Origin of the sequence: Thermomonas carbonis, assembly GCF_014396975.1 — a bacterium.
In the GTDB taxonomy this organism is placed as follows: domain Bacteria; phylum Pseudomonadota; class Gammaproteobacteria; order Xanthomonadales; family Xanthomonadaceae; genus Thermomonas; species Thermomonas carbonis.
Map to the genome: position 1 here is coordinate 2039760 of NZ_CP060719.1, position 111426 is coordinate 2151185.

Consider the following 111426-nt stretch of genomic DNA (forward strand, 5'->3'; position numbering starts at 1 on the left):
CGCATCCTTGGCCGCGGCGATGACGTCCGGATGATCGGCAAGGCCCAGGTAGTTGTTGGCACAGAAATTCAGCACCGTGCGGCCATCGGCGAGGGTGATTTCTGCCGACTGCGGGCTGGTGATGATGCGCTCGGATTTGAACAGGCCGGCGGCACGGATCTCATCGAGGGTGTCGGCGTAACGCTGGGTCAATTCCACGACAGCACCACCTTGCCCGACTTGCCGCCTTCCATCAGGTCGAAGCCCTTCTGGAAATCGTCGATCGGCAACTGGTGGGTCAGCACCTTGCCGAGCGGGAAGCCGCTCAACACGAGTTGGGTCATCTTGTACCAGGTCTCGTACATCTTGCGGCCGTACATGCCATGGATGGTGAGGCCCTTGAAGATGATCTTGTCCCAGTCCGCACCGGCGCCCTTGGGCATGATGCCGAGCATCGCGATCTTGCCGCCGTGGTACATGCAGTCGAGCATGTCGTTGAAGGCGCGCGGGTTGCCGCTCATCTCCAGGCCCACGTCGAAGCCCTCCATGTGCAGGTCGGCCATCACGTCCTTGAGCGAGGTGTTGGCGACGTTGACCACGCGGGTCGCGCCCATGTCGGCGGCCAGCTTCAGGCGGAAGTCGTTGACGTCGGTGACGACGACGTTGCGCGCGCCGATGTGCTTGCAGATGCCGGCGGCGATCACCCCGATCGGGCCGGCGCCGGTGATCAGCACGTCCTCGCCGACCACGTCGAATTCCAGCGCGCAGTGCGCGGCGTTGCCGTAGGGATCGAAGAACGCGGCGAGCTCGCTCGGGATCTGGTCCGGGATCGGCCACAGGTTCGATGCCGGCATCACGATGTATTCGGCGAACGCGCCATCGCGGTTCACGCCGATGCCGACCGTGTTCGGGCACAAGTGCTGCTTGCCGGCCCGGCAGTTGCGGCAATGGCCGCAGACGATGTGGCCTTCCGCGCTGACGCGCTGGCCCAACTGGTAGCCGGTCACACCCGGACCGAGGTCGACGATGCGGCCGACGAATTCATGCCCGATCACGAGCCCTGGCTTGATGGTGCGCTGGCTCCACTCGTCCCACAGGTAGATGTGCAGGTCGGTGCCGCAGATGGCGGTCTTTTCCAGCTTGATCAACACCTCGTTGGGACCGGGCGTCGGCACAGGCACCTGCTCCATCCAGATGCCCTTGCCGGTCTCGCGCTTGACCAAGGCCTTCATTGTTGCCTGCGACATGGCAGTCCACCGTGCTGGAAAGGCCGACATTCTACTGCCGTGCGCATGGCCGGCCCGCGCCATGACCGCCGGCACACGCGCCTTCACGGGCGACGGTGATGTAATGGGAAATTGATCCGGATCGAGGAAAACCTGAATGCGCTTGCGCCCCGCTGCCCTGACCCTCGCGATCACCCTGACCGGCGGCGTTGCACACGCCGACGAAGGCATGTGGATGCCGTCGCAATTGCCGCAGTTGGCCAAGGAACTGCAGGCCGCCGGCTTCAAGGGCGATCCGGCCGACTTGGCCAACCTCACCAGGCACCCGATGAGCGCGGTGGTCTCGCTGGGTGGTTGCACGGCGAGTTTCGTGTCGCCGCAGGGTCTGGTGGTCACCAATCACCATTGCGCGCTCGGCGCGATCCAGCTGAACTCCACTGCGGAGCGCAACCTGATCCAGGATGGCTTCATCGCCGCGACGATGGCCGATGAACCGTCGGCGGGGCCGGCGGCGCGAATCTGGGTGACGGTCGGGTTCGATCAGGTGACCGATCGCATCCTGGCCGATGCGAAGGGCAAGACCGGACGCGCGTATTTCGATGCGGTGGAATCGGCGCAGAAGGCCGCGGTCGCCGCCTGCGAACAGGATGCAGGCCATCGCTGCAGCGTGGCGAGCATGTACTACGGCCGCGAGTACTACCTGATCAAGCAGCTCGAACTGAAAGACATCCGCCTGGCGTACGCGCCGCCACGCGCGATCGGCAACTACGGCGACGACATCGACAACTTCATGTGGCCGCGCCACACCGGCGACTTCACGTTCTATCGCGCCTACGTGGGCAAGGACGGCAAGCCGGCGGCGTACAGCAAGGACAACGTGCCGTACGCGCCGCCCGCGCATCTCACCGTGTCCACCGCGCCGGTGAAGGCGGGCGATTTCGCGATGGTCGCCGGCTATCCGGGCACGACCTTCCGCCATCGCGCCGCATCGGAATTCGCCAACCAGATCGAATGGCTGCTGCCGACCCGCGTCGACATCGTTGGCGGCATGATCGAGACCATCGAGGCCGCGACCGCGGGCGACAAGGCCAAGCAAGTGCTCTACGCCTCTACCCTGGCCGGGCAGAAGAACACGCTCAAGCGTGCGCAGGGCGAACTCGATGGCCTTCGTCGCAGCGACGCCGTGCGTGTGCGCGCCGCGGATGAGGCGGCGATGCTGGCCTGGCTGGCGAAGCAGCCGAATGCATCCGCGCTGCAGGCCGACATCCGTGCGATGCAGGCGCAGTTGGACGCGGGGCAGGCCACTCGCGACCGCGATTTCCTGTTGCCGCTGCTGCGCCCGGGGCTGCTCGGTTCCGCGGTGACCTTGCGCCGACTGGCGATGGAGCGCGGCAAACCGGATGCGCAGCGCGAGTCCGGTTTCCAGCTGCGCGACGAGGTGCTGATCGAAGGCGGCATGAAGCAGTTGCAGCGCCGCTACGATCCGGAGGTCGAGAAGGCCACCTTGCGCTATGCGCTGAAGCGCTATTACGCGTTGCCGGCGGCGCAGCGCATTGCCGAGTTCGATGCGGCGTTCGGCGCCAGTGAAGCGATCGCAAGCAGCAGCCTCGATGCGATCTACCACGCGACGAAGCTTGGCGTCGAAGCCGATCGCCTGGCATTGATGAAGGCGGCCCCCGACGCCGTGTTGGCATCCAGCGATCCGCTGATGAAGCTGGCGGCCGCGTTGCAGCCGGCGTTGTTGCGGCTGGAGGAAGAAGGCAAGCGGCGCAGCGGCGAACTGATGCGCTTGCGTCCCGCCTACATGCAGGCACTGATCGGCTATCGCAATTCGCAGGGCAGGGCGGTGTATCCGGATGCGAACTCCACCCTCCGCGTGAGCTACGGCAAGGTCAGTCCGCTCAGCCCGCGTGACGGCATGGACTATCGACCGCTGACCACGGTCGCCGGCATCGTCGAGAAGAACACCGGCATCGAACCCTTCGATGCGCCCAAGCCGCTGCTCGACGCCATCGCCAAGGGCGACTTCGGCAGCACCGTCGATCCCACGCTGAAGACGCAAACCGTCGACTTCATGACCAACCTCGACACCACCGGCGGCAACTCCGGTTCGCCGGTGCTGGATGCCGAAGGCAAGCTGATCGGCCTGAACTTCGACAGCAACTGGGAAGCGGTGAGCGCAAGCTGGATGTTCGATCCGCGTTACAAGCGCGCGATCCATGTCGACATGCGCTATCTGCGCTGGTTGCTGGCCAAGGTGTATCCGGCACCGCACCTGCTCAAGGAAATGAACCTGCCGGCCGAGTGAGACGACTGCCGGGCCGGCACTCACGCAAGAAACACCGAACGCAACAACCGACGCACACTGCAAGGGAACGACAAATGCGCAAGACGATGCTGGCCACGGGAATCGCCGTGGCAACGATGGGAATGGCGGCGTTCTCCGCGAATGCGGACGAGGGCATGTGGGTACCGCAGCAGTTGCCGGAGATCGCCGGGCCGCTGAAGCAGGCCGGCCTGAAGCTGGACCCGAAGCAACTGGCCGACCTCACCGGCGACCCGATGGGCGCGGTGGTGTCGCTGGGCGGCTGCACGGCGAGCTTCGTGTCCCCGCAGGGCCTGGTGGTGACCAACCACCACTGCGCCGCGGGTGCGATCCAGCTCAACTCCACGGCGGAGAACAACCTGCTCGAAAAGGGCTTCAACGCCGCGACCACCGCGGATGAAGTGTCGGCCGGACCGAATGCGCGCATTTTCGTGCTGGACGAGATCACCGACGTCACCGACCAGGTGAAGGCCGCGATTGCCGCTGCGCCCGGCCCGCTGGAGCGCACCAAGGCGGTCGATGACCTGGAGAAGCAACTGGTCGCCGCCTGCGAGGCCGATGCCGGACATCGCTGCCACCTCTACAGCTTCATGGGCGGCAACACCTATCGCCTGTTCAAGAACATCGAGATCAAGGACGTGCGCCTGGCGTATGCCCCCCGGGCAGCGTGGGCAACTACGGCGGCGAGATCGACAACTGGATGTGGCCGCGCCACACCGGCGACTTCTCGTTCTACCGCGCCTACGTGGGCAAGGACGGCAAGCCTGCCGCCTTCAGCAAGGACAATGTGCCGTTCGTGCCGAAGCGCTGGCTGCAGATCGCCGACCAGCCGCTGCGCGAGGGCGACTTCGTGATGGTGGCCGGCTATCCGGGCAGCACCGCGCGCTACGCGCTGGCCGCCGATTTCGACGCCACCAGCACCTGGACCTATCCGACCATCAGCAGGCGCTTCAAGGAATTGGTGGCGATGGTGGAAGCCGCCGGCGCCAAGAACCCCGACATCGCGGTCAGGTACGCCGCCTCGGTGCAGGGTTGGGGGAACACGCTCAAGAACTACGACGGCCAGATGGAAGGCTTCAAGCGCATGGGCGCGTCCGCCATCAAGCGCGAGCGCGAGCAGGCGGTGCTTGACTGGCTGAAGTCGCGTGGTGCCGATGGCGCGCAGGCGCTGGCCGCGCACGAAACGCTGGTGAAGCTGGGCGACGACGCGCGCAAGACCCGCGAGCGCGATTCGGTGATCGGCAATGTCGGTGGCGCGCTGGGCGGCAGTGCGCTGACCCTGTATCGCCTGTCGGTGGAGCGCGAGAAGCCGGATGCCCAGCGCGAATCCGGTTTCCAGCAGCGTGACCTGCCCGGCATCGAGGGCGGCATCAAGCAGATGGAGCGCCGCTATGTGGCGGAGATGGATCGGCAGATCCAGCGCTACTGGCTGATGCAGTACATCGCGCTGCCGGCCGACCAGCGCATCGCCGCGATCGACGCATGGATCGGCGGCAACGATGCCAAGGCCGTCGATGCCGCGCTGGATCGCCTCAACACCAGCAAGCTGGGTAGCCTGGACGAGCGCATGAAGTGGCTGTCGGCCGACCGCAAGGCGTTCGAGGCCAGCACCGATCCGGCGATCCAGTACGCGGTGGCGATGCTGCCGACCTCGCTGAAGCTGGAGGAAGACCGCAAGCTGCGCGCCGGCGAAACCATCATCCCGCGCGCCACCTACCTGCAGGCCGTGGCCGACTACAACAAGGAGCAGGGCAAGGCGGTGTATCCGGACGCGAACTCCTCGCTGCGGATCACCTTCGGCAACGTGATGGGCTACACCAAGCCCGGCAGCAGCAAGGCTGAAGAGTCCTTCACCACGCTGGAGCAGGTCGCGGCCAAGGCCACCGGCAAGGATCCCTTCGACGCGCCGCAGGTGCAGCTCGATGCGATCAAGGCAAAGAAGTATTCGGGCATGGCCGATGCGAAGCTCAAGACCGTGCCGGTCAACTTCCTGTCGGATCTCGACATCACCGGCGGCAATTCCGGTTCGCCGGTGCTGGATGCGCACGGCAAGCTGGTCGGCTTGGCGTTCGACGGCAACTGGGAATCGGTGGCCTCGAACTGGGTGTTCGACCCGACGGTGACCCGCATGATCTCGGTCGATCAGCGCTACATGCGCTGGATCATGCAGGAAGTGATGCCAGCACCGCAGTTGCTGAAGGAAATGGGCGTCGCGCCGAAGATGTAACGCGACCGCCCGCATGCCACGGAAACGCCGGCCTCGTGCCGGCGTTTTCCTTTGCAGGCGTCAATCGCGGAAGTCGTAGTCGAAGGTGTAGAAGTGCTTGCCGTCGACGATGTCGATTGCGATGCGCCCACTCAGGCCGACGAGTTCGTCGGTGCCGGTGTCGGGCACCACGGTCAGGTCCAGCGAGGGCTTGCCGCGATCCATGATGCCGTTGTGCTGGGCAAAGAAGCTGCCGCGGCGACCATCCAGCGTGCCGATGATGCGCTCCATCGCCACATAGGCACCGGAACCCGCCATCGGCGACATCACCGCCAGCATGTGGACCACGCTGGTCGCATCGAGCGGGCCGTGGAAGCGCTTTTCGAAACGCGAATGGCCGACGGTCGCGCCTTCGCCGATTTCCAGCTCGTCCTGTGGAATGCGTTTGACCTCGAACTCGCCTTTGGCCTGCATGGGTATCTTCCTGAAGGGAGGGGCAGACAGGCTAATGCGTCCGGCGTAAAGCGGCGTGCAACCTGATACGCTGGTGCATCGCAACATAAGTGATGGGCGCTCCACCATGAAGATCCTGCTTGCACGTCATGGCGAGACGCCGTGGAACGCCGAGGGCCGCTACCAGGGCCAGGAAGACATCGCGTTGTCGGAGGTCGGCATTGGCCAGGCCACCGCGCTCGGTGAGCGCTTGCGCGACCTGCCGATCCAGCGTGCGATTGCCTCGCCGCTGTCGCGTGCGCGCCGCACCGCCGAACTCGCATTGGGCGTGGATCGCGCCGGCCAGTTGATGTTCGATGGTGGCCTGAAGGAAATCGCCCACGGCGAGTGGGAAGGCCTGCTGGCCAGCGAGATCGACCAGCGTGATGGCGAGCGCCTGCGCGCGTGGCGCGAGGCCCCGGACACCGTGCAGATGCCGGGTGAGGGCGGCGAGTCGCTGCAAGAGGTGCTCGATCGCGCATGGCCGGCCTTCGCGCGCGCCTGCGCCGGACTGGGCGAACACGACACGCTGCTGGTCGTTGCGCATGACGCGGTCAACCGCGTGCTGCTGTGCCGGATCCTGGGAATCCCGCTGTCCAAGTTGTGGGGTTTTCGCCAGGCACCGACCACGATCAACCTGCTGGAAGGTGCGTCGGTCGATGCGCTCGAGGTTGTCCGTCTCAACGATTGCAGCCACCACACCGCGCTGTTCGGCGAGGCCAAGCACCGCGCGTTGTAAGCGCCTGCTTTTCAGGGAACCGGAAAGCCCCTCGCGGCTTGCCACAGCGCGTACCAGGCATCCTTCGGCAGTGGCATTGCGCAGGCGTCCGCGGCAGCGCGAATCCTGTTGACATCTGTGCTGCCGATGACCACGCGCGTATCCGGCACGCTGGCGACCCAGCGCAGCAGCAACGAAGCGGCATCAAGCCCGAATTCATTGCCCAGCGACTGCAATGCGTCGTGCAATGACCCGGACGATTGCAACAAGCCACCACCGCCCAGCGGCGACCATGCCTGCACTTCGGCACCGCGCGCGCGGGTGGCGTCGAGCGTGCCGTCCTCGATGACTGCGCTGCTGGCCAGCGACAGTTCGACCTGGTTGCCGGCGATATCGAGCCTGCCGTCGAACAAACCCAGTGCCTGCGCGCCGAAGTTGGACACGCCGAACGCACCGATGCGTCCCGCCGCCTGTTCCTCGCGTACCCAGTCGGTGATCGCGGCTGGCTCCAGCAGCGGGTCGAAGCGATGCAGCATCAGCACCTCGACATGATCCGTGCGCAGGTCGCGCAGGCTGGTGTCCAGCGCCGCGCGCAGGTGGCGCACCGAAAGGTCGTAGTGCTGTACGCCGCGCGGGTTGCCGGGGCTGCTGGTGCGGACGATGCCGACCTTGGCCAGCAGTTTCAGCCGCTGGCGCAGGCCGGGCCGCGATGCCAGCGCGTCGCCAATCAGCGGATTGGTGGCATGGTCGCCGTAGATATCGGCAAGGTCGAGGGTGTCGATGCCGGCGTCGAGCGCGCCTTCCAGCAAGGTCGCCACGCCGGCGGGCGACAGGTTCGCGCCCCAACTGCCGAAACGCATGGAACCGAGGATGGGCGCGGGCTGGCTCATGTCAGGGTGTCGCTCGGCAAGGAGGAGGCCGGATAATAGCGGCATGCCCACGCGTCCCCTGAGCGACTGGCTCGCATACATCGAACAACAACATCCCACGCGCATCGCGATGGGCCTGGAGCGCGTGCGTGAGGTGGCCGCGCGGATGTCGCTCGGCAAGCCGGCGAAGCGCGTGATCACCGTCGGCGGCACCAATGGCAAGGGTTCGACCGTCGCCTTCATCGAAGCCATCGCCCGCGCGCATGGCTGGAAGACCGGCGCCTACACCTCGCCGCACCTGCTGCGCTACAACGAGCGCGTGCGCATCGACGGCGCAGACGTAGAGGACGACGCGCTGGTGGAAGGCTTCGAGGCGGTCGAGGCCGCGCGCGGGGACACGCCGCTGACGTACTTCGAATACGGCACGTTGTGCGCACTGTGGTTGTTCGCGCGCGCGAAGCTGGATCTCGTCGTGCTGGAAGTGGGCCTGGGTGGGCGATTGGATGCAGTCAACATCGTCGATGCCGACGTGGCGGTGATCACCACGGTCGACCTCGATCACCAGGACTGGTTGGGCGATGACATCGAATCCATCGGGTTCGAGAAGGCAGGCATCGCAAGACCGTTCAAACCGCTGGTGCTGGGCGATGACGACCCGCCGGCCAGCGTGTTGCGGCATGCGTACGCGATCGGTGCGCAGTCATGGCGGATCGCCAACGACTTCTTCGCGGAGCCGGTCGATGCCGCGACGTGGCGCTGGCGCGAGGTCGGTCATGCGATGACCTTGCCGCGTCCCGCGCTGGATGCGCCGGTGCAGTTGCGCAATGCGGCGTGTGCGGTGGCGGCTTTGCGCGCGCTGCCGGGCCGTATCGAGCGCCAGGCGTATGCGGAGGGCATCGCCGATGCACAGGCGATCGGCCGCCTGCAGCGCTTTCTGCGCGAGGGCGTGGAGGTGGTGGTGGACGTGGGCCACAACCCGCAAGCCGCGCGCGCCTTGGCCGCATGGCTGCGCGCGCAGCCGCGGCGTCGCACGATTGCGGTGTATGCGGCGCTGGCCGACAAGGACGCGGCGGGCGTGGTCACTGCCCTGGCCGGGCAGGTCGATGGCTGGCAGCTGGCCGGACTGGCCGATGCCGGGCCGCGTGCGCAGGATGCCGCAGCCCTGCGGCAGCGCCTGGCCGGCACCGAAGCCGCCAACGCCGAGGCGCATCAACACCCCGCCGCCGCGCTCGAAGCCGCGGTGCAGGCCGCCGCACCGGACGGGCGCGTGCTGGTCTTCGGTTCCTTCCACACCACCGCGTTGGCGTTGCGCTGGCTGAACGGCGTGGCCTGAGCCGCGCGACGGGCCGGTATAATTCCGGCTCCCCCGCCGTCGCTGGTCCCCGGTATGCCGATGGATGCCTCGTTGAAGCAGCGCCTGGTTGGCGCGGTCGTGCTGGTCGCGCTGGCGGTGATCTTCCTGCCGATGCTGGTCAAGGGCCCCGCGCCCGACAGTGGTGTGTCCGATGTGGCGCTGGATGTCCCCGCAGAGCCGGGCGATGACGACGGCATGGTCACCCGCGACCTGCCGCTGGTCGCGCCCGCAGGTGTGTCGGAGGGTGGTGCGACCGGCATGCCTTCGACGATGCCGGATGCGGCGGCGCCCAGCACGCAAGGCGGTGCATTCCCAGCCACGGCTGCGGGTGACCACGCGGTCAGCTTCGGCAGCTATGCCACCGCGGCGGACGCCGACAAGGTGATCGCCGCACTGAAAGCCGCCGAATTGCCGGGCTACCGCGACACCGTGACCCTCAACGGTCGCCAGGCCGAGCGCGTGCGCATCGGCCCGTTCGCCGACCTCGCCGTGGCCGAATCCGCGCGCCTCCGGGCCACCCAGGTGAATCCGACGGTCGGTGCCAAGGTGATCGCGCTGGATGCCAAACCGGCGGCTCCGCCGTCGCTGGCTCCCGCACCATCGACCACGGTGGCTGCCACGCCGACGGCACCGGTCAAGGCCGAACCGCTGCCGCCCGCCGTCGCGAGCAAACCGGCCGCGCCTGCGGCCAAGCCCGCCATCGTGGTCGACGCCAAGCCGATTGCAGCTGCGCCGAAGCCGGCTGCAACCACACCGCCGCCGGCCAGCAAGCCCGCCGACACCAGCAACACCGGATTCGCGGTGCAGGTCGGCGCGTTCGCCGATGCTGCGGCCGCCACTGCCTTGCGCGACAAGCTGCGCAGTGCCGGCTTCAACGCCTTCACCGACAGCGTCAGCACCGAAGGCGGCACCCGCACCCGCGTGCGCGTGGGGCCGGCGATGAACCGCGCCGAGGCCGATGCGCTGAAAACGCAGGTCAAGGCCAAGGCCGGCATCGACGGCATCGTCCGCCCGCATCCCTGATCCACTCGCTCGACATCCGTCGTCAGAAACAGGAAACAACCCATGTGCGGCATCGTCGGAATCGTCGGCCACAGTGAAGTCGCGGCCCAGTTGTACGACGGCTTGACCGTGTTGCAGCACCGCGGCCAGGACGCCGCGGGCATCGCCACCGCGGACGGCGGCAAGTTGCACGTGCACAAGGGCAATGGCCTGGCGCGCGATGTCTTCGACGAGCCGGCGATGGCGCTGCTGTCGGGGCGCGTCGGCATCGCCCATTGCCGCTACCCGACCGCGGGCAGCGAGGGCAGCGACGAGGCGCAGCCGTTCTACGTCAATTCGCCGTTCGGCATCGCGCTTGCCCACAACGGCAACCTGATCAACACCGACGCGCTGCGCCGCGAGGTGTTCGAACAGGACCGCCGCAACGTCAATACCGAATCCGATTCGGAAGTGCTGCTCAACGTGTTCGCGCACGAGCTCGATCTGCAACGGGTGCTCACGCCGGATGCAGTGTTCCGTGCGCTGGAAGGCGTCAATCGCCGTGCCAAGGGCGGCTATGCGGTGGTCTGCGCGGTGCTCGGCCTGGGCCTGGTGGCGTTCCGCGATCCGCACGGCATCCGCCCGCTGGTGCTGGGCAAGCGCGCGACCGCGCAGGGCGACGAGTACATCGTGGCGTCGGAGTCGGTGGCGCTGGACATCCTCGGCTTCGACCGCGTGCGCGATGTTGAGCCCGGCGAATGCATCGTCATCACCGCGCGCGGCGAGCTGTTCGCGCAGCAGTGCGCGCAGCCGCAGGAACACGCGCCGTGCATCTTCGAGTACGTGTACTTCGCGCGGCCCGATTCGATGATCGAGAACATTTCGGTGCACAAGGCGCGCATGCGCATGGGCGTGACCCTCGGCGAGAAGATCCTGCGCGAGCGGCCCGACCACGACATCGACGTGGTGATCCCGATTCCCGACACCAGCCGCGATTCCGCGCTGGAAATCGCCAATGTGCTGGGCGTGAAGTACCGCGAGGGCTTCATCAAGAATCGCTATGTCGGCCGCACCTTCATCATGCCGGGGCAGGGCGAGCGCGCGAAGTCGGTGAAGCGCAAACTCAATCCGATTCCGCTGGAATTCCGCAACCGCGTGGTCTTGCTGGTGGACGATTCGATCGTGCGTGGCACCACCTCCAAGCAGATCGTGCAGATGGCGCGCGATGCCGGCGCCAAGAAGGTTTACCTGGCGTCCGCCGCGCCGCCGGTGCGCTATCCGAACATCTACGGCATCGACATGCCGTCGAGCGAGGAACTGGTCGCGCACGGCCGCAGCGAGAAGGACATCGAGCAGTTCCTCGGCTGCGACTGGCTGATCTACCAGGAGCTGTCCGACCTGGAAGCCGCGGTGGCCGGGCCGAAGTTCCCGGGCCGCAAGTTCGACAGCTCCTGCTTCAGTGGCGAGTACGTGACCGGGATCGAAGCCGGCTATTTCGAGCGCCTGCAGCAGTTGCGCTCGGATGATGCGAAGAAGACGCGCAGGGCTTCTTGATTGCGCCGTCATTCCCGCGAAGGCGGGAATCCAGCGTCTTTGCTCTTCGGAGTGATTGCGCCGATCTGCACGAAAGTCACTGGATTCCCGCCTTCGCGGGAATGACGAGCAAACGCAAGCATGATCTCGCTCTTCGCCGCCGCCCGCGCCTGCCTCGATGCGAGCACCCCGGACGACAAGCCAACGCTCACCCATGAAATGGCGGAAGCCTTCGCACGCGGCGAACTCGTGATCGATGCCGATGCGCCACTGCCCGAGCCGATCCGCATGCCCGGCCGCCCAGAGCGTCCGCTACTCGTGCATCCGCGCGACCTGCCGCGCCGCGGCTTCGGCAGCAACGAGGGCCGCGCCGCCTTCATCCACGCGGTCGCGCACATCGAGTTCAACGCCATCGACCTCGCCTGGGATGCGGTCTATCGCTTCCGTGGCATGCCGGAGACGTACTACGCGGACTGGATTGCGGTCGCGAATGACGAGGCGCGCCATTTCGAAATGCTGCGCGGGCGGCTGAAGGAGCTCGGCCACGACTACGGCGACTTCGGTGCGCACAACGGCCTGTGGGAAATGGCCGAGAAGACCGCGGGCTCCGGGCTGGCGCGGATGGCGCTGGTACCGCGCGTGCTGGAGGCGCGCGGACTCGACGTGACGCCGGGGATGATCGTGAAGCTGCGATCGCTGGGCGATACGGTTACCTCCGAAATTCTCGAAACGATCCTGCGCGAGGAAGTTGCTCATGTCGCGGCCGGATCGCGTTGGTATCGCTGGCATTGCGAACGCGAAGGCGTCGAGCCACGCGGCAGATTCCGCGAACTGCTGCGCGAATACGCGACCGGTGTGTTGCACAAGCCGTTCAATAAGCAGGCGCGGCTCGAGGCGGGGTTCGATCTCGAAGAACTGGAAAGCCTGTTGGCTGAGGCTGGTTGAGTTTCATCCGCGGCGGAGATGTTGTGCGGCACACTTCGCGGTACTCGTCCCGGAGGATCGCCATGAAATTCACCATCGCGTCGTTGTCGTTGTTGCTGGCCGCCTGTACTCCGTCGCAGCCGCCGGCTGAGCCCGCGCCACCGGTAGAAGCCGTTGCGCCTGTCGCGCCGGTGACACCGGCACCGCCCGCTGCCGAGGCGCCTGCTGCCAAGCGAGTGGCCGGTCAGGAAAACGCGGATCCGCTACAGATATTCCGTGCGTTCGGCACCGAGCCGTTCTGGAACGTCAATGTCGAAAACACCAAGCTGACGTACACGACGCCGGAGGACCAGACGGGAGTCGTGATGGAGGGGACGCGGCGAGCACTCGCCGACGGCGTGGAGATTGCTGGCCAGCACGATGGCAAGGCATTCGTCGTGACCATCAGCAGCGGAACCTGCAGCGATGGCATGTCGGACAACACGTACAGCCTGGAATCGACGTTCCGCTTCGGCGAAGTCGACTACAAGGGCTGCGGCGAAGCGGCTAAATAGGGAAAAGAAAGACGAGGGAGCCGGGTGTTCGGGTAGCGGCATTTCGAGCCGCGCAGCGAATGCCCGGCTTCCTCGTCGTCGTCCTACAACGAAGCGAGTTCGACGCGGTCCGCGTTGACCCGCAGCACCGAGCCCTGTTCGTACCAGTCGCCCAGCACGATGCGGGTGTTGCCGTGGCCTTCGTCGTGGATCGCCGGGCGATGGGTGTGGCCGTGGATCATCCGGCGCACACCGGATGTTGCGAACAACGCATCGACTGAGTCCTTGGCCACGTCGCCGACGACCTCTGCGGTGCCGGCACTCACCAGTTCGCCGTAGCGTGCCTTGCTCGCAGCGCGTGCCTGCGTGGCAAAGGCGAGCCGGGCCTCCAGCGGCTGGGCAAGGAACTGCGCCTGCCAGCGTGGATCCCGGGTCTGCGCGCGGAACTGCTGGTAGGCGAGATCGTCGGTGCACAGCAGGTCGCCGTGCAGGATCACGGTAGGCGTGCCGTGCAGATCGACGACTACGGGCTCATCGAGCAGGGTCATCCCGCTGCACGTGGCGTACTCCGCTCCGAGCAGGAAATCGCGGTTGCCGTGGATGAAATAAGCGGGCACACCCGATGCGGTGAGCGACCGCAGCTTTTCGGCAACGAAGCTGCCGGCTTCAGAGGGATCGTCGTCGCCGACCCAGGCTTCGAACAGGTCGCCAAGGATGTACAGCGCATCGGCGTTGCGCGCCTCGCTATCGAGGAAGCGGCCGAACAGCTCGGTGATCGCCGGTCGTTCCGGATCGAGGTGCAGGTCGGCGACGAACAGCGTGGTCATGGGCGAAGTGTAAGCGCTGCGCGTTCGCCGGCTAAAATACCCACATTCCGTTCGATGTCGCGCCCATGACCGTCCGCACCCGTTTCGCCCCGAGTCCCACCGGCTACCTGCACATCGGCGGCGCGCGCACCGCGCTGTATTGCTGGCTGGAAGCGCGCCGCAAGGGTGGCGAGTTCATCCTGCGGATCGAGGACACCGACCGCGAGCGCAGCACGCAGGGCGCGATCGACGCCATCCTCGACGCCATGCAATGGCTCGGCCTGGATTATGACGAAGGTCCGATCTACCAGACCCATCGCCTCGGCCGTTACAAGGAAATGGCTGAGCAATTGGTGGCCTCGGGCCATGCGTACTACGCCTACGAGACGAAGGAAGAACTCGAAACGATGCGCGCGGCCGCGATGGCCGCCAACGAGAAGCCGCGCTACAACGGTGCCTATCGCGATGCGAACGCGGGTTGGCGCGACGATCCGAATCGGGTGATCCGCTTCCGCAATCCGCTCGACGGCGTGGTGGCGTGGGAAGACAAGGTCAAGGGCCGCATCGAGATCGCCAACGGTGAGCTCGACGACCTGGTGATCTTCCGCAGCGACGGTTACGCCACCTACAATTTCGCGGTGGTGGTGGACGACATCGACATGCGCATCAGCGACGTGGTGCGTGGCGACGACCACGTCAACAACACCCCGCGCCAGATCAATATCTACACCGCACTCGGCGTGCCTGTGCCGAACTTCGCGCACCTGCCGATGATCCTGGACGAGCAGGGTGCCAAGCTCAGCAAGCGCACCGGTGCCGCCGACGTGATGCAGTACCGCGACGCCGGCTATCTGCCACATGCGCTGTTGAACTACCTCGTCCGCCTTGGCTGGTCGCATGGCGACCAGGAAGTGTTCTCCATCACCGAGATGCAGGCGCTGTTCGACCTCGCCGACGTCAACGCGAAGGCCGCGCGCCTGGACATGGCCAAGCTCGGCTGGCTCAACCAGCAGTACCTGAAGTCGGACGATCCGGAGTCGGTGGCGAAGCACCTGGTCTGGCACCTCGAGGAGGCTGGCTATGACCTGGCGAAAGGCCCGAAGCCGGCCGACATCGTGATCGCGTTGCGCGAGCGCGCGCAGACGCTGAAGGAAATGGCCGAGAAATCCGCAGTGTGGTTTGGTCCCCTGACCCAGTACGACGAGAAGGCGGTCGCCAAGCACCTGACCGCGGCCGCGGCCGAGCCGTTGGCCGGCATGCGTACGCGCCTTGCTGCGTTGGATGCGTGGAGCGTGGAAGCCATCGAAGCCGCGTTCCATGCCACCGTCGAGGCGTCCGGACTCGGCATGGGCAAGATCGCGCAGCCACTGCGGGTGGCGATCACCGGCACCCAGGTCAGCCCGGATATTTCGCACACGATTTTTCTTGCCGGACAGGATGAAGCCATCCGTCGCATCGACGCCGCCATTGCGAAAATTCCGCTTGAAAGCGCGTCGGCCGGCACCTAGATCATCGCCATGGCCAAGTCGCACGCCTGCAGCAGTCCCGACCACCACGTGCACGATGCCGCCGGCTTCGTGGCGGCGGTGGAGCGCGCCTGCAGCGAACGCGGGCTGCGGCTGACCGAGATCCGCGCGCGCGTGCTCGGGCTGGTCGCCGATGCCGGCAAGCCGATCAAGGCCTACGACCTGCTCGACAAGGTGCGCGAAGGCGAGGGCGCGGGTGCCGCCGCGCCACCGACGGTGTATCGCGCGCTGGATTTCCTGCTGGCGAACGGTTTCATCCACAAGCTGGAATCGGTCAACGCGTTCGTTGCCTGCCACCATCCGAATGCCGCGCAGCATTCCGCGCCGTTCCTGATCTGCGATGGCTGCCACAAGGCGGTCGAGCTGGAGGACGAACACGTCGTCGCCACCCTCGACGCGCAGGCGCGCGCGCTGGGTTTCAGCCCGCAGACGCAGACCCTGGAAGTGCACGGCCTGTGCGCGGAGTGCGCGGTCAAGTAGAAACGCCTGCCCCTGAGGGAGGCAGGTGCCGATCGACCGCAGGGGTGGCGACGATCAGAAGAACAGGCGCACGCCCAGCACCACGTTGCGGCCCGGCAGCGGCACCACGTCCTTGAGGAACGAGGTGTGCGGGCGTGCCTCGCGGCTGCTCAGGTTGCTGCCATCCACGAAGACTTCCCACTCGCGGCCGCTGGCGGTGTCGATGTGCCAGGCGACATGCGCGTCGACCAGGGTGTAGCCGGGCGTCGCGTCCTCGAACGCAGCCACGTCGTCCTGCTTGAGGTAACGCACCGCGCCGATGCTGGCGCGCCAGCCGTCGCGTTCCCAGCGCAATTCACTGCCGACGCGCGAGGGCGCGATCCGCGGCAGGTTGCCGCCGGTCGCCACCTGCGCGTCCTCATGGTGGAAATGATCGCCATGCGGAACATCGACTTCGACCAGCGTGGTGCCGGGCGCATCGGCCAGCTTGCCGCGCACGGTGTCGGCGAACGCGCCGAGCGTCCACAGGCCGCTGTCGCCCTCGGAGATCTGCCAGTCCACGCGCGCCTCCATGCCCGAGAACCGAGCGTTGTCCTGTCGCCACACGCGCGCTGGAAAGCCCTCGACTTCCAGGTCGGTGTCGGCCAGGTAGACGAAGTCGTCGTAGCGCGCATGCCACACGGACAGTTGCGCCTCGACCGGGCCGCGATGCAGGTGCATGCCCAGTTCGATGCGTTCCGCAGTTTCCACGCCGAGCGCGGCGTTGCCGAATTCGAAGCCGCCGGTGGCGACATGCAGGCCCGATGAATACAACTCCTCGGCAGTCGGTGCGCGCTGCGCGCGATCCAGCCCGAGGTTGAAGTGCAGTGCGTCGTTGACCTTCCAGCCCAGTCCGGCGGAGAAACTGGTGGTCTTGAAATCGCGATCGGGCGATGCGGTGGCGGTTTGGTCCACATCGACACGATTGCGATCGTGACGCAGGCCCAGGTCCAGCTGCAGCGAACCGAATGCGCGCTGGCCGATCCAGAACAGGCCGGTGTCGCGCGACACCGAGCCAGGCACGAAGGCTTCGTCGCCGACCGCGACGAAATCGCGATCGCTGGCTTGCAGTCCGAACGCGCCCTTCCAGCCGGCGACCGGTGCATGCACCAGTTCCACGCGGGCCTCGCGGCTGTGGTTCTGGAAGACCGTGCCGACGTCCGCGCCCTCGAATTCGGTATGCGTGTAGTCGGTATTGGCGAATTTCACCCGCAGCGATTCGAACGGGCCGAGGTCGTCGATGCCGCCGCGCAGTTCGCTGCGGCGCTGGTCCATCACGATGCGGACATCGCCTTCCTCGTGATGTTCTTCTTCGCCTTCGTGATCGTGGTCGTCCTCTTCGTCACCGTGGTCATGGTCAGCCTCTTCGTGGGAATGGTCATGCCCGCCGGGAATGCCGTAGGCGGTGTTGTAGAGGCTGTACGACGCACCGATGAAACCGCGTGCGCCGATCCAGGACACGCCGAGCGCGGCGCTGTCGGTGCGCACCGCACTGTTGCCCAGGATGCCGGCGTCGGCGGGATCGGGCGTCTCGCTTTCCTCGGCCAGGTGCGCAGCGCTCTCGGCGAAACCGGGGATCGAATAGTCGCCGGCCTCGCGATGCAGCGCATCGAAATGGAACGCGAAGGGCCCGGCGTAGCCATCCAGCCGGAACATGCCGGTGCGCTCGTCGTTGACGCTGCCACCGCGCAGTTCCGCACGGCCTTCGAGCGGCGCGTCGGGGAGAGCGTCCGGTATGCGCCCATCGACCACGTTGACCGCGCCGCCGATCGCGCCGCTGCCGTAGAGCAGGGTGGCCGGACCTTTCAGCACTTCGATCTGATTGGCCAGGAAGGGTTCGATGGTGACCGCGTGGTCGACGCTGACCGTGGACACGTCGCCGGAACTCAGTCCGTCGCTCAGGACCTGCACGCGCGCCCCGTCCAGTCCGCGGATGATCGGCCGACCCACGCCGGGGCCGAAGTTGGAGGACTGCACGCCCGGCAGTTTGGCCACGGTCTCGCCCAGGGTGCCGGCCTTGGCTTCGTCCAGCTTGCTGCCGGCCAGGACCTCGACCGGAGTGGCCAGGGTTTCGGCGGTATCGGCCAATGGCGTGGCGCGGACTTCGACCGCCGCCAGGTCTTTCGGCTCATGGTCATGCTGGGCGTGCTGCGCGTCCTGGGCGCGCGCAGTGGGGATGAGGGCGAGGGCGAGCGCACTGGCCAGGGCGGCGTGCTTGAATGCGTGGGAAGACGGAGGCATGGAAGGGAGCACTGTGATGACGATGAAAGATGTTATAACATATCAAAATCGGATCCCCGCCCGTGCCTGAAGTCACCCCTGCATGAGTCCACGCCTGCACGCCCTGTTCGATCGCCTTGGTGCCACCGGCGCGCTGCTGTGCGCGATTCACTGCGCCTTGCTGCCGGTGCTGATCGCGCTGTTACCTTCGCTGGGCCTGTCGGCCGCACTGGCGCCGGCCTTCGAGGTCGGATTCGTCCTGTTCGCCACCCTGTTCGGCTTGGCAGTGCTGGTCTGGAGTTACCGCCGCCACCGCGCCATGCGCGCGTTATGGCTGCTGATCCCGGGGCTGGCGGTGCTGTGGATCGGGGTCTTGTATCCGCCGCTGCACCATTCCGTGGTCCCGCATGCGGTGGCGATGACTTTCGGCGGCACCCTGGTCGGCCTGGCTCACCTGGCCAACCTGCGGCTCAACCACGGCCACGTCCACGACGCGACGTGCGCCCACGGGCATTGACCGGGGTGCGGTGCAACGCCGTGCTAGAATGCCCGGCTTCGCGCGCGTCGCGAACCTCAACACACACGAACACACTCGAATCGATCCAGGAGCAACACGATGGGCAAGGGCGACCGCAAGACTGCCAAGGGCAAGCGCTACAACTCGAGCTACGGCAACGCCCGTTCGCACGCGACCACCAAGGTTGACGGCACCGCGGCGGCACCTGTCGCGAAGAAGACCGCGACCAAGACCGCGGTGAAGGCACCGGCCAAGAAGGTCGTTGCCAAGAAGGCCTGATTCCGCCGCATCCACGGATGCGCGATCAAACCCGCGAAAGCGGATCTCGAAGGAAACCCCGCCATGGCGGGGTTTTCCCGTTATGGGGGGCTATTTTCCTGCGCCGGCCTCGATCGCCGTCCAAGCGCGCAGCAGGTTGCCGCCCAGGATCTTGCGGATGTCGGCGTCCTTGTAGCCGCGCGCCTGCAGGCCTGCGACAAGATGCGGGAAGTCGGCCACGGTCTTGAGTTCGGGCGGCAGTTCGCCGTCGACGCCGTCGAAGTCCGAGCCGATCCCGACGTGGTCGATGCCGAGCAGCTTCACCCCGTAATCGATCTGGTCGAGCACCTGCGCCAGCGTGCTTGCGCGGGCGGGGTGTGCTGCGTCCCAGTCCTTGCCGAATGCGGCGCGGTCCTTCGGTGGCTGGCCTTGCGCTTTCAGTGCGGCATTGCCGCGGTCGAAGGCGTCGATCGCGCGGAAATACGCCTGAGTGTCGGCGGCGCTGGCCGGGTCGATGAAGGCGGTGCCGAACGGAACCTGGATGACGCCACCCTTCGCGGCCACGGCCTTGGCGACCGCATCGCTGATGTTGCGCTCGAAGTCGGGGGTGAAATGGCGGAATGCGGAATGGCTGGCGATCACCGGCACCCGGCTCAGCTTGATCGCCTCCATCGCCGATGCGTCGCCGAGGTGGGAGACGTCGACCATGATCCCGACCCGGTTCATCTCTCGCACCACGTCGCGTCCGAACGGGCTCAGGCCGTTCCACGTCTTCTCGAGCGCGTAGGAAGAATCGGCGAGCCGGTTGTTGGCGCTGTGCGCCAGGGTGATGTAGCGCACGCCGCGGTCGAAGAAGAACTTCACATTGGCCAGATGGTCACCGAGCGGCGCGCCGTTCTCCATGCCCAGGGGCAGCAGCACGCGGCCGCCTTCCAGCAGGCGGCTGACATCGCGTGGCGAGGTGAGGATCGCGAACTTGCCGGGATGCCGGTGCACTAGCGCCTCGACGCCGTCGATCATCTGGTTGGCGACGTGCCACGCGCTGCCGTCGGCATCCTGTTTCGGCGAGGTGTAGATCGACATGAACGCCACGTCCAGGCCGCCCGCGCGCGACCTCGGGTAGTCGAATTCGCGATCCTTCGCTTCCACGCCGAGGTCCGCCCACGTGTCCATCAGGATGCCGGGGGCGTCGATGTGGGTGTCGACGATGATCGCGTCCTGCGCCAGTTTCGCCGCGGCGTCCTGCGCCTGCGCGATGGGTGCAGCAAGAGCCAGCGAAGCGAGGATCGAAGCGGCGAGGGCGGCATGGCGCATGAAGGTCTCCATTGATTCAGACGAGCCGGCGACCACCGGTATGTGAGGCGTGCAGCAATTGCCCGCCAAGCCAATAGCACAGCGCGGCCGGTTGTCGCACGTGCCAGTGGGCGAAGTCGGCGCGCAGGCCCGTGCGCAACACGCCGCGATCCTGCAGGCCGAGCGCGCGCGCGGCGTTGATCGTCGTGCCACGCAGCGCTTCTTCCGGCGTCAATTTGAAATGCGTGCAGGCCAGTTGCATCGCCTGCTGCAGTGATAGCAAAGGCGATGTGCCGGGATTGCAGTCGGTCGCGACCGCCATCGGCACGCCGTGCGCGCGCAGCAGGTCCAGTGGCGGCAGCACCGTTTCACGCAACACGTGGAATGCACCGGGCAGCAGCACCGCGACGGTGCCGGCGTCGGCCATCGCGCGCACGCCGGCCTCGTTCGTATGCTCGATGTGGTCGGCGGACAGTCCATGGAATTCGGCCGCCAATGCCGCACCGCCGCCATCGCTGAGCTGGTCGGCATGCAGCTTGACCGGCAAACCCAATGCGCGCGCAGCCTCGAACATCCGCCGCGTCTGCGCGGAAGAAAACCCGATGCGCTCGCAGAACGCATCGACCGCGTCGACCAGACCTTCGCCATGCAATGCCTGCAGCCAGCCGATGGCGGCATCGATATAGCCATCGGCATCGTCGCGATATTCCGCGGGTAGCGCATGCGCGCCGAGGAAGGTGGTTCGCACGCCGATGCCGAGCGTCACTCCGATGCGCCGCGCGACGCGCAGCATCTTGCGCTCGTTGTCCAGGTCCAGGCCATAACCAGACTTGATCTCCAGCGTGGTCGCGCCGTCGGCGATCAGCGCACGCGCACGCGGTAACGATTGCGCGAGGAGTTCGTCTTCGCCGGCCTCGCGCACCGCGCGCACGCTGGAGAGGATGCCGCCACCGCTGCGCGCGATCTCCTCGTAACTCGCGCCCTGCAGGCGCAATTCGAATTCGCCGGCGCGATCGCCGGCGAACACGAGATGCGTATGGCAATCGACCAGGCCCGGCGTGACCAGGCCTTCGGCTTCGATCACCTCATCGGCGAGCGACGACGCATCGCCGGGCAATCCGCTGCGTGGCCCGACATACACCAGCAGGCCATCCTTCCAGGCCAGCGCGCCGTCTTCGACCAGGCCGTAGCCGCTGTCGGTATCGAGGGTCGCCAGGCTCGGGCCCAGCAGGAGGCCGTCCCAGCGCTCAGTCGCCACCACCGCCCCGTCGCCCCCACCATCGCAACCGTCGTGGTGCGAATGACCGCTGTCTCCACCACCGCCGCCATTGCCGGAACCGTAGCGGCGGCGCAATTGCAGGATCAGCACGACGGCCAAGGCCATTGCTGCCAACGTCATCCCGATCACCAGCATTCCGTCCATGCGTGAAGCCTACCGCAGGCCACGGCGGGTTTGCGCGACAATGCGCCGATGCACACGCCGATCACTTCCATCGCGACCCGCAGCGCGCGTGGCTGGGCCCTGCCCGGCATCGTCAACCTGCATTCGCATGCGTTCCAGCGCGCGATGGCCGGGCTGGCCGAACGCCAGACCGATCCCAATGACTCGTTCTGGACCTGGCGCGAAACCATGTACGCGATGGCCGCGCGCTTCGACCCCGACCTGCTGCATGCGGTCGCCTCGCAGCTGTACGTGGAAATGCTCGAAGCCGGCTACACCACGGTCTGCGAATTCCACTACCTGCACCACGCGCCCGACGGTGCGCCCTACGCGCAGGCCGATGCGATGTCGCAGGCCTTGCTGCGCGCCGCGCGCGACACCGGCATCCGCATTACCTTGCTGCCGGTGCTGTACATGACCGGCGGCTTCGACGGTCGCCCGCTGTCCGACCGCCAGCGCCGCTTCGGCCACGACGTCGATGCCTACCTGCGATTGCTCGACACCCTGAGGGCGGGCGAGTGCGACACGGTGCGCATCGGTTGCGCCCTGCACAGCCTGCGCGCGGTGCCGTCCGACGCGATGCATGAGGTGCTGACGGCGCTGCCTGCGGCGTCGCGCATCCACATCCACATTGCGGAACAGTTGCCTGAAGTCGAGGAATGCGTGGCACTGCGTGGCGCGCGGCCCGTGCAATGGCTGCTGGACAGCGTGCCGGTGGACGCGCGCTGGACGCTGGTGCACGCGACCCATCTGGATGAAGAAGAAGTGCGGGACATCGCGGGCAGCGGCGCCACCGTGGCGATCTGCACTACCACCGAAGCGAATCTCGGCGACGGTTTTTTCCCGCTGCATGATTACCTGGATGCCGGTGGACGCTGGGGCGTCGGTTCGGACTCGAACAGCTCGGTCGATCCGGTCGAGGAACTGCGCTGGCTCGAATACGGGCAGCGCCTGCGCGCGCAGCGACGCAACATCGCCTCCAGCATGCGCATGCCCAGCGTCGGTGCGACGTTGCTGAGTGGCGTGCATGCGAGCGCGGCGGACAGTACCGGTTTCGATGTCGAAGACCGCGTCGTGCTGGATGCCGACGCACCGATCCTGGCCGGTGCGACCGATGGCGACGTGGTGGATCGCTGGCTGTTCAGCGGCAACCGCCCGCTGGTGCGCGATGTCGAAGTCGCCGGCGTGCGCGTGGTCGAGGATGGCCGGCATCGTGATCGTGATGCGGTGGCCGATCGTTATCGCAAGGCGATGAAGGCACTGCTGACTTAGAACGACACGCTCTTGCTCGTCATTCCTGCGAAGGCAGGAATCCAGTGTCTTGGCTGGTGATGGATTGAAGTCACTGGATCCCTGCCTTCGCAGGGATGACGGCTTTCGCCGGGATGACGGGATTTTCAGAACAGCCCGCCCTGTTCCGCAGGCAGCGCGCCTTCCAGCCGCAGCAGGAATTCCTTGGTCGGCAGGCCGCCACCGAAACCGACCAGTGCGCCGTCGGCGCCGATCACCCGATGGCATGGCAGCACGATCGGCAGCGGGTTGCGTCCATTCGCGGCACCGACTGCGCGCATCGCATTCGCATTGCCCATGCGCGCCGCGAGTTGCGCGTAGCTGATCGTGGTGCCGAACGGGATGCGTGCGAGTTCGCGCCACACGGACACCTGGAAGTCGGTGCCGCGCGGCGCCAGCGGCAGGTCGAACGACGTGCGCGTGCCTGCGAAGTACTCGCCGAGTTGCGCCTCGGTCGCCTGCAGGATCGCGTTGTCGCCGCCGTGCCAGTCGCCGGTGTCGGCGGGGTGGCGGTTCTCGCGGAATTCGATGTGGCGCAGGCCGTGGTCGTCCGCCGCCAGCATCAGCGGCCCGACCGGACTGTCGATGCGCCGGCACAGCATCAGCGATCGTCCTGGAGGGCAGGCAACAGCGGCGCGATGTCGCCATCGTTCGGTGCCGGGGTGATCCGCAACAGGCGCGCCAGCAACGGATAGACATCGACATTGTCGAAGGCCGGCAAGCGCACGCCGGTGCGGAAAGATGGCCCGACCGCAGTGAACACCGCACGCATGCCGATGTCCTCAGGCGCGAAGCCATGCTCGCCCTTCAATGTTGTCGGTGTCGGCCAACGATGCAGCCAGACACGCCAGCCATCGTCGGCCTGGCAGACGATCGCCGGGATCCGCGGGTTGCGCCCGAAGTGCCAGCTTGCCGGGGTCTCTCCCTTGCGCCAGCACTGGAAGTGGTCATGGCGACGCACCAGCGCACGCTCGACCTCGGCCTCGCGGCCCGGGCGCGCGCGCAGCCATGCCATCTGCCCGACCGATTCCACGTCCATCGTATCCGCCGGCACGATGTCGTCGAGATAACGCGCGTCTTCGGCGCGCACATCGGCCATGCCGTGGTCGGACAACACGATGAGATCCACGCTCTCATCGAGCCCGCGCGCGCGCAGCCCGTCGCGCAAGCGCGCAAGCCCGGCATCGACCGTGGCCAGCGCTTGCATCGCCGGCTGCGAGCGAGCGCCGGCCGCATGCGAGGCCACGTCGTACTGCTCCAGGTAGAGCGTCAGCAAACGCGGCCGTTGTGCGGTCGGCAGGTCCAGCCACGCCAGCACCTGATCCACGCGTGCATCCACCGGCAGGGTGCCGTCGAACTGTTTCCAGTAACGCGGGCGTTGCCCGGCGATCTCGGCCTCGGAGCCCGGCCAGAACATCGTCGCCGCGATCCCGCCCTGCCGCTGCAGCGTGGCCCAGATCGGCTCGCCGCCGTACCAGCGGCCGTCGCGCGCGCTGGCCTGCTTGGACACATAGCGCCCCAGCACGGCGTCGTTGATGTTGTTGTTGACGATGCCGTGGCGATCCGGACGCAGGCCCGTCGCCAGCGTGTAGTGATTCGGAAAGGTCAGGGTGGGATAGCTCGGTTGCAGCCAAGCGGCCTGCACGCCTTCGCGGGCGATCGCATCGAGCACCGGCATGCGCCCAGTGCCGGGCACCGCGGCGGGCAGGCCGTCGATCGAGACCAGCACCACGATCGGCGCGGGGCGGGACGCAATCGGGGTGGCGCAGCCCTGGACGATCAGCAGCAGCGCCAGCAGACCGGCACGGAACAGGAATGACATGGGTCGATGATAACGGAGGCGTGCGACAGCCCGGCGTCCGTACCGCTGAGTCGAGCCGGGTGCCGGTGCGATAATCGCGGCTTCGCTTGCCTGCAGGAGCCGCCCACGATGTCCAGCCGCGTCGATCCGTCCCGCGTCATCCGCGCCCCACGCGGCAACCAGCTGACCTGCCGCTCGTGGCTGACCGAAGCGCCGTTCCGGATGCTGCAGAACAACCTGGATGCCGAGGTCGCCGAAGACCCGACCTCGCTGGTCGTCTACGGCGGCATCGGCCGCGCCGCGCGCGACTGGGCCTGCTACGACAGGATCATCGAAACCCTGAAGACGCTGGGCGATGACGAGACCCTGCTGATCCAGTCCGGCAAGCCGGTCGGCGTGTTCCCCAGCCATGCCGATGCGCCGCGCGTGCTGCTGGCCAATTCGAACCTGGTCCCGCATTGGGCCACGTGGGAACACTTCAACGAGCTCGATAAGAAGGGCCTGATGATGTACGGCCAGATGACCGCCGGCAGCTGGATCTACATCGGCAGCCAGGGCATCGTGCAGGGCACCTACGAAACCTTCGTCGAGATGGGCCGCCAGCATTACGGCGGTTCGCTCAAGGGCAAATGGTTGTTGACCGCCGGACTCGGCGGCATGGGCGGCGCGCAGCCGCTGGCCGCGAGCTTGGCCGGCATGAGCAGCCTCAACATCGAATGCCGCCAGGCCAGCATCGATTTCCGCCTGAAGACGCGCTATGTCGATGAGCAGGCGACAGATCTCGATGACGCCCTCGCGCGCATCGCCAAGTACACGGCATCCGGCGAAGCGAAATCCATCGCACTGCTCGGCAATGCCGCCGATGTGCTGCCGGAACTCGTGCGTCGCGGCGTGCGCCCCGATTGCGTCACCGACCAGACCAGCGCGCACGACCCGGTGCATGGCTACCTGCCGATCGGCTGGACTGTCGTGCAGTGGTTGGCCGAACAGACGGCGAATCCAGACGGCGTGCGCGATGCCGCCAAGAAATCGATGCGCGTGCACGTCGAGGCGATGCTCGCCTTCCATGCCGCGGGCATCCCCACCGTCGACTACGGCAACAACATCCGGCAGATGGCGAAGGACGAAGGCTGCACCAATGCATTCGATTTCCCCGGTTTCGTGCCCGCGTACGTGCGGCCGCTGTTCTGCCGCGGCGTCGGCCCCTTCCGCTGGGTCGCGCTGAGCGGCGATCCCGAGGACATCTACAAGACCGACGCCAAGGTCAAGGAACTGATCCCCGGCGATGCGCACCTGCACAACTGGCTGGACATGGCGCGCGAGCGCATCAGCTTCCAGGGCCTGCCGGCGCGCATCTGCTGGGTCGGCCTGGGCCTGCGCCACAAGCTGGGTCTGGCCTTCAACGAGATGGTCCGCAATGGCGAACTCAGCGCGCCGGTGGTGATCGGCCGCGATCACCTGGATTCGGGTTCGGTCGCGTCACCCAACCGCGAAACCGAGGCGATGAAGGACGGCAGCGATGCGGTGTCCGACTGGCCGCTGCTCAACGCGATGTTGAACGTCGCCGGTGGCGCGACCTGGGTCAGCCTGCACCACGGTGGCGGCGTGGGCATGGGTTACTCGCAGCACAGCGGCGTGGTGATCGTCTGCGATGGCACGCCGGAAGCCGACAAGCGGATCGCGCGGGTGCTGTGGAACGATCCCGGCACCGGCGTGATGCGGCATGCGGATGCGGGCTACGGGATCGCGAAGGAGTGCGCGCGGGAGATGGGGTTGAAGTTGCCGATGGTGTAGAGGAGTGTTCGCTCGTACCTTGCAAATCAGTAGTGACCAACGCGGTCGTATGCGCTTTTCGGCTGGGAGGGTTGAGTGCAGATTGAATCGCTGAAGTTCGAAGGGGACGTATTGCTTTGTCGCCGACTGGGTTGGTTTTTCAACAGTTCGCCCTGTCAACGTCATCATTGGTCGAAACAACACGGGTAAATCGCATCTTCTTGAGCCCGTGCGTATTTCATGCGCTGGAATCAAGAGCGCAAACCAGTGGGACCTTCTCTGCTCAGGCACGTTGGATGAGCAATCTCTGCGCGGCCGTTCCGAAAATATCTCCGAAGGAGATCCGAGAGGGAATCGCTGGACCAGCCATGGCCAGCAATTCATTGATGTTCCCACCTTCGCCAATGCCATGATGGCGAACGCGTGATCCACTGAACGAAGCCCGATGGTCGATCGGCCTTGCCAGGATGAGCGCGGTTCTTGCGCGTGCCGGCGAGTGCGCGGCTAGATGGTGTGCGTGTACTCGAACACTTCCGGCCGAACGAACCGCGCGAATCGCCTGGTTTCGGCATCAGGCGTTAGGCGTTTCTCCGCCTGTCGAATCCTATTCGAAACCGACTCACTCGCCAGTCCGGTGGAACGCCGCGAACGCATTGGCGAGTTCTTCCGACTGCGCTTCCAGGCTGATCTGAGCCACCACACCGCGGACAAGCGGCTTGTCGATCTGAGTGAGTGCGAACTCTTCGACCGGGATTTCTTCGAGGAGTTGCTCGAACGGCGGACGCTCGCCGTCGGGCATGGTGTCCCACAAGGCGCGGAGATGGACGCGCATCGCCTGTTCGATGCCGGCGTCCATTTCCGTGGCGGTGAGCGATACCCGGTTGCCTTGCAGTGTGGGCGTGCCATCGGCCAGGTACACGATGGCGTAGACCTCGCCCAGGTGCGAGTCGTCCGTCCACGCCACGATGCCGAACGGTCGATCGTCCATGAGCTGGCGAGCGGGGGAGTTGGTGTAGATGCGGATCGGCATGCTGGCCCTGGGTATTGGAGATGCCCGGATCCTAACGAGTGGCGCGAAAGTGCCGGATGAAAGCGCCGGGTCATGCCGTTCATGCAGCTGAAGTGAACCGTCAGGCGGAATGCTGCGGAATGGTACGGCGGCAATGTCCATGACCGGCATTTTGTGCAACGCTCGGCACGCCAACAGTCCCTCTGCAATTCCAGCCTGCTCGACTCGGCATCGAGCCGCTCCATCAACGAGGCACCGCGTGATGATCGATGTCCTGATGCCTGAGCGCCTGCGCTATCTGCTGCAGAGCCTGCAAATCAACGAAGCCCTGCGCGAGCTGAATGCCACGACTGGCTATCGGTTCACTGCGGTCTACCGGTTCACTCCCTCGGGCGCGGCCAATCTGGCGATCTTCGATCGCCAGTCGGACGCACCGGAATCGCTGCTGGTCGTCCCCGAAGGTGCGTCGTACTGCGGGATCGTCCGCGATTCGAGGAATGCGTTCCTGGTGACTCGTTCACTGGAAGACGGCCGCATCGTCAAGCATCCTGCCCGTGAAGTCGTTCAGTCGTACTGCGGGGTGCCTCTCATCGGCGAGGATGGGGAAGTGTTCGGAAGCCTCTGTCATTTCGACTTCGAGCCACGCGTGGTGTCAGACGACGTGACGGAATTGATGTCCGAAGTCTCCCGCTATCTGTCGCCGGAGAGCGGGATGAACGAGTTGGCGGAGACCGTCGCGCAGCGCATCACCCGCCTGGGGCAAATGGCCAGCGCGATGCGCGACGCCGCAAAGGATCCGGATGAATTGCGGGAAACGTTCGACATGTACGCGCAGCCGGTCAGGCTCCAGGCGGAAGCGTTGAATCCCTCTGTGCGCGACGCCATGGAACAACGGGTCAGTGCGCTGCTGGCGTCCATCCTCGGATCGCCCCTTCGGGCTTGAGATGCAGAGGCTCTGCGTCGGCGCGAGAGCCAGGTCTTGGCCGGCGATTGAAGCTTGCAATGCATGCGGCGCGACCGGGGACGCGACGCTTTGTCCAGGCCGTATTGTCACCTGAGAACGCACCAGCATGGGGACAAGTCAGCGGATTGGCTGCCGCTGAAGCGCATGTAGAGCGCCGCTCACGTGCCGCGCTTCTTGAGTTGCCCGTCAAGCATCGTGGCTGCTTGGGCATGCCGTTCACGGAAGACCGGTGCGCCGTTCATGTGCAACGAAGTGCTTGAAGCCCAAAAGCGGATTGCGCGAGTACCATGGGATGCACCGTAGCCGGCCTGATGCGTCACGCGACTGCGATCACGAGTTCACACTGGCACCTCGACGGCAGCCGGCTCTCAGCTTGCCGCTCGCAACTGTTGAAGGGATATGCAGGAATGCCCCGCATGAAATGGAATTCCGCATGACAAGTTCACACCGCAGCTGGTGGACTCGCGCTTCTGGCAGCGTATTCATCGGTTTGCTTGCATTGCTGCTGGTACAGCCAGTGCCGGCTTCGGCCCAGCTTTTGCAACCCACCATCAGCACCGTGGGCGGTGGTGGGGAACCCGCATCCGGGAACGGTGATGGTGGCGCTGCCACCAGCGCGCGCATTTCCGAGCCGGTCGGCATTGCCGTCGATGCCGTGGGCAATCTCTATGTTGCGGAACGCTATTCGTTCACGGTGCGCAGGATCTCCCCATCTGGAGTGATCACCACGGTTGCGGGGAATGGTACCCAGCCCTACAACGGGGATGGAATTCCGGCCACGTCTGCAGGCATGGATGTCCGTGGCATCGCGCTGGATGCCGCCGGAAATCTGTTCATCGCGGACGGCTCCAACAAGCGGATCCGGAAGGTGGCGAGCAGTGGTGTCGTCAGCACTGTGGCTCGCAGCGGCCTGGCATTTCCGTCCAGGGTGGGGCTGGATCGCCAAGGCAGAATATTCGTGATTGATGGCGCACGCGTCCTGCGCGTGGATGCGGGCGGCAATGCGCAGCCGTTCGCCGGCAATGGAGATTTTGGCCAGGGCGGCGATGGCGGACAGGCGCTGCAAGCCCAGTTGGAGAACCCGACCGGGCTGGCGTTCGACGCGCAAGGCAACGTCTACATCGTGTCCGGGGAACGCGTGCGCAAGGTCGATGCCGGCGGCATCATCACCACGGTCGTCGGTGGTGGGCACTTCAGACTCGATCCGGTCGCCACCAGCCAGCGCTGGCTGTTTCCTCGTGGTGCCGGATTCGATTCGCGTGGGAATATCTATGTTGTTGGCTGGAACAATACCGTCCAGATCATCAATGCTTCGGGTATCTCGGAGAATGCGGTTGGAACGCTTCCGCTGGCGTTCGCAATCATCGCCAGCGCGCCCTTCGGGTTTTCGGGGGATGGCGGCCCGGCCCGCGCGGCGATGCTCTACGAGCCCGAAGCGATCGCCATCGACCAGTACGACAATCTCTACATCGCGGATGCCCGCAACAACCGCATCCGCAAGGTCACGCCGGTACCGACGCCGCGGACGCCGATCGGCATAAATGCATTCGCGCCCTATCGAACCTATTCCGTCGGCAGTTACGGACGTTCGATTGCGGTGGCGGACGTGACCGGGGACGGCCGGGACGATGCCTTGATGTTGACGTCCGACTGGGGCCCGCAGGCACCCGAGCCGGCGAACGACAACATGTTGAACCTGTTTGTTCAACAGCCCGACGGAACGCTTTCGGCACCGCTGAAATATCCGCACGGGGACAACGATTTCGTCAAGGCGGTTGCGGGTCCGGCCACCGGTGACCTGAATGGCGACGGTCGCAAGGATGTCGTGGTCGGGCTGATGGACGGCATCCGCGTATTCCTGGGACGTGCCGATGGCCTGGCGGCTGGCGTCCAATACAAGGGAATACCCCGCGCGCAGCCTGTGCACAGCCTGGTCGTGGTCGACGTCAATCACGACGGAAACCCGGATGTCGTCACGTTGAGCGGTGGCCGTGCAGAGGGCGGGAGTTACCCGGATGATTTGTACGGTTTCCTCTACTACTACGGGAATGGATCAGGTGGTTTTGGTTCGCCGCAGTTCATCGCCATGGCGGACCAGCACAGCTGGGGGCGGCTGCAGGCGCACGATGTGGACGGAGACGGTCTGCAGGACCTGATGGGGCAGTGGGCCGATACCTACCAGACCGTGGACGGGATGTGGCATTACCGGGCCGGGATTGCGTGGAAGCGGCATCTTCCGGGTGGTGGCTTCGCAGCTACCCGGTTTGCATCCATCGAGGACGCTTATTCGTTCAGCGCCACCTTCGCCGTGGGGGATTTCACTGCCGATGGCCGCAAGGATGTGGTCATGGCGCGTTCCGCCAACGCACCAACGGCGGCCTATGCCCTGCTGGCGCAGGATGCCTCCGGCGACTTCAAGGAGGTGCGCAGGTGGCAGTCTTACGATATTCCGCAGGAAGTGCGCGCCGCGGACATGAACCAGGATGGCTATCAGGACCTGCTGGTAATCCACTCGGGATGGCACGCCATCGGCTACCACCCGGGGAGCTGGAAAGGCCTGGACGTCGAGGTGAAGTACTACGTGGATGAGTCCTCCAATCAGGTCCAGCCGGCGCTCGCCGTGGGCGATCTCAATGGCGATGGCTGCCGCGATGTGGCGATGGGGGATCGCAATTTTGGTCTGGTCGTACTCGCGGGGACCCGTTGCTTCCGCCGGCTATCGGGTGGCCAGCCACGCGTGCCGCCGAGGGAAAACCCAGCCACTACCCAGTCTCCGAGCTCTGCTGATGCGATCGCCGCTGATGTGACCACGCCCCCGGAGACCCAGTTGCCTGTCGATGTCTCGCCCCGCAGGCGCATGTTGGCGTTGCTGTTTGCGTTGATGGCGCTCATCGGGCTTGCTGGGTGGCTGTTCTGGGGGTTGAACGGGTTCGGGAAGTCTTTCTGGGTTTGGCGTGGGCGCTGATGGACGCTGGCCTGCCGGCCCCACTCTCCGCGTTGGGCACGTTGATGCCCACATGGGAATGCCGCAGGAACGCACGATGAATCCACGCATGATCCTCGGCGCAGTTTTCCTGACAGGCGCATTGTTCGCCGGACCCGCCATTGCACAGGCACCGGCTTTGACCGACGAGGCCGCGAAGCAGGCGGCCAGAAATTACCAGCAGTATTGCGCGCTCTGCCATGGCAAGGATCGCGAGGGCCACGTCAACGACCACGCGCCCTCGCTGCGCTCGCAGTCGTTGCTGGAATCCGATCCCGGCACCATCGGCGAAGCGATCGGCTACGGCCGTCCGGGCACGCCGATGGGTGGCTATCTCAACGATGTCGGCGGCCCGCTGAAGCGCCGTGACATCGTCGACCTGACGCTGTGGCTGGCGGAGACCGCCAAGGTCAAACCGTTGGAAGAGGATGAGCATTACTTCGACCGCGTGGCAGGCAACGCCGCCGACGGCGCGAAGGTGTACCAGCAGCAATGCGTCACCTGCCATGGTGCCAATGGCGAGGGCGGCACCGGCACCGCGCTCTCCAACCCGGCGATGCTGGCGCTCACCAGCGACCGTTTCCTGCGCCATGCCATCGTCAACGGTCGCCAGGGCACGCCGATGCCGGCCTTCGCCGGCACCCTGTCGCCCGCCGACATCGACAACGTCACCGCGTTCCTCCGTAGCCGCTCGACCGGCTGGAAGGCTGACGCGCGCGAGCTGCGCAAGCCGCCGCCGCTCGGCAAGTACGTGATCAATCCGAAGGGCAAGCCACCGGACTTCGGAGAGCTGAAGGAAGGCCGTTATCTCAGCGCGGCCGTGCTCGATCGCGAACTGAAAGCGAAGCGCCGGATGATCCTGCTGGATACGCGGGTGACCTCGATGTGGCAGATGGCGCACATCGAAGGCTCGGTGCCGGCGCCGTACTACGCGAACCGCGCGGAAGTGGTGTCCAGCCTGCCTCGCGACGGCACCTGGATCGTCGCGTATTGCGAATGCCCGCGCGCCGCTGCGGACTCGGTGGTCAAGTGGCTGCGCGAGGAAGGCAAGTTCGCCAATACCGCGGTGCTGTACGAAGGCATCCAGGGCTGGGTCAGCCTGGGCTATCCGGTGACGGCGGGCGACGCCAGCAAGCCCGCTCCCTGAATACCCGTGCAGCGACCGGCAGCGAAATCACGCGTCATCGACATCGCCACCCACACAGTCGCGCCGTGGCCAAGGACGGCCACCTCCCCCAGTCAGTCGGGAACGCAGGGCCTCGTGACCAGGCCCGACAAAAAAAGCAGGCATCGGCCTGCTTTTTTGTTGCGCGCGCCGGAGCCATGTCGGAAGGTTCGCCTGGCGGCAGGCCGCGAGCGCATCGCCTATCCTCGGGCCACGCCTCCGGGATCCTGACCGCATGCCAGCAGCCGACACCACCACCCGGCATGACCTCCGCCGCTCTGTCTCGAACACGCTGAAAGGTTCGGCCGGCAATCTGGTCGAGTGGTACGACGTCTATGTGTACTCGGTGTTCGCGGTGTATTTCGAAGCGAAGTTCTTCTCGCCCGACGACAAGAACGCGACGTTGTACGTGTGGGCGATCTTCGCGATGACCTTCCTGATGCGGCCGATCGGGGCGTGGTATTTCGGCCGCTTCGCGGATCGCCGTGGGCGGCGGCTGGCGCTGACGGTGTCGGTGACGCTGATGGCGGCCTGCTCGTTCCTGATCGCGATCACGCCGGGTGTGGCGACGATCGGCATCGCGGCCCCACTGATATTGCTGCTGGCGCGGCTGGTGCAGGGATTCGCGACGGGCGGCGAATACGGAGCCAGTGCCACTTACATGTCCGAGGCCGCGATCCCCGGGCGTCGCGGTTTTCTCTCATCGTTCCACTACGTCACTCTGGTGGGCGGGCATGTGCTGGCGCAGGCCACGCTGCTGGTGATGCTGAAATGGCTCGAGCCTGCGCAGATCTCCGATTGGGGATGGCGCGTCGCGTTCGGGTTGGGCGGAATCGCGGCGCTCGTTGTGTTCTGGTTGCGGCGCTCGATGGACGAATCGCTGGACGCGGCATCGATCGACGCGGTGCGTACAGGCGCGACCAACACGTCCGGCTCCTTGCGTGAATTGTTCGTGCACCAGTGGCGGCCGCTGCTGCTGTGCTTCCTGATCACCGCGGGCGGGACGCTGGCGTTCTACACCTACTCGGTGATCGGGCCGAAGATGGTGCAGGCGCAGTTCGCCGGCGGCGACGTGCTCACCGGCACCGTGATCAACCTCGTCGCGCTGACCGTGCTCATGCTGCTGCAACCATTGGGCGGCTGGCTGTCCGACATCGTCGGGCGCAAGACATTGCTGGTGTTCTTCGGGACCGGCGGCGTGCTCTACACCTGGTTCCTGGTGTTGCACCTGCCGCAGCAGACCGGCTGGCTGCAGGCCTTCGGCGTGCTCACCCTTGGCTTCGTGATCCTCACCGGCTACACCTCGATCAATGCGGTGGTGAAGGCGGAACTGTTCCCCACCCACGTGCGTGCGTTGGGCGTGGGCCTGGGCTACGCGCTGGCCAACTCCGCCTTCGGTGGCACCGCGCCGCTGCTGTACCAGGCCAGCCTGCGCAGCGGCCACGTCGAAACCTTCGTGATCTATGCCACCGCAGTGATCGCGGCGTCGCTGCTGGTGTATGTGTGCTTCCTCGACAACCGCGGACGCAACTGGCTGGATGATGCGGACGCGATGCGCGGACGTTGACTGTTTTCTGGAATTACCCCAACGGCGCACAATGCAGACCTCACGATGACTCCGGATATCCGATGGATACTGAAACCCTGATCAAGGCTGCGCTGCGCGATGCCGGCTACCGTGCCGACGCCATCGGTTCCGCGTTGCCGCGAATCATCAAGATCCTGCAGGCGGAGGACGTGCGCATCGAGATCGGCCGCAGCCTGACGCGCAAGGAACGCGAGTACGTGCGCGTGCAACTGGAGATCGGCCTGGACGTGCCTGAAATCGTGGCGGGCCTGAAGGGCTGACGGAAGCCTGGCTTGCAAGGCGTGCTGGTGGCTTGGCCGCGCCTGAACGCGCCCGCCGTTGTTCCGGGTATGTCCGGGAGACGCATATGGTCACGACAGATCGGCTCTACCGCGCGCTGCTGATCATCGCGCTGGTGCCGGTTTTTGCGGTTGTTCATGCGCAAACGCCAACAACACCGGTGTCTGCAGCCGCCCCGGCAACCGGGGAAGGCTGGCTGCTGCCCGGCACGTTCACGCAAGGCACCTCGCTGGCAGCCCTGGAAGCGCGCTTTGGTGCCGACAACGTGCGCCGGGTGACGCCGGATGCCGACGCCCACGCCTGCGAGGCGATCCTGTTCCCCGATGATCCGGAGCGCCGCGCGCACGCGTTCTTCTACGACTGCGAGAAGCTCGACCAGCTGCGCAGCATCGAGATCCGGGACCGACAATCGCGCTGGCGCGGCAAGGGCGGCGTGCATGTCGGCATGTCGTTCGACGAATTGCGCGCCCGCAATGGCAAGCCGTTCGGCTTCAGCGGCTTCGACCAGGATGGCAGGGGCGCGGTGCATGACCAGTGGAGTCCGGCGACCGAGGATGACGCCACACTCGGCAAACTGGATGTCGAGGAGGGCGACCGGATGTACTTCGACGTGACGCTCGGTGTTCGCGCGGACGTGTCCGCTTCGGCCAGGCGCATCGTGCCGCGCGACGAGTACATTGCCAGCGGCGATTCGCGCATCCCGCAGTTGGCACCCTTGCTCGAAGTCACCGGTTTCGGTGCTTCGACCAGCCTGGATGACGAGTGGGATTGAGCGCCGCGCGCCTGCGCACAACTCACCAATCGGTCGGCGCGTAGTCCTTCAGGAACTGACCCCACACGTGTTCGCCGGTATTGATGCCGTGGATGATCGGATCGACGATGCGGGCCGCGCCATCGACGATGTCCAGCGGCGGGTGGAAGCGTTCCTCCACGATCTTGCGCGCGGCGATCTCGGCGGGATCCTCGTCGGTGACCCAGCCGGTGTCGACGCTGTTCATGTGGATGCCGTCGCCGTGGTAATCGGCGGCCGCGGTGCGCGTCATCATGTTGAGCGCGGCCTTGGCCATGTTGGTGTGCGGGTGCTTGGTGGTCTTGAAGTTGCGGTAGAACTGCCCTTCGACCGCGGAGACATTGACGATGTGCTTGTCGCGTTCCGGCGCGCGCAGCATCAACGGCTTCAATCGTGCGTTGATGATGAAGGGCGCGACCGCGTTGACCAGTTGGGTTTCCAGCAACTCGACCGCCGGCACTTCGTCCATCTGCAAGCGCCAGGAATTGCGCCCGCGCAGGTCGATCTGCTGCAGGTCCTGATCCAGGCGGCCTTGCGGGAACAGATGCGCCTGTCCCAGGAGTTCATCGGCCAGCAGCGGCACTTGCGAGAGTTCTGCGGCACGCACAAGGCCGGCGACACCGGCGATCTCGTTGCGGCCTGCCTGTAGCGATGTCGTGTCCGCGCCGGGCAGCAGGTCGGCGCTGCGCAGGCCTTCGTAATTGCCCAGCAACTTGCGCACGTCGGCGGGCATGGCCTGCAGCGCGGCGGTCTCGCCTTCCATCATGTGCGCGTAGAACGCGGGCGGGCGGCGCACGGTCTGGCAGGCGTTGTTGATGATGAAATCCAGGCGCTCGCGGGTGGCCAGCAACTGCATGCAGAACGCTTCCACGCTGGGCGTGTGGCGAAGATCCAGGCCGAACACTTCCAGCCGGTCGCCCCAGTTCTCGAAGTCGGGCTCAGCCGCGTAACGCGCCGCGGAATCGCGCGGGAAGCGGGTGGTGACGATCAGCGATGCGCCCGCGCGCAGCAGCTTCAGGCCGGCCTGGTAGCCGATCTTGACCCGCCCGCCGGTCAGCAACGCCACGCGCCCGCGCAGGTCGGCGGTCTCGGTGCGCTTGAAGAAATTCAGGTCCGCGCAGGTCGGGCACAGCTGGTCGTAGAAATGATGGATGTGCGTGTATTTCTGCTTGCAGACGTAGCAGTGCAAAAGCTCCGGCGACACGTTGTGGGCGACGGGATCGGAGGCGTTGTTGCGCGGATCGTGCAGGCCCGCGGCTTGCGGCGGGAAATAATTCGGCGTCGTGAACACCGGCTTGCGGCGCAGGGTTCGGATGCCGGTCTGGTCGAGCAGGGCCTCGGTCGCGCGCGCCTTCTCCTGCGCACGCTCGCGGGCCAGGTCCTTCGACTTGCGCCGGCGCGCACGCGGTTCCGGATGGTGGACCAGCGCCACCGCCTGCAGCAGGCGTTCGCGATCCGCGGCCGGCCACGCCTCCAGCACGTCGCGGTCGGCGATGATTGCGTCGAGCAGGGAAAGCGCGGGTTGCAGGCGGTCGTCGGGAGCTGCGGTGTCGGTGTTCATCGCCGACTCGTCATCGGGATTCGGTGTCGCGGTGGTGTTCAAGGGCGGATCCGTGTTGCGCGCCACATGGGCGATCAAAAAGAGATGGACGCGAGACTCGCGTCGGTCGATGCCCGGCATGCGGGCAGGGTGCGGTATCGCCGCGCGGTTACCAGACCAGGTCGTCGGGCACCTGGAATTGCGCGTAGTAGGCATCGTCTTCCGACGTCGATTCGGCGGCTTCGCTATCCGCGGCCTTGCCGTGGTCGAGCACGATCAGTGCCGCATCGCGTTCGCGCACCTTGTCGCCGGCGGCGCGCGGCAGCAGTTCGTAGCGGTCGCCCTGGCGCGCGATCACCAGCGCGCCGGAGGCGAGCTGCTTGCGCAGGGCCTCGTCGACCAGCAGGGTGCGGATCGCGCCATCGGCGGTGAAGCGATACTCGATGTCACCGCTGCGCGGCACCTTCTTGTCGGCGATGATCTGCCGCGCCTGCGCCGCCAGTTCGGCGCTGCGTGCCTTGACCTTGCGCTCCATCTCCAGTGCCCGGTCGCGCTCGGCCTTCTCGGCACGCACGCGTTCCGCTTCCCGCTGGATGTCGGTGGCCGCCGCTGGTGCCTTGCCGTGTTTCGCCTTGAGCTGCTCGCGGGCGACCTCGGAGACCTTGGACTTCTTGACCAGGCCCGCCTTGAGCAGCTGTTCCTGGAGCGGGTTCGGCTTGGCCATGTCGCGGTTTCGTATCGGGGATTGACCGTCCATCATACCTGCCGAGCCCCGCAGCCCTGTTCATTCCCGCGCCCATGCAGCCCTTGAAATACCTTGCCGGTTACCCGCCCACGTGCTGGAGCGGGTGCATGCGCTGATCGCCCAGGATCGGTTGGGCACCATGCTGGCGGCGAAGTACGGCCAGACCCATGCGATCCGCAATGACGGGCAGCTCTACGAGTACGTGCAGGATCTCAAGGATCGCCACCTGCGCAAGTCGGTGCCGCTGGGCCGGGTGCTGTACGACGGCAAGCTGCAGGTCATGAAGGATGCGCTGGGCACCCACACCACCAAGTACCGCGTGCACGGCGACCGGCTCAAGGCCAGCCGCGAGATCCGCATCGCCAGCGTGTTCCGCGATGCGCCCGCCGAGTTCCTGAAAATGATTGTGGTGCACGAACTGGCGCACATGAAGGAAGCCGAGCACGACAAGGCGTTCTATCGCCTGTGCACGCATATGGAATCGGATTACCACCAACTGGAGTTCGATCTGCGGCTGTACCTGACGCATCTGGAAATGCCCCGGCCCTGAGCGAGCATTTGCGCCGGGCGAATGCAGCGGCTTGGATGGATTTTCCTGGCTCAGGTACCGGGGCGTTGCAGCGGCTTGGGCTCTGCGACTTCCTCGCCGGGCTGGGCCTTGCCAGACATCTCGGCACCGGCGTCCGGGGCGAGCCGCAGCATCATCCATGCCGAACTCGCCGATACCAGGCCGACGGTCAGGAACGCGAAGGTGAAGTTGATCGCGGCGTCCATCGGCTGCCCGCTGGCGATGCTCGCCACGGTCAACGCGTAGCCGCCGATGGTCACGCCGATCGCCAGCGCCACCTGCTGCGCCATCCCGGCCAGGCTGCTGGCCTGGCCCATGCGCTCGGGTTCGATTTCCGCGTAGGTGATCGCGTTGAGGCTGGTGAACTGCAGCGAACGAAAGCATCCACTGGCCAGCAGCACCCCTATCAGCAGCGGATAGGGCGTGTCCGCGCGGAACAGGCCGAAGACGCACAACAGCGCCGATGCGGCCAGCGCGTTGGCGATCAGCACCGGGCGGAAACCGAAGCGGCGCAGGATGCGCGCCGCCAGCGTCTTCATGAACATCGCACCGGCCGCGGACGCAAAGGTGATCAGGCCGGATTGCAGCGGGTCCAGTCCGAAGCTGAGCTGCAGCATCAGCGGCAACAGGAACGGCGTAGCGCCGATGCCGATGCGGAACAGCGAACCGCCGAGCACGCCGACGCGGAATGTCGGCAGCTTCAGCAGGCCAAGGTCGATCAGCGGATGCGGGTGGCGACGCGCATGCAGCACGTACAGCGCGAGGCCGGTCATCCCTGCGAGCAGGCAGCCAACAGCGACCTCGGTGCTGACCAAGTGCCGGCCCAGGCTGGCGAAACCGAACATGGTCAGCGCCAGCCCAATCGCGGACAGCGCGAAACCGCGCACGTCGAGCGGCTTCGGTTCGCCACGCAGCAACGGGATGTGCCGCCAGGCCAGGAAAATCCCGAGCAGGCCCATCGGGATGTTGATCAGGAAGATGTAACGCCAGTTGCCGTAGGTGGTGATCAGGCCACCGAGCGGCGGGCCCATCATCGGCCCGAGCAGCGCCGGCACCGTGAGCCAGCTGAGCGCACGCACCAGTTGCGCCTTGGGAATGCTGCGCAGGATCACCAGCCGGCCCACCGGCACCATCATCGCGCCGCCCATGCCCTGCAGGAAGCGCGCCGCCACCAGTGCGCCCAGCGAGCCCGACGTCGCGCAGCCGATCGAGCCGAGCAGGAACACCCCGATCGCGACCATGAAGGTCGGGCGCGCGCCGAACCGATCCGCCACCCAGCCACTGATTGGAATGAACACCGCCAGCGCCAGCATGTAGGTGGTCAGCGCCAGCTTCAGCGCCACCGGCTCGACCCCGAAGTCCAGCGCGATCGCCGGCAGCGAGGTCGCGATGGCCGTCGAATCCATGTTCTCGATGAACAATGCGGTCGCGACGATCAGCGGCAGCAGGCGTTCGCGTTTCACTGTGCAGGGGCGGGCCGTGACGGGAATGAGCGGTCATTGTCGCCCACGCAGCGTGAGCGGCCCGGCTCGAAAGCGAGGCGCGATGCCTCAGTCGCTGCCGTTGCCCTGTTCCGGCCGCCGCGCCGCAAACCACGCGAACACCGCGGCAGTGAAGAACATCAGCAGGCTGTAGACCGCGGCGGGGATCGACATCGTCGCGTTCTGCAGCACGTTGAGGGCGATGAAGATCGCCAACGTGCCGTTGTGGATGCCGATTTCCATCGCGACGGCGATTGCCTGCCTGCGCGGCAGCCGCAATGCGCGCGGCGCGGCGTAGCCGGTGGCCATGCTGGCGAGGTTGAACAGCAGGCAGACGATGCCGATGCTGGCGAAGAACTGCAGCAAGGTGCTCCATTCCTTCACCACCGCGACCACGATCAGCAACACCAGCACCAGCACCGACAGCAGGCGGATCGGCTTCTCCATGCGGCTCGCGAAGGTCGGCGCGCGCGCGCGGACCAGCATGCCGAACGCGACCGGCAGCAGGATGATCACCGCGACCTCGATGATCTTCTGCACCGGCGGCGGCACGTACTGGCCGCTGCCGAGGAAGAGCTCCAGGGACAGGTTGAGGATGACCGGCAGCGTGAGCAGGCAGAGCACGCTGTTGACCGCGGTCAGGGTGATGTTGAGGGCCACGTCGCCGCGCGCGAGGTGGCTGTAGATGTTCGCGGTCGCACCACCCGGCGAGGCCGCCAGCAGCATCAACCCCACCGCGAGTTCCGGCGGCAGCTTGAACAGCAGCGCAAGTCCCAGTGCGACCCACGGCAGCACCGCGGTCTGCAGGAACAGCCCGGTCAGCACCGCGCGCGGATAGCGGGCAACGCGGCGGAAGTCGGCGAGGGTCAGCCCCAGGCCAAGCCCGAGCATGATCACGCCCAGCGCAAGCGGCAGCAGCAGGCTGGTCAACATCGAAGACTGCATCGGCGGATCCCCTCGCGTCGCATGCATTGGCATGCGCCCCCGGTGCAGGATCGCGTGCCTGCCACGCGAGGTGCAAGTGCGCACTCGTCGACGCGGCGATCGGGGTCGATAATGGCCGCTGCCCGAAGCCGCATCGATGCCATGACCGAGATCGCCATCCTCACGCCGGATCCCGCGGATGTTTCGCACACCACGCTGTGGCCGAAGGTGCTTGCGCGCCTGCAACGCGCGCTTGACGCGGCAGGCATCACCGTCACGCCCACGCCATGGACGATGCATGCCGATGACGCGAGCGCACTGCGCGGCTTTGCGCGGGTGTTGCCCTTGCTGGCATGGGCTATCACTTCGACCATGTGCGCTGGCTGCGTGCCTGCGCCACTTGGCAGCGCGAGGGCATCGCAATGGCCAACCCGGCCAGCGTGCTGGCGTGGAACTCCGACAAACGCTACCTGGTGGAACTCGCCGCGCGGGGTGTGGCGCTCCCGGCTACGACCTTCACCGATCATTTGCAGCAACACGTCATCGAACGGATGTTCGACGCGACTGGCGTCGACGAATTGATCGTCAAACCGGCGATATCCGGTGGCGCGTGGAAGACCGTGCGCGTGCGTCGTGGCGATGCCATCGAGCCGGGCGATGGCACCACCATGCTGGTGCAGCCCTACCTGCCGACCATCGAGCACGAGGGCGAAACCTCGCTGCTGTATTTCGGCGGCGTGCTCAGCCATGTGGTCAACAAGCGCCCGGTGGCGGGCGAGTTCCGCGTGCAGGAAGAATTCGGCGGCGTGTATCGGGTGCTCGATGATCCGCCGGCTGGTGCGGTCGCCTTGGCCGAACAGGTGCTGGCTGCGATCGATGCGCCGTTGCTGTATGCGCGCATCGACGTGGTCCCGGATGCCGATGGCCTCTGGTTGCTGATGGAAGCCGAACTGATCGAACCCGATTTCTACCTGGGCAGCGACCCGCAACAGGGTGCCGGTTTCGCCCGCGCATTGCGCGATGCCCTCAACGATGGAGCAACCGCATGAAAACCCTGCGCATCGATTTCGTGTCCGACGTGGTCTGCCCGTGGTGCGCGATCGGCCTGGCCTCGCTGGAGCAGGCGCTGCAGCGCATGCAGGGCGAGGTCGCCGCCGACATCCACTTCCAGCCGTTCGAACTCAACCCTCAGTTGCCCGCGGAAGGCGAGGGCATCGGCGAGCACCTGCAGCGCAAGTACGGCATGTCCGAGGCGCAGCTCGCCGAAAACCAGGAGCGCATCCGCGCACGCGGTGCCGAGCTCGGCGTGGTGTTCGACTTCAACGGGCGCAGCCGGATCTTCAACACCTTCGACGCGCATCGGCTGCTGCACTGGGCCGGGGTCGAAGGCGGGCAACGCGAACTCAAGCATGCGTTGCTGCGTGCGTACTTCGCCGAAGGCCGCAACGTCTCCGACCACGCCACCTTGGTCGACATCGCCAGCGCTGCGGGCTTCGATGCGGCGCGTGCCGCGGCGATCCTGGGCTCCGACGAATACGCCGCCGACGTACGCGAGGCCGAACAGTTCTTCACCCGCAACGGCATCAACGGCGTGCCGGCGGTGATCATCGAACGCAAGCACCTGATCTCCGGCGGACAGCCGGTCGAGGTGTTCGAGCGTGCGTTGCGCGAGATCGCCGCCGGTATGCCGGGCTGAATCGGCATTCCATCATGCGGAAGTGAATGGGGCTATTCGCGGTATGCGTTTTGGCGCGCGTTGCATGCCGTTTCCGCACGTCGCACTGCAGCAAGACACCGGGGACATTCACGGTATCTAGGACATGCCATCGCGTCATGACCCATGGACACGTCCGGGCATGCGCGCAGGCGTGGAGGGTCTTCGATCCATCCGCCGTCCATTCGCACCCTTGGGGAGGGTAGGCATGCTGGCATTGCTGATCGCGGCGACATTGCAGGTATCCGCGGGTTCGAGTTCCGGAATCCCCGTCACCTTCACCCAGGACGACGCCCGATGGCCGGTCGTGGTCAGCGCCAATGGCGTAGTGTCGCCGGGCAGGGATGAGCTGGTGTTGCGCCTGCGCGGCATCGAGGTGGCGGACCAGCCGGCGAACCCGAGCACGATCCCGTACAGCAGTTACCGCGTCTGCCTGGTGCGCCAGTCGAGCGGCGACACGTACGAGACCGCCGGTTGCTCGGCATCGGTGAAGATCAAGGCGGTGGCGCCGGAATCGGACAGGAGTGTGTCGCTGTCCGGCCAGAAGCTCACCATTCCTGCTCCCGGCGCGACCTCGCTGGAAGGTCATTGGCTGGTGCTGGAAATGGAGTCGCGGCCGGTGCAGGGGAAGACCTACAGCGTGGCCTCGCATTCGCAACGCTCGCTGTTCGGCGCGATCGGCAGCATGTAGGCGCACCCCGCGCCTGCAAGCCGGGCGCGATCAGCGCGGTATCACCAGCGGGATCGCGTGTCCGCCGGGGGTGATGAGGATGGCGTCGGCAATCGCGCCGTCCACGAAATCGGCGCGCACCACGCCCTCGCCCTTGCTGCCGACCACCCGCACCCGGAAGTTCGGGTCCATCCGGCCATCGGTCACGTCCACGCCGTAGCCGAAGAACGGCAGCCGGATCGAGGACACCTGGCCCACTTCATCGGCGACCACCGGATGTCGCTGGATCAGCGCTTCCAGCCGCGTGTACGAGCTGGTCTGCTGCATGGCCCACCAGGCGGCGATGATCAGTCCGCCGAGCATCGCGAGTGCGTACAGCCATTTGCGGATCCAGCTCAGCATCGGCGGCTGCCTGTGGTTGGAATGCGCCTGCGAGGGTAGCCGAAACCCGCGCGCAGGGCAGGTCGCGATGCCATGCTCAGGCACAATCGGGGCGCGCTGCACGGCGCGGAGGACAGCACGGCACATGATCGTTCCCGAACATTGGGCCGAAGCCCGCGAACAGGCCCGCCACAACGACCGCATGGTCACCGTGCGCCGCTACGGCTGGTCGGATGAGAGTGTCCATGCCGCACAGTCCCATGCGCAGGCGCGTGCCCGAGAGGCGCTGGACGCGATCCTGGCCGGCGCAGCATTGCCCCGGCGCGAACTGCGCACCAATTACGGCACCGCCGGCGTGCCGATCCGCGAGCAGATCGTGGCCCGCCACGGCGATGTGGTGATTACCCGCAACAGCTACGGCGCGTTGTGCCTGAACACGCCGGACGTGCTGTTCGCCGATGTCGACCTGGCCGAGCGGCCCACCGGTTGCGCGCTTTCCATCGGCGCATTGGCGATCATTGCGGCGGTCGCGTTCGCCGTCGGGCTGTTCGCATGGCACTGGAGTGCCGGCATTGGCCTGGCGATCGTGGCGGCGTGGAGCCTCAATCGGATCATCCTGCACCGGCAACGGGCGGCGTTCGATCGCGACGGCGGCGCGGAGGCGCGCGCACTGGCCTTGGTCGATGCGTTCGTGGCGACGCATCCGGATTGGCACCTGCGGGTGTACCGCACACCGGCCGGCTTGCGCGTACTGGCGATGCACCGCACCTTCCAGCCGCAGGACGACGATGCCGCGATGCTGTTCTCCGCGCTGCAGGCGGATCATCTGTACACGGTGATGTGCAAGGTGCAGCACTGCTTCCGCGCGCGCCTCACGCCAAAGCCGTGGCGGATCGGCATCGACCAGCGCATCCGCCCGCCGGTCGCGGCATGGTCGGCGGAACAGGCCATGTTGCCCGAGCGGCTGGCGTGGATCGCACGTTACGAAGCCAGCTCCACCGGGCATGCCGCATGCCGTTACCTGCGCTCGCTCGGCGACACCACGCGCATCGACCCGAAGGCCGAGCACGTGCGCGCCCTGCACGACGCGATGGCGGGTGCGGAGAGCGATCTGCCGCTGGCGTGATGAGCGGCGATTACTTCCGATGGGTGTAGAAGCCGTCGCCGCTTGTTCGTCGACATCGAAACCACCACGATTCCCGAGGCACCGCCATGACCCTCGCGCTCTACGGACACCCGTTTTCCTCGTACACGCAGAAGGTGCTGATTGCGCTGTACGAGAACGCCACGCCCTTCGAGTTCCGCTGCATCAGCCCGGAGACCCCGAGCATGCCGGCGAATGGCTGCGGCGCTGGCCGTTGCGCAAGTTCCCGCTGCTGCTGGATGGCGACCGCCAGGTGGTCGAGACCAGCATCATCATCGAGTACCTGCAGCTTGCGCATCCGGGTGCGGTCCGTTTGCTGCCCGATGATCCGGAGTCGGCACTGCACGTGCGTTTCATGGATCGCTGCTTCGACCTGCACGTGATGAGCCCGGTGCAAGCGGCCGTCGGAGGTGCACTGACCGGCGATGCGACCAAGCGCGACGACATGCGGGCGTTCGCGGCACAAAAGCTGGAGATGGCCTACGGCTGGCTGGAAGGGGAACTGGCCGGTCGCACCTGGGCAGCTGGCGATGAGTTCACCCTTGCGGATTGCGCGGCGGCACCCTCGCTGTTCTATGCGGACTGGACGCATCCGATCGGCGACGACTATCCGCTGCTGCGTGCCTATCGGTCTCGCCTGCTCGCGCGGCCCTCGTTCGCCCGCACGGTGGAGGAAGCGCGGGCGTTCCGTCCGCTGTTTCCGCTGGGTGCACCGGATCGGGATTGACCCGGTCGGAGTGCAGCTTGGCATGGGCTTGCCTGCATCGACATCGGCCCCATGTCGATTGCAACCTGCCCGCAAGCACATCATCGGCCCGCATGCCTGACCTCGCGTCTTCCCCACGTCGCCGTCGCTGGTGGTGGTCGCTTCCCATCCTTGGACTGACCGCCTTGACCGCATCCCTGTGTCTGCACGCCTCGATCGGCGACTACGCGAACTCCAAGCAGTTCGCCGACGGCAAGTTCCGCAACACCACGCCCAAGCCCGCCGATGTGGCGGAGCCGGGTGCCAGGGTGATGTGGGATTTCTTCTTCAACAAGCCGAACAACACCGAGCCGCACGCGCCGGTCCCGGTGCATATGCTGACCCGCGCCGAACTGGATGCAGCGCCCGACCGCAGCCTGTACCGGCTGGGCCATTCGACGATCCTGATGAAGCTGCGCGGTGGCTGGTGGCTGACCGATCCGGTGTTTTCCGAACGCGCATCGCCGGTGCAATGGGCTGGCCCGAAGCGCTTCCACGCACCGCCGATCTCGATGCAGGACCTGCCGCCGATTCGTGGCGTGCTGCTTTCGCACGACCATTACGATCACCTGGACCATGCGGCGATCAAGGCGCGGGCAGGCAAGGTCGAAGTGTTCCTGGCACCGCTCGGCGTGGGCGACCGCCTGGCCGAGTGGGGCGTGCCGCAGGAGAAGATCCGCCAGTTCGACTGGTGGCAGGGCACCGACATCGACGGCCTGCGCCTGACCTTCACCCCGACCCAGCATTTCTCCGGCCGCGGCCTGCGCGACGGCAACCGCACGCTGTGGGGTTCGTGGGTGATCGTGGATGGCGAGCGGCGCGTGTTCTTCAGTGGCGACAGCGGCTACTTCGATGGCTTCGCCGAGATCGGCCGGCGTTTCGGCCCGTTCGACCTCACCCTGATGGAAACCGGCGCCTACAACGTGCAGTGGCCGTACGTGCACATGCAGCCGGAGCAGACCGTGCAGGCGCATGTCGACCTGCGGGGGAAGTGGCTGCTGCCGATCCACAACGGCACCTTCGACCTGGCGATGCATCCGTGGTTCGAGCCGTTCGAGCGCGTGCTGGCGCTGGGTGAAACAGCCGGCATCGGCATCGCCACGCCGATCATGGGCGAACGCATCAGCATCGATGCGCCGCATGCCGGCGAGCGCTGGTGGCGGCCGGTGGTCGCGACGGAATCAGCCGCGCGCTGACGCCGGTTCGCTGCGCCCAAGCAGAAGGGTGGCGATGCCGATCGCCAGCAGCATCCCGGCGAACTGCGCGAATACGAAGCCGGCCACGTCGTCCGGGCGGATGCCGGCAAAGGTTTGCGTCAGCGACCTCGCCATGGTCACGGCGGGGTTGGCGAACGATGTGCTGGCGGTAAACCAGTACGCGGCGAAGATGTAAGCGGCGACCAGTGCAGGGATCGCCTTCGGGCGATGGCGAACGCCAAGCAGGATGGTGAGCAGCAGGCCGCAGGTCGCCACCCCCTCGCTCAACCATTGCGCGCCGCCACTGCGCACGCGCGTGCCGGGTTGCAGCAGTGCCTGCTCGAACATCGCATGGGCGAGCAGCACGCCGGCGATCGCAGCCAGCACTTGCACCACGATGTAGGCCGCGGCATGTGCGCTGCTCATCTCGCCGCGCAGGCGCATCGCCAGGGTGACCGCCGGATTGAAGTGCGCGCCGGAGATCGGGCCCAGCGTTTCGATCAGCACGTACAGCATGCCCGCGGTGGCCGCTGCGTTCGCGAGCAGGGCGATGCCGTCGTTGCCGTTCGACAGTGCCACGCCCATGATCCCGGAGCCGACCACGGCGGCGAGCAGCAACATGGTGCCGAGCGCCTCGGCCAGCAGGCGGCGATGCAGTGGCATCACTGCGCGGCCAATGCGCGCAGTTGGTCCTGCAGCGACAGCCGATCCAGCTTTTCCATCGGCAGCGCGAGCAACAGGCGCAGGCGCTGGGTGATCGCTTGTGCTGTCTTCGCGAACGCCTGGCGCTTCGCCTCGTCATCGCCTTCCACGTGCGAAGGATCGGGGAAGCCCCAATGCGCGGTCATCGGCATGCCCGGCCAGTACGGGCAGGTTTCGCCGGCCGCGCTATCGCAGACGGTGATGACGAAGTCCATCTTCGGCGCATCGGGTGCGGCATACACGTCCCAGCTTTTGCTGGACATGCCGCTGGTGTCGCAGCCGAGCCGTTGCAGTGTTTCCAGCGCCAGCGGATTGACCCGCCCCATCGGCTGGCTGCCCGCGCTGTAGCCCTTGAAGCGGCCATGCGACAGATGGTTGACCAGCCCTTCGGCGAGGATGCTGCGGGCGCTGTTGCCGGTGCAGAGGAACAGGATGTTGTAGGGCTGCGTGGTCATGGCCAGTGTCTTCGGTGGGGGAGGGTGTCAGCAGCAGGTGGATTTCGGCGCGCAGCAGGAGGCTGCGATTGCTGTCGTCGCGGGCATCGGTGCCATCGCCTGTACGTCCGGTGTGCACGACCCGCCATCGGTGGCGCAGGCGGCGTCGGCACCGTGATAGGTGGTCGCTTCGCCGAAGCTGTGGAAGGTTTCCCAGCGCGTGCCCTGCGGATCTTCGGTCCAGGTCTTGTCGGACTGCGCATAGCAACAGATGGCTGCGTTCTCGGGGATCAGCGAACCGCCTGCGGCTTCGAGGCGCTTGCCGAGCGCGACCAGTTCCTCGCTGCTGTCGACCTGCAGGCCCAGGTGGTCGATGCCGGGCGTGCGTCCCGTATTGGAGATCGCGAAATTGATCCGCGGATCCTCCAGCATCCACTTTGCGTAGTCGGGCTTGCGCACGACGGGTTCGGCACCGAACAGTTCGTTGTAGAAGCGGATGCTGCCGGCAAGGTCGGCGACATTGAGATGCACATGGAAGCGGTTCACGGCTTGGCTCCTGGTTTGCGCGGGGGCAGGCGGTCGCCGGCCCGCAGTCCACCGCGCCGGCGCAACAGTTTTCGGTGAGGTAGGCCAGCAGGGTGTTCATCTGCGGGTAGTTGGCGCGCACGCGGATGACGCGGCCTTCGCGTTCGTCGTCGACCAGGCCGGCGGCCCGCAACACGTTGAGGTGTGCGCTCAGGGTGGCGGGTGGCAGGTCGAGGAACTCGCGCAGTTCACCGACCGACAAGCCATCCGGGCCGGCCTGCACCAGTTGGCGGAACGCGGCCAGGCGGGACTCGTGGCCAAGCGCGCGGAGTGCGGAAAGAGCGGCGTCGGTATTCATGATTCCATATTTCCAGAAATATGGAATTGATGCAACCCGGGCTCGGGCGTGGATCGACCGCCTGCTAGCTCGCGCGCGCGCCGATGAAGCGCAGGCCCACGCCGGGCTCGGTGGCGATCCAGCGCGGCGCGGCGGCGTCGTCGCCGAGTTTCTGGCGCAGCTTGCCGACCAGCACGCGCAGGTAATGGGTGTCGTGTTCGTGGTGCTTGCCCCACAATTCCTGCAGCATCTGCGGCTGCGTGACCACCCGCCCCGCGTGCTGCACGAGCATGGCGAGCAGTGCGTATTCCTTGCGTGCCAGCGCGACCGGCGCGCCGTGCAGGAGCACTTCGCGCATCGCAAGGTCGATGCGCAGCGCGCCATCGTCGAACACCGGCGATGGATCGCCGGCGGCGGTGCGTGGACGCAGCAACGCGCGCACCCTCGCCATCAGCTCCTGCACGCCGAACGGCTTGGTGACGTAGTCGTTCGCGCCGGCATCGAGCGCGCGCACTTTCTCGTGTTCGTCGGCGCGCACGGTGAGCAGGATGACCGGCACCTGCGACCATTCGCGCAGGCGCGCCAGCACTTCATGGCCATCGATGCCGGGCAGGCCGAGGTCGAGGATCACCAGGTCGGCGCCATGCGCCGCCATCGCCTGCAAGCCGGCTTCGCCGTGTTCCGCGGTTTCGACCCGGTAGCCCTGCGCGCGCAGGCTGATCTCGAGGAACCGGCGGATCTGCGGTTCGTCGTCGACCACCAGCACGCGCGCTGGGACAACGGCGCTCTCGCCGGTGGATGGGTCGCTCATGGCGTGGATGGTGGTTGCATGCGCGGCAGCAGGATGCGGATGGTGGTGCCGCGGCCATCGTACCCCGGCAAGGCTTCGACGCTGCCGCCATGCGCGCCGATCATCCCCTGCGTGATCGCCAGGCCGAGGCCGGTGCCCTGGCGTCCACGATCGCCGCGCTCCACGCTGAAGAACATGTCGAAGATGCGCTTGCGCTCGTCCTCGGGGATGCCGGGGCCGCGATCGGCGACATCGATGCGCAGCACGCCGTCGATGTCGCGTGCGTCGATCGCGATCGCCTCGCCAGCAGGCGAGAACTTCGCGGCGTTCTCGATCACGTTGAAGATCGCCTGCTCGACCAGCGCGGGATGCACCCAGAGCGGGGCGAGACCCTTGGCCAGGTGGAGCTCGAAGCGCACATCGGGCTGATAGCGCTGCAAGCGGGTCGTCGCCGAGCCGATCAGCTCGTCCACGCCGATCCAGTCGCGATTGAGGGTGAGCCCGCCGTGGCCGAGGCGGGTCATGTCGAGCAGGTTCTGGATGTAGCGATCCAGCCGCTCCCCCTCCAGGCGCACGGTGTCGAGCAGGCTGTGGCGATCGTCCTCGCCCATGCCGCGGCCGTAAGTGTCCAGGGTTTCGGCGGCGCCGACGATCGCCGCCAGTGGCGAGCGCAGGTCATGCGACACCGACGACAGCAGGGCGGAGCGCAGGCGTTCGGTCTCGCCGGTGACACGCGCGTCCTCCAGGTCCGAGACCAGCCGCGTGCGCAACATCGCCTGCGCGATGTCGTCCGCCATCGCCTCCACCAACCTGCGTTGTTCGCTGCCGAAGCGGTCGGTGCCGGCTGGGAAGCGCAAGCCGACCAGGCCGGTCGCGCCCTTGTCGCCGGCCAGCGGCTGGAACCACCACTCGGCATTGCCCAGGGTGTCGGTGAAGCGTCCGGCCGGTTGCCGATGCTTGAGCGCCCAGTCGGCAGCGGCGCGATCCTTTTCGGACAGCGGCTGCTGGCCGGCCATCTCCGGTGCGACGTCGCCTGCATGCACGATGGCTTCTGCGCCGATCGCCTGCTTCAGCGCGTGCCGGCCCGCCGCTGCGACCTGGCCGAGATCGGCGGCGACCGCCAGTTGCCGACTCAATGCCTGCAGGGCGGTGGCATGCGCGTTGGCCGCTCGCAGGGCGACCACCTGCATGCGCAGGCGCGAGGCCAGCCGACCCGCGACCAGCGCGGCGGCCAGGAACAGGAATACCGTGGCGACGCCCTGGCGTGCGCCGATGAAGAAGGTGAAGCGCGGTTCGATGAAGAAGAAGTTGTAGGAGAGGAAACACAGGCCGGCGGCCAGCACCGCCGCGGCCATGCGCGTGCGCGAGGCGACCACCACCACCGCGACGATGAACACCATCGACAGGTCGTCGAGGCTGATGAAGCGTTGCGCCACCCAGGCGGTGGCGGTGGCGAGCACGGCGGCAGCCACCGCCAGTCCTGCGTCGGTACGCGTGAGCAGGGTGCCGACGTCGTGCAACGAGCGGCGCGACTTCGCCCGCGCTTCCGGCGTGCTGACGATGGTCAGCTCCAGGTGCGCGGCGCGTTGCAGCAGTTGCTGGGTCAGTGTGCGGTTGAACATGCGCGCGAACGGACGCTCGCGGGTGCGACCGATCACGATCGTCGATACGCCACTCCGGCCCGCGTGGTCGATCAGTGCATCGACGATGCTCGGCCCATGCAGCAGTTCGGCTTCGCCACCCAGTCGGCGCGCCAACGCGAACGCGCGGTCGAGCTCGCGTTGCGCAGCGTCGTCGAGCTGGGCACCGGATTGCACGCTGACCACGCTCCACGGGGCATCGCGGCGCTCTGCCACGCGCCGCGCCACCCGCACCAGGTAGTCGGATTGGCCGCGTCCGTCGATCGCCACCAGCACCCGCCGGCGCAGCGAGCTGCCGGGCAGGCCGCGCGCGGTCTGCGCCTCGCGCAGGTCGCTGTCGACGCGATCGGCCGCGGTCTGCATCGCCAGTTCGCGCAGCGCGGCGAGGTTGGAAGGCGAGAAGAACGACTGCAGCGCATGCGCCGCCTGGTCCGGCATGTACACCTTGCCCTGCTGCAGGCGCTCGATCAGTTCGCGCGGCGGCAGGTCGATCAGCTTGATGTCGCGCAGGCGGTCTAAGACGAGGTCCGGCACGGTCTCGCTGACGCGCACGCCGGTGATCCGGTGGATCACATCGTTGAGGCTTTCCAGGTGCTGGATGTTGACCGTGGTGTAGACGTCGATGCCGGCATCGAGCAGTTCCACCACGTCTTGCCAGCGGCGTTCGTGGCGGCTGCCGGGCACGTTGCGATGCGCCAGTTCGTCCACCAGCGCCACCGCCGGCTTGCGCGCGAGCAGGGCGTCGAGATCGAGTTCCTCCAGCGTGCGGGCCTGGCCGTTCGACGGCTGGTACTCGCTGCGGATGCGCGGCAGCAGTTCGAGTCCTTCCAGCAGCGCCTGCGTTTCCGCACGGCCGTGGGTTTCGACCAGGCCGACCACCACGTCCACACCCTGCTTCTTCAACTCGCGCGCGCGCGACAGCATCGCGTAGGTCTTGCCGACGCCCGGGCCGCGCCCAGGAACAGGGTCAGGCGGCCGCCACCCTGGCGTTGCAGTTCGCCGAGCAGGGCGTCGGCCTGGGCGCTGCGTTGGCTCTCCATGCGTGCAGTCTATGCGGGCGCGGCGCTGGTCAGCGCGCCAGCGCATCCAGCGCCAGGTTGAGCCGCAGCACATTGACCCGCGGCTGCCCGAGCATGCCGAACTGCGGGGCTTCCGTCTGCTGCGCGACCAAAGCCTCGACGGTGGCGATGTCGATGCCGCGCGCGCGGGCGACCCGTGCGACCTGCACTTGTGCCGCACGTGGCGGCAGGTGCGGGTCCAGTCCGCCGCCGGATTGGGTGACAAGCTCGGCGGGTACCTGCGCTGGCGCGATGCCTTCGCGATCAGCGACCGCCAAGGTCAACTCGGCGATGCGCTTGTGCAGGTCCTGATTGCTGCGCGCCATGTTGCTGCCGGCCGCCGCCATCGGATCGTAATTGGCGGCGGACGGGCGCGTTTGGAAGTAGCGTGCGTCGGCGAACGGCTGGGCGACCAGCGCGGAGCCGATGACGTGGCCGTCGCGCTCGATCATGCTGCCGGTGGCGGTCACCGGAAACAGCACGCGTCCCAGCGTGGCCCCGGCCAGCGAATACAGCAGGCCAAAGCCGAGCAGGATGACGATGGCGAACAGCAGCGGCGCGCGCAGGCCGACGTGGTCTTGCAGTGGAATGGTCGTGTTGGTCATGGACATGTCCTCAGGCACTGGCAATCAGGGGCCAATCGTCGCGGCAAGCGCGAGGTCGATCAGCTTGATGGCGATGAAGGGCAGCAGTACGCCGCCGCCGCCGTACAGCAGCATGTTCCGGCGCAGCAGCACGGTGGCGCTCGCCGGGGTGAAGCGCACGCCACGCAGGGCCAGCGGGATCAGTGCGGGGATCACCAGCGCATTGAAGATCAGCGCGGCGAGCACTGCGTTCTTGGGGCTGGACAGGCCCATCACGTCCAGCGCCGCCATCGACGGGATCGCCGCGGCGAACAGCGCCGGCAGGATCGCGAAGTATTTCGACACGTCGTTGGCCAGCGAGAACGTGGTCAGCGCGCCGCGGGTGATCAGTTGCTGCTTGCCGACTTCGACCACCGCGAGAAGCTTGGCCGGGTCGCTGTCGAGGTCGACCATGTTGCCGGCTTCCTTCGCGGCCTGCGTGCCTGAGTTCATCGCCAGGCCGACGTCGGCCTGGGCCAGTGCAGGCGCATCGTTGGTGCCGTCGCCGACCATCGCGACCAGGCGGCCACCGGCCTGCTCGCTGCGGATCCGCGCGAGCTTGTCCTCCGGCGTGGCCTCGGCGATGTAGTCATCGACGCCGGCCTCTGCGGCGATGGCGGCGGCGGTCAGCGGGTTGTCGCCGGTGATCATCACGGTCTTGATGCCCATCGCGCGCAGCCGCGCGAATTTTTCCTTGACCCCGTGCTTGACCACGTCGGACAGCTCGACCACGCCTAGGGCGAAGCGACCTTCGCTGACCACCAGCGGGGTGGCGCCCTTGCGCGCGACCTGGTCGACGCGTGCCTTCAGTTCGGCGGGCACCTCACCGCCGAGCGCCAGCACGTGGCGGCTGATCGCATCGCCCGCGCCCTTGCGGATCACACGTGCGCCGCTATCAAGGTCGACACCGGACATGCGCGTCTGCGCAGTGAACTGGATGAAGTGCGTCGTGCCGGCATCGAGCTGGTCCGGGTCCTGCATCGGCGTGCCCTGTTCGCGGGCCAGCTTGACGATCGACTTGCCTTCCGGCGTGGGGTCGGCCAACGACGACAGCAGCGCGGCTTCACGCAACTGGTCGGCGCTGATGCCGGCCAGCGCGTGGAAGGCGGTGGCCTGGCGGTCGCCATGGGTGATCGTGCCGGTCTTGTCGAGCAGCAGCACGTCGACATCGCCGGCAACTTCGACCGCCTTGCCGGATTTGGCCAGCACGTTCGCCGACAGCGCGCGGTTCATGCCGGCGATGCCGATCGCCGGCAGCAGGCCGCCGATCGTGGTCGGGATCAGGCAGACCAGCAGCGCGATCAGCAGCAGCGGATCGACCTTGACGCCGACGAAGGCGCCGATCGCCGGCAGCGTCGCGCAGACGATCAGGAACGTGAGTGTCATCGCCGCCAGCAACATGGTCAGCGCGATTTCGTTCGGGGTCTTCTGCCGGTTGGCGCCTTCGACCAGGGAAATCATGCGGTCGAGGAAGCTCTGCCCCGGCTCCGCAGTGACGCGCACCACGATCTCGTCGGACAGCACCTTGGTGCCGCCGATCACGCCGCTGCGGTCGGTGCCGGCTTCGCGCAGGACCGGCGCGGATTCGCCGGTGACCGCGGACTCGTTGATGGTGGCGAGGCCGTGGATGATCTCGCCATCGGCCGGGATCAGTTCGCCGGCGGAGATCACCACGAGATCACCGGGACGCAGGTCGGCGGCCGCGACCTGCGCTTCCGCGCCACGCATCGCAGCCGAGAAACCCTTTGCATCGGCGAGCCTGCGTGCGACCAGATCCTTGCGCGCACGCCGCAGCGATGCCGCCTGGCCGCGACCGCGCGCCTCGGCCACCGCTTCGGCGAAATTGCCGAACAGCACGGTGACCAGCAGGATCGCGGTGACGCTCCAGCCGAAGCCGGCCGGTGCCGCGCCGACGGCGGTGATCAGCGCGGACAGCAGGGTGCCACCGAGCACCACGGCCATCACCGGGCTCTTGACGATGTGCCGTGGCGCGAGCTTGAGGAAGGCATCGCGGATCGCGGTGCGCAACGCGGCGGCATCGAACACGGTCGGATGCTGGCCGCGCGGCGGCTTGGCATCGAAGGTCTGTTGGATCATGGGGTGGTTCCTCCATGCACCAGGCTCAGGTGCTCGGCCACGGGGCCAAGCACCAGCGCGGGCATGAACTGCAGCAGGATCACGATCACCGCGATCACGGTGAGCGCGAAGGTCGGGGTTTCGATGTGCAGGCTGCCGGGGCCTTCCGGCGTTGCGCGCTTGCGGGCGAGGCTCGCGGCCACCGCCAGCGGCACGATCAGCGCGGGATAGCGGCCGAGTGCCAGCACCAACGCGCAGCTGAGGTTCCACCATTGCGTGGCATCGCCGAGGCCCTCGAAACCGGAGCCGTTGTTGGCGAACGCTGAGGTGTACTCGTAGAAGACCTGGCTGATGCCGTGGAAGCCGGGGTTGGAGTTGCCGGTGAACTCCGGCATCGCCAGCGTCAGCGCGGTGAAGCCGAGCACCACCAGCGGCTGCAGCAGGATCAGCAGCGACAGCAGGCGGATTTCCTTCGCTTCGATCTTGCGACCGAACAGTTCCGGTGTGCGCCCTGTCATCAGCCCGGCCAGGAACACCGCCAGCAGGAGGTAGACGAGGAACTGCTGCAGGCCGCAACCGATGCCGCCCCAGATCGCGTTGACCAGCATGTTGCCCAGCGTCACCAGCCCGGTCAGTGGGCTGAGCGAATCGTGCATCGCGTTGACCGAGCCGTTGCTGGTCTGCGTTGTCAGGGTCGCCCACAGCGCCGAAGCATCGGCACCGAAGCGCACTTCCTTGCCTTCCATCAGTGCGGCATCGGCGGTCATCGCCGAATGGCGTTCGAGCAGCACGCTGGCACCGGTCGACAACATCGACATCAACAGCATGCTGCCGAACACCAGTGCGGTGAATTTCCTGCGGCCAGTGAACGGGCCGACCATGAACGCGACCGCGACCGGGACCAGGATGATCGCCAGCATTTCCAGCAGGTTCGAGAACGGTGTCGGGTTCTCCAGCGGTACCGAACTGTTGGGGCCATACCAGCCGCCACCGTTGGTGCCGAGTTGCTTGACCGCGACCATCGGCGCGACCGGGCCAAGCGGGATCTTCTGTTCCTTCATTCCCGCGCTGGCGTCGATTGGTGTCGCAACCGGCCCTGCTGCGAGCGTAGACGGGACGCCTTGCGAGGTCAGCAGCACGCTCCACAACAGGCACAGCGGCAGCATGAAACGCAACGTCGGACGAATGAGGTCCGCCCAGTAGTTGCCGACGTCGGCGTCGCCGGAAGCGTTGCTTGCTTCGGCTGGGCGCACGACCGCTCGCCCACCCATCAGCGCACGCAAGGTGGCGACGACCAGCGCCAGCCCCATCATCGGCGTGATCACCTGCAGGCCGACGATGCCGACCATCTGCGACAGGTAGGACAGCTGCGCCTGGCCGGAGTAGTGCTGCTGGTTGGAGTTGGTGAGGAACGACACCATCGTGTGCAGCGCGGTATCCCAGCGCATGTTGGGGATCGCATCGGGATTCAACGGCAACCAGGCCTGGGTCATGAACAGTACCCACACCAAGCCGCCGACTACGACGTTGCTGAGCGCGAACGCCTTCGCGTAGCCGCGCCAGGTCATGCCCTGCGCCGGAGTGGTGCCGAGCAGTCGATAGATCGGTCGTTCGATCCAGCCGAACACGCGATCGCCGCGCATCGGTTCATCGCGCATCACCGCGGCGAGGTAGCGCCCGAGCGGCCACCCCAGGCCGATCGCCAGCGCGACTACAAGCAGTGCTTCGGTCATCGTCGTGTCTCGTCAGAAACGATCCGGATACAGGATCACGTAGAGCAGATAGGCGCAGGCCACGATCACCGCGACACCGCATACAAGCGCAAGCCAACCAGGCATCGTCCGCTCCTCAGAAAGACGCTTGCAGCGCGGCTTCGACGCGGCTGCCGGTGTAGTCGTCGCCGAAGATCGCCTTGGCGTTGTTGTCGGTGGCATGCACGGTCAGGCGCGCTTCGAGCGGGCCCTTGACGCCCCACACCGCGCTCAACCAGCCATGCGTGTAGCCGCTGCGCGCGACCACTGCGTCGTCGAGGAAGTAGTGCGCCGCACTGGCTTCCAGGCGCAGGCGTTCATTGATCGGGACCTTCGCGCCGACCAGCGCGTAGATGCCGTCGGCGTCGTAGCCAAGCGCTTCGTTCGAATAGCCGAACGAGGCCCAGTAATTGCCCTTCCAGGTCAGGGTGCCGTTGAGTTCGGTCCAGTCGAGGTCGACCGCGGTCGACGGATAGCGGTAGTGCAGGAGATTGGCATCGACCGCCCAATCCTCGGACAGGGCCTTGCCCCAGCCGACGGTGACATCCAGCTCGGTGTTGGCCTCGGATTCCGGCGCGAACTTGACGTTCGAGCCCCAGACCGAGGCATAAAAGCCGGCCGCGCCGGCGACCTTGAAACCGACCTGTACGGCGGGATCGCCCTGTGTCTGGGTGCTGCCGCGCCACACGTAGTCGGTGGTCAGCGTCGCATTGCCGTTGATGTCGGCGGCCTTCGCCTGCGAGCCGAAGGCCATCAGGCCGACGACGACGCACACGGCGGTGAAGAGGGGTGCGCGCGCTTCGCGTGCACGGAAGATGTTCTGTTTCATCCAGCAGCTAGGAATGGTCATCGAGGCCGGTCTGGCCACGACGCAATTCTCGGCAGCTGCCGCGTAAAACCTCTATTCGCCGGGCCGCGTGATCGCGTAAAGCTTGCGTAAAACCCCGATGAACCGATGTGCCGCACACATGGTGCGCACAAGATCGACGCGAGCCGTTACAGCATGTTGACCCGGAACTTGCGGCCCTTGATCTTGCCGGCGCGCAACTGCGCCAGCGCGTGCTTTGCCTGCGCGCGGGCGATGGCCACATAGCTGCGGGTGGCGAACACGTCGATCTTGCCGATCGCCTCCTTCGGCAAGCCGGCATCGCCGGTCAATGCGCCGACGATGTCGCCGGGTCGCAGCTTGTCGGTGCGGCCGGCATCGATGCGCAAGGTGATCATCGCCGCCTGCGGCACGCCGCGTGGCGGGCCGTCGAGCGGGGCGATGCGCTCGTAGCGGATCGGGTTGCCCTGGCGTTCCTCGACCAGCGCGGCGCGCCCGCGTTCCTGCGGCGCAACCAGGCTGAGGGCGAGGCCATCGCGCCCGGCGCGACCGGTGCGGCCGACGCGGTGCAGGTAGGTGTCCGCATCGGTGGGCAGTTCGTAGTTCACCACCGCGCCGATGTCGTCGATGTCGAGTCCGCGCGCGGCGACGTCGCTGGCGACCAGCACGCTGCAACTGCGGTTGGCGAAGCGCACCAGCACTTCGTCGCGGTCGCGCTGCTCCATGTCGCCGTGCAACGCGAGCGCAGTGAAACCGTAATGCGCCAGCGAGCCGACCACTTCCTCGGTGTCGCGGCGCATGTTGCAGAACACCACGGTGGATTCTGGCTTGAATTGCAGCAGCAACGCGGCCAGTTGCGGCGCGCGGCGAGCGGCGTCGACCTCGAAGAAATGCGCGCGGATCGCCGCCGGCTGTGCGCCGCCATCGACGCTCACTTCCAGCGGCTCGCGCAGCATTGCCTTCGCCAGCGTGCGGATGGTGTCCGGGAACGTGGCCGAGAACAGCAGGGTCTGCCGGTCCCTGGGCGTGCGTTTTACAAGTGCGCGGATCGGTTCGTCGAAGCCCATGTCGAGCATGCGGTCGGCTTCGTCGAGCACCAGCGTTTTCACCTTGCGCAGGTCCAGCGCCTCCTTCTGCACCAGCTCCAGCACGCGCCCGGGCGTACCGACCACCACGTGCGGCGCATGCGCGAGCGAGGCCAGTTGCGGCCCCAGCGGGATGCCGCCGCAGAGCACCGACAGCTTGAGGTTGGCGATGCCGGTGGCGAGCTTGCGCAACTGCTTGCCCACCTGGTCGGCCAGTTCGCGGGTGGGGCAGAGCACCAAGGCCTGCGTGCGCACCGCGGTGGCATCGATGCCCTGCAGCAGGCCCAGTCCGAAGGCCGCGGTCTTGCCGCTGCCGGTCGGTGCCTGTGCGATCAGGTCGCGGCCTTCGAGCACCGCCGGCAGGGCCTGCGCCTGGATCGGAGTCAAGGTGGTGTAGTCGAGTGCATCCAGTCCGGCTTGCAGGGACGGGTCGAGTGCCAGGTCGGCGAAGGTGCTGGGCGTGTTCATCCGTGCATGATCGCAGGTTCGCCGTGTCGATCCACGGCGCCGCCATGCGTCGCAGGTAACATCCGCCCGAACGCAAGGAGGCCTCATGCAACCGACACCCTCGCAAGACGCGCCCGCCGTCGATCTCGCTGCGCAATCGCTCTGGTCCAGCCTGCGCGAGGCGATCCGCGGCACCAATGCGGACTATACGAAGATCCCGTTGCGCCGCGCCGTGTTCCTGCTGGCAGTTCCGATGGTGCTCGAGCTGGTGCTGGAATCCACCTTCGCGGTGGTCGACATCTTCTTCGTGGCCAAGCTGGGGGCGTCGGCGGTGGCGACGGTCGGGCTGACCGAGAGCTACCTGTTCCTGTTGTATTCGCTGGCGATGGGGCTGGCGATGGCGGTCACCGCGGTGATCGCGCGGCGCGTCGGTGAAGGCAAGCAGGAGGAGGCCGCAGTTACCGCGGTGCAGGCGATCATCGTCGCGCTGCTGGTGTCGCTGTTGCCGGCGATCATCGGCATCGTCTACGCCCAGGACCTGCTGCGGCTGATGGGCGCGGACGCGTGGAGCATCGAGCACGGCTATCGCTACACGCAATGGATGCTCGGCGGCAACGCGGTGATCATGCTGCTGTTCGTGATCAACGCGATCTTCCGCGGCGCCGGTGATGCGGCCATCGCGATGCGCGTGCTGTGGGTCGCGAACGGCCTGAACATCGTGCTGGATCCGCTGCTGATCTTCGGCTGGGGACCGGTGCCGGCGATGGGCGTGGAGGGTGCGGCGATCGCCACCAACATCGGCCGTGGCGCGGGCGTGCTGATGCAGCTGTGGATCCTGTTCCGCGGCGGCCAGCACATCCGCGTGCTGGGCTCGCAACTCGCATGGCATGGCGCGGTGCTGTGGAACATCGTGCGCACCTCGCTGGGCGGGGTGGGGCAGATGCTGGTGGCGATGACCTCGTGGATCTTCCTGATGCGCATCCTCGCCAGCATCGGCAGCGAGGCGGTGGCCGGGGCGACCATCGCGATCCGGGTGATGATGTTCACGATGATGCCGGCCTGGGGCATGTCGAATGCCGCGGCCACGCTGGTCGGCCAGAACCTGGGCGCGCAGCAGCCGGAACGCGCCGAGGCCTCGGTCTGGCAGATCGGCTGGTACAACATGGCCTACCTGGTGATGGTCGCGGTGCTGTTCTTCGCGTTCCCGCAGGCGATCGTCGGCATCTTCAGCGCGGACGCGGGCGTGATCGCGGTCGGCGCGGAATGGCTGCGGATCCTGTCGTACTCGCTGTTCGTGTACGGCTGGTGGATGGTCAGCGTGCAGGCCTTCAACGGTGCCGGCGATACGACGACGCCGACCTGGATAAACGTGGTGTTCTTCTGGCTGATCCAGATCCCGCTGGCCTGGTACCTTGCCCTGCACCTGGGCCTGCAGGAAACCGGGGTGTTCTGGGCGGTGTTCGTGTCCGAAACCTCGGTGGGCTTGTTCACCCTGTGGCTGTTCTCGCGCGGGCGCTGGAAAGCGGCGCAGGTGTAGCGAGACTCCGGCTTCATTCAGGCTTGCCTGCTAGCCTCTGCCGAACCCCGCCGGCAGCGCCGCATGTCGCCCGTCCAACGACGCCATCGAATCCCCGCGCTGCTCGCGCTCTGCCTCGGCATCGCTTGCTTCTCGGGCTGCGAATCGCAGCGCACGCCGGAGCAGGTCCACGCCGAATTGCTGCGCAAGTTGCCGGCGACCTTGCATGACCGCGACGGCTGGGCGCGCGACATCCAGACCGCGTTCACCGCGCAGGACATCGATCCCAGCACCAGCAACCTGTGCGCGGTGCTGGCGGTGGTCGAACAGGAATCGACCTATCGCGCTGACCCGCCGGTGCCCGGCCTGGGCGGCATCGCCATCGGCGAGATCAAGCGCCGCGCCGCGGCGAAACGCGTGCCCGAATTCGCCATCGATGCGGCGCTGAAATTGCGCGCGCCCGATGGCCGCACCTATGCCGAGCGCCTGCAGGCCCTGCGCAGCGAGCGCGAAATGAGCGAGCTGTTCGAGGAGATGGTCGCGCGCTTGCCGCTGGGCAGCGGCAAGCTGCTGGCCGGTTTGAACCCGGTGCGCACCGGCGGGCCGATGCAGGTGCGGGTGGATTTCGCCGAGCGTCATGCGCGCGGCTATCCGTACACCGTCGAGGGTTCGATCCGCCATGAGGTGTTCAGTCGTCGCGGTGGGCTGTACTTCGGCATCAAGCACCTGCTGGGATACCCGGCCGACTACGACAAGCCGCTCCATCGATTCGCCGATTTCAACGCGGGCTGGCATGCCAGTCGCAACGCCGCCTTCCAGCAGGCGGCGGCGATCGCCAGCGGCAAGAAGCTGGTGCGCGATGGCGACCTGCTCACGCCGGGTGCGTCGATGCAAAAGCCCGGTGCGACCGAGGCCGCGTTGCGCAGCATCGACATGTTGCTGGGCATGGACGCCGCCGCGATCCGGGCTGATCTGAAGCGCGGGAACAGTGCCGGTTTCGATGAAACCGCGTTGTATCGCGCGGTCTTCGCGATCGCCGATCGCAAGGGCAGCGGCAAGCCGGTCGCGCGCGCGCGAGTGCCGGACATCGCCCTGGAAAGCCCCAAGATCACCCGGCCGCTCACGACGGCGTGGTTCGCCGGCCGGGTGGAATCGCGCTGGAACGCCTGCATGAAACGCTGATGCGGCTCAGCCGCCCGGTTGCAATCGCAACAGCATCAGCCCGTACACCAGCAGCGAGAACACCACGTAGGCGGCATCGACCAGGCGCTTGCGTTGCGGGTTGTTGCGGCTGCGGGTCACGTCGATCAGGAACTGCCGCAGCAGGAAGGTGTAAAGGATGTAGTAAAGGAACGGGATGACGTGGACCTGCCACGGATAGTCGTCGATGTGCTTGCCGAAGCGCGCCAGTATCCAGCCGATCTGCGCATGGATGCCGAGGATGCCCAGCGCGGCATTGACCAGCATCCACTGCACCTGGTCGCGGCCGAAGATCACCAGGTAGAACACCATGTACACGATGATGGCGATGCCACCATGCATGTACAGGAAGCTCAGGTCGGGACCGTCGGTCGCGTAGGCCATGAAGAAGCCCGACAGGCCGAACATCAGCATGTGGATGCCGAAGAACAGGTAGATGAACATGCCGGCCTGCTCGCGCATGCCCGGCAGGCCCTTCGATTCCGGTTGCTGTTGATCCTTCATTCGATCCTGCCCCTGCGTCGCTTCGTCAGGTAAACGCAGGCGGCCTTGCCTGCCGGCCTTGCAGGCCGATGCGCGGGGTCAGGGCAGAAGCAACTGCAGCAATGCGACCGCCACCGCGCTGGTCACCAGGAAGGCTGCACTCACTCGCGTGAGCGCGCTCCACCAGCCGATGTCGACAAGCGCACGATAAGCGCAGGTGCGCGCCCACAGGTACCAGAGGCAGCCGATCGCGATCAGGACGCCCCCTGCGGCTTGCGACCAGCCATGTTCCACGCGGGCGACCAGGATGCCGACCGACAGCATCAGCACGAAGGGCGAGACCAGGAAGGCCTGCACCGAGAACGGCGAGCGCAGGGTCTCGCGGGTGATGGCCTTGCCTTGCTGCTGCAGGATCGAGAGTGCGGCGACCAGCGCGAAGGCGCAGAACACCACACAGCGCGTCAGCAGGAGGGCTTGATCGCTGCCCAGCAGCAGTTGCGACACGGGTGTGTCGGTTTCCAGCGAAGGGACCCGCGACAGCATCTCCAGCCCGTGCGCGATGACCACCGACAGGATCAGCATCAGGACCGGGCTGATCGTTTCGGTGAACTGGCGCTCGGGTTCCTGCTGCAATTCGAGCTCGGTGTAACGCGCGATGGCGGCCGGATGCCGCAGTACCCGCCAGAACGTGCGCGGATAGAACACCAGCCAGCCGACCAGTTCGTAGAGGAATTCTTCAAGCGAGCGCAGGATCCGCATCAGGTCCATGCGCGGCTCCGGATCATGGCGGGACGTCGTGCGTGGATCATGCCGCTGGCGTGCAGCTCAGCTTGTTGCCGAAGAAGTCCACGCTGGCCTTGCCCTGGTGCTCCCAGAATTCCACGCCATCCGCCGCATAACGCGCGCCACTGGCGCTGGGCGCGGCCGGGACGATGGCCTGGTCGCTGCCCCAGGTCAGCACCGCCGCACGCGGCTCGTCGTTGTAGAAGGTGGCGGTGAAGGGCTTGCTGTTGTCGTCGCAGCGGAACTCGACCGCGGACGGGATCGTCACCAGGCCGTGCTGGATGCGCAGGTCGACGATCCGCTCGATGTAGGCCTCGCGCACGCAGGCCGGCTTGTCGTCGGCCTTCCAGCACTCGTCGCGGCCCTTGATCCAGCCGCGCTCGGTGGCATGCAGTGTCGCCTTGTCGCTCGCCTTGGCCAGCGCCCGGGCGAAGGTGTCGGCCAGCTGCACGTCGAGCGCTGCCAGCGCCGGATCCTTGCAGACCATCTGTTCGAATTCGCCGGTCGAGGTGCTGCAGTCGAAGCTGGGGGACACCGCGACTGCCGCAGCCGCATCGCTCGTGGCGGGCGGCGCCGGCCCGGATGCAGGCGCGGGTGGCGGGGATGCCGCATCGACGGGTGCGGCGCCTGGCGTTTCCGTGCCGGCGCTGCAGCCCGCAAGCAGGAAGATTGCGAAGGCGAATATTGGCGATGGCCGCGTCATGGGACGGCTCCCGGGGTCGGAGCAGGCAGCATAACGCGGCCGCGCAGGTCAGGCCTTGAGGTCGAGGGCGTTCTCGAACGTGCCGAAGATCATCCGCTTGCCGTCGAACGGCAACGGATTGTCCGCGCCCATCCGCGGGTCTTCCATCATCTTCTGCATGCCGGCGTCGCGGGTCGCCTTGTCCGGCCATTCGATCCACGAAAACATCACCGTCTCGTCGTCCTTCGCGTCGACCGCGCGGTAAAAGTCGGTGAGCTTGCCGTGCGGCACGTCCACGCCCCAGGCCTCGACCACGCGCAGCGCGCCGAACTCGATGAAGATCGGGTCGAAGCGCGCCGCATAGTCGATGACCTCCTGGCGTTTGGCGGTCGGGGCGGCAATCACGAAACCGTCGATGTAGCTCATGGGATTCTCCTTGGTGGTGGGCGGCCTGCCATGGCCGTCACGAGGACGTCGCGCGGGGAAGTGCGATTTCGACATGCCGCGGCGAAAGCCTGCGTGACAGTTGCGTTGGGTTCCGTTCGATGGCACCGCGCCCGGAAGTCGCAGGATGCTGTCGAATGGCCGCGCGTATGAACCTCAGGCGTCGTCGCGGCCTACGTAGTCGTCGAACACTCTCCTGCGCGACAACGGCATCCGCGCCTGTGCGAGCAAACCGACCGGGACGGTCTGGAGTTTCATCACCCCGTATTCGCTCGGCCACTGCCCGCGCGGCGGCAGCTTGAACGTGCCCATCAACCGATCCACCAATGGCAGGTGGATGGCGTAGTTCACGTCGATGTAGTCCGCGTGCCGTGCGTGGTGCCAGTGGTGATAGCGCGGGGTGACCAGGACCTGCTCCAGCCAGCCGAAGTCCAGCCGCAGATTGGCATGCGCCAGCACCGCCTGCAGGCCGACCAGGATCACGTAGCCATTGACCGCCGCCGGTGCGAAGCCGAGCACCACCAGTGGCATCAGGACCACGCTGCGGGTCAGCACGATCTCCAGCAGGTGCATGCGCGAGCCGGCCAGCCAATCCATGCGTCTGGTCGAGTGATGCACCGCATGGAAGCGCCAGAGCCATGGCGTGTTGTGGTACGCGCGATGCAGCAGCGCCTGCGCCAGGTCGGCCACGAACACCGCCAGCAGGAACTGCAGCCACACAGGCAGGGACTGGATGGCGTTTTTCACGGTCTGCGAGGCCACCAGCGCATCGACCATGCTGGTCGATGCGGTCACCGCAATGAGCACGAACTGCACCAGCACGTGGCCGATGAAGAAATAGGCCAGGTCCGTGCGCCATTCCGCGCGCAGCGGCGACATCGGCAGCACCGGCAGCATCCGTTCGATCGGGATGAACACCAGCGCGGAGAAGAACAGCGAGATCACGAACCAGTCCAGCCCCAGCGAGAACGGGGTGGAGTCGATCGCATCGAAATGCACGGTGGCACCGCCGAGCACGACGGCAATGGCTGCGCTGCCGACACCGAGCATCGCCACCCGCCGATTGCGCCCGCGCAGGATCGCGAAGGTGCCGGTGAGGAAGGCCGCGACCAGTCCGGACAGCAGCAGATGGCGCGCGAAGACCTCGCTGTAGACCGCGCGGAAATCGCGGCTGGTCAGCAGCTCCGGAAAGTGGAAGCAGAGCACGCCCAGCAGCGCCGACAGGCCGAGGCCGGCCGAGATATGGGCCAGCCAGGAACGTGATGGGGGCGAGGCCGGCGCGCTGGTCATCGATGCACCCTAGCGGGCGTCTGCATCGCCGACAACATCACGCCCGTCACGGCGTGGTTCATCGCCGGTTCCGTGGATCGGCCTGAATGCGCCCTAGACTGAGCCATCCCCGCCGCCCCCACGGTTCGATGCGCCTCCACTGGATCCTGATCGCGCTTTGCCTGCTGGCCAGTGCCTGCAGCCGCCAACCCGGCCCGACCCTGACCAGCGCGAACGCGGAGGCGGAGCTGGACAGCGGGCCGGTGGTACAGCGCAAGCCACAGGATGCGATCGACTGGTCGCCGGTGCGGCTGGAGGCCGGCGATGCCTGGATCGATTGCAGTGCCGACTACACCCTCGGCGGCGGTCGGCCGTTGCTGTCGCTGGCCTACGAAGACCTGCGCCGCAGCCTGCAGGATTGCCGCGCCACCGGCTTGATGCGGCTGCGCTACAAGGGCAAGGTCACCGCCAGTTTCGCCGCGCTGATGGAACGCAGCGGCAAGGTGGCCGGCGACCTCGGCATCGGCAAGCGCATCCTCGATATCGATTCCGCCGGCGGTCACGTGGAGGCCGCGATCCGCGCCGGCGATGCCATCGGCGAGAACGACTGGACGATCTGGGTGCGCGGCGATTCCGCCTGCCACAGCGCCTGCGTGCTGCTGCTGGCGGCGGGCGACATGCGGGTCATCGCCGGGCCGATCGGCATCCACCGGATGATCCGCCTGCGCTCGTCGGCGACCTCGCGCAAGGAGCTCGGCGAGGAGCTGCGCACGGTCAGCGACGAGCTGCGCAATTACCTGGAACGCAACGGCGCGTCCGACAAGGTCTACGACCTGATGACCACGGTGCCCAATCGCACCCTGCGCATCCTCAGCGTCGAGGAGCTCGACCAGTACGGCCTGTCCGGCGCGAACGCGGTGGAGGACGACCTCAACCGCATCCGCTTGGCACGGCGCTGCGGCACCGATTTCCTGCAACGCCGCGATGCCTTCCGCCGCGCTTACGACGCGCATTGCGCGCAGGCCGTCGATGGCGAAACCCAGGACGTCGATCAGATGAACGACTGCGGCCTGGCGCTGCGCGGGCGCTTCGGTTTTCCCGGCGAGCAATGCGCCGACGAAAGCCCGATGGCCGAACTGGATGGCGCGATTCTGATGCCGCGCATTGCGCAGGATGTGCCGGAAGAGGCACCCCCGGACCCCACGCCCACCGAGCAGCAATCGCCTGCGCCCGCCACCGGCAATGCCAAGCCCGCCAGGGCGGTGCGGGTTGCGCCCGACTCGGACGACGCCCCGACACCGCACGGTCCGTCCGCCGGCGAGGATCCCGCCGCCGAGGCAACCGAGGAAGCGGCCGCCGCCGAGCCGGACGATGTCTTGCCGGATTGAGTGGTGATCGCCGGAGCGAACCGGTGTCGGGTTGAACGAACTATTGGCGCTCACCGACCTCGGCGAAGATTCGTCTCAACTCGGTGAATGACCCGTCTTGAGCCAGTGATGCATGGCTGGCTGCGTCCGAGACTCTCCATTCGTGTCTGGGCAAACGGCCCACGAGATCCCGGATGCTCTGGATGGGCGCATTCTCGTCACCTTCGCCGTGATGGACGTACACCATCGGTGCGTTGGCATACGGGATCGAGTCCCATGGCCCCAGAAGCACCTTGAAGTCAGCCCATGCGCCATGCGCCAGATCGCGGGGTAGGCCCCAGGTACCGAGCGTCTCCATCGCATCCTCGTGGCTGTTTGTGGCGAAAAGTTCGAGGAGTTGACGCGTTGGCGGCGATGTCACCGTGCGGGTGAACGTTTCCGGAGTGCCCATGGATGCCAGCAAGTAACACCCCATGACCAAGCCGGGGTTGTTGCACGAGAAGTGCAGTGCGAATGGCCCTCCGCCGCTACCGCCCATGACATGACAACTGTCGATGCGGTTGGCGTTCAAGTACTGCCGGGTTCGCCGTGTACAGACGTCGAACGAAGGCTGGCATTCGTCGACGTCGTACCAGGGGCGTGTCGGGCAAATCAGTCGAACGTTCAGTTGATTCGCCAGTTCGGAGAACTCACTCCCGGCTTCGCCCCGTTGCGGTGTTCCCATGAAAAACACGAGAGGGACTCCCGCCTTGTTGCCGAACTCATGGAATTTCATGAAGCCTGCTCTTGTCTTCGATCAAGGCCCGTTCGATTGCTGATGCGGTGGTGCCCGGGAGCAGGGCAAGCGATAGAACGGGGGAACCGCGAACAGGCATCACGTCACTCCTTGGCGGTCTGGCGCAGCGTCGATGCCAGCGGCAACAGCCATGCGGCCTGCAAGGCCGTCGCCAGCAAGATGCCCTCGACGTCGAGTTGCAGCAGGCCGGACAGGATGCCGGCCACCTGCACGATGCCGATCGCCACGCCCAGCGCCGCAAGCCACTTCTTGCCGCGACGACGCAGCGCCAGGCTCCACAGCATGAAGGCGATACCGGTCGCGACGACCGCGCAGGTCGCAAACGCCTGGTTGATGTCGTGGGTGAAGTGGAGCAGGGAGGCGTCCGGCGTTGCGCCGCCGGACAGCAGGCGCGGCGCGACGAAACCGCTCATCATCGCCGCGACCAGGTTGCAGGTGCTGGCTAGCAGATAGATGGCGAAGGCCAGCGACGCCGTCGCCGACCAGCGCAGCCACGCGCACAACCCGGCCAGGCCGGTCGCCAGTAACGGAAGGCAAGCGATGGCGATGCCGTGCACCAGGGTGTTGACCGCCCGCATGCGGCCGTCCGGATCGTCGGCGAGCTCGTGGCCGGTGGGATGCATGACCAGCACCAGCAGCGGCAACAGCACGCCGGTCATCAGCAAGGCAGCGGATTGGCGAGGCTGGATCATGGTCGTGGCTTCTCCTTTGGTCGACGTCGGATGGTGCCGTCTCAACGCGCCGCTTCCAGTCCGCGCGGCTTGCGTCGTCCGTTGATCCACGCACCGATCCAGGTGTTGCGCACCAGCAGGTCGTAACTGGGCAACAGGATCGCCAGCGTCGCCACCAGCACCAGCGCGAACTCCGCGAACCACGGCCACTCCACCCGCGACATCGCGACCTGCAAGGCCATCACCAGCGGCAAGTGGGCGATGTAGATCCAGTACGACGCATCGGCCAGGTAGCGGCGCAGCGGACTGTGGCCGGACAGGAAACGCAGACCCAGGCCGACGATCGCGAAGGTCCAGCTCCAGGCCGCGACGGCGTAGGCGATCGCATAGGCGATGTCGGCGATCTCGCGCGTGGTCGGGACCAGCTTCGGTGCCAGCCCGACATGGAGCAGGCAACCGACGGTGGCCGAGATCGCGATGGACAGGTGCAGCGGCCAGTGCGCCGCCCAACGCTGCAACAGCGCTTGTTGTCGATGCAGCAGCCAGCCGAAGCCGAACGCGCTGCCGAACGCGACGCACGCGGCCAGGCTGGGATACAGCGACTGGTCGGGGGTGGGAATGCCGAACCACGCGAACCATTTCGGATGGGTGATCAGTGCTGCAGCCAACGGCAACGCGAGCAGCAGCGGGCCGACCGGCGACGCCAGCACACGCACGGCGGTATCGGCCACATGCTGCGCGAATGCACTGCGGCCCAGCGTGACGCGCACGATCAGCGCAGCGATGTAGCAGAGCAGCAGCACGTACAGGAACCACAGATGGGTCAGCGGGAAATTCCGCGGCGACAGTGGTGGCGTTGGCGGCGCGGGCGGCATGCTGCCGTTGTTGACCAGCCAGGCATTCCAGGCGATGACCGCGACGATCGCCATCAGCATCGGGAACCACAGCGAGGCCAGCGGAATCGCGATGCGGCGGGCACGATCGCGCATGAAACCGAGGCTGCCCAGCCGCTCGCAGGCCATCCGCGCGAACAGGCCGGCGACCAGGAAGAACAGCAGCATGCGGAACATGTGCGGCACGTAGAACAGCAGGCCGGCGAATTCGCCGGGCGAGGCGTCGCTGACGACCCAGAAATATTGCGCGCCGGGGATCCAGGCCATGCTGGCATGCACGACCAGGCCGAGCAGCAAGGCGATGGCGCGGACCGCGTCCAGGCCATGCAGGCGTTCGCGGGGCGGGTGGGCAAGGGCAGCTTGCATCGGGTGTTCTCCGGATTCGGGATGTGCAGGGCCGCGCCGCAAGCGCTGGGCTTGCGACCGGGGTCGGTTGTTCAAAGGGAGGCCGGTCGTGCCGGCTCCGGAAGACGCGATGGATCAGGAGGACATGCAGCGTCGTTGCCGGACGCCGCAGGCCGGGCTCACTCGCGCTCGAAGCGCTCCAGGTCCTCGTACACGCGCAGGCTGCGGCGGATGCCGTCGGCGCCGTCGTCCATCCGCGCCAGCGGGTCGCGCGGACCGCGGGTGCCGCGTGCCGCCCACAGCCAGGTGGCCAGGGTTCCGATGGTGCCGATCACCAGGCTGATCCAGATCCAGGTCGGCGTGGGTGCCGGCACGCGCTCCGGCGACAGGCCGGCGAAGCCGATCACCACCAGCACCCAAAGGACCCACCACGGTGCGCCGCACAGGTTGGAATTCAGCACCTGCACGCGCAGCAGCAGGCGCAGCCGCTTCTGGATGGCCAGGACCGGCAAGGCATAGTCGAGCGTGGTCGCCAGCCCGCTGACGATGCCGGCCAGGGCGATATGCAGGATGCCGAACGCATGCAGGGCGATGCCAGCGGCGAGCAGGCCCGGCACGTCGAGGTTGTTGTGCCAGCAGCCCACGCCTAGCAGCACCAGTCCGATGCCGAGCATGGCCTGCAGGGCCATGCCGAACAGCAGCGGACGTAGGTTGCGGCGCGCCTGCGCCTGTTTCTGCCCGCGCAGCAGTTCCAGTTGCAGTGCGTCCTGGCGGGCCAGGCGGGCGTCCAGCGTCTGCCAGGCGGATTTGATGTCGTCGAGGTCCATGGTCATGTCCATTGTCGTGTTCGGGTCCGATGTCGGAGAGGTCACAGCTCGTCGCGCAGGCGTTGTTTCAGCCGGCCGATCTTGGTGGAGACATTGGCTTCGCTGATGCCCAGGATCTCGGCGATCTCGCGTTGCGGGCGTTCGTCCAGGTAGAGCAGAAGCAGGGCGCGTTCCAGCGGTGGCTGGCGGGCGATGAAAGCCTGCAGCAGGCGCAGGTGCTGTTCGGATTCGTGGTCCGGGGCGAGTGCACCGGCCATGTCGTGCAGGTCTTCGTCCAGCGGCACCGCGTCGTGGCGATTGCGCAGCGCCTGCACGCGCACGTGGCTGATCGCGACGTTCAACGCGACCCGGTACATCCACGTGCTGACGCTGCGCGCCGTGTCGTATTTCGGCCAGGCATGCCACAGCTGTGCGGCGATCTCCTGCGCCAGATCAGCGCGATCTTCCGGCAGGCGCGCATAGGTATTGGCGACCTTGAACACGATGCCCGCATGCTGTTGCAGCACGCTGGAAAAGGCCTGGTGGCGATCGTTCCCGGTCATTGCGGCGATGGTCTCCATGGCGTCCCCGGTGCGTCCGTCGCACCCCTCGACACCATGTTTCGCGTCAGCGCGCGGAATCTCACACGGAGACCATGAAAAAAATCAGGTGGCCACGACCCGGATCACCACGTCGTCGACGCGAACCTGTTGCCCGGCACGAATTTTCGCGGTCTTGCGCAGTTCGGTGGTGCCGTCGACCTCCACTGCGCCGGTGGCAACCAGTTGTTTGCCGGCACCGCCGCTGTCGCACAGGCCGACCAGCTTCAACAACTGGTTGAGTTCGACGAAGTCGCGGTCGAGTTCGAAATCGATGTTCTGCATGAGTGCTCCTGATCAGGGCAGCGCGACGCGCGCGCGCTGCCCCTCGCGTTCCACCACCACGCCATCGCGCTCGATGGCGATGACCTGCACCTCGCCGTTGCGGTCGCCCTCTGCCATGCGCTGGCCGTTGAGGATCACGAAGCGCTTGTCCGCGCTGGTGTCCCACATGTGCATGCTCAGCTTCACGCCGGACATCGACGTCGCCGTGGGCGCGGGCGCAGGTGGCGGAATGATCACTGGCTCCGGCGACACGCCGCGGGCAGGTGTCGGCGTCGGCGGTGGGATCGCCGCGACGGTGGGGGCGACCACATCACGTTGCGGCGTTTCCGTCGCTTGTGCGGGTGCTGTCATCGCGGGCGCGTCAACCGGTGCGCGCGGCACGACTGCCGGTGCCGCCGCCACGGGTGCGGGTTCGACGATGGCAGCATCGATCGGCGGTGTTGCGGGTTGCGCCGCATCGCGATGCCCGGCCAGCCACCATGCCAGTGCACCCACGACGATCGCGGCGAGCAAGGCTGGCCATAGCCATGCGGGCGTGGCATTGCGGGCGCGCAGCGGTGCCGGCGGGAGCTCCATCGCCACGTCGGGCGTGTTGCCGCGACGGCGTTCGGCTTCCGATTTGCGCAGGGCTTCGAGGATCAGCGACATCGGGTCAGTCCAGGACGCGGAGCAGGCGTGGGCCGGGTGGATCGTCGGCCAGTGCCATCAGGGTGAGCGGGCCGGCGATGCCGTCCGCGGGCAGGCCGCGTGCGTCCTGCAACTGCCGCACGGACGCGCGCAGCGCATCGTTGTAGGGCACGCCGGGCGCGACATTGCCGGTGGGCGAGAGTTGCTGGCGAACCCAGTCGACCGCCGGGCCGGTGCTGTCGGGGCGCAGCGGCGCGGACAATATCGCCGGGCCGCGCCACAGGCCGGCGTAGTCGCCATTCCAGCGCGACTGCAGCACCACCCGGTCGAGGTCGATCGTGCGCGTGCCGATGCGCAAGCGCGCGTTGCGTGCGTCCGCACCCAGCAGCACCGCCCATGCGCGCGCGCGACCGTCCTGCAGGCGCAGCAGGATCGGGCGGTCGAGCGCGAGCAGGGTGTCGAGCCGCGCGCGGCCCTGCACGCAATGGACCTCGGCCTGCGCGATGGGCGTGCACGGGCCCGCGGGATCGACGGTGATGGCGTCCGCCAGCAGCGACCACAGGCCGAGCAGGTGTTGCCAGGCCGGCAGCGGCGTGTCGCCGGTTGCGCCCAGGAGTTGCGCGAGCGCCGCGGCATCGAGGGTGTCGACCGTGGCAAGCGATGCGGCGGGGGTGGTCGATGCCACGCGCGTGGCTGCCGGCGCAGCAGTGTCCACGGCGGATCGGTCGCGCCAGGCCCAGCCCGCGACCAGCGCGATCGCGATGACGCCAACCGCGGCCGCCAGCCACGGCCAACTGCGACGCGCCAGCACTGGCGGCAACACTTCATCGGCAGCGGCATCGACCAGTTTCGCGTCGATGAGGGTGGCGTCGCGTGCGTAGCCCGCGAGCAGCGCGCGTTCGGCGATCACGTTGACCAGCCGCGGCACGCCGCCCGCGCGCGCATGCAGGCGCTGCACCGCGCCGGCATCGAACGGGAAACGGGTACCGCCGGCCACGCGCCAGCGATGGCGCAGGTAGGCCCTGGTGTCTTTCGCATCGAGCGGAGTCAGGTGGAAGCGCGCGGTGATGCGCTGGGCGAGCTGGCGGAGCTCCGGCCTGGCCACCATCTCGCGCAGTTCCGGCTGGCCGAGCAGCAGGATCTGCAGCAGTTTCTGGGTGTCGGTTTCCAGGTTGGTCAGCAGGCGCACCTGCTCGAGTGCATCGGCCGGGAGGTTCTGCGCTTCATCAATCAGCAACACGACGCGCAGGCCTTGGGCGTAAGCGTCGAGCAGGTAGACATTGAGCGCATCGACCAATGCTTTCGCCGAACCGCGCTTTCCTTCGATATCGATGCGGAGTTCTTCGCAGATCGACTCAAGCAGTTCGATCGCGTTCTGACGCGGATTCAGCACCAGCGCGATCCGCGCGTTCTCGGGGAGTTGCTCCAGCAGCAGGCGGCTGAGCGTGGTCTTGCCGGTGCCGACCTCGCCGGTGAGCTGGACGAAGCCGCCGCCGCCGCCCTTGTCGATCCCGAACAGCAGGTGCGCGAGTGCGTCGCGGTGGCGCTCGCTGAGATGCACGAAGCGCGGGTCCGGCGTGATCGAGAACGGCGCTTCGTGCAGGCCGTAGTAGCCGAGATACATGCGGTGGGCGTCGACGGGGAAGCCGCTAGCCTGCCATGGCACGCGTCGCTAAGCGAACCGCGCCGTTCAGTCGGCGATGCGGTGGCTTTCGCTGACGGCGGCCTGTTCGGGATGCGCGGCGGGTTTGCGCCGACCGGCCATGAGCCCCTGCGCGAACACCACGCCCAGGATGATCGCCACGCCGGCGTAGAACTTGCCGCTGAGTTCCTGCTGTTCGCCGAACAGGATCGCGGCCAGCACGATCGCATAGATCGGTTCCAGGTTCACCGACAGCTGCGCGGTGAACGCGGAGAGGTGCCGCAACGCGACCAGGCACAGCGCGAACGGGAACAGGGTGCAGGCCAGCGCCAGCACTACCAGCCAGAACGCGTCCATGCCGCTGGGCACCAGCAGCAGCGGGCCGGCGAAGGCGGGAACCAGCAGCGGCATCACCGGTGCGAGCAGGGTGAGCGTGATCGTGCCGGCACCGAGTTCCAGCGCGGTCACGGTGAGCGAGTCGCCGCCATCGACCATGCGCTTGTTGAGGGTGCCGAACAGGGCGACGAACAGCGCCGAGACCACGCCGGCCACGATCCCGGCATGCATGCCCGCGGGCACGCCGCCGACCACCAGCCAGATCCCCGGCAGCGATGCCAGCCCGAGCAGCAGGTCGCGCGGCTGGAAGCGCTGGCGGGTCAGCAGCGGTTCGACCAGCGCGGTCATTGGCGTGGCGAAGGCGATGCAGGTCGCGGCGACCGAGGCGTTCGACAGCTTGATCGCGCCGTAGAACGTCAGCCAGTGCAGGGCGACCAGCGCACCGATGCCGGCATAGGCCCAACGATGTCGCGGCGACATCGTGCGCACCCCGCGCCAGACCCGCGGCAACAGCGCCAGCGCGACGACCACGATCAGCATTCGCCACCAGACCAGCGGCAGCGCGGGCAGGGTGATCAGCTTGCCGAGGATTGCGGTGAAGCCCCACAGCAGCACGCACAGGTGGATCTGCCACAGCGCGCGGGTGGTGTCGCGGTTGCTCATGCGCGCATTATCGCCGGACGGAGGCGACGCCATGGGCCGCGAGTATCTCGATTACCTGCATGACCTGTTCTCGGCCTTTGCGCCGGTGACGACCCGGGCGATGTTCGGTGGGCATGGGGTGTATCGCGATGGCGTGATCATCGGCATCGTGATCGGCGAAATCCTGTACCTCAAGGTCGACGAGCAGACGCGCCCTGCGTTCGAGGCGCAGGACTGCGCGCCGTTCGTGTACGAAGCGAAGGGCAAGGCGGTGCCGATGAGTTACTGGACGGTGCCGGACGAGGCGCTGGACTCGCCGCAGGACTTCCGCCCGTGGGCACAGCGCGCGTGGGAGGCAGCGTTGCGGAAACCGAAACCGAAGCCGAAGAAGAAGGCGGCGAAGAAGAGCGAGACCATCAAGCGTTGAGTTAACCGAGCGAACCGCTCTGCTCGTCATTCCTGACTTCGCAGGAATGACGAGCAAAAGTTGGAGCTGTCCAGACATTCATCAAGAGTGCCGGATGTCGTTTGCCACCGTTTCGGTCCGCTTCTGCTGCGCCCGCCCCAGCCAGATTCCCAGCATCGCCCACGCCAGCGCCAGCGGTACCACCACGCTGACCAGCCCACCCAGTGCCAGCCCGAGCTTGCCGAGCAGGCCCTCGGTCTGAGCGCCCACGACATCGCCGGTGCGGTAGACGAAGGTATCGATGAAGGCCTTCGCCTTGTACTTGTCCTCGCGGCTGATCACGGTGAACAGCGCTTCGCGCGCGGGACGCGTCATCCCCCGCTGCACCGCCTTGTTCAGTGCTTCCAGCAGGATCAGCGCGGCGAAGGATCCGAAGATCGCCAGGCCGATGAAGCCCAATGCATTGGCGATCGGCAGCAGGGCCAGCGCGAAGGCCAGGCCGAAGCGGCGGATGATGTGGCCGGTCAACGTGAGTTGCAGCAACAGCACCGCGACCTGCGTCCACATGTCGATGTCGGCGAGCAGGCCGGTACGCGCGTCGAGGTCGCTTTCGGCGGCGGCGACCATCTGCAGGCGGGTGAAATAGATGAAGGTGGCGACGATCGTCATCGTCAGCACGTAGCCGGCGATGCTCATCAGGTAGCGCGACGCGAACACCGCGCGCAGGCCGGCCCAGGCGCTGCCACCGATGCGCTGCGATTCCTCGGTTACGTGCAACGACGCGGTGGTGTCATCGGGCGCGTGATCGCGGCGGATGCGCACCAGCACCCATGCCAGCATCGTGCCCAGCGACAGGAAGCCCGCGGCAAACAGCAGCAGCACGGGCGTGCCGAGCGGCTCTGCAAGCTGCGAGGCCAGCCATGGCCCGAAGATCGCGCCCAGCGTGCCGCCCACCGCGATCAGCGCGAACAGACGCTTGCCCTGTTCGCTGCTGAAGCGGTCGGCCAGCAGCGCCCAGAACACCATGGTCACGAACAGGTTGAACACGCTGAACCAGACGTAGAACACCTGCCCGCTGCGCGCACCCACCGCGCCCGGCGCGAACACCAGCAAGGCCCAGAAGGCGACCAGGCTCAGCGCGAAGAAGCCATAGGTCGCGCTGATGAAATGCAGGCGCTTGAACCGGCTCACCAGCCAGCCGAACACCGGGTTGACCGCCAGCGTCACCACCGCGGTGCCGATGAACAGCCAGCGGATGCTGTCGATGCCGCGCTCCATGCCCAGCGCATCGCGCGCCGGGCGCAGGATCATCAGCGCGGTGAGGATGCAGAAGAAGAACAGCGTGGCCACCAGCACCGGCGCGAGTTCGCCGCGACGGAGGTTGAACAGTCCGGCAATCCGCGCGCGCATCGACATCGGCTCAGGCGAACAGCGCGACGAGTTCGGCGTTCTGCGACGCGCTCAACATTGGCCCGATGCCGCCCTTGAGGTTGTCCGCCTGCCGCTCCGGCTTGCCGGTGGCCGGGATCACCACGGTCACCGCCTCATCGCTGATCGCGAAGCGCAGGAACAGCTGCGCCCACGAGGTCGCGCCGATCTCTGCCGCCCAACCGGGCAGCGGCATGTCCTTGCTGCGCGCGAACAGCTTGCCGTCGTCGAAGGCGCGATTGACGATCACCGCGATGCCGAGCTCGCGCGCGACCGGGAACACCGTCTTCGCCGCGGCCGGTGCCGAGACCGAATAGTTGATCTGCACGAAGTCGGGCTTTTCCTTGCGCATCAGCTCGGCAAGCTCGGCATGCGCGGAATCGCGGAAATGGGTCAAGCCGATGTATTTGGTCTTGCCCTGCGCCTTCAGTTCGCGCGCATACGGCAGCGCCTCGGCGAGGTTGCGCAGGTTGTGGACCTGCAGCAGTTGCACCTTGTCGGTGCGCAGGCGGCGCAGCGAATCCGCCCATTGCTGCTCCAGCGCGGCGCGGCTGTCGGCGGCCAGCTTGGTGGCCAGGAAGCAGCGCTCGCGCCAGCCGCCATCGGCCAGCAGGGCACCGACCACGTCCTCGGCGTTGGAGTAATTCGGGGAAGTGTCGATGACGCTGCCTCCGCCCTCGAAGAACACCTTCACCACGTCCTTGAGCGCGGCGAACTCCGCCGAATCCAGCGGTACCTCGTAGCTGCCCGAGGTGCCAACGCCGATGGAGGGCAGCATTTCGCCGGTGGACGGAATCGCGCGGCTGAGCAATACGCCACCCAACGGCACATGGTCGGCGATGGCACCGGTTGGTTTGGCGCGTGCCGTTTCCGGACGCTCCTGCGCGCAGGCCGCCAGCGGCAGTGCGGCGAGCGCGGCGCTGGCGAGCGCAGCGCGGGACAGGAACTGGCGGCGGGTATTCATGGCGTGCTCCTCCGGGGATGGACATCCAGCCTGCACAAGGCTGCGTTAAGCCGTTGCCGAGGCGAAGTGCCGGACGGCACATGCCGGCGGTTGCGGCTCAGCCGCGTGCCAACTTCGCCTGCAGCGCCATCGCCGCCGCCGGGTTGCGTTCCTTGGCGGCACTGATGAACTGGATGAAGACCTCGCGAGGCGTTGCGGGTGCCGCGTCGTCGACGATCTTCGGCAGATCGCCGGGCTCGCCGCCGCCTGCCCACAGGCGTGCGCGTGCTGCCCAGGCAGCGAGTTCGCCTGCCGGATAGCCGGTGGCGATGTCGCTGCGCGAGCGCATCAGTCGCGCGTACACGAAACCGGCAGTGACATCGGCGAACGAAGGGTGCTCGGGCGAATCGGTGAACACGGTGGCGAAGCCATGGGTGCGCGCCAGCGCGATGAAGTCGGCATCGATGAAACCGGCATCGCGCACGTCGAGCACATGCCGCAGCGCACGGCCATCGGCTTCGCGCGGCAGCAATTCGCAGAAGGCCTGGAACGAAACGCGTTCCAGTTTCAGGCCGGCATCGAACTGCCACAGCAGCGGACCCAACCGGTCGCCGAGTGTGCTGATGCCGCCAATGAAGTCCTCGACCTGCGGGCCGGTCTTCGCCAGCGCCTTCGACTGCATGATCCGCATCGGTGCCTTTGCCGAGAACACGAATCCTTCCGGCGTTTCGTCGCGCCACTTCGCATACGTCGACGGTTTCTGCGCGCCGTAGTAGGTGCCGTTGATTTCGATGCAGCTCAGGTGGCGGCTGGCGTATTCCAGTTCGCGACGCTGGACCAGGCCCTTCGGATAGAAGTTGTCGCGCCAGGGCACGTACGTCCAGCCGCCGATGCCGATGCGGATGCCATCCACGGGCTCGACTTGCCGCGTGGTCCAGTCATTGGCGTCGGCGGCGGTGTCGGGGAACAGGTTCATGCGTCGGCGTGTTCCGCCCACGGGTCGTAGCTGCCGAACCACCAGTAGTGGCCTTCCGGATCCTTGCAGGCGTAGCCGCGGCCGCCATAAGGCTGGTCGGCGATGTCGATGACGATGGTTGCGCCGGCGGCGACGGCGCGCGCGTAGTGCGCATCGGCGTCGGCCACGACCACGCAGGCGCTCTGGGTTTCGCGGCCGCCGATCTCGTCGGGCTGGACGATGGCCTTGCCCCATTCGCCGGCGTTGCTGGTCGAGCCCAGCATGACCATGCCGTTGCCGTAAACCAGCTGCGCGTGATGGACGGTGTCGCCATCGGCATACACGGCATTCTTCTGGAAGCCGAAGGCCTCGCACAGCCAGTCGATCATCGCCAGCGCATTGCGGTAGCGCAGGCAGGGAATGATGGTGGAGGTCGTGTTCGCGGGCTGGGACATGGCGAAGCTCCGGATGCGGGAAACGCGAGCGTACATCGCCCGTGCGATGCCGGCAGGCGTGACCTGTGGCCATCGACGCCGCCCGCCATGCTGGCGATACTCGCGAAATTGCACCCAAGGGATTCCGCATGCGCCTGCTTCCGCTCGTCATCGCCCTGACCGTCGCGCTTGCCGGCGCACCCGCGCAGGCGCAGCAAGCGCCGCCCCCGATCCGGATCGGCGACACCATGGCGCCGCTGGCCGCGTCGCTGCCGGATGCCGCGCGGCTGGCGCGCTTCGATGCCTTCGTCGAGTCGGTGCAGAAGCAATTCGACGTGCCCGGCGTGGCGGTAGCGATCGTCAAGGACGGGCAGGTGGTGATGCAGCGCGGCTACGGCGTGCGCAAGCTCGGCGAGCCCGCGAAGGTCGACGAACACACCATGTTCGCCATCGCCTCCAATACCAAGGCGTTCACCGCGGCCGCGCTGAACATGCTGCAGGACGACGGCAAGCTGAAGACCACGGATCGCGTCATCGACCATTTGCCGTGGTTCCGCATGAGCGATCCGTACGTCACTCGCGAAATGCGCATCCGCGATTTGCTGGCGCATCGCAGCGGGCTGAGCCTGGGCGCGGGCGACCTGCTTTACTGGCCGACCAGCAGTTACAGCACGCGTGAGGTCGCCGAGCGTTTGAAGGATGTGCCGCTCACCGGCGGTTTCCGCGAGCAATACGCCTACGACAACATCCTGTTCGGCGTGGCCCAACTGGTCGTCGAAGAGGCCTCCGGGATGCCGTTCAAGCAATTCCTGGACAGCCGCATCTTCCAGCCGCTGGGCATGGCCGAGACCCGCTACAACAGCGACGACCTCAAGCCCGGCGACAACGTGGCCACCGGCCACGCCAAGTTCGATTTCAAGGACCTGCGCCCGGTGGGCGTGACCAGCTGGCGCAACGTGTCCGGTGCCGGTGGCCTGTATTCCAGCGTGCACGACCTGTCGAAGTGGATGAACGTGCAACTGGCCGGGGGCGTGATCTCCGGCAACGGCGACAACGCCAAGCGCCTGTTCTCGGAGGCCCGCCAGCGCGAGATGTGGACGGTGCTGACCCCGATCCCGGTCGGCAAGCCCTCGGTGCCCGGACTCGCGCCGATGGCACCGAATTTCATGGGCTACGGACAGGGCTGGAACCTGTCCGACTACGCCGGCGAGCGGCTGGTCTGGCACACCGGCGGCTGGCCGGGGCAGGTGTCGCGGCTGACCCTGGTGCCCGGCGAAAACATCGGCGTAGTTGTGCTGACCAGCGGCGAGGTCGGCCAGGCTTTCCACGCGATCACCTATGAGGCGCTGGACATGATGCTCGGCCGCGGCGGCAACGACTGGCTACAGGCCTACGCGGAATCGTTCGCCAAGGCGCAGGGCAATGCCGACGAAGACTGGCAGAAGCACGTGGCTGCGCGCGACGCGACATCGAAGCCGTCGCTGGCGCTGGTGAAATACGCCGGCACCTACCGCGACCCGTGGTACGGCGACGTGCTGGTCCGCCAGGGGCCGAAGGGGCTGGAGATGCAGTTTTCGAAGACCGCGGAACTGCTGGGCGACATCGAGCACTGGCAGCACGACACATTCATCGTGCGCTGGCGCGACCGCGGTCTGAACGCGGACGCCTTCGTCAATTTCAGCCTGGATCCCGACGGCAGGATCCGCGAGATGCGGATGGAGCCGATCTCGCCGCTGACCGACTTCAGCTTCGACTTCCAGGACCTGCGGCTGGTGCCGGTGAAGTAACCCGCGTCAGCCGCCCGCGGCGTCCGCCGCGGCGGCTTCGGCACGCGTGCCCGGCTTGCTGGCGTGGCGTGGGATGTGGTCCTCGTCCAGCAGGGCTTCGATGCGGATGAAGACTTCGGCGCGCGAGAAGGGTTTCTTCATGAAGTCGTCGGCGCCGATGCGCTGCACGTAGAACTGCTCGGTGGCCTGCGCATTGCCGCTGATCATGATGATCGGCAGGTGCTTGGTGATCGGGTCGCGGCGCAGGGTGCGCAGCGCGTTGAAGCCGTCCATGCCGGGCAGGACGATGTCCAGGAAGATCAGGTCGGGCACTTCGCGACGGGCGATCTCGATGCCGCTTTCGGCGTCGAACGCTTCCAGGACCACCAGTTGGTTCTGCTGCAGCATGCGCTTGAGCAGGGCGACGATCGTCGGCGAGTCGTCGATCACCAGCACGCGCGTGCCGGGGCGGGCATGGCGGCGGTTGCGCTCGCGGCGTTCCGGGCCTTCGTGGTCGGGCTGGGCGGGTTCCGCGGGAGTCGGGGCCGCCTCGGCTTCGGCGGGCGCGGGTGCCTCGACGGGGACTGGGGTTGCAGGCTCGCGCGCCACCAGCGCTGGGGCGGTGGGCTGGACGGGTGCAGGTGCCGGTGTCTGGTTCGGCACCAGCCCCGGCGGCAACACCAATGGTTTCGCAACCGGCTTGGCGGCGGCCGGCTTGCGCTTGAAAAGATCGAAGAAGGCCACGCCGTTCCCCCTGGTTTGGCTCGGCCAGAGTTTAACCGAACGGCTTGCCCGGGCGGACCCGGGCAGCTGGCAGAAGCGGGATCAGCGGCGCGCGTGCTGATCTGCGGCCAGTGCGGACATCGCGTACAGTCGGGCGATGCGGCCCCAGGCCAGCGCCGCGGCGATGCCGCAACCCAGCAGCATCGCCAGCAGGAAACCGCCCAGGCTGTCACCGCCGGCGAACTGGCGCAGCCAGGCGAACAACAGCGCCAGCGCCAGTCCGATCACGGTGGTCACCAGCCAGGCCAGCAGCACCGCAACGGGTCGCCGGCACAGCAGCTTCAGGCCGCGCCACCAAGCCTTGATCGCCGAGCGCAGCCGGCCATCGGTGGCCAGCCAGCCGCGGCCGGCTTCGAGGCTGGCGTGGGCCAGCACGAACAGCACGGCACCGACCAGCAAGGCGATCTTGCGACCGCTGGCGAGCCCCGAGCCGTCGATCGCGTCTGCGTGCGCCGATTCGTTGGCACCAAGGATCATCGACATCACCAGCAGGGCCAGGCCCAGCGGGACCACCGACCACACCAGCATCCGCAGCATCGGGCCGTACTCGGCCACTGCGCCGCGCAGCAGGTCGCCGAAACCGGGGCGGGTGCGCGAACGGATCGCCGCGATGGTGGCGCCGGCCAGCAGCGGCGACAGCAACAGCATCAGGATCGCTGCGATGGTGGTGCTTTCGCCGAGCACGCCCAGCGGCGCGTTGCGCGACATCAGCAGGTCGAGCAGCAGGGTGGGGGCTTCACCGTTGGCGATCGCCTTTGCATGCGACGAATGGTTGAGTGCCTCCGCCAGCCAGTTCCATGCGGGCAGGGCGGCGATCAGGGCGCAGCCCAGGCTGGCGCCGATCCACAGCAGCCACAGGCGCCATTGCATGGCACCGCGCAGACCGTCGCGGAGGGCGGAGCGGACGGGAAGCGAAGTCGACAGGTGGTTGGGCATGGTCGGCACCTCAGACGAAGGACAGCAGCGCGAACAGCGACTGCAGGAACGAGGTGAAGTCGCCGAACCAGCGACGCGCGGCGCTGCCGTCGGCCTCGACCGTGCGGCTGTCGTTGAGTTCGGAGACATCGGTGCGGATCAGGTCGTCCGGATCCAGCTGCGCCGAGACCGCCTTGGCCGCGGTCACGAACTCGAAGCGCTGCCAGCTGCCCTGCGCGGTCACCGGCAGGTCGCGGTGGCTGCCGTCGGCGAAGCGCACGCGCAGGACCTGCGGCACCTTGTTGCCGTCGCGGCGCACGACCACGCGGGTCTTGTACGGGAACGCGCCCTCCCATTCCTTTGCGGTCGGATGCTTGGCCTTCCACGCGCTGCGGCGGTCCTCGACGGCCTTGTCCAGCGCCTTGCTGCCGATCAGGATTTGCTTGCCGGCATGCGTCCAGTAACCGGGCTGCGGCAGCAGTTCGGCGGTCTGGATGCTCTCGACCCGATCGTCGACCCGGCCGGTGCCGTAGATGAAGGCATCGAAATTGGCATCGACGATGTCGCGGCGGCCGGTGCCCTCAGCCAGCGCCTCGCGCAGGTCGGCGACCGACGGGTGGCGGAACTTCCAGCGCTGGTAATACAGCTTCATCGCGCGTTCCATCGCCGGCGTGCCCACCAGCGCCTCGATCTGGCGCATCACCGTGGCGGTGCGCGAATACACCGTGCCGTAGCTGCCGCTGGACAGCCTCGACCAGCTGTTGCCGCCCAGCGCGTCGGCCGGGTCGCCCAGGTTCGCGCCGATCCGCTCCATGTCGAACGGGGTCAGCGTGGTGCCGATGCCGAGTGCGCGCAGGAACGGCAGGGTCAGGTGCAGGTCCTGCTTGCGCGCGGTCATCATCCGCTGGTCCCAGTACTCGTTCATGCCCTCGTCGAGCATCGGCTCCTCGAACTCGTTCGAGGCCAGGATCCCGTAGAAATAATCGTGGCCGAACTCGTGAATGGTCACGAAGTCCAGGGCGAAACGCCCTAGCGTGCCGGGCTCGTCCTGGCGCGTGCTGTCGGCGGTGAAGAAGGTCGGGTACTCCATGCCGCCGGCTTCGTCCGCGCCGTACGGCGGGACCACCGCGGTGACCGTGCCGTACGGATAGGGACCCAGCGTGTCGGAGAAATACTTGAGCGAATCGATCGTCGCCTGCAGCACCGGTTCCGCGTTGGAGGCGTAATCCGGGGTGTACAGCACGCTGACCTGCACCGGCCCGTTGGGTCCGTTCCAGGTCTTCACCAGCGGCTTGGCGTAGCGGCTGTCGGCGGTCCAGGCGAAGTCGTGGACGTCATGCTGCACGTAGCGATGGGTGACCTTGCCGGCCTTTTCCACCGGCGTGCCGGTGAGCGCGCCGGTGGCACCAATGGTGTAGCCCTTGGGCACGGTGAGGCGCACATCGAAGCTGCCGAAGTCGGCGTAGAACTCGCTGTGCAGGTGGAATTCGTGGGCGTTCCAGCGCGGCGCGGCGGCACCGCGCTCGCCCGGCAGTTCCAGCACCGCGACCTTCGGGAACCACTGCGCCACCAGGTGGAAGGTGCCGTAATAGCCGGTGCGCGCGACCACCCGCGGCAACTGGCTGAAGAAGTCGATGTCGAGATTGGTCGTGGCACCTGCCGCGACCGGGCGCGGCAGGTCGATCCGGACCACGCTGCGGTCGGTCTTCGGGCCGCCGTCGGGCTGGACGAAGGTCCATTTCGCCGCCGCGCCGTCCTGCACGACCTTGTCCAGGCGGATGAAGCCGAATTCACCGTCCTTGGTGTCGACGTTGCTGCGGAAGCCGCTCTCGCTGGCCCGCTGCTCGGTCATGAAGGTGCTGCCGGGCCCCTCGAAGCCGTTGAGGTACAGGTGCACGTACAGGCTGCACACCGGCTGCGCGCTGCGGTTGCGCCAGGTCAGGACCTGCTTGCCGTCGATGCTGTGCTTGACCGGGTCGAGTTCGGCATCGATCGAGTACGACACCGTCCGGTTCGACAGCGTCGCTTCCTTGCCGGTGCGCGGCCCGCCCCAGGCATCCGCGGCACTGGGCACGCGGACTGCGCCGGCATCGGCCCCGGCCAATGCAATCGCCGGACACGCGCCCGTGGTGGCGAGCGGGGCAGGAGAGGTGGCAGGCACCTGCGCATTGGATGGCAGCGTCCAGGCAGCGCTGAGCGCAAGCAATACGGCGGCGGCACGGAAACTGTGCATGGGCGGGTCCGGCGGGAAGCGAAGCAGAATCCCTAGCGTGTGCGATCCGCAGGGGCGTGGCAACATGCCGACAGTCACGAATCCGGGGAGATATCCGCATGACCATCCACGCAGGCGGCTGCCATTGCGGCGCGATCGCATTCACCCTGGAAGGCGACATCGACACGGTGATCGATTGCAACTGCTCGATCTGCCGCCGCCGCGGCCACCTGCTGGCGTTCTTCCCGCGCAGCGCGCTGATCCTGAAGACGCCGGACGCCGATATCGCCAGCTATACCTTCAACAAGCACGCGATCCGCCACCGCTTCTGCCCGACCTGCGGCATCGGCCCGTTCGGCGAAGGCACTCATCCGAAGACCGGCGAGGCCACCGTCGCCGTCAACGTGCGCTGCCTGCCCGATGTTGACCTGGCCAGCCTGACCGTGATCCCGTACGACGGTGCCAGCCTCTGACAACCCCGCCCGGCGCATGCAGGCGTTGGCGGTTCGACCGGGCGAATGCCCCTGCGATGGAATGACGATGGCGACGAGTCGAGCGCGATGGTGTCTGGTTGGCCTGCTGGCGTCGCTGGTGGCCTGCAGCAAGGGAACCCCGATTGCGGCGGAGGAGGCCGGGGCTGCAGGGGCTCCGATGCGTGCCCAGTCGATGGCGGATGCGGCATCCGCGGAACCCGCGGCGATGCTGGCCTACGAGCATGATGCCCGGATCGAGCTGCAGGCCGACCGCATCGCCGCGCGCCTGCAGGAAGCACGCAATGCCTGCAACAGCCGCCGCTTCGGTGCCTGCGTCGTCCTCAATGTGCAACAGCAGGGCGGCGAGCATGCGTCGGGAACGCTGGGCATGCGGATGGCGCCGGCGGCGGTGGAGCCGATGATCGCCTTGGCCAGCGCGGGCGCGCGATTGGGCAGCCGCAGTACCCGGGCCGAAGACCTGGCCGTGGTCGTGCGCGACAACAGCCTGGCGCAGGATCGCTTGCGCAAGGAACTCGTGCGCCTGCAGGAATTCCAGCAGCGCCGCGATCTGGCGGTGGCCGACATGATTGCCCTGTCGCAGCGCATGGCCGAGGCCGAAGCGCAGTTGCAGGCCGCCGAGCAGGAAGGCGCGCAGCACCGCCGGCGCATCGATACCCAACTGCTGACCCTGCAGTTCCAGCCGCCGGGCAGCGAGGCCGGCCGCAATGAAGTGGCGCAGGCGTTGCGCGACTTCGGCGGCATCCTCTCGCTGGGCACCGCGTGGCTGATCCGTGCCGCTGCCTTCCTGATTCCGCTGGTTCTGGTCATTGCCGTGCTGGTGGGTGGCGTGCGCAGATGGCGCGCACCACGGAGGACAAAGGGTTAGGCGATGCGCGGAAAGAGAGTGTGGTTGGGATTGGCCCTGCTGGCCTGCGCGCCGGCGATGGCGGCCTGTCCGCCGCCCGGACAGGATCGGGCCAGCCTGGAAACGTTGAAGTTGGCCGGTTTCGCGGTGGCGGAAGCGGCCGGCAAGCAGGCCATGGCGATGGGCTTGATCGATTGCCTCGGCGATCCCGATCCGCTGCTGCGCGATGGCATCGCCTTCGAGGCCTTGCAGCACTGGATGCGCGCGGGCGATTTCGATGCTGCAGTACTTCGTGGCCTGCGCGATGCGTTGTTCGCACGCCTCGAAGCGCCGGATCCACAGGGCGTGTCGCGGCCGTTCGCCGCGCTGGTGCTGGCCGAGGTGGCACGCACCGACCGGGTCGCGCCATGGATGTCGCCGACCGAGCGCGACGCGATGCTGGCGCGTGCCACGGCGTATCTCGGGTCGGTGCAGGACTACCGCGGCTTCGAGGCCGGGATCGGCTGGCGTCACGGCGTCGCCCACGCTGCCGACTGGCTGCTGCAGCTGTCGCTGAACCCGGCGCTGGACGCCGCGCAACTGCAGCGCATCCTCGATGCGCTCGCGTTGCAGGCCGTTCCGGCATCGGGCCATGCCTACGTGTTTGGCGAGTCCGACCGGCTGGTGCAGCCGGTCGCCTATGTGGCTCGCCGCGGCATGTTGACCGAAGCCGCCTGGCAGACGTGGTTGGATCGCCTGACGGCGAGGCTCGGCCCCATGCCAGCGAGCGGCGACGCAGCCTGGCTGGCGCGCCGGCATGACCTCAGCGCGTTCCTCGCTGCCCTCTATATCCAGGCGGATGCGAGCCAGAACGAGGCGCTGCGCGCGCTGAAGCCGCTCATCGCGAAGGCGTTGCTCGGCGGCTAACCGGCGTCACTCGCCGTCGCCGTCTTCCTCGAACTCGACCAGCATGTCGAGGTCGAAGGCCAGCGCTTCGACGGCCTCGCGCACACGCCGGGCAGTCGATTCGTTCGGCGCATCGACCTCGATTTCGTGCGCGCTGGGGCCCTGCAGGTCACTCAGGCCGGCCGAACTGGAATCGGCATCGTCCATCCGCGGCATCAGGTCGGCGACTTCCTCGACGTGTTCGATGCCGTCCAGGCTCTGCAAGAGGTTGGAAACGGCGCGGACATCGTCCTCGTTGCCGGTCAGGCGGATGCGCAACAGGGGCATGGGCGTGGCTTCCTTCGGGGGAACCGCAGGCTAGGCGGCACCAGGCGAAGGCCGGGTGATGGCGCTGGACGCTGGCGCATGGCCGCGGGTAGATTGCCGTGGTCGCGTTTGGGGAACGCGACTCCGCACGATCGCAGCCAAGGGCGTCAATGAAGACCACTACACCGACCGTCAGCGTGGAGGCCGCGCTTGCGCATGGCATGCGCATGCTCGAGCACGATCCGCTGATGGCCTCCGAGCAGGCGCGGCAGATCCTGCATGCTTCCCCGGTGATCCGGTCGCGCGATTGTTGCTGGGGATGGCGCACAACGCATTGGGCGAACCGTTGCGCGCCATCGAGATCCTGCAGCCGTTGTCGGTTGAGCAGCCTGCTGCACCGCGGGTGTGGATGGAACTTGGCCTGGCATTGATCGCGCACGATGAGCCGCAGGCGGCGAGCAATGCACTCGCGCAGGCAGCACGCCTGCAACCCGGTCTGCCCAGGGTATGGCTGCATCTGGCCTTGTTGCTGGACGCGGCGGGCGATCGCGGGCGCGCGGCGCATGCCTATCTGGCGCATGCACGCAATGGCGGGCAGGACCCGCAGCTGCTGGTCGCCGGCGAGGCCCTCTCCGGCGGTCGCCTGCCCGAAGCCGAGGACGCCCTGCGCGACCGCCTGCGTGAATTCCCGACCGATGTGGCGGCTTTGCGCATGCTGGCCGAACTCGCTGCACGCATTGGCCGCAACGAGCAGGCGATCGAGTTGCTGCATCGCTGCCTGGAACTGGCTCCGGGTTTCGCGATGGCGCGCCACCAGTACGCATTGATGCTGGATCGCGGCAATCGCCACCAGGAGGCATTGGTCGAGATCGATGCGCTGCTCGGCGACGATCCCGACAACCAGGGGCTTCGCAACCTGAAGGCGGTGGTGCTGGGCAAGTTGGGCGACTACGGTGATGCGATCCGCCTGTACGAGTCGATCCTGCGCGAACGGCCCAAGGATGCGCGCATCTGGATGAGCCTGGGCCACGCACTCAAGACCGAGGGCCAGACCGATCGCGCGATCACCGCCTATCGGCGTGCACTGGAGATCGATCCCGGCTTCGGCAGCGCCTGGTGGAGCCTGGCCAACCTCAAGACCGTGCGTTTCGATGCGCACGACATCGCCGCGATGCAGGCGCAACTGCAACGCACGGGGCTAGCCGACGAGCAGCGTCTGCAGGTGGAATTCGCGCTGGGCAAGGCGCTGGAGGATGCCGGCGATTACCAGGCGTCCTTTGCCCATTACGAACAAGGCAACCTCCTGCGTCGCAAGCAATTGCCCTACGACGCCCGCCAGGGCACGCAGCGTCGACGCCGCGCGCAGATGGTCTATACGCCGGGGTTCTTTCGCGAACGCGCCGGCAGCGGCGATTCCGATCCCGCACCGATTTTCATCGTCGGCATGCCGCGTGCGGGCTCGACTCTGGTCGAACAGATCCTGTCCAGCCATCGGCAGGTCGAAGCGACGATGGAACTGCCCGACCTGATCACGATCGTGCGCGACCTGCGCGCGCGCAAACCGAGACCGGAAACCACGTCGTACCACGACATCGTCGAAGAACTCGCCATGCCGGAGTTCCGTGCGCTGGGCCAGCGTTACCTGGAGACGTCGAGGGTGCAGCGCAAGCTGGGCCTGCCGTTCTTCATCGACAAGATGCCGAACAACTTCGCCCATGTCGGCCTGATCCAGTTGATCCTGCCGAACGCGAAGATCATCGACGCGCGCCGCCATCCCATGGCCTGCTGCTTCTCCAACTTCAAGCAGCATTTCGCCCGCGGCCAGGCCTTCAGCTACGACCTGGGGGACATGGGGCGCTACTACGCCGACTACGTGGCGCTGATGGCGCACTTCGACGCAGTCATGCCCGGACGCGTGCACCGGGTCATCTACGAAGACATGGTGGCCGATACCGAAACCCAGGTGCGCGCATTGCTCGACTATTGCGGGCTGGCGTTCGACGAACGCTGCCTGCGCTTCTTCGAGAACGACCGCCCGGTGCGCACCGCCAGTTCGGAGCAGGTGCGCCAGCCGATCTACCGCGAGGGCGTGGACCAGTGGCGGCACTTCGAGCCCTGGCTCGGGCCGCTGGAACGCGCGCTCGGCCCGGTCCTGCAGCATTACCCGGCACCGCCGCCGGGCGTTCCACAACCATAAGGCGGACCACCGTCATTCGCAGCCAGCAAACCGGGGAACACGACATGCACGCAAGCAAGCGCAACAGCCGCAAGACCGTTTTGCCCAGTCCGCACCGCCGCCTGCCGCTGGCAGTCGCCATCGCGATGGTGATGTGCGCGCCACAGGCATGGGCGCAGGATGCCGCCCCGGAGGGTCAGGAGAAGGACGCGCGCACCCTCGACACGGTCACGGTGACCGCGCAGAAACGCGAGGAGAACCTGCAGAAGGTGCCGATCAGCCTGCAGGTGCTGGGCAACACCCAGCTGGAGCAGCAGAACGTCTCCGACTTCGACGACTACGCCAAGCTGATCCCCAGCCTGACTTACGGCACCGCCGGCGGCGGCGTGTTCTCCGGCCCCGGCTTCGTGCAGGTGTACATGCGCGGCATCGCCAGCGGCGGCGACGGCAACCACTCCGGTTCCCAGCCCAGCGCCGGCATGTACCTGGACGACCAGCCGATCACCACGATCCAGGGCGCGCTGGACATCCACATGTACGACATCGAGCGCGTCGAGGCGCTGGCCGGTCCGCAGGGCACGCTGTACGGCGCCAGTTCGCAGTCCGGCACGGTGCGCATCATCACCCGCAAGCCGGATTCGTCGGCGTTCTCGGCCGGCTATTCGGTGGAAGCCAACGGCATCGACGGCGGCGGCTTCGGCCACGTGCTGGAAGGCTTCGTCAACATCCCGATCAGCGACCGCGCCGCGGTGCGCCTGGTCGGCTGGCAGAAGCACGATGCCGGCTACGTGGACAACATCCGCGGCACCCGCACCTATCCGACCTCGGGCATCACCGACGACAACGCCGACCTGGCCGAGGACGATTACAACACCGCCGACACCATGGGCCTGCGCGGCGCGTTGCGCTTCGACATCAACGACAACTGGACGATCACCCCGCAGCTGATCGCGCAGAAGCAGAAGGCCTACGGCAGCGCCGGCATCGACCCCAACACCGGCAACCCGGACATGGGCTACGACGCCTCCAGCGGCGACATGGCGGTGAAGCATTTCTTCCCGGAATCGTCCAACGATCGCTGGCACCAGGCGGCGCTGACGGTGGAGGGCAAGATCGGCAACTTCGACCTGACCTACGTGTTCTCGCAGCTCAAGCGCGATGTCGATTCCGAATCCGACTACAGCGACTACGGCTTCTGGTACGACACCCTGGCGGGCTACGGCGCTTATTTCTACGACGACAACGGCGACTACATCAATCCGGCGCAGTACATCCAGGCGACCGACGGCTACAAGCGCACCAGTCACGAGCTGCGAGTGTCCTCTCCGCAGGAGAACCGTTTCCGCATGGTCGCCGGCCTGTTCTGGCAGCAGCAGAGCCACGACATCTTCCAGCGCTACAAGGTCGACAACCTCACCCAGGATTTCTGGGTCAACGGCTGGGAAGACACCATCTGGCTGACCGCGCAACAGCGCAAGGATCGCGACGAGGCGGTGTTCGGCGAACTGTCGTTCGACATCACCGACGCGATCACCGTGACCGGTGGCATGCGCTGGTTCAAGGCCAACAATTCGCTGAAGGGCTTCTTCGGCTACGGCGACGGCTTCAGCGGCAGCACCGGTGTCTCGCAGTGCTTCTCCAACGAAGCATTCAACGGCGCGCCCTGCACCAACCTGGACAAGCGCGTCAGCGAGCGCGACTCGCTGGGCAAGGTCAACCTGACTTGGCAGATCGACGACAACAAGATGATCTACGCGACCTGGTCGGAAGGCTACCGGCCGGGCGGCATCAACCGTCGCGGCACGCTGCCGCCGTACACGTCCGACTTCCTGACCAACTACGAGTTGGGCTGGAAGACCACGTGGGGCAATGCCTTCGTGTTCAACGGGGCGCTGTTCCGCGCCGATTGGGAGGATTTCCAGTTCTCCTACCTGGGGCAAAACGGCCTGACCGAGATCCGCAATGCCAACAGTGCGCAGGTCGATGGCCTGGAGCTCGACCTCAGCTGGGCGGCCAGCTACAACCTTCAGATCAGCGGCGGCTTCGCCTGGTACGACGCCAAGCTGACCCGCAACTACTGCGGCTGGATCCGTCCCGACGGCGAACCGGAAACGGTCTGCCCGCCCGGCACGCTGAATCCCAACGGCGATCCGGTCGATGGCCCGCAGGCTGCATCCGGCACGCGCCTGCCGATCACCCCGAAGTTCAAGGGTGCGTTGAATGCCCGCTACACCTGGGACCTCGCCGGCGGAGAAGCCTACTGGCAGGCCTCGGCCTCGCACGTCGGCAATCGCCGGGTCGACCTGCGCGAAGCCGAGACCGCATTGCTCGGCACCCTGGCCGCGTACACCACGGCCGATGTTTCGGTGGGCTGGAGCAAGGACAACTGGTCGATCGACCTGTTCCTGAAAAACGCCTTCGATGAACGCGCCGAGATGAGCCGCTTCGCCCAGTGCGCCGCGCTGACCTGCGGCAACCAGCCGTACACGGTGATCGCGCAACCGCGCACGTTCGGGATCCGCTTCAGCCAGTCGTTCTGAGTCGGGCGAGCGTCACCAACAGGAAGGCCGCCCTCGCGCGGCCTTCTTTTCTCCGATACGCGAGGGGACATGTTTCAGAGGGCGATCGCCGTCGCCGGATCCGTGGCCGGATGCAGCCGGCGTTGCGCGTGCTCGACCGCGAGCAACAGCATCGCCGGCGAGACGTAGCGGCGATGCGCGCCTTCGATGCAGGCCATGTAGAAACGGCCGAAGAGGTTGCGCGCCTGCACGCGCGTCCCAAGGGTGATCCGCGCTTCATCGCCCGCAATGCGCACGCCCACGCAGGAGCGGAAACGCAGGTGGCGGTCGTCGGCGCCGAGCAGGACCTGAGCATGCAGTCCGCGCGGGTCGGTGGCCTGGTCGAGCACCGGATGGCGACCGGCGAACAGGTTGTCGCGATTCGGCGAAAGCAGCGACGACACCGGGCACCCCAACGGCGACGTGCGCAGGCGCAGCGGGCGTACCAGCACATTGCGCAGGCGCATCAGCCAGCTCACGCCGGCCGGTCGATTGGCCAGGAATCCTTCCAGCACATCGGCAAGCAGGTCGCTTGCCAGTTGGCCACGCAGGTTGGCGGCATGCAGCACCACTTCGAAGCTGTCCTCGTGTTCGAATCCTTCGCTCAATTGCGAAGACAGCAACGAACCCGCGGGCGGTGATGCGAGTTCGGTCACTGCACGGCCGCGACGGGCGATGAAACCGCCGGCGGTGCGCCACGCCTCTGCAAGTCCGCGCAGGCGTCCGGCGGCGCGACGAACGACGCTGCAGCCCGAATCCAACAGACCTCCCGGGGGGCCGTCCAGCGACAGTGCAATGGTTGGTATATCCCCGGAGCACGGTGGATGCGCGTGCAGATGGGCGAGCACGGTATCGGGCAACAGTTCTGTCAGGCCGGGGATATCGGCCTTGCCGGAGGCCACCAGCATGGCCAACGCAGGATCGTCGATGCCCCGCGTTCGTCGGTATGGCAGGACAGGGCGAACAGCGCGGGATGACCCGGTTTCAATGGCATGAATCGGTGCCAGGTGCCGCCGCCGAAGCGCACGGTGAACAGGCAGTCCGGCGGGATGTCGACATGGTGCAGGGCGTCGACGAAGGCGGTCGGCGAGGCTTGCATCGCCGCATCGGACACGGTGGAGAAACACAGCTGCGTGCCACCGCTGCCGGAGATCGCGGTGAACACGCGGTGGCCTGCATGGCGATGGAACGGGTGGCCCTCTGGTCCGACCGCGAACGAGAACAGCGCGGTGGATTCGCCGCGGGCGAAGTCGGTGGCGGCGATGCTCGCGGAGGGCTCGTCGAGCGCGTCGATGAAACCGGCTTGGCCATGCTGGCGCTTGCCGGTCTGGCGGAACAGGTCATCGCCGGCACCATGGCCGAGTTGCGCCACCAGGCTGACTTCGACCGGCAGGCGTCCGTGGCGGTGTTCGATGCGGGCGGTGGGGAACCCGCGGGCGGGGCGGGAGACGGTGGGCATGGCGTGCTCCTTCGGGAGAATCCTTCGATCAGCGCGCCTTTGCCTTCGTCTTGGCGCGCGACTCGCGTTTCAACGGACCCGCCGTCGGGCAAAGCTCGAAGGCGAAGCCGGTCAGCGTATTGACGAGGTTGTCGCCGTTGAGGCGATACACGATGAACTGGCCACGGCGCTCGCCCGAGACCAGCCCGGCGGCTTCCAGCAGGGACAGGTGCCGGGAGATCGCGGGCGCGGTCATCGAGAAGCGTTCGCCGATCTCCCCGGCGCTGAGTTCGCCTGCAGACAGGTAAGCAAGGATTTGCCGGCGTGCCGAGGACGAGAGGGCTTCGAAGATGCGATCCGCGCTCATGTGCAATTCAATGATTAACTATTTCGTTAATCATTGAAGCATCGGACGTGCTTGTCAAGCCCTGCAAACAGGAAGGCCGCCCGGAGGCGGCCTTCGTCCATCAGTGCCTGGGCGTCATCACTTCGCCGGCGTTGCCCGCACCGGCAACGGCACGTTGCACAGGTCGATGTGGCCGACCGGGATCGTGTAGAAGCCGTCGACGCGGTTGCGGCGGGCCTCGGTGGCATCGATGAAGGCCTGGCTGTCGGTGCGCAGCAATTGCAACGGGGTGCGCTGCGCTTCGGGCACATCGCTGGCGAGCTTGATGGAGAGGATCGGCGCGCGCTGCTCGGGCTTCTCGTAGAAGCCCATCGGTTCCGGGCCGCGCGGGATGACGCTCAGCAGCTCCATGCCCTTGACCACCCGGCCGACCGCGCTCAACTGGCGATCCAGCGCACGCGGTGCCTGTCCGATGGCGACGTAAAGCTCCGCGCCGATGCTGCTGTCGGGGGCGTTGTTGCGGCCGGCACCAAGCATGCCGTAGCAGTGGGCCATCCACGCCTTGCCTGTCTTCGGGTCGCGCGCGGCGGGCATGCCGTCGATGAAACCGACCTCGGGTGCCCAGCCGTCGATGTCGGGCAGCTTGTCGAAGCGCGCGCCCTTGGCATCGCGGGTGAATTCGGCGGGCAGCTTGGTGCGGGTGCCCGAAGGGTAGGCCTTCGCCTTTCCGGCTTCCTCGCCCTCGGCATCGCCGAACTGGACCACGAAGTTGTCCTGCGAGCGATAGATCGCCAGGCCATCCCAGAAGCCGCCCTTGGCCATGGTCTTGATGTTGGCCACGTGCTCCGGCGCAAAGCCCGGTGCGAGCTCGATGACCACGCGACCGGCCGGCAATTCCATGTACAGGGTGTTGGCCGGGTCGAGGTCGCGCCAGGCGCTCGCCGGCGCGGCATCGATGATTTCCTTGGCGCTGCGGTATTTGGGCTTGGCGGCGTCCTGCGCCAACGCGGGCGCGACGATGGCGAACGACAGGGCGATGGCGAGCAAGGCAGGGCGCATGGGGCATCCGGAATACGGGAAAGGCCGAAGCATAGCGTCCGCATCGGGTCGGGCAACGGGTGCGTTGATCGGGCTCTAATGCGATGACGTGACTACTGGCACATTCGCTATATCGAATTGAATACTAGTGTTCGTTCCAACATAGCCCCCGGCGAATCCGCAGATGGACGAAGCCCTGTTACGGAAATTCCACAAGGAGCTCAGCGCCGGCACGGTGTCGCTCGCCTTGTTGGCGGTGGTGGCGGCCTCGGTCGAGCCGATGTACGGCTACCAGATCGCCAAGCGGCTGGAGCAGACCGGCGACGGCGTGCTGGCCGGCAAGCAGAGCGCGCTGTATCCGGTGCTGCGCAATCTCGAAGGCGCCGGCCTGCTCGACAGCTTCGTCGAGCCCTCGGTCAGCGGGCCGCCGCGCCGCTACTACCGTGCGACGCCTGCCGGCCGCGACGCCCTGGTCGACTGGACCGCCGCCTGGCGCGCCACCCGCGATTCCCTCGATGCCGTGCTCAAGGAAGCCACCGCATGAACGCCATGCATGACCTGCCCACCACCATCCCCGCCTACCTGGAACGCCTGCGCCGCGCGCTGGATGGCTGCGACCCGGCGCTGGCACAGGACGCCCTGTACGACGCCGAGGACTACCTGCGTTCGGAACTCGCCGCCAATGCCGGCAAGTCCGAGGCCGAGGTGATCGCCGCAGTCGCCGGCAGCTACGGTGCGCCCGATGAAGTCGCCGACATCTATCGCGACACCGAGACCCGCGTGCAGACCGCGCTGCGCGCGCCGCCGCCGCCGCCTCGCAAATCGCTGCTCGGTCGCTTCTTCGGCGTGCTGGTGGATCCGCACACCTACGGCTCGCTGTTCTACATGCTGCTGGCGCTGGCCACCGGCATCTTCTACTTCGTGTGGGTGGTAATGGGCCTGTCGCTGTCCGCGGGCCTGGCGATCCTGATCATCGGCATCCCGTTCTTCATCCTGTTCATCGGCGCGACCCGCATCCTGGCGCTGGTGGAAGGGCGGCTGGTCGAGGTCATGCTGGGCGAGCGCATGCCGCGCCGACCGCTGTACAGCGACAGGAGCCTGCCGGTACTGCAGCGGATCGGCGCGATGTTCACCGACCCGCGCACGTGGGGCACGATGCTGTACTTCGTGGCGATGCTGCCGCTTGGCATCGCGTACTTCATCGTCGTCGTGGTGACGATGAGCATCGGCCTGGCGCTGATCGCCGCACCGATCGCGCAGGCGCTGGGCTACGGCACCCACATCCACATCACCCACACCGGCTGGTTCGATCCGACGTCGCCGTGGGCCTGGCCGTTGCTGGTGCTGGCGGGCCTGCTACTGGTGTTCGCTACCTTGCACCTGGCGCGACTGATCGGCCGCATGCACGGCAAACTGGCCAAGTACCTGCTGGTTCACGGCGCCGTGGTCTGAACCACGCTGCTGCTGGAAAGAAAAACGCCTGCATCAGCAGGCGTTTTTTGTTCCCGATGCCGGATCCTCGATGCATGCTCGGGTGCCGACCAAGTGGGTGCTGCAAGCCCGCGTCAGCGTTTCTTCGATGCCGACTTCGTTGCTAGCTTCTTCGCTGCAGGCTTGGACACGGACACCTTCCTTGCGGCGACCAGGTTCTTCGTCGCGACCGCTTTCTTCGGCGCGCTCGCTTTTTTTGCGGCAAGCTTGGACGAAGCTGACGTCTTGAGTGCGAACAAGGCGTGCTGCACGGGCTGATCCACCGGCTTGGCCGCGTGGTCGGCGATGAACGCACGCACCTGCGGATACACCTGCGTCCGCCAGCGGCGTCCGCTGAAGATGCCGTAATGGCCGGCGCCGGGCACCGTGACGTGCTGGCGGTCGGCGGCGGGGATGCCGGTGCACAGCTTGTGCGCGGCGCGGGTCTGGCCCTGGCCGGAAATGTCGTCGAGCTCGCCCTCGATCGTCAGCAGCGCGCAATCGCGGATCTTCGACGGATCCACGCGCTCGCCGGCCACGTCCCACAGGCCGCGCGGCAGCAGGTGTTCCTGGAACACCGTGCGGATGGTGTCCAGGTAGTACTCGGCCGGCATGTCCAGCACCGCGTTGTATTCGTCGTAGAACTTGCGATGCGATGCCGCGGAATCGAGGTCGCCCTTCAGCAGGTCCTGGTAGAAATCCCAGTGCGAGGTCTGGTGCCGCTCCGGGTTCATCGCCACGAAGCCCATGTGCTGCAGGAATCCGGGATACACACGTCGGCCGTGCCCGGGGTAATTGGCCGGCACGTTGTGGATCACGTTGTTCTCGAACCACGACAGCGGCTGGCGGGTGGCCAGGTTGTTGACCGAGGTCGGCGATTCGCGGGTGTCGATCGGCCCGCCCATCATCGTCATCGACTTCGGCAGCGGTTCGCCGTGCGCCGCCATCAGCGAGACCGCCGCAAGCACCGGCACCGTCGGCTGGCAGACGCTGACCACATGCAGGTTGTCGGTGCCGATGTGGCGGATGAACTCCTGCACGTAGGCGATGTAATCGTCGAGCTGGAACGGGCCGGCCTCGGCCGGCACCATGCGCGCATCGGTCCAGTCGGTGATGTAGACCTTGTGGTCGGCGAGCAGGGTTTGCACGGTGTCGCGCAGCAGCGTGGAGTGATGGCCGGACAACGGCGCCACCACCAGCACGCTGGGGTCGTCCTTGAGGTCGCGCAGCTTGTCTTCGTTGTCGGTGAAGCGCTTGAAGCGCAGCAACCGGCAGAACGGTTTTTCCACCGCCACGCGTTCCACCACCGGCACGGCCACGCTGTCCACCTCGACCTGGTGGATGCCGAACTCGGGCTTTTCGTAGTCCTTGCCAAGCCGGTACATCAGCTCGAAGGCGGCGGCAGTGCGCTGCGCACCCGGCACCGAGGCCAGCCAGCTGTCGTTGGCCGAGTACATCTTGGCGCCGGCATCGGCAAAGTACGTGTAGGGCGCAAGCCCGGCACGCCAGAATTCATGCAGTTGGTAAAGCAACATGCGTCCGCCAGCCCCTGTCATGCATCAAGTGATGCCGCATTGCAGCATAACGTATCGGCCGGAGGGGGCCGTGACCGCGGTCGCGCTTCGGCTCAGCCCGGCAATTCCAGCGCGGTCGCCTGCCCGGCCAGGGCCGGCGACAACCAGCAATGCGAGCCCAACGGACGCAGGCCGAGCGCACGCAGCCGCGTCGTGTAGAACGACGCCGGCCGCGACTTGAACTCGTGGTCGTCGCCCACCGCTTCGTCCTCGCGGGCGAAGGCTTCGATGAAGGCCACGCCGCCACAGAGTTCGGCCAGGGCGGGCAGGCCGCGCTCAAGTTCCCGGGTTGGCAGGTAGTGCAGCACGTCGCTGCAGACCAGCAGGTCGGCGGGCGGGCAGGGACGCAGGAACTCGAAGTCGGCGAAGCGCGCCAGGTGCAGGTTGCGGCGGCGGCCATGGCGGGCGATCGCGTACTCGCTGGCATCGAAGCCGAGGTAGGCCAGCTTCGGTCGCAGTTTCAGCAATGGGGCGCGCCACGCACCTTCCCCGCAGCCGATGTCGATGACGCTGCGGATCGGCCGCTCCAGGTGGTATTCGGCGGTGGCGACGGCCAGCGCGACCTTGCGCGCGAGTCGCGCCGCACCGCCAATTTCGCGATTGCGGTACCAGCGGTCGAAGTAGGCGCGGTCGTAGGTCTTGGTCATCGTGGCATCCTAAAGGCTTCGCCGCGCACGAGAGCAACCCGATGGCCTACCTGCTGACCAAGACCGCGCACCTGGTGTTCGTGATCGCATGGATGGCGACGGTGTTCTACCTGCCGCGGATCCTGGTCAACATCGCCGAAGCGGGCGACGAGCCTGCGGTTCGCGCGCGGCTGGTGCTGATGGGCCGGCGCTTGTACGGCTTCGGCCACACCATGTTCGGCATCGCCGTCGTGCTCGGCGCGGTCCTGTGGCTGCATTTCGGCTTCGGCGGTGGCTGGCTGCACGCCAAGCTGGCGTTGGTCGCAGCGTTGCTGGCGTATTTCATCGTCACGGGGCGCTGGCTGAAGGGGGTCGATGCCGGCCGCAAGTTGCCGTCGCCGACGGCGTTGCGCTGGTTCAACGAGGCACCGGTCGTGCTCTTGTTCGCGATTGTCTACCTGGTGCTGGCGAAGCCGTTCTGAGTATCTGCTTCTGTGGAGGGGCTTCAGCCTCGACTTTGCATCATCCGGTCGCGGCTTGCGCCACTCCTACAGGATGCCGATACGCCAACCGCCGCTGATTGAATTCAGCGCGGTTTGAAAGCCTCGACCGCCGGCAACTCCACCGGCACGCCATTGGCATCGCAGAGTTCCTTCGCGCACAGCGCCTCGCGCAGGCGCGGGGTTGCTTGCGCCGCGAAATGGAAGATCGCGTTCTGCTCCACGCTGCCGCGGATCGCGTCGCTGCCGGGGCCGCTTGCCCAGATGCCGACGTCATCGCCGCCGTGGGTTTCGTTCGGCAGCGGCACGGCGGACTCCTGCATGTAGTCGGGGTGCTCGGTGTCCACGCCGCGCAGGTCGGGACGACCCTCGGCGGGTTCGTATTCCTTGCCCATGTGCGGGTAGTGCTTCGGGCCGGCGGCTTGCGAGCTGCTGGCACCGGTGTAGCCGGGTCCGTTGGCATAGCTGAGCGTGGTGTAGGGCAGCCCCAAGCCGTCGTTGACCAGGCCGCCCTCATCGTCCTCGCCGCTGCCGCCGCGCACCTTGCCGAGGATCGGATTGCCTCGATGCGGATAACCGACGAAATTCAGCACGTGCGAGTGATCTGCAGTGACGATGAGGAGGGTGTCCTCGGCCGATGTTGCCTCGCTCGCCGCGCGCACGGCGTCGCTCATGGCCACCGTGTCGCTGAGTGCGCGGTACGCATTGCCGTAATGGTTGGCGTGGTCGATGCGGCCGGCCTCGACCAGCAGCACGTAGCCCTCGCGATTGCGCGAGAGGCGTGCGATCGCGGCGCGGGTCATCTCCGCCAGCGACGGTTCGCCGGCCACGTCCTTCGGGCGTTCGTATTCGAACTGCATGTGGTCGGGTTGGAACAGCGCGAGCAGGGGCTTGTCGAGTGGCGCGGCGTCGAGCTGCGCCTTGTTCCAGGCGTACACGCCGCCGCGGTGGCGCGTCTTCCAGTCGGCGATGAGGTCGCGGCCGTCGCGGCGCTCGCCGACCTTGTCGTCCTCTTCCGGATCGCGCTGGGAGGCGGGCATGAAGTTCTTGCGGCCGCCGCCCATCAGCACATCGAAGCCACGACCGAACGGGGTCTCCACCAGTTGCCGGGCGATGTCGATGCAGCCTTCGCGCACGGCTTGCGCGGGCAGGTCGCTGTCGTTCTCCCAGTTGCGTTCCGGTGAGTGGGTAAAGGTGGCACCGGGGGTGGCATGGGTGACCCGCGCAGTGGTGACCACGCCGGTGGCCATGCCGTTGCTCGACGCGAGCTCCCACAAGGTCAGCATCGGCGCGGCCAATGCACCCGCGCAGTCCTTGCGCTTCGCCCCTTGGCCGATACTGAGCACGCCGGCGCGGGTCTTCACCCCGGTGGCGATCGCGCTCATGGTCCCGGCCGAATCCGGCGTCTGCGAGTCGGTGTTGTAGGTCTTGCTCAGCGCGGTGGCCGGGAAGGTTTCCCAGGCCAGCCGGTTTTCCTCGCCGCTACCGCCCTTGCGCTGGCCTTCGAAGATGCGCGCCGCGGCCACCGTGGTCAGGCTCATGCCATCGCCGAGGAAAATGATCACGTTCTTCGCCCGGCCCTGCATCGCGCCGCGTGCGGCGGCCTGCGATGCGCCATCGCGGAACCACCACGCGGCGGTTTCGCCGGCGGGATGCGCGATCGACGGCACCGGCACGTCGATGCCGGTGGCGCGCGCCGAAAGCGCTTGTGCCGATGGGGTTTGGGTGGGAGCGCTGGCGCAGGCGGTGAGGGCGAATGCGCAGGCGAGCGGAAGCCAGGGACGGTGTGGGGGGAATGGCGTCATCCACCGATTATGAACGTTCCGCATGTCGGTCGTGCTTCAGTGTTGCACCCCGGGCACTGCCACGTTCGAAGGGGCTCGGGTATGGTCGCGGTCTGCCTCGCTGGGTGACCCGCATGTTCGAGTGGTGGTTCCGCATCAAGTTCTGGAAGCGCGTGGTCGCCGGCTTCGTCCTCGGGGCATTGGCCGGCTGGGCGTTCGGTCCGAATGCGGAGACCTGGTTCGGTCCGCTGGGCGATCTCTACGTCACCCTGATCAAGATGATCGCGGTGCCGCTGGTGTTCTTCGCGGTGATCAATGCGGTGGCCTCGCTCAGCGGACAGAAGTCGATCGCCGCGTTGGCCGGGCGTACCTTCCTGTGGTTCGCGATCACCGCGGTGCTGGCGGTGGGCGTGGGCCTGGCGTTCGGCTGGATTCTCAAGCCCGGGCTCGGCGTCGGGGTCTTGCAGATTGCGTCCGATTACAAGGAAAAGCAGGTTCCCGGCGTGCTCGACATGCTGCTGAACCTGGTGCCATCGAATCCGTTCCAGGCGCTTGGCGGTGCGGCCAGTGCGAAGACCTCGGATGGCATGACCGTGCTGGTGCCGCGGCTGGGCACCGTGCTGCAGGTGATCTTCTTCGCCGGCGTGATCGGGTTCGCGATGGTGAAGCTGGGCGAGAAAGTCGCCGGCATGCGCAAGCTGGTCGGCGAGGCCAGCGAAATCATGATCCAGGTCACCCGCTTCGTGCTGGAGTTCACCCCGATCGGCACGTTCGGCCTGATCGCGGCGCTGGTCGGTGGCTACGGCTTCGAGCAACTGCGGCCGTTGCTGATGTTCGTGGTCGCGCTGTACGTGGCATGTGCGTTCCACATCATCGTGGTCTATGGCGGCTTGTTGATGGCGCACGGACTGAATCCATGGAAGTTCTTCCGCGGCGCTGCGCCGGGCATGCAGGTGGCGTTCGTGGCGTCCAGCAGCTTCGCGGCATTGCCGGTGTCGCTGCGCAGCGCCACCCACAACCTCGGCGTGGACAAGGATTACGCCGCGTTCGCGGTGCCGCTGGGCGCGACCATCAAGATGGATGGATGCGGTGCGATCTACCCGGCGCTGGCGGCGGTATTCATCTCGCAATACGCCGGCATCGAGTTGTCGCTGTCGCAATACCTGATCATCGCGCTGGCCTCGGTGCTGGGCAGCTTCGGCACCGCCGGTGTGCCCGGCACGGCGGTGATCATGGCCACGGTCGTTTTGTCCGCGGCTGGGCTGCCGCTGGAGACGATCGGCTATCTGTATGCCATCGATCGCGTGCTGGACATGATGCGGACGATGACCAATGTCACCGGGCAGATGCTGGTGCCGGTGCTGGTGGCGAAGCAGACCGGCATGCTCGACCGCACTGTCTACGAAGCCGCATCGACCAATGTGGGCCTGGACCAGGCCGACGCACCGCGATGAGCGACAGTGGCATCGAGCTGATCGAGCGGTTTCCCGGCATTGCCGATTACCGCAGGTTGCGCGAGGCGACGGGTTTGTCGCCGAAGTCGGAGCCGGCGGCTTCGCGCGGGCTCGCCAGCACGACTTACGGGGTCAGCCTGTTGCGCGACGGCGAGGTCGTCGGCATGGGCCGCATCGTCGGCGATGGTGGCTGCTTCCACTTCGTCGTCGACATCGCGGTGTTGCCCGAGCTGCAGGGCCGCGGCCTGGGCAAGCGGATCATGGGCGCGCTGGACGCCTGGCTGCGCGCGAATGCCGAGCCCACCGCGCACGTCTCGCTGTTCGCCGATGGCCAGGCGAAACATCTCTACGCGCAATACGGATTCGCCGAGTCCAGCCACTCGGTGGGGATGTTCTATCGGGTCTGACGCTGCGCACGCGGCCATCGCAGGCGCGGCGTAGCATGGCCACTTCCGACGGAGACCACCATGAGCGGACAGCAGCGCCAGTTGATCATGCGCTTCCTCGCCGAACCGACCGACGTGAACTACGGCGGCAAGGTCCATGGCGGGCAGGTGATGAAATGGATCGACCAGGCCGGCTATGCGGCGGCGGTGGGCTGGAGCGGCAAGTACAGCGTGACCGTGGCGGTGGGCGGGATCCGTTTCGTCGCGCCCATCCGGATCAGCGACCTGGTCACGGTGGAAACCACCCTGGTCCATACCGGTACCAGTTCCATGCACTTCGCGGTGGACGTGCGGGCGCGCGACCCGATGCACGACGCAGGCGAGCGCTTGTGCACGCATTGCGTGATCGTGTTCGTCGCGCTGGACGGCGTGGAGGGCACGCCGGTCGCGGTGCCGGGCTGGATTCCGCGCGATGAAGAAGACCACCGCCTGGCCGAGTACGCGATGCAGGTGATGGCGCTGAGCAAGGACATCGAGCAGACCGTGGCCCGATACCGCGAGGCCGGCAGGAAGGCCTGAAACGCAGACGCCGCCCGGAGGCGGCGTCGGCAAATGCAGGTTTGCTTCAGGCGCCGGTCGCGAGCCGCCGGGCCTGCAGGTACTTCTGACTCCAGTAACCGCTGTCCATGCTGGACACGGTGACGTCGCGGCCGGTGCGCGGGGCGTGCAGGAACTTGCCCTCGCCGATGTAGATCCCGACGTGGTCGACGCGACCGCGCTTGCCGAAGAACACCAGGTCGCCTTCGGCGAGGGCGGTGCGATCGGCGACGGCGGTGCCTTCATTGGCCATCGAGCGCGATACGCGCGGCAGGTCGATGCCGATCGTGCGGAACACGTAACCGACCAGACCGCTGCAGTCGAAGCCGGCTTCCGGGCTGGTGCCGCCCCAGCGATAGGGCGTGCCCAGCAGCGAGAACGCACGCTGCAGGACGGATTTGATGCGGCTGGACGTGGTCGGTGCGTTCTGCGCGCTTTGCAGGGCGGCGATCTGCGCGACCAGTGGGGCGTTGTCGGGGCTGGCCAGGTCGACCGTGGCCACGGCATCCAGCGGTGCCTGGGTGGCGACGGTCACCGAGGGCGCGGCATCGGCCGGCGGCGCGGTGGGGGTGATCGCCATCGCCGGGGCGGCGCAGGCGGCCAGCGCCACGGCGAGGAACAAGGTGTATCCCCGGCGGGCGGGGTGGGCGGCGGTATGGCCGTGGGGCAGGGTCGCTGTCGTCACGCGGTCATCACGATTTGAAACCAGGGGCGACTATGCCCGTCGATGCCGTGTGAAGGGTTCAAAAATCGTTAGCTGGACGCAAATGAATGCGAGGGCCGGTCACAAAAATAGCCGTTTGGCCTATTCATCTTGATGAAACGCCGATGATCGCAAGTCCTTGAATCACAAAAGCAATCGCCTTGCACCGGTGTAATGGTCGCGCCACCAGCTGCCGTCGAGCCGGTCCAGGCGCACCGTGCCGCCGCTGTTCGGAGCGTGCACGAAGCGGCCCTCTCCCACGTAGATACCGACATGGCTGACCTGGCCGCCACTGCCGAAGAACACCAGGTCGCCACCGGCCAGGCGGTCGGTGGCGATCCTCGGTCCTTGGGTCTCGGCGAGCTCTCGCGATGTCCTTGGCAGGCGCAGGTCCAGCATGTCGCGGAACACGTAGTTGACCAGCCCGCTGCAGTCGAAGCCGCCCTCCGGGGTGTTCCCGCCGTAGCGATACGGCGTCCCGACCAGGCTGATCGCGCGCATCAGCACTGCATTGGCCTTCGCCGGGTCCGCGGGTTGGACGACGGGCCAATCGCGCTGGGGCGTTCGCTGGCTCGCGCTCGGGCGGACGTTGCCACCGCAACCGGCCAGCAGCAGGGCAGCCAATAGCGCCAGCAGGGCATTGCGCGGATAATTCCGTGCGCCATGCGCACCCGGTCGCTGCTGGCAGTCGGCTGGTCCAATCATTCGCGCAGTGTTCCCGCATCGCCGTTCGGCGGCAAGCGCGCAACTGCACCAAGACCGAGAGCACCCATGAAGATCGAAAAAGACCGCGTCGTCCGTTTCCACTATGCCGTTGCCGAGACCGGCCAGGAGTCGGTGGAGAACTCGAAGGACAGCGGCCAGCCGCTGGCGATCCTGTTCGGCCACGGCAACATCATCCCCGGCCTGGAAAAGGCGATGGACGGCCGCGAGGCTGGCGACAGCTTCAAGGCCAGCGTGCCGGCCGCAGACGCCTACGGCGAACGCCGCGACGGCCTTGGCCAGCGCGTGCCCAAGAAGCATTTCGGGGCGCAGAAGCTGGCACCCGGCATGCAAGTCGTGCTCAACACCAACTTCGGCCCGCGCGCCGTCACCATCGAGAAGGTGGGCATGAGCGTGGTCGATGTCGACCTCAATCACCCGATGGCCGGCAAGGACCTGGAGTTCGACATCGAGATCGTGGAAGTCCGCGAGGCTTCCGCGGAAGAATTGGCGCACGGCCACGTGCACGGTGACGGCGGCCACCAGCATTGAGTTGACCCGCCATCCCTGCGAAGGCAGGGATCCAGTGTCTTTGCTGTTGATTTGAGGCCACTCGCACTCGGCACGTCGTCTTCCGACGGTAATGACCAGCAACGTTCGAGCGAATGGCCCGCGCAAGCGGGCCATTTTCGTTGAGGCCGAATTGCTGCGGGCGATGCGCTACGCTGCCGGCACGCAACTGGGGAGGGGCGTTCCATGTCGGGCATGAAGGCGGTGGGGCCGGTCTCTGCGGGCGAGCGGGTGGAAGTGATGGACGTGCTGCGCGGGGTCGCGCTGCTCGGCATCCTGCTGATGAACATCGAGGCCTTCGTCGGTCCGATGATGGAATCGATCACCGGGGTCAACCCGCGTTTCAGCGGCATCGACCGCTCGGTGGACGCGGCGATCTACGTGCTGGTGCAAGGGAAGTTCATCGCGATGTTCTCGCTGCTGTTCGGCATGGGTTTCGCGGTGATGCTCGAACGGGCGAATGCCGGCGGCCGGAGCGGTACCGCGCTCTACGCACGTCGCCTGCTGGCCCTGTTCGGCATCGGCCTGGTGCATGCCTTGCTGATCTGGTCCGGTGACATCCTGCTGACTTATGCGCTGCTTGGCTTCGTGCTGCTGCTGTGCTTCCGGCGCACGCCGGTCTCGCGCCTGCCCAGGTGGGGCGTGGCCCTGTACCTGTTGCCGTTGCTGCTGACGTGGGCGATGGCGGGCTTCGCGACGCTGGCGCAACAGGATCCACAGGCGATTGCCGAATTCCAGAAGGGCATGGCTACGCAAGCCCGGCAGATGGCCGCGCTGGTCGATGGCCAGCGCCAAGCCTTCGGTGCTGGCACTTATGCCGAAGCCGTGGCCCAGCGGGCCACAGACACCGGCGCGATGCTCGGGTTCCTGGTGTTCTTCGGCCCGACCCTGCTTGGCGTTTTCCTGTTCGGCGCTTGGTTCATGCGCAGCGGCACCATCCCCCACAGCGCGGCGCACCTGCCGCTGTTCCGCCGCCTGCGCAATCTTGGCTTCGGCATCGGCCTGCCGCTGATGCTGTGGTCGGCGTGGACACATCCCACCATGAGCTTTTCGCAGATGAGCATCGGCAGCGCCGCCGCGCAGACCGCGGCACAGGTCGCCAACCTGCTGTTGATGCTGGCGTACCTGTCGGCGATCGTGCTGGCGATGCAATTGCCTGCCTGGGCGAAACGCCTGCGCTGGCTGGCACCGGCGGGGCGGATGGCGCTGACCAACTACCTGATGCAATCGGTGGTGTGCACGCTGGTCTTCTACGGCTATGGCCTGGGCTTTTTCGAGCAGTTGCCGCGCGCGTGGCAGCCGCTGTTCGTGCTGGCGCTGTTCGCGCTGCAGGTCGGCTTCAGCCATTGGTGGCTGGCGCGCTACCGACTCGGGCCGATGGAATGGCTGTGGCGGTGGATGACGTATGGCCAGCGGCCTGCGATGCATGTCGCCTTGTCATGAGCGAGGCTGACGGACAAGCCCGCAAGCCCGGATAATGCCGGTTTCCATTCAGCGGACCTGGACATCGTGAGCGCAAGCGGGCAACCGGAGTCAATCGATGTGCTGGTGGTCGGTGCCGGGGTATCCGGACTGGCCACCGCATTGGCGCTGTTGAACGATGGCCGCGGCGTCACGGTGATCGATGCCGGCCGTATCGGCGGCGGTGCCTCGCATGGCAATTGCGGGACGCTGACCCCGAGCCACGCAACGCCGCTCGCCGCGCCGGGCACGATCGCCAAGGCGATGCGCTGGATGTTCAAGAAGGATGCGCCGCTATTCGTGCCGCCGCGCTTCGACCCGCTGCTGTGGCGCTGGATGGCCGGGTTCGCCCTGCGCTGCAACCTCCGCGACTGGGAGGCCAGCGCGCGCGCGAAGTACACCATGCTCGCCGACTCGCGCCTGCGCGTGCAGCGCTGGATCGAGGACTATGGCCTGGACTGCGACTTCGTCGAGAGCGGCGAGGACTACGTGTTCCGGGACCAGCGCACGATGGCCAGCGAGATGCACGAGATCCCGTTGCTGCGCGACCTCGGCATCGACGTCGAACTGTTCGATGGCGCTGCGTATGAAGCCCAGGAGCCTGCGCTGAAGCCCGGTGTGGCCGGCGCGATCCGCTTCAGCGGCGATGCCGCGTTGCGCCCCGACCGTTATGTGGCGGAACTCGCGCGCGTCGTGCGCGAAAGCGGCGGACGCATCATCGAGGATTGCGCCCTGCATTCGCTGGAAGCGGGCAATGACGGCGTGGTCGCTATCACGGCGCAGGGCAGGCTGCACGCACGCGATGCAGTCATCGCGACCGGGGCCTGGTCGCCGCGCATCGCCCGTGAGATCGGTCTGCCGTGGCTGCGCAAGGCGATCCAGCCCGGCAAGGGCTATTCGATGACCTACAGCCGGCCAGCGCTGGTGCCGAAGCGGCCGATGATCCTGCATGGGCCGTCGGTGTGCGTTTCGTCCTGGCCGGGCGGGTTCCGCCTGGGCAGCACCATGGAATTTTCCGGTTACGACAGCCGCCTCAACGAACAACGGCTTGGCGCACTGGAGCGCGGTGCGCGCCAGTTCCTGCACGAACCGGTCGGCCCCGAGTTGCGCGAAAAATGGTTCGGCTGGCGGCCGATGAGCCGCGACGACATTCCGTTGCTCGGCCGCGCGCCCGGCCACCGGCACCTGTGGCTGGCAGTGGGCCACGGCATGATGGGCGTGGGCATGAGCGCGGGCACCGGCCAGTTGCTGGCCGACCTGATCGATGGTCGAACCCCGGCGATCGATCCCGCGCCATTCGATCCGGCACGCTTCGCATGAGCCGGCCATGAGCGACGTGCATTCCAGCGAAATTTTCACCCTGCATCGCGGCACTGCGCCGCTGCTGCTCAGCCTGCCGCACGACGGCAGCCTGATCACGGAAGCCTTGCAGGCGCGAATGACGCCGCGGGCGCGCGTCGCACCCGATACCGACTGGCATGTGTCGCGGCTGTACGACTTCGCCCGCGACCTGGGCGCATCGATCCTGGTGCCGAAATATTCGCGCTACGTGATCGACCTCAATCGCGGCGAGGACGATACCAGCCTGTATCCCGGTCAGAACACCACCGGTCTGGTGCCACTGGTGCGCTTCACCGGCGAGCCGATCTACCTGCCAGGCCGCGAACCCGATGCCGATGAGGTCGCATCGCGCATCGACACCTATTGGCGGCCGTATCACGCGGCGTTGCGTGGAGAACTGGATCGCCTGCGCGCCGCGCACGGGCGCGTGGCGTTGTGGGAAGGCCATTCGATCCGCGGCAGCGACCTGCCGTTCCTGTTCGATGGCCGCCTGCCGGATCTCAACCTGGGCACTGCGAATGGGGCGAGTTGTTCGCCGGCCCTGCAGGCGCGCATCGAGGCCGAACTCGCGTCGCAGATCGACTATGGCTGGGTCGCCAACGGCCGCTTCAAGGGCGGCCACATCACCCGCCATTACGGCACGCCGGCAGGCGGCATCGACGCGGTGCAACTCGAGATCAGCCAACGCACCTACATGGATGAAGACAGCTTCGCCTACGAGCAAGCGAAGGCAGCGCAGCTGCAGCCGCTGTTGCGCGCGTTGCTGGTGGCGACGCTGGCACCCTGAACGACGAAGGGCGGCTTGCGCCGCCCTTCGGGGAACCTGCGGATCCTGCGTCTACTTCGCGCCGGGACCGATGTGTTTCACCAGGAACGCTTCCATGCGGGTGTAAAACTGGGCGATGTTTTCCGGCTTGTAGAAGCCATGACCTTCGCCCTGGGCGACCATGGTTTCGACCGGCACGGCGGAATCCTTGAACGCGTTCTTGAGCGCGTTGAACTGGTCCATCGGCACGCGCTTGTCGATCGAGCCCTGCGCCAGGAATACGGGTACCTTGATCTTGTCGACATTCTGCGCAGGCGACCACGCTTTCAGCACGGCCGCGTCGGTTCCGAGCACCCGGTCCAGATAGCGATTGCCCGAGGCGCGGTAGGTGATATCGCCTTCCTTCTTCATCACCTGAAGGTCGTAGACGCCGACGTAGCCGATCGCGCACTTGTACAGCTCGGGATAGCGGATCGTCTGCATCAGCGCGGCATAACCGCCATAGCTGGAGCCGTAGGTGCAGATCCGTGCGGGATCGGCGACCTTGTTGTCGACGGCCCATTTGACCCCATCCGCCAGGTCGTCCTGCATCTTGCCGCCCCACTGCAGGTAACCGCTTTGCTCGAACCTCTCGCCGCGCCCGCCCGAGCCGCGGAAGTTGACCTGCAAAACGCCATATCCGCGGCTGGCGAGGAACTGCGCATCGGGATCGTAACCCCAACTGTCATAGATGCCGTGCGGACCGCCGTGGGGCATCACCACCATCCCGCGAGCGCCGCCGCCGGCCGGTGCCGTGTAAAGCCCGTGCAGGGTCAGGCCGTCGCGGGTCTGGAAACTGATGGGGCGGGTCGGCAACAGGCTGGATTCCTTCAGCCACGGCTTCACATGCTTGACCAGTTGCAGCTTGTTGCCCGCGCCGCGGTCGAGCAGGTAGTAGCTGCCGGGGTTGCGATCCCCCAGGTCGAGAACAGCAGCGTGTTGTTGTCGCGCGTGGTGTTGTGGAAGGTCACCATCTGGCCGGGAAAGGCCTTCATCAGGCCGGCGTGTAGCTTGGACCACTCGGACGCGGGATCCAGGTACTGCACGGAGAGCTTCGACTCGTCGTAGGTGACTGCGAACGGCGCGCCACGAAAGCCGCCGTACATGATCCCGGCGATCTCCTCGTCGTCGCGGCCGGCCAGGCGGACCCGGCTGCCCTTCGTCAGGTCGACCTTGTAGAGCTGGGCGGGTTCGTCCTTGTCGATGATCAGCGCGTAGGCGGTGTTGTCGTCCGATTCGACATGCGACAGGCTCATGCTGTAGCCGGCCAGCGTCTTCGGCACCGGCATCCAGGCATTGTCGCTGCCCGGCCGGTACATCAGGACCGGATGGTCGTTCCTGTCCCTCGTGATCTTCATGCGCGCACGGCCGCTGTAATCGAACTGGAAGACCGCCGTCTCGTCCGTGCGTTCGATTTCCCGGCGCTCGCCGCTGACGGTGTCCACCTTGTAGATGACCGTGGTCAGCTTCTCGTCGCTGAGCTTGGTGGGCCAGGCGGTGAAGTCGACCAGGACCTTGTTCGGCTCGTCGTGCAGCACCTTGACGACGGAGGCGCGCCCTTCGTCCGAGCGCCGCGCGCGCCGCGACACGTCGTTTTCGATGTAGGCGAACAGGGTTTCCTGATTCTTGCCGGACGTGTCCGTGCTCATCAGTTCGCCCTGGCTGCGTGGTGCCTCCTCGAGCGGTTCTTTCTTGGCACGGGCCACCACGATCTGCTCGTTGGAGCTCCACAGGATGTCGGTCACGTGGTTCTGCCGCCCGAAGCGCATCGCCTTGACTTCCCCCTTGCCGTCCAGCGGAATGATCTGCAGCTGGGTCTCGACGCCATCGGGCAACGGCACGGCCATCGCGATGTGGCGGCCATCTGGAGACAGCGATACCTCGGACACTTCGCCATTCCTGGCGAAATCCATCGCGGTCGGTACCTGTGCGACGGATTGAATGGGTACGATCAGGGCCATGGTCGCGACAGCGACAACGGTGGCGGAAGGTTTCATCGGCAACGCACTCCGGCTTGGCTGATCGGTAGGGGACGAGGATAACGCCTCGCGAAAAATGCCCCAACCGATTTGCCGCGCCCGGGTGAACGCATTCACACTTCCAGCGTCGCCAGGTCGCCCTTCTGCTCCAGCCACGCCTTGCGATCGCCGGCGCGCTTTTTCGCCAGCAGCATGTCCATCAGTCCGCGGGTGGCATCGTCGTCGTCGACGGTGAGCTGCACCAGGCGGCGGGTGTCGATGTGCATGGTGGATTCGCGCAACTGCTGCGGATTCATCTCGCCGAGGCCCTTGAAGCGGGTCACGTTGACCTGGCCCTTGAGTTTCTCGCGGGCGATCTTCTCCAGCAGCAGGCGCTTTTCTTCTTCGTCCAGCGCGTAGAACACCTGCTTGCCCACGTCCACGCGGAACAGCGGCGGCATCGCCACGAACACGTGGCCGGCCGCGACCAGCGACGGAAAATGCTTGAGGAACAACGCCGAGAGCAGGGTGGCGATGTGCAGGCCGTCGGAGTCCGCATCGGCCAGGATCACCACCTTGCCGTAGCGCAGGCCGTCGATGGCCTCCTTGCCAGGGTCGCAACCGATCGCGACAGCGAGGTCGTGCACTTCCTGCGAGGCCAGCACCTGTCCCGAAGCGACTTCCCAGGTGTTCAGGATCTTGCCGCGCAGGGGCAGGATCGCCTGGAAATCCTTGTCGCGCGCCTGCCGCGCGCTGCCGCCGGCGGAATCGCCTTCGACCAGGAACAGCTCGGTGCGCGAGAGATCCTGCGAAATGCAGTCGGCCAGCTTGCCGGGCAGCGCCGGGCCCTGGGTGACCTTCTTGCGGACGATCTGCTTTTCGGTTTTCAGGCGTGCCGATGCGCGTTCGATCGCGAGCTGGGCGATCTTCTCGCCGTATTCGGTGTGCTGGTTCAGCCACAGCGAAAACGCATCGTGCGCCGCGCCTTCGACGAAGCCCGCGGCCTGGCGCGAACTCAGGCGTTCCTTGGTCTGCCCGCTGAACTGCGGGTCGGTCATCTTCAGCGACAGCACGAAGGCGACGCGGTCCCACACGTCTTCCGGCGCGAGTTTCACGCCACGCGGCAGCAGGTTGCGGAAGTCGCAGAACTCGCGCAGCGCGTCGGTGAACCCTGTGCGCAAGCCGTTGACGTGGGTGCCGTGCTGCGCGGTGGGGATCAGGTTGACGTAACTCTCCTGCACCAGCTCGCCCTCGGCGATCCACGCCACCGCCCAGTCGACGATCTCGGTGTCTTTCTTCAGGGTGCCGACGAACAGTTCCGGCGGCAGCAATTCGCGCTCGGCCAGTTCGCCCTTCAGATAGTCGCGCAGGCCGTCTTCGTAGTGCCACTCGTTGCGCTCGCCGCTGACTTCATCGAAAAGTGTGACGGTCAGCCCGG

General features: G+C 66.7%; 103 protein-coding genes and 6 pseudogenes (2 of these 109 running past the window's edge). 47 read left to right on the forward strand and 62 right to left on the reverse strand.

Going from position 1 to position 111426, the window contains the following annotated elements; genetic code table 11:
- Together kbl and tdh are read right to left on the reverse strand one after the other, a co-directional pair.
- Positions 1-198: the 5' end (the start) of a glycine C-acetyltransferase gene (gene kbl, locus H9L16_RS09370; RefSeq protein ID WP_187551462.1), read on the reverse strand. 996 nt of this gene lie to the left of the window's left edge; 198 of the gene's 1194 nt are visible here — the first part of the coding sequence; the start codon lies at positions 196-198; the stop codon falls past the left edge of the window.
- Positions 189-1211, reverse strand: a complete 1023-nt coding sequence (gene tdh, locus H9L16_RS09375; RefSeq protein WP_425507265.1) for an L-threonine 3-dehydrogenase — start codon at positions 1209-1211, stop codon at positions 189-191. Before tdh ends, kbl begins: the two co-directional genes overlap by 10 nt.
- 223 nt (positions 1212-1434) lie before the next feature.
- Here tdh and H9L16_RS09380 point away from each other — a divergent pair, with 223 nt between their 5' ends.
- Together H9L16_RS09380 and H9L16_RS09385 are read left to right on the forward strand one after the other, a co-directional pair.
- Positions 1435-3513 (forward strand): S46 family peptidase, encoded by a 2079-nt coding sequence (locus tag H9L16_RS09380; RefSeq protein WP_187554128.1) that lies wholly within the window; start codon positions 1435-1437, stop codon positions 3511-3513.
- 74 nt (positions 3514-3587) lie between these two features.
- Positions 3588-5758 (forward strand): annotated as a pseudogene (locus tag H9L16_RS09385) (S46 family peptidase).
- A gap of 60 nt (positions 5759-5818) precedes the next feature.
- Here the strand turns inward: H9L16_RS09385 and H9L16_RS09390 are convergent.
- Positions 5819-6211 carry a DUF3224 domain-containing protein gene (locus tag H9L16_RS09390; protein ID WP_223158132.1) on the reverse strand — a complete coding sequence of 131 codons (393 nt, stop codon included), beginning with the start codon at positions 6209-6211 and terminating at the stop codon, positions 5819-5821.
- 106 nt (positions 6212-6317) lie between these two features.
- On the opposite strand from H9L16_RS09390, the gene H9L16_RS09395 reads away from it, so the two are divergent.
- Positions 6318-6968, forward strand: a complete 651-nt coding sequence (locus H9L16_RS09395; RefSeq protein WP_187551464.1) for a histidine phosphatase family protein — start codon at positions 6318-6320, stop codon at positions 6966-6968.
- Positions 6969-6979: 11 nt separating this feature from the next.
- On the opposite strand, the gene H9L16_RS09400 is transcribed toward H9L16_RS09395, so the two are convergent.
- Positions 6980-7837: an aldo/keto reductase gene (locus H9L16_RS09400; RefSeq protein ID WP_187551465.1), complete on the reverse strand. Its 858-nt coding sequence runs from the start codon at positions 7835-7837 to the stop codon at positions 6980-6982.
- Positions 7838-7880: 43 nt separating this feature from the next.
- On the opposite strand from H9L16_RS09400, the gene folC reads away from it, so the two are divergent.
- The 5 genes from folC (at position 7881) to H9L16_RS09425 (ending at position 13162) form a co-directional block, all read left to right on the forward strand.
- Positions 7881-9149, forward strand: coding sequence for a bifunctional tetrahydrofolate synthase/dihydrofolate synthase (folC, locus tag H9L16_RS09405; RefSeq protein ID WP_187551466.1), 1269 nt, complete (start codon positions 7881-7883; stop codon positions 9147-9149).
- 60 nt (positions 9150-9209) lie between these two features.
- Complete coding sequence (locus H9L16_RS09410) at positions 9210-10193, forward strand: SPOR domain-containing protein (RefSeq protein ID WP_187551467.1); 984 nt, start codon at positions 9210-9212, stop codon at positions 10191-10193.
- 42 nt (positions 10194-10235) lie between these two features.
- Complete coding sequence (gene purF, locus H9L16_RS09415; protein WP_187551468.1) at positions 10236-11705, forward strand: amidophosphoribosyltransferase; 1470 nt, start codon at positions 10236-10238, stop codon at positions 11703-11705.
- 120 nt (positions 11706-11825) lie between these two features.
- Entirely contained in the window at positions 11826-12629 is an 804-nt protein-coding gene (locus H9L16_RS09420) for a ferritin-like domain-containing protein (protein ID WP_187551469.1), read from the forward strand.
- Positions 12630-12691: 62 nt separating this feature from the next.
- On the forward strand, positions 12692-13162 hold the full coding sequence (locus H9L16_RS09425; protein WP_187551470.1) for a COG3650 family protein: 471 nt from the start codon (positions 12692-12694) through the stop codon (positions 13160-13162).
- An 83-nt stretch (positions 13163-13245) separates the two neighbouring features.
- Here H9L16_RS09425 and H9L16_RS09430 read toward each other — a convergent pair whose 3' ends face one another.
- A complete protein-coding gene (locus H9L16_RS09430) occupies positions 13246-13968 on the reverse strand; it encodes a UDP-2,3-diacylglucosamine diphosphatase (RefSeq protein ID WP_187551471.1) in 723 nt (240 codons plus the stop codon).
- 65 nt (positions 13969-14033) lie between these two features.
- Here H9L16_RS09430 and gltX point away from each other — a divergent pair, with 65 nt between their 5' ends.
- Positions 14034-15455 carry a glutamate--tRNA ligase gene (gltX, locus tag H9L16_RS09435; RefSeq protein WP_187551472.1) on the forward strand — a complete coding sequence of 474 codons (1422 nt, stop codon included), beginning with the start codon at positions 14034-14036 and terminating at the stop codon, positions 15453-15455.
- Positions 15456-15464: 9 nt separating this feature from the next.
- Positions 15465-15953 (forward strand): transcriptional repressor, encoded by a 489-nt coding sequence (locus H9L16_RS09440; RefSeq protein ID WP_187551473.1) that lies wholly within the window; start codon positions 15465-15467, stop codon positions 15951-15953.
- A gap of 54 nt (positions 15954-16007) precedes the next feature.
- On the opposite strand, the gene H9L16_RS09445 is transcribed toward H9L16_RS09440, so the two are convergent.
- The gene (locus H9L16_RS09445) at positions 16008-18212 is read right to left on the reverse strand and encodes a TonB-dependent receptor (RefSeq protein WP_187551474.1); all 2205 of its coding nucleotides are present in this window, start codon (positions 18210-18212) and stop codon (positions 16008-16010) included.
- 82 nt (positions 18213-18294) lie between these two features.
- Between H9L16_RS09445 and H9L16_RS09450 the strand changes: the two genes are divergently transcribed.
- Together H9L16_RS09450 and H9L16_RS09455 are read left to right on the forward strand one after the other, a co-directional pair.
- Positions 18295-18708, forward strand: a complete 414-nt coding sequence (locus tag H9L16_RS09450) for a MerC domain-containing protein (RefSeq protein ID WP_187551475.1) — start codon at positions 18295-18297, stop codon at positions 18706-18708.
- A gap of 99 nt (positions 18709-18807) precedes the next feature.
- Positions 18808-18987 carry a 30S ribosomal protein THX gene (locus tag H9L16_RS09455; RefSeq protein WP_187551476.1) on the forward strand — a complete coding sequence of 60 codons (180 nt, stop codon included), beginning with the start codon at positions 18808-18810 and terminating at the stop codon, positions 18985-18987.
- A 90-nt stretch (positions 18988-19077) separates the two neighbouring features.
- On the opposite strand, the gene H9L16_RS09460 is transcribed toward H9L16_RS09455, so the two are convergent.
- Both H9L16_RS09460 and hutI read right to left on the reverse strand, forming a co-directional pair.
- Positions 19078-20280: a dipeptidase gene (locus tag H9L16_RS09460; RefSeq protein WP_187551477.1), complete on the reverse strand. Its 1203-nt coding sequence runs from the start codon at positions 20278-20280 to the stop codon at positions 19078-19080.
- 16 nt (positions 20281-20296) lie between these two features.
- Positions 20297-21517, reverse strand: a complete 1221-nt coding sequence (gene hutI / locus H9L16_RS09465) for an imidazolonepropionase (protein ID WP_229796606.1) — start codon at positions 21515-21517, stop codon at positions 20297-20299.
- 213 nt (positions 21518-21730) lie between these two features.
- Here hutI and H9L16_RS09470 point away from each other — a divergent pair, with 213 nt between their 5' ends.
- Positions 21731-22972, forward strand: coding sequence for a formimidoylglutamate deiminase (locus H9L16_RS09470; protein ID WP_187551478.1), 1242 nt, complete (start codon positions 21731-21733; stop codon positions 22970-22972).
- A gap of 125 nt (positions 22973-23097) precedes the next feature.
- On the opposite strand, the gene H9L16_RS09475 is transcribed toward H9L16_RS09470, so the two are convergent.
- Both H9L16_RS09475 and H9L16_RS09480 read right to left on the reverse strand, forming a co-directional pair.
- Positions 23098-23592 carry a methylated-DNA--[protein]-cysteine S-methyltransferase gene (locus tag H9L16_RS09475; protein ID WP_187551479.1) on the reverse strand — a complete coding sequence of 165 codons (495 nt, stop codon included), beginning with the start codon at positions 23590-23592 and terminating at the stop codon, positions 23098-23100.
- A complete protein-coding gene (locus H9L16_RS09480; RefSeq protein WP_187551480.1) occupies positions 23592-24812 on the reverse strand; it encodes an alkaline phosphatase family protein in 1221 nt (406 codons plus the stop codon). The genes H9L16_RS09475 and H9L16_RS09480 overlap by 1 nt, the downstream gene beginning before the upstream one ends.
- Positions 24813-24920: 108 nt before the next feature.
- On the opposite strand from H9L16_RS09480, the gene hutU reads away from it, so the two are divergent.
- Positions 24921-26585: a urocanate hydratase gene (gene hutU, locus H9L16_RS09485; RefSeq protein ID WP_187551481.1), complete on the forward strand. Its 1665-nt coding sequence runs from the start codon at positions 24921-24923 to the stop codon at positions 26583-26585.
- Between the two features lie 598 nt (positions 26586-27183).
- Here hutU and H9L16_RS09490 read toward each other — a convergent pair.
- Positions 27184-27594, reverse strand: a complete 411-nt coding sequence (locus H9L16_RS09490; protein WP_187551482.1) for a hypothetical protein — start codon at positions 27592-27594, stop codon at positions 27184-27186.
- Positions 27595-27733: 139 nt separating this feature from the next.
- On the opposite strand from H9L16_RS09490, the gene H9L16_RS09495 reads away from it, so the two are divergent.
- The 6 genes from H9L16_RS09495 to H9L16_RS09520 all read left to right on the forward strand — a co-directional run bounded on the left by H9L16_RS09495 (position 27734) and on the right by H9L16_RS09520 (position 35324).
- A complete protein-coding gene (locus H9L16_RS09495; protein WP_187551483.1) occupies positions 27734-28516 on the forward strand; it encodes a GAF domain-containing protein in 783 nt (260 codons plus the stop codon).
- Positions 28517-28958: 442 nt separating this feature from the next.
- Positions 28959-31502: an NHL domain-containing protein gene (locus H9L16_RS09500; RefSeq protein WP_187551484.1), complete on the forward strand. Its 2544-nt coding sequence runs from the start codon at positions 28959-28961 to the stop codon at positions 31500-31502.
- Between the two features lie 76 nt (positions 31503-31578).
- Positions 31579-32667 (forward strand): c-type cytochrome, encoded by a 1089-nt coding sequence (locus tag H9L16_RS09505; protein WP_187551485.1) that lies wholly within the window; start codon positions 31579-31581, stop codon positions 32665-32667.
- Positions 32668-32920: 253 nt separating this feature from the next.
- A complete protein-coding gene (locus H9L16_RS09510) occupies positions 32921-34252 on the forward strand; it encodes an MFS transporter (protein ID WP_187551486.1) in 1332 nt (443 codons plus the stop codon).
- 62 nt (positions 34253-34314) lie between these two features.
- Positions 34315-34533, forward strand: a complete 219-nt coding sequence (locus H9L16_RS09515; RefSeq protein ID WP_187551487.1) for a polyprenyl synthetase — start codon at positions 34315-34317, stop codon at positions 34531-34533.
- A gap of 86 nt (positions 34534-34619) precedes the next feature.
- Positions 34620-35324 carry a hypothetical protein gene (locus H9L16_RS09520; RefSeq protein WP_187551488.1) on the forward strand — a complete coding sequence of 235 codons (705 nt, stop codon included), beginning with the start codon at positions 34620-34622 and terminating at the stop codon, positions 35322-35324.
- Positions 35325-35346: 22 nt separating this feature from the next.
- On the opposite strand, the gene H9L16_RS09525 is transcribed toward H9L16_RS09520, so the two are convergent.
- A complete protein-coding gene (locus tag H9L16_RS09525) occupies positions 35347-36945 on the reverse strand; it encodes an SDR family NAD(P)-dependent oxidoreductase (protein WP_425507190.1) in 1599 nt (532 codons plus the stop codon).
- Positions 36946-37051: 106 nt separating this feature from the next.
- Complete coding sequence (locus H9L16_RS09530; protein ID WP_187551489.1) at positions 37052-37606, reverse strand: DUF2058 domain-containing protein; 555 nt, start codon at positions 37604-37606, stop codon at positions 37052-37054.
- A 74-nt stretch (positions 37607-37680) separates the two neighbouring features.
- On the opposite strand from H9L16_RS09530, the pseudogene H9L16_RS09535 reads away from it, so the two are divergent.
- Positions 37681-38177, forward strand: a pseudogene (locus H9L16_RS09535) (YgjP-like metallopeptidase domain-containing protein).
- Between the two features lie 50 nt (positions 38178-38227).
- On the opposite strand, the gene H9L16_RS09540 reads toward H9L16_RS09535, so the two are convergent.
- On the reverse strand, positions 38228-39658 hold the full coding sequence (locus H9L16_RS09540; protein WP_187551490.1) for an MFS transporter: 1431 nt from the start codon (positions 39656-39658) through the stop codon (positions 38228-38230).
- 87 nt (positions 39659-39745) lie between these two features.
- Positions 39746-40621 (reverse strand): bile acid:sodium symporter family protein, encoded by an 876-nt coding sequence (locus tag H9L16_RS09545; protein ID WP_187551491.1) that lies wholly within the window; start codon positions 40619-40621, stop codon positions 39746-39748.
- 332 nt (positions 40622-40953) lie between these two features.
- Between H9L16_RS09545 and H9L16_RS09550 the strand changes: the two genes are divergently transcribed.
- The 3 genes from H9L16_RS09550 (at position 40954) to H9L16_RS09560 (ending at position 43005) form a co-directional block, all read left to right on the forward strand.
- Positions 40954-41649, forward strand: a complete 696-nt coding sequence (locus tag H9L16_RS09550; protein WP_223158133.1) for an ATP-grasp domain-containing protein — start codon at positions 40954-40956, stop codon at positions 41647-41649.
- The gene (locus H9L16_RS09555; RefSeq protein WP_187551492.1) at positions 41646-42296 is read left to right on the forward strand and encodes a DsbA family oxidoreductase; all 651 of its coding nucleotides are present in this window, start codon (positions 41646-41648) and stop codon (positions 42294-42296) included. Before H9L16_RS09550 ends, H9L16_RS09555 begins: the two co-directional genes overlap by 4 nt.
- Positions 42297-42522: 226 nt before the next feature.
- A complete protein-coding gene (locus H9L16_RS09560) occupies positions 42523-43005 on the forward strand; it encodes a hypothetical protein (protein WP_187551493.1) in 483 nt (160 codons plus the stop codon).
- A gap of 30 nt (positions 43006-43035) precedes the next feature.
- On the opposite strand, the gene H9L16_RS09565 is transcribed toward H9L16_RS09560, so the two are convergent.
- The gene (locus H9L16_RS09565; RefSeq protein ID WP_187551494.1) at positions 43036-43386 is read right to left on the reverse strand and encodes a hypothetical protein; all 351 of its coding nucleotides are present in this window, start codon (positions 43384-43386) and stop codon (positions 43036-43038) included.
- Positions 43387-43510: 124 nt separating this feature from the next.
- On the opposite strand from H9L16_RS09565, the gene H9L16_RS09570 reads away from it, so the two are divergent.
- The 3 genes from H9L16_RS09570 to H9L16_RS09580 all read left to right on the forward strand — a co-directional run bounded on the left by H9L16_RS09570 (position 43511) and on the right by H9L16_RS09580 (position 46450).
- Positions 43511-44491 (forward strand): hypothetical protein, encoded by a 981-nt coding sequence (locus H9L16_RS09570; protein WP_187551495.1) that lies wholly within the window; start codon positions 43511-43513, stop codon positions 44489-44491.
- A 232-nt stretch (positions 44492-44723) separates the two neighbouring features.
- Positions 44724-45236: a glutathione S-transferase family protein gene (locus H9L16_RS16405; RefSeq protein WP_325065068.1), complete on the forward strand. Its 513-nt coding sequence runs from the start codon at positions 44724-44726 to the stop codon at positions 45234-45236.
- 92 nt (positions 45237-45328) lie between these two features.
- Positions 45329-46450, forward strand: a complete 1122-nt coding sequence (locus tag H9L16_RS09580) for an MBL fold metallo-hydrolase (RefSeq protein ID WP_187551496.1) — start codon at positions 45329-45331, stop codon at positions 46448-46450.
- Here H9L16_RS09580 and H9L16_RS09585 read toward each other — a convergent pair.
- The 12 genes and pseudogenes from H9L16_RS09585 to dbpA all read right to left on the reverse strand — a co-directional run bounded on the left by H9L16_RS09585 (position 46436) and on the right by dbpA (position 58765).
- The gene (locus tag H9L16_RS09585) at positions 46436-47113 is read right to left on the reverse strand and encodes an aquaporin (RefSeq protein ID WP_187551497.1); all 678 of its coding nucleotides are present in this window, start codon (positions 47111-47113) and stop codon (positions 46436-46438) included. The two genes, H9L16_RS09580 and H9L16_RS09585, sit on opposite strands and share 15 nt — an antisense overlap.
- The gene (locus H9L16_RS09590) at positions 47113-47607 is read right to left on the reverse strand and encodes an arsenate reductase ArsC (protein WP_187551498.1); all 495 of its coding nucleotides are present in this window, start codon (positions 47605-47607) and stop codon (positions 47113-47115) included. Before H9L16_RS09590 ends, H9L16_RS09585 begins: the two co-directional genes overlap by 1 nt.
- A 27-nt stretch (positions 47608-47634) precedes the next feature.
- Complete coding sequence (locus H9L16_RS09595) at positions 47635-48132, reverse strand: ArsI/CadI family heavy metal resistance metalloenzyme (protein WP_187551499.1); 498 nt, start codon at positions 48130-48132, stop codon at positions 47635-47637.
- Between the two features lie 148 nt (positions 48133-48280).
- A pseudogene (locus tag H9L16_RS16530) lies at positions 48281-48469 on the reverse strand (ArsR/SmtB family transcription factor); the annotation flags it as partial.
- Between the two features lie 64 nt (positions 48470-48533).
- Positions 48534-49259, reverse strand: coding sequence for a response regulator transcription factor (locus H9L16_RS09605; protein ID WP_187551500.1), 726 nt, complete (start codon positions 49257-49259; stop codon positions 48534-48536).
- A pseudogene (locus H9L16_RS09610) lies at positions 49256-51918 on the reverse strand (ATP-binding protein). The gene H9L16_RS09605 and the pseudogene H9L16_RS09610 overlap by 4 nt, the downstream one beginning before the upstream one ends.
- A gap of 29 nt (positions 51919-51947) precedes the next feature.
- Entirely contained in the window at positions 51948-52547 is a 600-nt protein-coding gene (kdpC, locus tag H9L16_RS09615; protein WP_187551501.1) for a potassium-transporting ATPase subunit KdpC, read from the reverse strand.
- 18 nt (positions 52548-52565) lie between these two features.
- Positions 52566-54656 carry a potassium-transporting ATPase subunit KdpB gene (gene kdpB, locus H9L16_RS09620; RefSeq protein ID WP_187551502.1) on the reverse strand — a complete coding sequence of 697 codons (2091 nt, stop codon included), beginning with the start codon at positions 54654-54656 and terminating at the stop codon, positions 52566-52568.
- A complete protein-coding gene (gene kdpA, locus H9L16_RS09625; RefSeq protein WP_187551503.1) occupies positions 54653-56368 on the reverse strand; it encodes a potassium-transporting ATPase subunit KdpA in 1716 nt (571 codons plus the stop codon). Before kdpA ends, kdpB begins: the two co-directional genes overlap by 4 nt.
- A gap of 12 nt (positions 56369-56380) precedes the next feature.
- The gene (locus tag H9L16_RS09630; protein ID WP_187551504.1) at positions 56381-56473 is read right to left on the reverse strand and encodes a potassium-transporting ATPase subunit F; all 93 of its coding nucleotides are present in this window, start codon (positions 56471-56473) and stop codon (positions 56381-56383) included.
- Positions 56474-56483: 10 nt separating this feature from the next.
- Positions 56484-57254, reverse strand: coding sequence for a TorF family putative porin (locus H9L16_RS09635; protein ID WP_233449382.1), 771 nt, complete (start codon positions 57252-57254; stop codon positions 56484-56486).
- A 128-nt stretch (positions 57255-57382) separates the two neighbouring features.
- Entirely contained in the window at positions 57383-58765 is a 1383-nt protein-coding gene (gene dbpA / locus H9L16_RS09640) for an ATP-dependent RNA helicase DbpA (protein WP_187551505.1), read from the reverse strand.
- 85 nt (positions 58766-58850) lie between these two features.
- Here dbpA and H9L16_RS09645 point away from each other — a divergent pair, with 85 nt between their 5' ends.
- Positions 58851-60281, forward strand: coding sequence for an MATE family efflux transporter (locus H9L16_RS09645; RefSeq protein ID WP_187551506.1), 1431 nt, complete (start codon positions 58851-58853; stop codon positions 60279-60281).
- A 63-nt stretch (positions 60282-60344) separates the two neighbouring features.
- On the forward strand, positions 60345-61442 hold the full coding sequence (locus H9L16_RS09650; RefSeq protein ID WP_187551507.1) for a DUF1615 domain-containing protein: 1098 nt from the start codon (positions 60345-60347) through the stop codon (positions 61440-61442).
- A gap of 6 nt (positions 61443-61448) precedes the next feature.
- Here H9L16_RS09650 and H9L16_RS09655 read toward each other — a convergent pair whose 3' ends face one another.
- The 5 genes from H9L16_RS09655 to H9L16_RS09675 form a co-directional block, all read right to left on the reverse strand.
- Entirely contained in the window at positions 61449-61964 is a 516-nt protein-coding gene (locus H9L16_RS09655; protein WP_187551508.1) for a hypothetical protein, read from the reverse strand.
- A 78-nt stretch (positions 61965-62042) separates the two neighbouring features.
- On the reverse strand, positions 62043-62711 hold the full coding sequence (locus H9L16_RS09660) for an MFS transporter permease (protein WP_187551509.1): 669 nt from the start codon (positions 62709-62711) through the stop codon (positions 62043-62045).
- 37 nt (positions 62712-62748) lie between these two features.
- Positions 62749-63261 (reverse strand): MliC family protein, encoded by a 513-nt coding sequence (locus tag H9L16_RS09665; protein ID WP_187551510.1) that lies wholly within the window; start codon positions 63259-63261, stop codon positions 62749-62751.
- A gap of 216 nt (positions 63262-63477) precedes the next feature.
- The gene (locus tag H9L16_RS09670) at positions 63478-63834 is read right to left on the reverse strand and encodes a DUF1428 domain-containing protein (protein WP_187551511.1); all 357 of its coding nucleotides are present in this window, start codon (positions 63832-63834) and stop codon (positions 63478-63480) included.
- A gap of 174 nt (positions 63835-64008) precedes the next feature.
- Positions 64009-65142, reverse strand: coding sequence for a sterol desaturase family protein (locus H9L16_RS09675; protein ID WP_187551512.1), 1134 nt, complete (start codon positions 65140-65142; stop codon positions 64009-64011).
- Between the two features lie 128 nt (positions 65143-65270).
- On the opposite strand from H9L16_RS09675, the gene H9L16_RS09680 reads away from it, so the two are divergent.
- On the forward strand, positions 65271-66509 hold the full coding sequence (locus H9L16_RS09680) for a hypothetical protein (RefSeq protein ID WP_187551513.1): 1239 nt from the start codon (positions 65271-65273) through the stop codon (positions 66507-66509).
- 40 nt (positions 66510-66549) lie between these two features.
- Here the strand turns inward: H9L16_RS09680 and H9L16_RS09685 are convergent, their stop codons facing one another.
- The 9 genes from H9L16_RS09685 to H9L16_RS09725 all read right to left on the reverse strand — a co-directional run bounded on the left by H9L16_RS09685 (position 66550) and on the right by H9L16_RS09725 (position 74151).
- Complete coding sequence (locus H9L16_RS09685) at positions 66550-67263, reverse strand: alpha/beta fold hydrolase (RefSeq protein ID WP_187551514.1); 714 nt, start codon at positions 67261-67263, stop codon at positions 66550-66552.
- A gap of 104 nt (positions 67264-67367) precedes the next feature.
- Positions 67368-67976: a hypothetical protein gene (locus H9L16_RS09690; protein ID WP_187551515.1), complete on the reverse strand. Its 609-nt coding sequence runs from the start codon at positions 67974-67976 to the stop codon at positions 67368-67370.
- A gap of 41 nt (positions 67977-68017) precedes the next feature.
- Positions 68018-69214 carry an acyltransferase family protein gene (locus H9L16_RS09695; RefSeq protein WP_187551516.1) on the reverse strand — a complete coding sequence of 399 codons (1197 nt, stop codon included), beginning with the start codon at positions 69212-69214 and terminating at the stop codon, positions 68018-68020.
- A 158-nt stretch (positions 69215-69372) separates the two neighbouring features.
- Positions 69373-70026, reverse strand: coding sequence for a hypothetical protein (locus tag H9L16_RS09700; RefSeq protein ID WP_187551517.1), 654 nt, complete (start codon positions 70024-70026; stop codon positions 69373-69375).
- Positions 70027-70061: 35 nt separating this feature from the next.
- Positions 70062-70562, reverse strand: coding sequence for a sigma-70 family RNA polymerase sigma factor (locus H9L16_RS09705; protein WP_229796605.1), 501 nt, complete (start codon positions 70560-70562; stop codon positions 70062-70064).
- A gap of 102 nt (positions 70563-70664) precedes the next feature.
- Positions 70665-70883 (reverse strand): RNA-binding S4 domain-containing protein, encoded by a 219-nt coding sequence (locus H9L16_RS09710; RefSeq protein ID WP_187551519.1) that lies wholly within the window; start codon positions 70881-70883, stop codon positions 70665-70667.
- 12 nt (positions 70884-70895) lie between these two features.
- The gene (locus H9L16_RS09715) at positions 70896-71531 is read right to left on the reverse strand and encodes a general secretion pathway protein GspB (RefSeq protein ID WP_187551520.1); all 636 of its coding nucleotides are present in this window, start codon (positions 71529-71531) and stop codon (positions 70896-70898) included.
- 4 nt (positions 71532-71535) lie between these two features.
- Positions 71536-73134, reverse strand: a complete 1599-nt coding sequence (locus tag H9L16_RS09720) for an ExeA family protein (protein ID WP_187551521.1) — start codon at positions 73132-73134, stop codon at positions 71536-71538.
- 66 nt (positions 73135-73200) lie between these two features.
- A complete protein-coding gene (locus H9L16_RS09725; RefSeq protein WP_187551522.1) occupies positions 73201-74151 on the reverse strand; it encodes a DMT family transporter in 951 nt (316 codons plus the stop codon).
- 31 nt (positions 74152-74182) lie between these two features.
- Here H9L16_RS09725 and H9L16_RS09730 point away from each other — a divergent pair, with 31 nt between their 5' ends.
- Positions 74183-74557, forward strand: a complete 375-nt coding sequence (locus H9L16_RS09730) for a TfoX/Sxy family protein (protein WP_187551523.1) — start codon at positions 74183-74185, stop codon at positions 74555-74557.
- Positions 74558-74638: 81 nt separating this feature from the next.
- Here H9L16_RS09730 and H9L16_RS09735 read toward each other — a convergent pair whose 3' ends face one another.
- The 4 genes from H9L16_RS09735 to H9L16_RS16210 all read right to left on the reverse strand — a co-directional run bounded on the left by H9L16_RS09735 (position 74639) and on the right by H9L16_RS16210 (position 78317).
- Positions 74639-75952: an NTP/NDP exchange transporter gene (locus tag H9L16_RS09735; protein ID WP_187551524.1), complete on the reverse strand. Its 1314-nt coding sequence runs from the start codon at positions 75950-75952 to the stop codon at positions 74639-74641.
- Positions 75953-75956: 4 nt separating this feature from the next.
- A complete protein-coding gene (locus tag H9L16_RS09740) occupies positions 75957-76928 on the reverse strand; it encodes an aldo/keto reductase (protein ID WP_187551525.1) in 972 nt (323 codons plus the stop codon).
- A 97-nt stretch (positions 76929-77025) separates the two neighbouring features.
- Positions 77026-77883 (reverse strand): DUF72 domain-containing protein, encoded by an 858-nt coding sequence (locus H9L16_RS09745; protein ID WP_229796604.1) that lies wholly within the window; start codon positions 77881-77883, stop codon positions 77026-77028.
- Positions 77880-78317, reverse strand: coding sequence for a VOC family protein (locus tag H9L16_RS16210; protein ID WP_229796603.1), 438 nt, complete (start codon positions 78315-78317; stop codon positions 77880-77882). Before H9L16_RS16210 ends, H9L16_RS09745 begins: the two co-directional genes overlap by 4 nt.
- Before the next feature lie 128 nt (positions 78318-78445).
- Between H9L16_RS16210 and H9L16_RS09750 the strand changes: the two genes are divergently transcribed.
- Positions 78446-80083, forward strand: a complete 1638-nt coding sequence (locus tag H9L16_RS09750; RefSeq protein ID WP_187551527.1) for a serine hydrolase — start codon at positions 78446-78448, stop codon at positions 80081-80083.
- A gap of 6 nt (positions 80084-80089) precedes the next feature.
- On the opposite strand, the gene H9L16_RS16535 is transcribed toward H9L16_RS09750, so the two are convergent.
- The 3 genes from H9L16_RS16535 to H9L16_RS09765 all read right to left on the reverse strand — a co-directional run bounded on the left by H9L16_RS16535 (position 80090) and on the right by H9L16_RS09765 (position 83993).
- Entirely contained in the window at positions 80090-80806 is a 717-nt protein-coding gene (locus tag H9L16_RS16535; protein WP_425507193.1) for a response regulator, read from the reverse strand.
- A gap of 81 nt (positions 80807-80887) precedes the next feature.
- Positions 80888-81781: a hypothetical protein gene (locus H9L16_RS09760; RefSeq protein ID WP_187551528.1), complete on the reverse strand. Its 894-nt coding sequence runs from the start codon at positions 81779-81781 to the stop codon at positions 80888-80890.
- Between the two features lie 10 nt (positions 81782-81791).
- Positions 81792-83993, reverse strand: coding sequence for a M1 family metallopeptidase (locus tag H9L16_RS09765; protein WP_187551529.1), 2202 nt, complete (start codon positions 83991-83993; stop codon positions 81792-81794).
- A gap of 98 nt (positions 83994-84091) precedes the next feature.
- Between H9L16_RS09765 and H9L16_RS09770 the strand changes: the two genes are divergently transcribed.
- The 3 genes from H9L16_RS09770 to H9L16_RS09780 all read left to right on the forward strand — a co-directional run bounded on the left by H9L16_RS09770 (position 84092) and on the right by H9L16_RS09780 (position 86216).
- Positions 84092-84445, forward strand: coding sequence for a GFA family protein (locus H9L16_RS09770; protein WP_187551530.1), 354 nt, complete (start codon positions 84092-84094; stop codon positions 84443-84445).
- Positions 84446-84512: 67 nt separating this feature from the next.
- Positions 84513-85331, forward strand: a complete 819-nt coding sequence (locus tag H9L16_RS09775) for a DUF4349 domain-containing protein (RefSeq protein WP_187551531.1) — start codon at positions 84513-84515, stop codon at positions 85329-85331.
- Positions 85332-85334: 3 nt separating this feature from the next.
- Positions 85335-86216: a DUF2785 domain-containing protein gene (locus H9L16_RS09780; protein ID WP_187551532.1), complete on the forward strand. Its 882-nt coding sequence runs from the start codon at positions 85335-85337 to the stop codon at positions 86214-86216.
- Positions 86217-86222: 6 nt separating this feature from the next.
- Here H9L16_RS09780 and H9L16_RS09785 read toward each other — a convergent pair whose 3' ends face one another.
- Positions 86223-86522: a hypothetical protein gene (locus H9L16_RS09785; RefSeq protein WP_187551533.1), complete on the reverse strand. Its 300-nt coding sequence runs from the start codon at positions 86520-86522 to the stop codon at positions 86223-86225.
- Between the two features lie 298 nt (positions 86523-86820).
- Here H9L16_RS09785 and H9L16_RS09790 point away from each other — a divergent pair, with 298 nt between their 5' ends.
- Positions 86821-88698 carry a tetratricopeptide repeat-containing sulfotransferase family protein gene (locus tag H9L16_RS09790; RefSeq protein WP_233449383.1) on the forward strand — a complete coding sequence of 626 codons (1878 nt, stop codon included), beginning with the start codon at positions 86821-86823 and terminating at the stop codon, positions 88696-88698.
- A gap of 44 nt (positions 88699-88742) precedes the next feature.
- The gene (locus H9L16_RS09795; RefSeq protein WP_187551534.1) at positions 88743-91217 is read left to right on the forward strand and encodes a TonB-dependent receptor; all 2475 of its coding nucleotides are present in this window, start codon (positions 88743-88745) and stop codon (positions 91215-91217) included.
- A gap of 74 nt (positions 91218-91291) precedes the next feature.
- On the opposite strand, the gene H9L16_RS16215 is transcribed toward H9L16_RS09795, so the two are convergent.
- The 4 genes from H9L16_RS16215 to H9L16_RS09810 form a co-directional block, all read right to left on the reverse strand.
- Positions 91292-92143: a DUF2867 domain-containing protein gene (locus tag H9L16_RS16215; protein WP_233449384.1), complete on the reverse strand. Its 852-nt coding sequence runs from the start codon at positions 92141-92143 to the stop codon at positions 91292-91294.
- On the reverse strand, positions 92104-92694 hold the full coding sequence (locus H9L16_RS16220; RefSeq protein ID WP_233449385.1) for a hypothetical protein: 591 nt from the start codon (positions 92692-92694) through the stop codon (positions 92104-92106). Before H9L16_RS16220 ends, H9L16_RS16215 begins: the two co-directional genes overlap by 40 nt.
- A gap of 28 nt (positions 92695-92722) precedes the next feature.
- Entirely contained in the window at positions 92723-93040 is a 318-nt protein-coding gene (locus H9L16_RS09805) for a metalloregulator ArsR/SmtB family transcription factor (protein ID WP_187551535.1), read from the reverse strand.
- A 117-nt stretch (positions 93041-93157) separates the two neighbouring features.
- Positions 93158-94111, reverse strand: coding sequence for a peptidylprolyl isomerase (locus tag H9L16_RS09810; RefSeq protein WP_187551536.1), 954 nt, complete (start codon positions 94109-94111; stop codon positions 93158-93160).
- A gap of 130 nt (positions 94112-94241) precedes the next feature.
- Between H9L16_RS09810 and H9L16_RS09815 the strand changes: the two genes are divergently transcribed.
- Together H9L16_RS09815 and H9L16_RS09820 are read left to right on the forward strand one after the other, a co-directional pair.
- Positions 94242-94601, forward strand: coding sequence for a PadR family transcriptional regulator (locus H9L16_RS09815; protein WP_187551537.1), 360 nt, complete (start codon positions 94242-94244; stop codon positions 94599-94601).
- Positions 94598-95509 (forward strand): sensor domain-containing protein, encoded by a 912-nt coding sequence (locus H9L16_RS09820; protein WP_187551538.1) that lies wholly within the window; start codon positions 94598-94600, stop codon positions 95507-95509. Before H9L16_RS09815 ends, H9L16_RS09820 begins: the two co-directional genes overlap by 4 nt.
- 311 nt (positions 95510-95820) lie before the next feature.
- On the opposite strand, the pseudogene H9L16_RS09825 reads toward H9L16_RS09820, so the two are convergent.
- Positions 95821-97059, reverse strand: a pseudogene (locus H9L16_RS09825) (polyhydroxyalkanoate depolymerase); the annotation flags it as partial.
- A gap of 95 nt (positions 97060-97154) precedes the next feature.
- A complete protein-coding gene (locus tag H9L16_RS09830; RefSeq protein WP_187551539.1) occupies positions 97155-97748 on the reverse strand; it encodes a class I SAM-dependent DNA methyltransferase in 594 nt (197 codons plus the stop codon).
- A gap of 41 nt (positions 97749-97789) precedes the next feature.
- Between H9L16_RS09830 and H9L16_RS09835 the strand changes: the two genes are divergently transcribed.
- Positions 97790-98209 (forward strand): CopD family protein, encoded by a 420-nt coding sequence (locus H9L16_RS09835; RefSeq protein WP_187551540.1) that lies wholly within the window; start codon positions 97790-97792, stop codon positions 98207-98209.
- 104 nt (positions 98210-98313) lie between these two features.
- Here H9L16_RS09835 and H9L16_RS09840 read toward each other — a convergent pair whose 3' ends face one another.
- Positions 98314-100032, reverse strand: coding sequence for an alkaline phosphatase (locus H9L16_RS09840; protein WP_187551541.1), 1719 nt, complete (start codon positions 100030-100032; stop codon positions 98314-98316).
- Positions 100033-100145: 113 nt separating this feature from the next.
- Between H9L16_RS09840 and H9L16_RS09845 the strand changes: the two genes are divergently transcribed.
- Genes H9L16_RS09845 through H9L16_RS09855 form a run of 3 tightly spaced genes read left to right on the forward strand, consistent with a single transcriptional unit; the run spans position 100146 to position 102430 of the window.
- A complete protein-coding gene (locus H9L16_RS09845) occupies positions 100146-101465 on the forward strand; it encodes a dicarboxylate/amino acid:cation symporter (RefSeq protein WP_187554135.1) in 1320 nt (439 codons plus the stop codon).
- Positions 101462-101872 carry a GNAT family N-acetyltransferase gene (locus H9L16_RS09850; RefSeq protein ID WP_187551542.1) on the forward strand — a complete coding sequence of 137 codons (411 nt, stop codon included), beginning with the start codon at positions 101462-101464 and terminating at the stop codon, positions 101870-101872. The genes H9L16_RS09845 and H9L16_RS09850 overlap by 4 nt, the downstream gene beginning before the upstream one ends.
- Before the next feature lie 60 nt (positions 101873-101932).
- Complete coding sequence (locus H9L16_RS09855; protein ID WP_187551543.1) at positions 101933-102430, forward strand: acyl-CoA thioesterase; 498 nt, start codon at positions 101933-101935, stop codon at positions 102428-102430.
- Between the two features lie 46 nt (positions 102431-102476).
- Here H9L16_RS09855 and H9L16_RS09860 read toward each other — a convergent pair whose 3' ends face one another.
- Both H9L16_RS09860 and H9L16_RS09865 read right to left on the reverse strand, forming a co-directional pair.
- The gene (locus H9L16_RS09860; protein ID WP_229796601.1) at positions 102477-103133 is read right to left on the reverse strand and encodes a C40 family peptidase; all 657 of its coding nucleotides are present in this window, start codon (positions 103131-103133) and stop codon (positions 102477-102479) included.
- Between the two features lie 162 nt (positions 103134-103295).
- A complete protein-coding gene (locus H9L16_RS09865; protein WP_187551544.1) occupies positions 103296-103856 on the reverse strand; it encodes a C40 family peptidase in 561 nt (186 codons plus the stop codon).
- Between the two features lie 66 nt (positions 103857-103922).
- On the opposite strand from H9L16_RS09865, the gene H9L16_RS09870 reads away from it, so the two are divergent.
- The 4 genes from H9L16_RS09870 (at position 103923) to hutG (ending at position 108012) form a co-directional block, all read left to right on the forward strand.
- Positions 103923-104405: an FKBP-type peptidyl-prolyl cis-trans isomerase gene (locus H9L16_RS09870; protein WP_187551545.1), complete on the forward strand. Its 483-nt coding sequence runs from the start codon at positions 103923-103925 to the stop codon at positions 104403-104405.
- Between the two features lie 204 nt (positions 104406-104609).
- On the forward strand, positions 104610-105866 hold the full coding sequence (locus tag H9L16_RS09875) for a DUF418 domain-containing protein (protein ID WP_187551546.1): 1257 nt from the start codon (positions 104610-104612) through the stop codon (positions 105864-105866).
- Positions 105867-105932: 66 nt separating this feature from the next.
- Positions 105933-107204 carry an NAD(P)/FAD-dependent oxidoreductase gene (locus H9L16_RS09880; RefSeq protein ID WP_229796600.1) on the forward strand — a complete coding sequence of 424 codons (1272 nt, stop codon included), beginning with the start codon at positions 105933-105935 and terminating at the stop codon, positions 107202-107204.
- Positions 107205-107211: 7 nt separating this feature from the next.
- A complete protein-coding gene (gene hutG, locus H9L16_RS09885) occupies positions 107212-108012 on the forward strand; it encodes an N-formylglutamate deformylase (RefSeq protein ID WP_187551547.1) in 801 nt (266 codons plus the stop codon).
- Between the two features lie 51 nt (positions 108013-108063).
- On the opposite strand, the gene H9L16_RS09890 is transcribed toward hutG, so the two are convergent.
- The 3 genes and pseudogenes from H9L16_RS09890 to parE form a co-directional block, all read right to left on the reverse strand.
- Positions 108064-108846 (reverse strand): alpha/beta hydrolase family protein, encoded by a 783-nt coding sequence (locus H9L16_RS09890; RefSeq protein WP_187551548.1) that lies wholly within the window; start codon positions 108844-108846, stop codon positions 108064-108066.
- Positions 108847-108872: 26 nt separating this feature from the next.
- On the reverse strand, positions 108873-110027 hold the full coding sequence (locus tag H9L16_RS09895; protein WP_187551549.1) for a hypothetical protein: 1155 nt from the start codon (positions 110025-110027) through the stop codon (positions 108873-108875).
- Positions 110028-110122: 95 nt separating this feature from the next.
- Positions 110123-111426, reverse strand: a pseudogene (gene parE / locus H9L16_RS09900) (DNA topoisomerase IV subunit B); it runs 585 nt beyond the window's last position.

What these genes read in the sequence shown, in the direction of transcription:
- tdh (WP_425507265.1), bottom strand. Translation starts at nt 1,211, where the DNA reads ATGAAGGCCTTGGTCAAGCGCGAGACCGGCAAGGGCATCTGGATGGAG.
- H9L16_RS09380 (WP_187554128.1), top strand. Translation starts at nt 1,435, where the DNA reads ATGTGGATGCCGTCGCAATTGCCGCAGTTGGCCAAGGAACTGCAGGCC.
- H9L16_RS09390 (WP_223158132.1), bottom strand. Translation starts at nt 6,211, where the DNA reads ATGCAGGCCAAAGGCGAGTTCGAGGTCAAACGCATTCCACAGGACGAG.
- H9L16_RS09395 (WP_187551464.1), top strand. Translation starts at nt 6,318, where the DNA reads ATGAAGATCCTGCTTGCACGTCATGGCGAGACGCCGTGGAACGCCGAG.
- H9L16_RS09400 (WP_187551465.1), bottom strand. Translation starts at nt 7,837, where the DNA reads ATGAGCCAGCCCGCGCCCATCCTCGGTTCCATGCGTTTCGGCAGTTGG.
- folC (WP_187551466.1), top strand. Translation starts at nt 7,881, where the DNA reads ATGCCCACGCGTCCCCTGAGCGACTGGCTCGCATACATCGAACAACAA.
- H9L16_RS09410 (WP_187551467.1), top strand. Translation starts at nt 9,210, where the DNA reads ATGGATGCCTCGTTGAAGCAGCGCCTGGTTGGCGCGGTCGTGCTGGTC.
- purF (WP_187551468.1), top strand. Translation starts at nt 10,236, where the DNA reads ATGTGCGGCATCGTCGGAATCGTCGGCCACAGTGAAGTCGCGGCCCAG.
- H9L16_RS09420 (WP_187551469.1), top strand. Translation starts at nt 11,826, where the DNA reads ATGATCTCGCTCTTCGCCGCCGCCCGCGCCTGCCTCGATGCGAGCACC.
- H9L16_RS09425 (WP_187551470.1), top strand. Translation starts at nt 12,692, where the DNA reads ATGAAATTCACCATCGCGTCGTTGTCGTTGTTGCTGGCCGCCTGTACT.
- H9L16_RS09430 (WP_187551471.1), bottom strand. Translation starts at nt 13,968, where the DNA reads ATGACCACGCTGTTCGTCGCCGACCTGCACCTCGATCCGGAACGACCG.
- gltX (WP_187551472.1), top strand. Translation starts at nt 14,034, where the DNA reads ATGACCGTCCGCACCCGTTTCGCCCCGAGTCCCACCGGCTACCTGCAC.
- H9L16_RS09440 (WP_187551473.1), top strand. Translation starts at nt 15,465, where the DNA reads ATGGCCAAGTCGCACGCCTGCAGCAGTCCCGACCACCACGTGCACGAT.
- H9L16_RS09445 (WP_187551474.1), bottom strand. Translation starts at nt 18,212, where the DNA reads ATGCCTCCGTCTTCCCACGCATTCAAGCACGCCGCCCTGGCCAGTGCG.
- H9L16_RS09450 (WP_187551475.1), top strand. Translation starts at nt 18,295, where the DNA reads ATGAGTCCACGCCTGCACGCCCTGTTCGATCGCCTTGGTGCCACCGGC.
- H9L16_RS09455 (WP_187551476.1), top strand. Translation starts at nt 18,808, where the DNA reads ATGGGCAAGGGCGACCGCAAGACTGCCAAGGGCAAGCGCTACAACTCG.
- H9L16_RS09460 (WP_187551477.1), bottom strand. Translation starts at nt 20,280, where the DNA reads ATGCGCCATGCCGCCCTCGCCGCTTCGATCCTCGCTTCGCTGGCTCTT.
- H9L16_RS09470 (WP_187551478.1), top strand. Translation starts at nt 21,731, where the DNA reads ATGCACACGCCGATCACTTCCATCGCGACCCGCAGCGCGCGTGGCTGG.
- H9L16_RS09475 (WP_187551479.1), bottom strand. Translation starts at nt 23,592, where the DNA reads ATGCTGTGCCGGCGCATCGACAGTCCGGTCGGGCCGCTGATGCTGGCG.
- H9L16_RS09480 (WP_187551480.1), bottom strand. Translation starts at nt 24,812, where the DNA reads ATGTCATTCCTGTTCCGTGCCGGTCTGCTGGCGCTGCTGCTGATCGTC.
- hutU (WP_187551481.1), top strand. Translation starts at nt 24,921, where the DNA reads ATGTCCAGCCGCGTCGATCCGTCCCGCGTCATCCGCGCCCCACGCGGC.
- H9L16_RS09490 (WP_187551482.1), bottom strand. Translation starts at nt 27,594, where the DNA reads ATGCCGATCCGCATCTACACCAACTCCCCCGCTCGCCAGCTCATGGAC.
- H9L16_RS09495 (WP_187551483.1), top strand. Translation starts at nt 27,734, where the DNA reads ATGACCGGCATTTTGTGCAACGCTCGGCACGCCAACAGTCCCTCTGCA.
- H9L16_RS09500 (WP_187551484.1), top strand. Translation starts at nt 28,959, where the DNA reads ATGGAATTCCGCATGACAAGTTCACACCGCAGCTGGTGGACTCGCGCT.
- H9L16_RS09505 (WP_187551485.1), top strand. Translation starts at nt 31,579, where the DNA reads ATGAATCCACGCATGATCCTCGGCGCAGTTTTCCTGACAGGCGCATTG.
- H9L16_RS09510 (WP_187551486.1), top strand. Translation starts at nt 32,921, where the DNA reads ATGCCAGCAGCCGACACCACCACCCGGCATGACCTCCGCCGCTCTGTC.
- H9L16_RS09515 (WP_187551487.1), top strand. Translation starts at nt 34,315, where the DNA reads ATGGATACTGAAACCCTGATCAAGGCTGCGCTGCGCGATGCCGGCTAC.
- H9L16_RS09520 (WP_187551488.1), top strand. Translation starts at nt 34,620, where the DNA reads ATGGTCACGACAGATCGGCTCTACCGCGCGCTGCTGATCATCGCGCTG.
- H9L16_RS09530 (WP_187551489.1), bottom strand. Translation starts at nt 37,606, where the DNA reads ATGGCCAAGCCGAACCCGCTCCAGGAACAGCTGCTCAAGGCGGGCCTG.
- H9L16_RS09545 (WP_187551491.1), bottom strand. Translation starts at nt 40,621, where the DNA reads ATGCAGTCTTCGATGTTGACCAGCCTGCTGCTGCCGCTTGCGCTGGGC.
- H9L16_RS09550 (WP_223158133.1), top strand. Translation starts at nt 40,954, where the DNA reads ATGGGCTATCACTTCGACCATGTGCGCTGGCTGCGTGCCTGCGCCACT.
- H9L16_RS09555 (WP_187551492.1), top strand. Translation starts at nt 41,646, where the DNA reads ATGAAAACCCTGCGCATCGATTTCGTGTCCGACGTGGTCTGCCCGTGG.
- H9L16_RS09560 (WP_187551493.1), top strand. Translation starts at nt 42,523, where the DNA reads ATGCTGGCATTGCTGATCGCGGCGACATTGCAGGTATCCGCGGGTTCG.
- H9L16_RS09565 (WP_187551494.1), bottom strand. Translation starts at nt 43,386, where the DNA reads ATGCTGAGCTGGATCCGCAAATGGCTGTACGCACTCGCGATGCTCGGC.
- H9L16_RS09570 (WP_187551495.1), top strand. Translation starts at nt 43,511, where the DNA reads ATGATCGTTCCCGAACATTGGGCCGAAGCCCGCGAACAGGCCCGCCAC.
- H9L16_RS09580 (WP_187551496.1), top strand. Translation starts at nt 45,329, where the DNA reads ATGCCTGACCTCGCGTCTTCCCCACGTCGCCGTCGCTGGTGGTGGTCG.
- H9L16_RS09585 (WP_187551497.1), bottom strand. Translation starts at nt 47,113, where the DNA reads ATGCCACTGCATCGCCGCCTGCTGGCCGAGGCGCTCGGCACCATGTTG.
- H9L16_RS09590 (WP_187551498.1), bottom strand. Translation starts at nt 47,607, where the DNA reads ATGACCACGCAGCCCTACAACATCCTGTTCCTCTGCACCGGCAACAGC.
- H9L16_RS09605 (WP_187551500.1), bottom strand. Translation starts at nt 49,259, where the DNA reads ATGAGCGACCCATCCACCGGCGAGAGCGCCGTTGTCCCAGCGCGCGTG.
- kdpC (WP_187551501.1), bottom strand. Translation starts at nt 52,547, where the DNA reads ATGTCCATGACCAACACGACCATTCCACTGCAAGACCACGTCGGCCTG.
- kdpB (WP_187551502.1), bottom strand. Translation starts at nt 54,656, where the DNA reads ATGATCCAACAGACCTTCGATGCCAAGCCGCCGCGCGGCCAGCATCCG.
- kdpA (WP_187551503.1), bottom strand. Translation starts at nt 56,368, where the DNA reads ATGACCGAAGCACTGCTTGTAGTCGCGCTGGCGATCGGCCTGGGGTGG.
- H9L16_RS09630 (WP_187551504.1), bottom strand. Translation starts at nt 56,473, where the DNA reads ATGCCTGGTTGGCTTGCGCTTGTATGCGGTGTCGCGGTGATCGTGGCC.
- dbpA (WP_187551505.1), bottom strand. Translation starts at nt 58,765, where the DNA reads ATGAACACGCCCAGCACCTTCGCCGACCTGGCACTCGACCCGTCCCTG.
- H9L16_RS09645 (WP_187551506.1), top strand. Translation starts at nt 58,851, where the DNA reads ATGCAACCGACACCCTCGCAAGACGCGCCCGCCGTCGATCTCGCTGCG.
- H9L16_RS09650 (WP_187551507.1), top strand. Translation starts at nt 60,345, where the DNA reads ATGTCGCCCGTCCAACGACGCCATCGAATCCCCGCGCTGCTCGCGCTC.
- H9L16_RS09655 (WP_187551508.1), bottom strand. Translation starts at nt 61,964, where the DNA reads ATGAAGGATCAACAGCAACCGGAATCGAAGGGCCTGCCGGGCATGCGC.
- H9L16_RS09660 (WP_187551509.1), bottom strand. Translation starts at nt 62,711, where the DNA reads ATGGACCTGATGCGGATCCTGCGCTCGCTTGAAGAATTCCTCTACGAA.
- H9L16_RS09670 (WP_187551511.1), bottom strand. Translation starts at nt 63,834, where the DNA reads ATGAGCTACATCGACGGTTTCGTGATTGCCGCCCCGACCGCCAAACGC.
- H9L16_RS09675 (WP_187551512.1), bottom strand. Translation starts at nt 65,142, where the DNA reads ATGACCAGCGCGCCGGCCTCGCCCCCATCACGTTCCTGGCTGGCCCAT.
- H9L16_RS09680 (WP_187551513.1), top strand. Translation starts at nt 65,271, where the DNA reads ATGCGCCTCCACTGGATCCTGATCGCGCTTTGCCTGCTGGCCAGTGCC.
- H9L16_RS09685 (WP_187551514.1), bottom strand. Translation starts at nt 67,263, where the DNA reads ATGAAATTCCATGAGTTCGGCAACAAGGCGGGAGTCCCTCTCGTGTTT.
- H9L16_RS09690 (WP_187551515.1), bottom strand. Translation starts at nt 67,976, where the DNA reads ATGATCCAGCCTCGCCAATCCGCTGCCTTGCTGATGACCGGCGTGCTG.
- H9L16_RS09695 (WP_187551516.1), bottom strand. Translation starts at nt 69,214, where the DNA reads ATGCAAGCTGCCCTTGCCCACCCGCCCCGCGAACGCCTGCATGGCCTG.
- H9L16_RS09700 (WP_187551517.1), bottom strand. Translation starts at nt 70,026, where the DNA reads ATGACCATGGACCTCGACGACATCAAATCCGCCTGGCAGACGCTGGAC.
- H9L16_RS09705 (WP_229796605.1), bottom strand. Translation starts at nt 70,562, where the DNA reads ATGACCGGGAACGATCGCCACCAGGCCTTTTCCAGCGTGCTGCAACAG.
- H9L16_RS09710 (WP_187551519.1), bottom strand. Translation starts at nt 70,883, where the DNA reads ATGCAGAACATCGATTTCGAACTCGACCGCGACTTCGTCGAACTCAAC.
- H9L16_RS09715 (WP_187551520.1), bottom strand. Translation starts at nt 71,531, where the DNA reads ATGTCGCTGATCCTCGAAGCCCTGCGCAAATCGGAAGCCGAACGCCGT.
- H9L16_RS09720 (WP_187551521.1), bottom strand. Translation starts at nt 73,134, where the DNA reads ATGTATCTCGGCTACTACGGCCTGCACGAAGCGCCGTTCTCGATCACG.
- H9L16_RS09725 (WP_187551522.1), bottom strand. Translation starts at nt 74,151, where the DNA reads ATGAGCAACCGCGACACCACCCGCGCGCTGTGGCAGATCCACCTGTGC.
- H9L16_RS09730 (WP_187551523.1), top strand. Translation starts at nt 74,183, where the DNA reads ATGGGCCGCGAGTATCTCGATTACCTGCATGACCTGTTCTCGGCCTTT.
- H9L16_RS09735 (WP_187551524.1), bottom strand. Translation starts at nt 75,952, where the DNA reads ATGTCGATGCGCGCGCGGATTGCCGGACTGTTCAACCTCCGTCGCGGC.
- H9L16_RS09740 (WP_187551525.1), bottom strand. Translation starts at nt 76,928, where the DNA reads ATGAATACCCGCCGCCAGTTCCTGTCCCGCGCTGCGCTCGCCAGCGCC.
- H9L16_RS09745 (WP_229796604.1), bottom strand. Translation starts at nt 77,883, where the DNA reads ATGAACCTGTTCCCCGACACCGCCGCCGACGCCAATGACTGGACCACG.
- H9L16_RS16210 (WP_229796603.1), bottom strand. Translation starts at nt 78,317, where the DNA reads ATGTCCCAGCCCGCGAACACGACCTCCACCATCATTCCCTGCCTGCGC.
- H9L16_RS09750 (WP_187551527.1), top strand. Translation starts at nt 78,446, where the DNA reads ATGCGCCTGCTTCCGCTCGTCATCGCCCTGACCGTCGCGCTTGCCGGC.
- H9L16_RS09760 (WP_187551528.1), bottom strand. Translation starts at nt 81,781, where the DNA reads ATGCCCAACCACCTGTCGACTTCGCTTCCCGTCCGCTCCGCCCTCCGC.
- H9L16_RS09765 (WP_187551529.1), bottom strand. Translation starts at nt 83,993, where the DNA reads ATGCACAGTTTCCGTGCCGCCGCCGTATTGCTTGCGCTCAGCGCTGCC.
- H9L16_RS09770 (WP_187551530.1), top strand. Translation starts at nt 84,092, where the DNA reads ATGACCATCCACGCAGGCGGCTGCCATTGCGGCGCGATCGCATTCACC.
- H9L16_RS09775 (WP_187551531.1), top strand. Translation starts at nt 84,513, where the DNA reads ATGGCGACGAGTCGAGCGCGATGGTGTCTGGTTGGCCTGCTGGCGTCG.
- H9L16_RS09780 (WP_187551532.1), top strand. Translation starts at nt 85,335, where the DNA reads ATGCGCGGAAAGAGAGTGTGGTTGGGATTGGCCCTGCTGGCCTGCGCG.
- H9L16_RS09785 (WP_187551533.1), bottom strand. Translation starts at nt 86,522, where the DNA reads ATGCCCCTGTTGCGCATCCGCCTGACCGGCAACGAGGACGATGTCCGC.
- H9L16_RS09790 (WP_233449383.1), top strand. Translation starts at nt 86,821, where the DNA reads ATGGCGCACAACGCATTGGGCGAACCGTTGCGCGCCATCGAGATCCTG.
- H9L16_RS09795 (WP_187551534.1), top strand. Translation starts at nt 88,743, where the DNA reads ATGCACGCAAGCAAGCGCAACAGCCGCAAGACCGTTTTGCCCAGTCCG.
- H9L16_RS16215 (WP_233449384.1), bottom strand. Translation starts at nt 92,143, where the DNA reads ATGCTGGTGGCCTCCGGCAAGGCCGATATCCCCGGCCTGACAGAACTG.
- H9L16_RS16220 (WP_233449385.1), bottom strand. Translation starts at nt 92,694, where the DNA reads ATGCCCACCGTCTCCCGCCCCGCCCGCGGGTTCCCCACCGCCCGCATC.
- H9L16_RS09805 (WP_187551535.1), bottom strand. Translation starts at nt 93,040, where the DNA reads ATGAGCGCGGATCGCATCTTCGAAGCCCTCTCGTCCTCGGCACGCCGG.
- H9L16_RS09810 (WP_187551536.1), bottom strand. Translation starts at nt 94,111, where the DNA reads ATGCTTCGGCCTTTCCCGTATTCCGGATGCCCCATGCGCCCTGCCTTG.
- H9L16_RS09815 (WP_187551537.1), top strand. Translation starts at nt 94,242, where the DNA reads ATGGACGAAGCCCTGTTACGGAAATTCCACAAGGAGCTCAGCGCCGGC.
- H9L16_RS09820 (WP_187551538.1), top strand. Translation starts at nt 94,598, where the DNA reads ATGAACGCCATGCATGACCTGCCCACCACCATCCCCGCCTACCTGGAA.
- H9L16_RS09830 (WP_187551539.1), bottom strand. Translation starts at nt 97,748, where the DNA reads ATGACCAAGACCTACGACCGCGCCTACTTCGACCGCTGGTACCGCAAT.
- H9L16_RS09835 (WP_187551540.1), top strand. Translation starts at nt 97,790, where the DNA reads ATGGCCTACCTGCTGACCAAGACCGCGCACCTGGTGTTCGTGATCGCA.
- H9L16_RS09840 (WP_187551541.1), bottom strand. Translation starts at nt 100,032, where the DNA reads ATGACGCCATTCCCCCCACACCGTCCCTGGCTTCCGCTCGCCTGCGCA.
- H9L16_RS09845 (WP_187554135.1), top strand. Translation starts at nt 100,146, where the DNA reads ATGTTCGAGTGGTGGTTCCGCATCAAGTTCTGGAAGCGCGTGGTCGCC.
- H9L16_RS09850 (WP_187551542.1), top strand. Translation starts at nt 101,462, where the DNA reads ATGAGCGACAGTGGCATCGAGCTGATCGAGCGGTTTCCCGGCATTGCC.
- H9L16_RS09855 (WP_187551543.1), top strand. Translation starts at nt 101,933, where the DNA reads ATGAGCGGACAGCAGCGCCAGTTGATCATGCGCTTCCTCGCCGAACCG.
- H9L16_RS09865 (WP_187551544.1), bottom strand. Translation starts at nt 103,856, where the DNA reads ATGATTGGACCAGCCGACTGCCAGCAGCGACCGGGTGCGCATGGCGCA.
- H9L16_RS09870 (WP_187551545.1), top strand. Translation starts at nt 103,923, where the DNA reads ATGAAGATCGAAAAAGACCGCGTCGTCCGTTTCCACTATGCCGTTGCC.
- H9L16_RS09875 (WP_187551546.1), top strand. Translation starts at nt 104,610, where the DNA reads ATGTCGGGCATGAAGGCGGTGGGGCCGGTCTCTGCGGGCGAGCGGGTG.
- hutG (WP_187551547.1), top strand. Translation starts at nt 107,212, where the DNA reads ATGAGCGACGTGCATTCCAGCGAAATTTTCACCCTGCATCGCGGCACT.
- H9L16_RS09895 (WP_187551549.1), bottom strand. Translation starts at nt 110,027, where the DNA reads ATGAAACCTTCCGCCACCGTTGTCGCTGTCGCGACCATGGCCCTGATC.